Raw genomic sequence first — 115,343 nt, 5'->3', positions numbered from 1 at the left:
ACTTGTTGCTGCGGCCAATGATTTGTGTTTAACCCCATCGGCCATTTCCCATCAAATGAAAGAACTGGATCACTGGTATGGGGTGGAGGTAGTGAATCGCCGTAGTCGTCCTGTGACTTTTTCAAATGTAGGACAGCGTTTACTGAAACTGGCGGATGATGTATTGCCGCAAATTCAGATTACCCAAACTGATATCACCCGTATTGTGCATGGTCAAACCGGCCGTATTATTTTTTCGTCAGAATGTCATAGTTGTTTTGACTGGTTGATGCCTTTGCTTAACCAATATCGTCATCTATATCCAGACGTTGATCTGGACTTTGCATCAGGTTTTGAAGCTAATCCACATGAACTTTTGCAAAATGCAGAATTTGACATGTTGATTACTGCAGATCCGATTGCGTTAAAAGGCATCGAATATTTCCCGATTTTTGAATATGAATCACGCTTGGTATTATCCAATACGCATCCCTTGGTTCGTGCCGAACGTATTACCGTGCAAGAGTTGGCAGAGGAAACCCTGATTACGTATCCGGTCGATAAACACCGTTTAGATATCATGGCAAAACTGTTTATTCCTGCAAATATCCAACCGAAGCACGTACGCACCACAGATTTAACCCAAATGCTGATTCAATTGGTGGCGAGTGGTCGAGGTATTGCGGCACTTCCAGATTGGGTGGTGAATGAATATGAGCAAAAAGGGTGGGTAACTTCACGCCGTTTAGATTGCGTGTCTGCTACAGGTTTACGCCGTACTTTATATGCTGGCTATAGAACCGAAGAGAAAGAGAAAAGCTATTTTGAAGGCTTCTTAAAGCAATTGGCTAAATTCTCGCAAAAGCGTAATCAGTATTATTCTGCATAAATAGAATAGATCATTCATTTAAAAAACTGAGGCCATCAATAGAACAGATGAGTTGGATTATTAACTTATCTGTTATTGGTTTTTTTAAATGAGATAATAAAAAATTTCACAAAAACTGAATCTTAAGCTGAGTAAATCAGTACTCATAATTATTAGGAATGACCTATAAACAGGGTCAGTATACCTGCGGCAATTAACGGACCGACAGGAACTCCACGCAATACAGCAACGCCTGCAACCGTACCAATCAATAATCCTGCAACCACATCAGGTTGATTGCTCATGAGTTTAACCCCCCGTCCACCAAGCCAAGCGACTAGAACACCAATCGCAATTGCCAGCAAAGATTTCCAGCTCATAAAGGATTTTAAAATCGCATCTCCCGGAATTTTTCCACTGGCAATAGGCGTTAAAACACCAATGGTTAAAATAATGATGCCGATATTTAAACCGTGTTGTTGCAAATAAGGGAAAAATTCACATAAAGGGGTAATGCGAAAAACAATTAAAACACCCGCAGCAATCGTCACGGCACTATTATGACTAAAGATGCCGCAAGCCAATAAAACCAAGAGAACGATCAGATTTAAATCTAAATTGGACATTATTTTTAAAGGAGAGTGATGTAAATAATAGCTATTGTAACGGGTTTTGAGTCTAGATTTATCTTAAACAACGTGGACAATAAAATTAGTCTGCATTTCAGTATAGAATGCGCCTTTCTGGATGGTTAAGAGGTTAGGTTTATGTTCTTGGAAAAGATGTTGCAATCGCAAGGTTTTGGTTCGCGTAAGCATTGCCAGCAGCTTATTAAAAATGGTGTGATTGCCATCAATGGTGAAGTCATCATCAATGCAAAACATAAACTTGATTTAAATAATTTAAGTTTTTCCGTGCATGGCGAAAGTTTTGATTATCGTGAAAAGGTTTATATAGCTTTAAACAAGCCTCAGGATTATGAATGTTCTCATCAGGCGACTCATCATTTTAGTGTGTTTGACCTTTTCGATGATGTGTTGATGAATCGTGGTTTGCAATGTGTAGGACGTCTAGATCAGGACACCAGTGGGCTTTTATTGCTCACGGATGATGGCCAGTTTCTACAAGCGCTAACGCATCCGAAAAAACATGTGGCAAAAGTCTATCGAATGCAAACCGCCGACCCTGTGACAGAACAACAGATTCAGCAACTGCAGCAGGGCGTAGAATTACGTAACGAGTCAGGTGTTTTTGCAGCGACCGATGTGATTCAGCTTTCAGAAAATGAATTACAGTTGACCATTCATCAAGGTGTTTATCATCAGGTGAAACGGATGTTGGCTGCGGTGGGAAATAAAGTTGAACGATTGCATCGCCAACAAATTGGTGCTTTGGCACTTCCTGAATTAGAACAAGGCAAGTGGATTTATTTAACTGAACAGCAAGTAGAACTCGCCAAGACACGCATGACTATTTAAGGAAGCAATGATAAGTTTGAAATTCATCATCTTTTACAAAGCCCATTTGCTCATAGAGTTGATGTGATTGGTAATTGGTTTTTTGCGTCTCTAAACTAATGCGTAATGCATTTTCATGTCGTGCAAATAAAATGGCAGTATCAATCAGTTGTTTTGCTGAACCCTGACGTCTATAGGTTGGGGTGACATACACATCATCTAAAATATAATAGATTGAGCAAGCGACTGAAGAAAAACCTAAATAAAGTAAAACAAAACCGGTAAAAACATCGTCTTTAACATGAATAAAAATCACGCTTTCCTGATTTTCAAAGCGCTGTTTTAAGAATTGATAAGATGCGTTTAAGTTGGAAGAAGCACCATAAAATTGGCGATATTCATCGAATAAAACTGCAAGAGGATGTAGATCTTCTAGAGTTGCACGTCTTACGATCATTCTATACTCCATGCTTTTTTGTCTTTGCATGAAGCATAACTAATTTTTTATATTCAGTTTTTTAAAATTTGTTTGTAAATGCGACACTGTTAAGTTTTGTCACTTTCACCCAAGATGGCATTCAGCTCTTCAAATAAGTCTAAATGGTCATCGTCCAAAATAAACTCTTCCTCAGCATCAATGAATTGTTCTGCTTCACCATTTAAAAGGGTTTGCTGTTGCTTTAATTTTCGAATCTTATACAGCTGTTCAAGGTTAATACTCTGATTTTCAATGGAAAAGGGGATGGATTTAGTTAGCACGACTTGTTTGAAGAATAGTCGAACTGCTTGTGCTGGCGTAATTCCCAATTGTTTAAACACCGCAAAAGCGTGTTTTTTTTCTTGGGAGTCAAGTCTTATTTGATAAACTTCGGTTTTTCTCATAATTTTCTGAATACATCTAATTACTTAACTTTTCAGCATTTATTTTAATCAAATCTAATGTAATTTCAATATTCATACACTATATTTACGAAAATAAATTGTAATGACACGGTTATTACAAGTTCAATTCAAAATTTGATGAAAATTCCATCTCCTGAAAAGTGATGGGATCGTTAAAGCAGATATGTTTTGCTAAAAGCTGAAGAGGTGCGGAAAAGTCATCTTCCCTTTTATGCTGTACCACCGGATAAAAAGGATCATTTTTGATGGCGATGCCTAAACTGTTCAAATGAACGCGCAATTGATGCTGCTTACCGGTGATCGGTTTAAGTTCATATTTACCCCAAACCGAATCATGTTCTATTAAATTAATTTCTGTTTCGCTATTTATTTGCCCTTCAACCACTTGCATCGTATAAAAGGGTTGCCCTTTTTCCATTCGATAACGGGTATAGCAGGGAAATGTTAAATCTGCATGAAAAGGTGCAATAGCCTGGTAGGTTTTTTTAACTTGACGTTGGGCAAACATTTCCTGATAGACAGCGCGAGTAGAAGCTTGTTTGGAGAATAAAACCACACCTGCCGTTTCACGATCTAAACGGTGAATAGGGGTTAAGAATTCATTACCGGTTTGTTTTTTTAAACGCACCAACAGTGTTTCTTGAACGTACTGACCGGTTGGGCTGATGGTTAAAAAATGCGGTTTATCGATCACCAGTAAGTGTTCATTTTCAAATAAAATTTCATGTTCAAAAGGCACATGTATTTCGTGTGCTAGAAAACGGTAGTAAAACACGTGGCTATTTTCAATATAGGGTGCATCACATGTTAAGACATTACCCGATGCATCATAAATAAGACCATCAGCAAAACGTTGTTGCCATTCAGTGGGTTCAATATGTGCAAACTGCTGACATAAATATTGATAGACAGTGGTCAGCGTAGGCTTCATTTTAGGAAGAAATACTTTGCTTGCGCTTACGCCATCAATCATTGGCGGAATAAATTCAGTGCTGGTCATGTGATTTGTCTTGGATCAATCTGTCGTTAATTAAAATGAATGATATTTACAAGGAAATGTAGGAAAAGTTACACATTTAGAAGTGTGAGCATGGGCAATAAAGCGGTGCGATGCTATCATAATTGGTCTTTGGAATCATGTCGGGAATAATATGCAGTATTCATTTAATTTGGCCTTGAATAATGAAGACGATACCCAAAATCTAGCACAGGTTTTGGCGCAGCATTTTAACACGGGCGTGGTTTATTTAATTGGTGATTTAGGCGCAGGGAAAACCACTCTGACACGCTATTTCTTGCAAAGTTTAGGGCATCAGGGTGCAGTAAAAAGTCCCACTTATACCTTGGTTGAACCGTACCATATTAATGGCAAAGATATCTTTCATTTCGATTTATACCGTTTAAACGACCCTTATGAACTTGAGCTGATGGGGATTCGTGATTATTTAGAAACACCAGAGGCGCTATTTCTATTTGAATGGCCTTCAAAAGGTGGCGATGAAATTCCACCAGCTGACCTGATTATTAATATTGAAAAGTCTGAAGATGAGCTGACACGTAGAGCAAGTTTAAGTTTTGCATCAGCAGCGTTAAACCAAGCATTAGAGAGTCATTTTAACAATGCGTAATGATTTAAGCGAACGTCGTATTCATACCCTTAATCCTGCTCTGGCGAACCAGATTGCGGCAGGCGAGGTGATTGAACGTCCTGCATCGGTGGTAAAAGAATTATTAGAAAATTCAATTGATGCGGGTGCGACCGAACTTATTATTCGTGTTGAACAAGGTGGTAGTACCTTAATTGAAATCATAGACAATGGTCATGGAGTTCATCCAGATGATTTAGCGCTGGCCGTCATGCGTCATGCCACCAGCAAAATTCATACTGCAGATGATTTACAGGCCATTGTCAGTTTGGGTTTTCGTGGAGAAGCTTTGGCTTCGATTGCGGCAGTTTCACGGTTAACCCTGACCAGCAGTCAGAATGATGAAGGTATCGGTTATCGGGTGGAAGTAAATGGTACCGCTTTTGATCATCAGGAAATTCAGGCCGTCGCGACTCAAAAAGGCACCCATATCCGGATTCAGGATCTGTTTTTTAATGTGCCTGCACGTCGAAAATTTTTAAAAAAGCAGGGTACCGAATTTGGACATATTGAAGAAATTGTCCGTCGTTTGGCCTTAACCCATTTTGATATCCGTTTTCTTTTAGAGCATAACAATAATATCCGTTTGAACTTACCTGTTGCTGATAGTGGCGAACTCCGTTTTCAGCGTGTCCAGCAATTGTTGGGTCGTCAATTTACTGAAAATGCCTATTGGATGGATGCTGATAGTATCAGCATGCGTCTATCTGGTTGGCTCGGGCATCCATCCGATGCACGTTCACAAGCAGATTTGCAGTATGTCTACGTGAATGGGCGTATTGTCAAAGATAAAACCATCTCTCATGCTTTGCGTATGGCTTACGACGGGATTCTGCATGGTCATCAGCATGCTGCATATTTGCTGTTTTTAGAAGTTGATCCTGAAAATGTTGACGTTAATGTACATCCGACCAAACATGAAATTCGTTTTCTAAATCAACGTGAAGTGCATGAATTTGTGCGTCATTTTGCCAAAGGAACTTTGTCTCAGTTTCAAACCGCAAGTGCTGACTTGGCCCAAGCCATGAAAGTGCAAGAGGCAGATGCTCACCATCCTCAAACGCAACTTCCGCGTTATCAGGAGCAGTTTCAACTCCATCGTGCTGTAGGGACTTTGGAGCCAGCAATGGCAGCTCAGTCATCTACTGAGTTATTAACGGATTTCAACGCCAGTAGTCCGCAGCCTGTTCAATATTCAGCTCAGTCTTCGCAAAATCGCTATGCAGGTTCGCAGCAGCTCAATAATGCATTGCAAAGTTATTTGGCACCATTACGTGAATCATCCACATCAACTGCCAATGCAGCATCTAATCAATTTAAACAGAGTACAGCTGTTCCAGTCGATGAACATCCATTGGGTATTGCGATTGCACAATTGCATGGAATCTATATCCTGGCGCAAAATACCGAAGGCTTGATTATTATTGATATGCATGCCGCGCATGAACGGATTGTATTGCAACAAATGAAAGCCGCTTGGGACAAACCGGAATTCTGGACTTCACAGCAGCTGCTCATTCCCAAAGTCATTAGTATCAGTCGTATGCAAGCCATGCGGGTCGATGACCTGAAAGATCAACTTGCGCGTTTAGGTCTGGAAATTGACCAATATGGCGACGAACAAGTGATTGTACGTGGGGTGCCTGCCATTTTACATAAGGCCGATTTTGAATCTTTAGTGCCAGAATTGCTAAATGATTTAGACCCAAGTGATGAAGCCCAAGGCTTGTTGCAAAAGCGTGATCAAATTTTGGCGGGAATGGCCTGTCATGGCGCAGTTCGTGCACATCGAATATTGAGCCTTTCGGAAATGAATGCACTGCTGCGTCAAATGGAACAAACCGAATTTTCCAGTCAGTGTAATCATGGCCGTCCAACCTGGCGTGCCTTTCCACTTTCACAATTAGATAAACTTTTTGCTCGAGGAGAGTAGTTGTACATGTCAAATCAATTGCCGGTCATCAATTTAATGGGACCAACTGCAAGTGGTAAAACCGCTTTGGCATGTGAACTTTATGAGCAAGGCCATTTTGAGCTCATCTCCGTCGATTCTGCGCTGGTTTATAAAGACATGGATATTGGTACAGCCAAGCCGACCAAAGAGGAACAGGCACGCTATCCGCATCATCTGATTGATATTATCACACCGTTGGAAGTGTATTCGGCAGCCAATTTTGTCGAAGATGCCTGTACATTGATTGATGATATGCATGCACGTGGTAAAACACCCATTTTAGTGGGTGGAACCATGTTGTATTTCAAAGCCTTGCTAGAAGGGTTGTCGAGCAATTTACCCAGTGCTGATCATGCCATCAGATCTGAAATCGAAGCACAAGCAGAGCGGGAGGGCTGGGAGACGGTTTACGCAGAATTGTGTGCAGTAGATCCATTGGCTGGGCAGAAATTTAAGAGCAGTGATAAGCAAAGAATCATTCGTGCATTGGAAGTATTTAAGCTTACTGGACAGCCGATTACAAAATTACAAGCTGAACAACCTAAAAATGTACCATATCGTTACACTTTTCATAATCATGCTTTATTGCCTGATCGTGTAGAATTACATAAACGTATAGAGATGCGACTTAAAACTATGTGGGATATCGGATTTTTACATGAAGTGGAAGGTCTGATTGGAAAATACGATTTAAATGATAATTTACCCTCCATGCGCTCTGTCGGTTATCGTCAAACTTTAGAATTCCTGCAAAAAAGTGATCAAAGTAACGAAAAACGGCAAGAAATGGAGGATAAGTCCTTGTTTGCGACACGACAACTTGCAAAACGTCAATATACATGGTTAAGATCTTTGCAGGAATCGCATAGTTTTAAAACATATTTGACGATAACGCAGGCTCAAGAAGACTTGCGAAACTGTTACGGATAAAGCAAAATTTAGTAACTGTCTTTTTATAATTTTTATTTGAAAAATAGAGATAGTTTTTGCGCTGATTTTTAAATTTTTTGGAGTTATAACATGTCTAAAGGTCAAACTTTACAAGATCCGTTCTTGAATTCTCTCCGTAAGGAACGTATCCCTGTTTCTATCTTCCTTGTTAACGGTATTAAATTACAAGGTCATATTGAATCTTTTGATCAATATGTCGTTTTATTAAAAAATACTGTAAGCCAAATGGTTTACAAACATGCGATTTCTACAGTAGTTCCTGCCCGTAACCCACGTCCTGCCGGTGCTCCTGCCGGTGCGCAAGGCGCTCCTGGTAGCTTTGGTGCTCAAGGCGGTCAAGGTGGCTTCGGCGGTCAACCTGGCGGCTTCGGCGGTCAAGGCGGCTTCGGTGGTGGTCAACCAGGCGGCTGTCGGTGGTCAAGGCGGCTTCGGCGGTCAACCTGGCGGCTTCGGTGGTCAAGGCGGCTTCGGTGGTCAACCAGGCGGCTTCGGTGGTCAAGGTGGCTTTGGCGGTCAAGGTGGCTTCGGTGGTCAATCTACCCCAGGTTTCGAAGGCGAAACAAAATTTGAAGATTCTCAAGACGACGAAAATAATCGTTAATCGTTGATTTTTGGAAACCTCTCCTTGTGAGGGGTTTTTTTTATTTAAATATTTATGGTTTTAAAATTAATTTGTGCATATATACTTGTGTGAAAATATTACCCAAGTAAAATTCAATTGGTAAAATAAGATTCGAACGATTTACTTTTAGAAAGATTTTCCTAACTTTATTGCGAAATACTACTCAGTAATTAACAAGTTTTATTTTTGATCTATAAGTGGTAAGTTTTTGAAATATTTATTTTTATTGAAAATAATATTGATTCAGATTGACTATTCATTCATTAAATTTTTTTGAACATATAATTATATTGCTAATATGAAAAAGTCAAAATATCTTAAAAGAAATCAATGGACACAATCCAAAAAATTATTTGCCAGTAGATGCAAATAGCAATCCTATGGAGGAACCAATTGTGAATGAGGTTCCAGTCCATAAATTTCCAAGTTTTCTCATAACACAGACTAAAATAATACGATGAAATTTTATTGCTTTTTTATATTTTCATCTGCATATACATTGAAAAATGTGAACAGAACCTAGATAAATTAGCCCAATTTTGATGTAAAGACCGCCTCAATGTTTATGCAATAAAAAACCAGTTACTCGTCGCAACTGGTTTTTTTTAATGCTAACCCAATTAAGTTTATTTATTTTTTTTACGATCCAGACTTGGGTCTTTAATCTCGACAAAAGCATTGCTACGGATTTCACGTAACCAGCTATCTAGCTCTGCATCAAACTGGCGTTCACCCAGAATTTGACGTGCCATACGTTCTTGATATTCACGCGTCATGTCCTTTTGGCGAATATCTGTCACTTGTAGAATGTGCCAGCCAAATTGAGACTGGAATGGGGCACTGGTTTGACCTACAGGCGAACTTTTCATTTGAGCTTCAAACTCGGGCACCATCACACCCGGGTTAACCCAGCCCAAGCTACCGCCATCGCGAGCAGAACCTGGATCATTTGAGAAGGTTGATGCCAGTACTGCAAAATCTTCACCTGCTTTCAAACGATTATAAATGCTGTCAATTTGTTGTTTCGCATTTTCAGGACTAACGACTTCAGTAGGTTGAATCAAAATATGGCGTACTTGATATTGAGGTACAATGGCTTTTTGCTCTGCACCTTTACGATCTAACAGTTTTAGAATGTGAATACCATCTTGAACCTTGATCAAGTCCGTAGTTTGTCCAACCTGTAGGGGGCTTACGCGTGCCGCAAGCTCGCTTGGAATTTCGGACAGATTACGGAAACCCATATCTGCACTTTCGACTTTTATACCATTGGCTGTAAATTTTTTATCAATTGCAGCAATATCATTACTGTCTTTTAACGCAGTTTTTATCTGTTGTGCAACTTTTTCAATATTTTTATCACCCGAAATACGGACATGCAGCACGTGAACTTGCTGGCCTAATGCTGCTTGACCTTGTGGTGTTTTTAGAAAATCTTCTACATCTTGGTCACTAATTTTAATGCGCGACATCACCATTTGTTGACGAAGGCGATTGATGGCTAAATCTTCAGCAATACGATTGCGTAGCGATTCATACGTTCCAGGTGCAATAGCATCAAGTTTTTGTTGAAATGCTTCTAAACTCTTGCTGCCAGATTGGCTGGCTACTTTAAGAACGGCTTCATTCAGCTCTTTTTCATTGGGTTTGATATTGTAGCGTTTGACTTGTTCAAGTTGTGCTTGGCGAGTAATCAGCTGATCTAAGGCTTGCTGTTGCAAAAATTGTTCTGGCGGAACTTGTTTTTTTTGAGCTTCAAGTTGTTGCTTTATTTCTGCCACACTTTGATCTAAATCACTTTTTAAAATGACAGTGCTATCTACCAAAGCAACAACTTCGTCTGTTGGTTGCGCGAATGTAGTCATTGATGAAGAGAGGGCTAAAGCAAGAGCAGTCGCTTTGAAAAAATGTTTTAACTGTATTGTCTTCATTAACGTTCTGTCCAAGATTGATTAATTTTATTAAAACCTAGAATGCGATTTTCTAGTAATGATGAAAGCTTTTTATTGAAACCACCTAAACCTTTCAGGCTGATTTCCGCCATAATGGCGCGTTTGGCATTTACGCCTTCCGCCTTCACATCGTCTAGGTCATTATAGTAAGAGCGTCCATAAACTGAAATGCCCCAGCAACATGCTTCATAATTTACACCCAATAGGTATTCACGTGCGACGTTGTTTTCTAAGTCATATTGAGCATGTCCCATAATCCGCCAGTTGTTAGATACAGGCTGAATGAAGGATGCAACGACTTGATCATATTGCTTTTGTCGGTTTGGAATATCTTTGCGATAGAAGTAACCCACGTTATATAGATTACCTTTATTGCCGGTGTAATAGAGTTGCAAGTCACGTTGAGCATTGTCACCATTTGACATCCATGCCGAGTTGGCTCCAATGGTGAAATTTTGTGACAGTTGGCTAGAAACACTTACAACAGGGCCGGTATGACGTTCAGTATCAAACTGATCAGGTTCATTTTCTAAATTTACACGACGATCTTCAAAATAAAAGCTTTGTCCGATACTGGTTTTTAAGCGTTCCAGACCGATTTCATCAAATAGGCTATAACTTAGACCTAAAGATAAGAAATTGTTGTCTTCTAAACGGTCATGACCATAAAAGCGACGCGGGCTGAATAATTGATCATAATTGATTGATGCAGTTGTCGAGTCAAAATTTGGGTAACCCTCTTGGTTTTTATACGGTGCATAGGCGTAAAATGCACGTGGAGTGAGGGTTTGCAAGTACTTCCCATCTTTTTCAAAGGTCAAGCCAGTATCTAAAGTAAACTGCGGTACAGTGACCGATTGATTCTCATTTGAAGAATTAATGTTCTGGTTCGCATTAATTGTATCTTGATCATAGAAAGTGTTGACGTTACGAAGCGATACTTCAGGAATAACGAATGACCATGGGTTACGGTAGTTATAACGAACAGCAAAGTCATTATAAATACGGGTACCGCTTGGTTCAAAGGAGCCTGTATTCGCTGTATTAGAAAGATTAATATCTTTTTTAAAGTAAGCAGTATCGTTATTAAATTCGTATTGTAAACCTAGTGGGTTGCCTGTTTTATAATTTAACAGGAACTGGGGTAAACGGGCATAAGGGCGGTCTTCATCAGAGACAGACTGATCTAGTGTTTGGAAGTCCTCAACTTTTAACTGAGCTTTTAAACCGGGAATACCATTTTTATAGTTAAGTTCCCAAGAACGACGCAAGTTTAAGTCGGTCTTCGAATTAGGGTTGTTATTTAAATCAGCTAAATAATCTTTATCTGAGACATAGTTATAATCTAAATTAGTAGAAAATTGATCGTTAATTTGCCATTGATGTAGTAGATGTAATTCTTTACGGTCTTGACCCTCATATTGGTCATCCGAAGCTAAATAACCGCCGCTAATTACACCTGAACCGAAATTTTCTGTTAAATAACGGAATTCGCCTTCCAGCATTGGTCCACGATCAGCAATATATCGCGGAGTAACGGTAGCATCATAATTGGGTGCCAGATTTAAATATACTGGAACAGCAAGTTCTACACCACCATCGTTAGTAAAGCCGAAACTTGGTGTCAAAATACCCGTTGTACGACGGTCATCAATCGGAAAATTAAAGTAAGGAACTGCTAAGACGGGAACATCTTTAACATAGAGCTTGGTTCCGCGCGTTTCGCCGCGACCAGTTTCTTGATTTAAAGTGATTTTATCTGCTTGAATTTTCCAGGTTGGCGTTTCATCGGGTGGACAGGTGCTATATGTGGCATTGTTCATTACCACAACATTGTCAGAGGTGCGGGCAATTTTTTCAGCATGACCATGCGCATGTTGTTGTTCAGAAATATAGAAGCTGTTTTTTAAATCGCCTTGCTGAGTTTTTAGATTGTAATTAATTTGATCACTTTGTGCGAGTAATCCGGCTTGCGCCATTTGCACACGACCTTCAGCATTGGCAAAAGTTTGGGTCTGATCAATGGTGATTTTATCGGCACGAATTTGACGGCCTTGTTGATCAATCAATACGTTGCCTTGAAGGACAGAGTCACCATTAGGATCGTAATGACCATAATCGGCAGTAACCACTGACGTGGCGTCTGAAGCATCAATGGCTTTGGTTTCTGGGCTGATCGGCGTAACCCAGGCACCTTGACAATAAGCGGAACTTAAATATTGTCCCTGACGTTGCTGAGCTTCAGGTGATGATTTATCAACATAATATTGTTCAAAAAATTGTTGCCCCGGATAAGCTTCCTGAATGCTGTCCTTCATTTTCTGATTGTCGACAGTCGAAGCTGGAAGTGTGGACTCAGCATAGCTTGAAATCGAGCTGCCACATAGAAGGGTCAAGATGGCAGTCGCTAAAGGATTAAATTTAAACTGATGCTTCATTTGTCTCATTAACCAAGTATGCTTAATCGCAATTAATTATTCTCGCATCATAGAGAAAAAGTTTATAAGTGGCTACACTTAGTACTTTAAAAACTCAGCCTGTTTTAGAATTTATCGCAAATGAAAACACAACGTGAACAAATCATATATACATGGATTACATCTGTACTTGATTCAGATCAATTTGAAATTAATTTTTTGCCAGGCGATGCAAGCTTCCGTCGTTATGCACGAATCAAGTTGAATAATAAAACATTTATGCTCATGGATGCACCACCAGAAAAAGAAGATTGTGTGCCTTTTGTGACGATTGACCAGTTTTTCGATAGTCAGGGCGTTCGCGTTCCGCATATTGTCGCTAAAGACTTGCAGCAAGGCTTTTTATTGCTAGAAGATTTTGGTGATATTTTGCTCTCAACCTTGCTGAACGATGACACGGTTGATGCCTATTATGCACAAAGCTTTAAACAATTGATCGAATTGCAGGCAATTGATGGCACAGAACATTTTCCGGCTTATTCCTATGAGAAACTCATTTCTGAAATGGAATTGCTCACAGGCTGGATGCTGCCTTCATTAAATATTCAACCGACTCAAGATGAGCAGGCATTAATTAAACGTACCTTTGCAATTTTGGCCAATGCAGCACTGGCGCAACCGCAAGTGATTGTGCATCGCGATTTTCATAGCCGTAACCTGATGAAAATTGAAGGCGAGACCGATCTTGGCGTAATTGATTTTCAGGATGCGGTGATTGGTGCCGATACTTACGATTTAATCTCGATTACCCGTGATGCTTATGTGCAGTGGAACGCAGATCAGGTTTATCAATGGTTTAGAGTCTTCTATGACTTATTGCCGGAAACTGCAAAACAAGACCGCGATTTTGAACAATTTAAAAAAGATGCCGATATGGTGGCGATTCAGCGTCATCTTAAAATTTTGGGTATCTTTGTGCGTTTATTTGAGCGTGACGGAAAAACAGGTTACTTGAAAGATTTGCCGCGTGTGATGTGGTATTTACTGGAAGAAAGTAAAAATTATGCAGAGCTTCAACCCTTTATGCAGTTCATCCAAGCCAAAGTGATGCCAAAATTTGCAGCCAAATATGGCAGCTATGAGGTTGTTGCATAATGAAAGCGATGATTCTTGCGGCGGGAATGGGTAACCGTATGCGTCCGCTGACGCTACATACGCCCAAGCCTTTGCTTGAAGTGGGTGGAAAGCCACTTATTGTCTGGCATATTGAAAAATTACAAGCCATCGGTGTGACTGAAATTGTCATTAATACCGCTTGGTTAGCTGAGAAACTGGCGGCTGCTTTAGGGGATGGTTCGCAGTTTGGCGTAAATATTTTGTGGTCACATGAAGGTGAAGGTCTGGAAACCGCTGGTGGCATGATCAATGCCTTGCCATTGCTGGGTGATGAACCGTTTATTTTGGTCAATGGCGATGTCTGGACCACGATGGATTTTAGTTGTTTATTGAATGTGCAGCTTGCAGAAGATTTAGCACATCTGGTATTTGTAGCTAATCCAGAACAGCATCCGACTGGTGATTTCATTTTATCAAATGGTCGTGCCTATACTTTTGAACAAGAACAACCGGGAGAAGCACTTACTTATAGCGGTGTGGCGGTAGTTCATCCTAAAATGTTTGATGGTCTGGCAGCGGGTAAACGCCCGTTGGCGCCCTTGCTGAAACAAGGCATGCTTGAGCAGAAAATATCTGCTTCGAAGATGCAGGCGGTTTGGGTCGATGTTGGCACTCCGGAACGATTAAATGCGCTAGATCAACAAATTAAGCAAGGCTTGTACGATTAAGTGCGTATTCACTAAGCACTCGCTACTGTGACTTCATGTATAAATCGGTATACTTCACCTAACTTTTTCGAGACGTTAATTGTATATGCATACGTTTTTTCAAGAACTCAAGCAGGGTAGTCAGGCTTTGGGTTTAGAGCTCAGCGATGAGACTTTAAATTTATTACTCAAATACCAAGATGCTTTGGTATTGTGGAACAAAGCATATAATTTGACTGCAATTCGTGATCCAAAAGAAATGTTAGTTAAGCATTTGCTGGATAGCTTAAGTATTTTAAAAGACTTGCCAACAGGACGTCTGCTGGATATTGGTACGGGTGGCGGTATGCCGGGCCTGATCATTGCATTGTGTCAGCCCGAACGTGAATGTGTTTTGCTGGATTCAAATGGCAAAAAAATTCGTTTCTTGAAGCAGTTTATCGCAGATTTAAAATTAAAAAATGTGATTGCAGTGCAAACGCGTGTCGAAAATGAAGACAGCATCAATGACTTGGGGCAGTTCGATGTCATTACCAGTCGTGCCTTTGCGTCATTAACCGACTTTGTTGCTGCATCGAAACCTTATATGCATGAAAACAGTATTATTGCTTCAATGAAAGGCCTCATTCCTGAAGAAGAAGTCGCTGCTATTCAGCAAGAGTTTAGCTGTAACATCATTGCGTTAAAGGTTCCGCGATTGGATGAACAGCGTCATCTGCTTTTGTTAAAACGTATTTAATTATTTTTGAAAGGTTGGGGTTACCATGGCACAAATTATTGCGATTGCGAACCAAAAAGGTGGTGTAGGCAAAACCACAACCGCAGTAAATTTGGCAGCATCGTTAGCTGTATTAAAGAAGCGCGTTTTACTTGTGGACATGGATTCACAAGGAAATGCCACGATGGGGTCTGGTATCCAAAAAAATGATCTTTTGTATTCGGTAACTGATGTTTTATTGGGTGAAGTGCCTATTGAAACAGCAATTAGCAAAGCGGAAGTCGGTTATAAAGTTTTAGGTGCAAACCGTGATTTAGCGGGTGTGGAACTCGCGATTGCAGAACAGGATGGTCGTGAGTTTATTCTGAGGGAAGCTTTAAAAGAAATAGAACATTCTTTTGATTATATTATTGTGGACTGTGCGCCCAGTTTAAGCCTGATTACCGTAAATGCTTTGGCAGCGGTTGATAGTGTGCTGATTCCAATGCAATGTGAATATTATGCACTTGAAGGTTTGGCAGATTTAACCCAAACCATTGACCGTATTCAACAAGCACTCAACCCGGATTTGCAAATTATAGGTGTCTTGCGCACCATGTATGATGCACGGAATGCATTGACACGTGATGTTTCAGAAGAACTTGAGCAATACTTTGGCAAGAAGCTGTATGACACCGTTATTCCGCGGAATGTGCGTCTTGCTGAAGCGCCGGCACATGGTTTGCCGATTATCTATTTTGAGAAAAATTCAAAAGGTGCAGTTGCTTACTTAAATTTAGCGGCTGAAGTATTAAAGAAAAGCAAAGTAAAAAAAGGAATTAAAGCATGACCACAAAAAAACGCGGGTTAGCTAAAGGTCGTGGTCTGGATGCCTTGCTTGGTTCAATCCAAAAAGAAAAATTACAGATGGAAGCTCAAGGTTTAGATCATGGGCAATTGAAACAGATTGATGTTCACTTGCTGAAACGTGGTGAATATCAACCGCGTCGTTTTATTCATGAACCAGATCTTCAAGAACTTGCTGCTTCGATTGAAAAACATGGGGTGATGCAGCCGATCGTCATTCGTCCAATCGATGATGAGAAATTTCCCTATGAAATTGTTGCCGGTGAACGTCGTTGGCGTGCAGCACAGCTTGCGGGTTTAACTGAAATTCCGGCCATTGTGCGTGACCTGACCGATCAAGTGGCCATTGCATTGGCATTGATTGAAAACATTCAACGTCAAGATCTAAATCCAATTGATCAGGCAATGGCATTGCAGCGTTTTCACGAGGAATTTGGTTTAAGTCACCAGGAAATTGCCGATACCGTGGGTAAGGCACGTACGACTGTAAGTAATTTATTGCGTCTTTTGACCTTGGCTGAATCGGTCAAAGATTTCATGCAACAAGGTCTGCTTGATATGGGGCATGCCCGGGCCATTTTAACTTTAAAAGCCAAAGATCAGCTGAAAGTTGCAGAGCATGTGATTGAAAAAAGTTTATCAGTACGCCAAACCGAGCAACTGGTCCGTGATTTAAACGCACCTAAACAAGAAAAAGAAAAAGTGGATCTTGCACCAGATATCCAGCAGTTAACTCAGCGTTTGGCTGAACGTTTTAGTGCTGATGTAAAAATTGATCATAATAAGCAAGGTAAAGGAAAACTTGTTATTCAATACCATTCACTTGATGAGTTGGATGGCATTTTAAATATTTGTTTCGCAGAATAATTTTTTGTTGGTTTTATTGGGGAAAAACAGATGTGGGAATTAGTCAAAGCAGGTGGGTGGCTGATGCTTCCCCTTGTTTTATGTTCGATTTTTACAGTAGCAATAACCATTGAGCGTTTTATTCGATTAAAAAAATCAATGATTTTGCCTAAAGCATTGTTACTGAATCAAACTCAAAATGCCGATGTTGTCATGCAACAATTGCAACAAAATAAAGGCTTGCAAGGTAGCACCTTGGGGCGCATCTTTGCTGCAGGTTACCAAAGTAAAAATAAAAATGAGCAGTATGCTCGTGCCCAGATGGAAACGACCGCTTCTCAAGAAATAGGCTATTTGGAAAAAAATATTAATTTCCTAGGTACACTCAGTGCCGTAGCACCCCTATTGGGCTTGCTAGGTACAGTTTTGGGGATTATTGAATCATTTTTGGTGATTGATTTGGGTACCAACAGTAATCCAACCTTGATGATTCCGGGTATCTCAAAAGCATTGATTACGACTGCAGCAGGTATGTTTATTGCCATTCCTGCCTTGTTTGCCTATCGTTATTTTCAGCGTTTGGTGCAAGAGTATGTTGCTGAACTTGAGCAACAATCGACCTTATTCCATGCAGCACTTTTCTATCAAAGTTCTACAGATGAAGAACAAGATATAAGAAAAGCAGGTTAGGGTGGAAAATGAAATTCAAACGCACACAAGTTGAAGATATTCCTATTAACTTAACCCCCATGATCGACTGCTTGCTGTTTATTCTGGTTTTTTTATTGTTATCTACTACATTTAACCAGTTTAGCCGCTTGAATTTAACCTTGCCCGATGCGCAAGGTGTCCCACTTAAGCAATATGATCATAAAGTTGAAGTGGTTGTGGATGCTTCCGGGCATTATTCAATTAACGGACAATCGCTCGCAAGTAAAGATGTAGCGGATTTAAATACTGCAATTAAACAGATTTCTAATGATCGTCGTGATTTAATGTTCGTGATTGCGGCAGATGCCAAAGCCACGCATCAGGATGTGATTCGGGTGATGGATGTTGCGGGTCAACTGGGTTTTGTTAACATCAATATTAGTACTAAAGTTCCGTCTAGAGGTTATTAGTGAAGCAAGATTTTAAAGTCTATCTACGTCTTTTGGGCTATTTGAAGCCTTTTTGGGGCGTGGCGATATTAGTTTTTATCGGTTTTGCAATTAGTGCTGCAACAGAAGTTTCTATTGCAAAATTATTAGAAAAAATCATTACTGCAATACAAAATAGAGATCAAGGCTTTACTTCTATTTTTCCTTTTCTTGTTATTTTGCTGATGTTTTTCCGGGGAGTGGGTTCCTTTATTGGGGGATATTACACCGCAGTAATCTCACGCAATCTGGTTTTTAATATCCGACAGGAAGTTTTCGCTAAATTACTTAGACTGCCGTCTCAATATTATTTAGATAATAGCAGTGGACATATCACTGCTAAAATTATGTACAACGTAGAGCAGTTAACCGCTGCTTCCTCTGAATCACTGAAAACCATTGTGCAACAAGGTTTGATTGCGCTTGGCTTGCTCGGCTTCCTGTTATACAGCAATTGGCGACTGACTCTGATTATTCTGATTTTTGCGCCATTGATGGGTTTCTTGGTTCGCCAAGCATCGAAACGGATGCGTAAATTATCTTTACAAGTTCAGGACACCATGGGGGATGTTAACCATGTGGTGCAAGAAACGGTAAATGGTAATTTAGTGGTCAAAGGTTTTGGTGGGCAAGAGTATGAGCAAACCCGTTTTAAAGATCACTCGCTTGAAAATTTAAGACGTGGTTTGAAAATGGTGGTGGTGCAACAGCTCAATAGCCCCGTTGTGCAATTTATTATGTCGATTGCAATGGGGCTGATTATCTGGATTGCATTACGACCGGAAATTTTACGTGATACCAGTGCCGGTGAATTTGTTGCTTACATCACGGCAGCGGGTATGTTAAGCAAACCTATTAAAGCCCTGACCGATGTGAATGAAAAATTACAACGTGGTATGGCGGCGGCGCATTCAGTTTTTGAATTACTCGATTTATCCGAAGAACAAAACACTGGAACTCTAACCACCGTTCTGAAGGGTAATATTCAATTCCAAAACGTGAATTTAATTTATTCCGATGGTCATCAGGCGATTCATGATTTTAACTTGAATGTTAAAGCAGGTGAAACGGTTGCATTGGTGGGACGTTCAGGCGCAGGTAAAACTTCGTTAGTGAATCTACTGGTGCGTTTTCAGGAAGCGAGTTCAGGTCATATTTATTTGGATCAACAGGATATTCAGTCGCTGGATATAAATACCTTACGAACCCAGATTGCGATGGTGAATCAGCAAGTAGTGCTATTCAATCGTACTGTTCGTGAAAATATAGCCTATGGGCAACTTGAAGGTGCTCCAGAAGAAGATATTATTGCAGCGGCTAAAGCTGCGTATGCGCATGATTTTATTATGGCTTTACCGCAAGGTTATGATACGCCATTAGGTGCACAAGGTCTAAACTTGTCAGGTGGACAACGCCAGCGTATTGCAATTGCGCGTGCAATCTTGAAAAATGCGCCGATCCTGATTCTTGATGAAGCGACTAGTGCACTCGATAACGAATCGGAATACTATATTCAACGTGCATTTGATGCTGCCATGCAGGATCGCACCACCATTGTGATTGCGCATCGTTTATCGACCATTGAAAATGCTGACCTTATTGTGGTGATGGATAAAGGTGCAATTGTTGAAAAAGGTACGCATGCGGAATTGATTGCCAAGCATGGCGCTTATTACCAATTGCATCAGCGTAATTTTGAGGAAAATTGATTTATGTCAATTGCCCAATTGATTCAGGACGCTTGGAATAAACAAGCCAAGTGGTTAATTGTGCTTAGACCTTTATCATGGATCTATCGTGGTGGTTTTTTACTGAATAAAAAACTGTACCAACTGGGGATTAAAACTAGCTATCAGGCTCCAGTACCGGTGATGGTAATTGGCAATATTACCATTGGCGGTAGTGGTAAAACGCCACTGCTGATCCAGCTGGTCAATTATCTACACAGCCAAAATGTTCGGGTGGGTGTGATTAGTCGTGGTTATGGTGGGAAAGGTCCTTTCCCTGCCTATGTCGATTTGGAATCTATGCCAGAAATTGTGGGTGATGAACCTTGCTTGATTGTTCAATCTACTGGTGTACCCATGGTGGTAGGCTCAAATCGGCAGCACAGTATTGAGTATTTATTATCTAAATATGAGTTGGATTTAATTATTAGTGATGACGGTTTACAGCATTGGGCTTTAGCGCGTCAAATTGAATGGATTGTGCTGGATCAGAATCGTGGCTTGGGTAACCAAAAGTTATTACCTGAAGGATATTTGCGCGAGCCTCCAAGCCGTTTAAATACAGGGACGGTGATTGAGCATGCAGCAGATCCTAGCTCTACTCTAAATATGCATTTAGAGGTGGCTAGCCCGTATTTACTCAATGCTGAAGATAGTCAACCCTTTAATCCAGCTGATAATTTTTATGCAGTGGTAGGGATTGGTTTCCCACAGCGGTTTTATAAAACTTTAGATTCTATGGGGATTCATCAATTTCAATGTCATGAATTTCCCGATCATTACGATTATGAAATCAGTGATCTTCAATTTGAGGATGCAAATCCGATTATTACCACCGAAAAAGATGCAGTGAAACTTCTGCCCTTATTAAAGCAAAATCCAGATTTCAAACGTGAAATTTGGGTGGTTCCTGTTGAAGCTGTACTTTCGCCACACTGTTATGAAGTTTTAAATCAGCAATTACAGCAACTCGGTATTCAAATTTCTTAAGGTTCATCGTTCATGAAACATATTGTTATTCCCGCACGTTTTGCAAGTTCACGTTTACCAGGTAAGCCATTACTGGCAATTCATGGTCGTCCCATGATTTTACGGGTCGTTGATCAGGCAAAAAAAGTCGCGGATTTTGATGATTTATGTGTTGCAACCGATGATGAACGTATTGCTGAGGTTTGCCGTGCCGAAGGTGTGGATGTTGTCATTACCAGTGCTGATCATCCATCGGGCACAGATCGTTTAAGCGAGGTTGCACGCATTAAAGGTTGGGCAAGTGAAGATATCATTGTCAATGTACAAGGTGATGAACCTTTGCTGCCTGCTCAATTGGTGCAACAGGTGGCACAACTATTAGAATCACAGCCTGAATCCTCCATGTCTACCTTGTGTGAGCCGATTCATAGTCTGGATGAGTTTCATCGTGACAGTATTGTGAAAGTGGTGATGTCTAAATACAACCAGGCGTTGTATTTCAGCCGTGCGACCATTCCTTATGATCGTGATGGTGCGAAACAAGACGCACAGCAATTACATTCGCAGGCATACCGTCACTTGGGGCTATACGCGTATCGTGTAAATTTGCTGCAAGAATATGTGTCTTGGGAGATGGGCGTGTTGGAAAAACTGGAAAGTCTGGAACAATTACGTGTGCTTGAAAATGGTCACCGTATTGCGATTGCCGTTGCTGAAGCCAACTTGCCACCAGGTGTTGATACGCAAGCAGATTTAGATCGTCTGAATGGAATGGATGTTTCCTGCTTTGAGTAAAATTTGGGATAAGGTGGGGCTTTAATGCAAAAAGATGTGGTCGCACAAGTTTATCCATGGCAGCAAACCGTTTGGGATACGCTAACCGGGCGTTTCCCGAAACTGGGACATGGCTTGCTTTTTTATGGCAAAAAAGGTTGTGGCAAAGAAGCGTTTGCACAATATTTTTTGGCTTGGGTGCTGTGTGCCAACCGTTATGCCAATAATGTACCTTGCGGTGAATGTGGTAGTTGCCTGTGGCTGAAATCGGATACTCATCCGAACTATGTGCATATCAGCACAGATGAAGAAAATAAAAAGCAAAATGCCAAAATTAAAATCGAGAAAATTCGTGATTTATTGCCCTTTGTGCAACAAACGGTAGATGGTTGGCGGGTGATTGTGATTGAGCCGGCAGAAGCGTTAAATATGTCTTCTGCAAATGCATTACTCAAAACACTCGAAGAACCCGGTGACCGTGTTGTCATTATTTTATTGGCCGATCATTATCTAAAACTTCCTGCGACTATTCGCAGTCGTTTGCAGCATTTTGCTTTGGATCGTATATCGGAAGCTCAAGCAGACGAGTATTTGGCTCAGTATTTACCTGAGTTAAATCAGACACAAAAACAGTTGTTGCTGAACCTGTCTAATCAAATGCCTTTGCAAGCCATGCAATTGGCCGAAGCTGAGTGGCTAAATAAACGACAAGAATTCCTAAATGATTGGCAAAAATTAGTGACCCAAAAGAATATGCCAATGGCAATTGCGACCAAGTGGAACAAAGCCCTAAGTTTTAGTGATTTTGCGCAAATGTTTGAATACTTGTTGTCCGATTTAATTTGTGTCAAGCTCAATCAACAGGTTAAAAATCCAGATTTGGATTTGATTGGATTATCAGAACAATATACGTTGGAATTTTTATTCACCATTTATTCCGACTTGCAGCAATCTAAACAGTTTATCGAGCAGAACGTACAAAGCAATTTGGTGCTTGATCAATTGTGTATAAAACTAATGAACATTTAAATATTTAAAGGGGAAGATGATGCAACCACGTATGGGCGGTATTATTCAGGCGAATATCCCGGATAGAGACACTTTATATGCCAGCTATATGCCTTATGTTGTCGGTGGTGGATTGTTTGTTCCAACCAAGCAGCCGGTAAAAATCGGTGAAGAAGTCTTTGTATTGGCCACTTTGCCAGATCAATCACAAAAAATTCCTTTGACCGGTAAAGTCATCTGGATTTCTCAAAAACAAAACGGTATCAAATTACAAGGTTTTGGTATGCAGTTAACGGGCGAAAAAGGTGTTTATTACAAATCAGAAGCTGAAAAGTTGCTGGTAGGTATTAAGTCTGAGGGTCGAACTAGTTACACTATGTAGCTGTTTAACCGCTTTAGGATTTTACCGTGTTTGTAGATACTCACTGCCATTTAACCTTGCTGGATTTAACGCCATATGATGGTGATTTAGATCTGGCACTAGCACAGGCGCGTGAAGCGGGTGTATCCAAATTCATGAGTATCTCGGTTGATCTGGATGACCATATCGAGCTTGCCAAAATTGCATCACGTCATGCTGATGTTGGATACAGTGTCGGAGTTCATCCCTGTGAAGACCCTGCGACAATGGCACGCGCGACCACGGATTATTTAATTGAACTGGCTCAGCCCGAAAAAGTTTGGGCGATTGGTGAAACAGGCTTGGATTATTTTCATAGCACTGATTTCGTTGCCGAACAAAAACAATGTTTTGCCCGTCATATCCATGCCTCTCAGGCAGTGAAAAAACCGGTAGTGGTGCATACCCGCTCAGCCAAGCATGATACGGTAGATATTATTCGTGCTGAAAAATCGACGCATGGCATTCTGCATTGTTTTACCGAAGACTGGGAAACTGCCAAGGCAGTGCTAGACTGCGGTTATTACGTGTCATTTTCAGGAATTGTTTCTTTTAAAAATGCGCAAGATTTGCGTGATGTGGCAAAGCAGGTTCCACTTGATCGCGTCCTGATTGAGACGGATAGTCCTTACTTGGCACCGATGCCCTATAGAGGAAAGTCTAATGAACCAAAATACGTTCCCTATGTAGCCAAAGCCTTAAGTGATGTATATGATAAGTCAGTTGAGGAAATTGCTTTTATTACCATGCAAAACTTTGAAAACCTCCTCAATTTAAAGTAAATAATTCGAATTGATACAAGCGCATAAGAGAGTTACAGGGTGAAGATGGATCGTCAGGCTCAGTTTCGAGCAAGAGAAGCGTTGATTTTTCAGGTTGCAGAGCAACTGTTATTAGAAAATGGCGAATCAGGGATGACGCTTGATGCGTTGGCAGCAGAACTCGATCTTGCCAAAGGGACTTTATATAAACATTTCCAAAGTAAAGATGAACTCTACATGCTTCTTATTATTCGTAATGAGAAGATGTTGCTCGAGATGATTAAGGATGAAGAGAAAGCCTTTGCAGAGCATTTGGCTTTCTTTATGTTGCATCATTTACATCATCCGGAACGTACCGTGCTGTTCCATCAAATTGAAGAACGTCTTTCTACTACCGGTGTGGGTATTCATCATTTGTTCAGTGAGCTGTATCAGATAAGAAAGCAGCGCTTACGGATTATTTTCCGTATGACTGAAAGTTATTTAGACAGCATTCAAAGCAACATGTCTGTACGTGATTATTTGGCTTCAATTTGGGCTTTAACGCACGGTGCAGCAGCCATTTTGAATTCTAGTTTTTATCAGCGTTATTTGGGTTCACGCGATACATTGCGTGTGGCTTATATTGATCAGGCCTTGGCGATGCCGAAACAAACCCGTTCTACGGAACAATTTGCCTAAAGGTCTACCATGAAGCCAACAGCATTATCATCAATTCGCGGTTTTACCTTAATAGAGTTGATGGTGGTGATTGTGATTATGGCGATCATGGCCTCTTTAATTTTAACCAATATCAATGGCGTTGATCAGCGTAAAGCCATGCAGGCACGGGAAGTGTTTATTATGGATTTACGCAGGATTAATCGTGAAGCAAATGATCAGGCACGCATTTTTGCGCTTGATGTTCAAGCTGCAACTGATGTATCGCCATTTCGTTATGCTGTGGTTGAATATTTGGTGCCATCCCTTCAGGCTACACAGAATTCAGTCCTTAATGAAAATAAAAAATGGCAAGATTATTCAGAATTCCCTCAGCGAGCTTTGCCTGAGCATGTTTCCTTCAATATGCAAGCTCTAGATCAGGCATATGAAAATGCCAATAATGATGATTTACTGAGTACGAATGCACCCAAATTACTGTGGTTAGGTAATGGTGAAGCGAAACCGGTACGGATCCAGTTTTATTTCGAGCAACGTCCCATTGGTGAAGAAATCGAGATTGATCATTTAGGTAAAATCAATGAAAGCTAGATCATCCAAGCATAGGTTTTGGTCTTGCGCAGCGGTGAAACAGCGTTTCACTCATCGCTGCTCAGGTTTTACATTGTTGGAAGTGATGGTTGCGTTGGCTATTTTTGCCACAGCTGCAATCGCTTTCACCAAAGTGGCGATGCAATATACGCAAGCGACATCAAATGCAATTTTACGCACCAAAGCGCAATTTGTGGCTTTAAATGAAATCGCAATAATGGAAATTAATCAGGAGTGGTTACAAGGTACCCAGTCCAAACAGCTTACCCAGCAAGGGGAAAGCTGGCAAATTGATAAATCTGCACAATCGACGATTAGTCCGAATGTACAGCGTATTGAAGTACAAGTTAGTTTGTTTAATGCTGAATCGGGTAAAGTCGAGTCAGGCATTACAAATCTGGTTTTCTTTAACTATAAGGCCAAAGTTTGATGCAAGCGAAAAATAAAAAAAATCAAACTTTACACTCACAGAATCGCTCATCAAGTACAGCTTTAGGACTTGCTGCACCTTCGGGTGTCACTCGAGTAAAGCCTGCCTCAGGCTTTACTTTGGTTGAATTATTAGTTGCGATTGCGATATTTGCGGTACTTTCGGCACTGGGTTGGAAAGTTTTTGATTATCTGATCAAAGTCAAAGAGCGTAATACCGAACATGAAATTAATTTGGGTCAGCTTCAGGAAGCCTATCAACAAATTCTACGCGATACGGTTCAGGCAGTGCCACTGACTGCGAATATAAATAGCGATATTCAACCCGCTTTGGTGTTGCAAAATGGCCGCTTTAATTTTAGTAAAACCGGAGTGACTGACCCTTTGCAGCAAGGCATTTCACCGGATGAACGTGTTGAATACCAATATCGCGCAGATGAAAAAAAACTCTATCGTTTGAAATACCGTAATTTAAACAGCAGCGGACGCGATCAACCTGAATCCAGTGTATTGTTAAATGATGTAAGTCAGTTTGAAATTGTGGTGCTGAATCCGAATGAGTCAACTTCATGGCCGGATGCACAAGGGCATCTAAATGATGCCACGCAAAAGCAAGTATTACCCAAGGGCATTAAAATTAAATTGATGGTCAAAGACGTTGCTTATGAATGGATTTTTAGTCTATTAAACACGGACTATTTAAAACCGCAGAACAATAATAAAAATAATAATTCTAATAATCCCACTTAGCCAAGTCTAAAGAGATTGAACATGAAACAGCAGCAGGGTATTGCCTTAATAACGATCTTGGTCATGGTCGCATTAGCAACAATTCTGGCTGCGACGATTGCTAAAAGGCAGGCCAATACTGCTGAAAATACTGCATATTTAATGCGTCAAAATCAATCCTTGCTGTATGCCAAAAGTGCAGAAGCCTTTTTTTCAGAACTTTTGGTCGATGATGCTGAAAATGCAGGTGAAGTAGATCATCTGCAAGAAAATTGGGCCAAACCGATGCCAGCTTTTCCGGTGGAAGATGGCTTTGTATCGGGAACTTTACAGGATGAATCAGGCAAATTTAATTTAAACAGTTTGGTCAATAATGACGGTACAGCGAATCCTCAGGCAAAAGCCTGGTTTGAAAAACTTTTAGTGCGTGTAGGATTGCCTGAAAAATTGAGTGAAGCTGTGATTGATTGGCAAGATGCCGATGATGAAACAGTGGGTGCCATGGGAGCAGAGGCTAGCTACTATCAAGGCTTGCCCCAAGGCTATTTGCCTTCCAATAATAAATTTCATAGCATAGAGCAACTTAAATTGGTGCGTGGCTTTGAAGGTCAAAAATATCTGCAAATTGCAAATTATGTCAGTGCATCACCGACATCTGACAGTAAAGTGAATATCAATACTGCACCTGCAATGCTGCTGGCGAGTCTTGATCCCAAATTGGATGTCAACGCAGTTCAACAAGTCTTGCAACAACGTCAAGAAAAGTTGGAGTATTTTTCCAATATTAATGATCTTTGGGCTATTGAACCTTTTACTCAGGTTAACCCTGATATTCGTCAAGAAGTGAATGATTTGCTGGGTGTGCAATCCAATTATTTTAAAGCCAGAATTGAAGTGTTGTTAAGTGAGCGTAAACGTCAGTTTAGTAGTGATCTGGTGCGTAAAGATAAAACTGTGTATGTGGTATACCGTAGTATGGCGCCATTTTAATTATATAAACCAACAAGCTGAAATATAATCAAGCTTATTACCCCCCTCTGGGCAGCCTATGTTTTAACAATTGTGTTGAACAGTAAAATTAATGCGCAGACTTTCACTTTTGCTTTATAATCAAATTCAATTCACATAATTTGATTGCATCCCGGCACATGTTAATTCGTAAGTTATTTAAGTTTGAAAATGCTCATATTGTGCGCAACTGCACATCGGATCGCTGTAAGCGCTCTATTCATGGCCATAGTTATAAAGTTGAGTTATTGCTTAAGGCTTCGAAGCTAGATCATGGTCAAATGGTGTATGACTTCGGATTGTTGAAAGGCGTAATCAAAGATATTTTTGACAGTTTTGATCATGCCATTTGTTTTTGGCAGCATGATGATGCTGAATATATTGAGGCTTGCAAGAAGTTTAGTGCACGTTGGGTATCTTTACCAGTTTCTCCTTCAGCTGAGCAATTTTCACGTATTTTCTTCTACTTGGCACAACAGGTACTTGCATCCACTGAAACTCAAAATGGGGAAGGTGATGTAGAAGTTTACTCAGTGATTGTGCATGAAACAGATACAGGTTATGCACAAAGCTTTGCAGAAGATATTGAAAATGAGCAAATGGGTGTGCTGAGTCTTGAGAAAATTGTATTCTCTGAGCAGGTTCAAGCCGAATGGGCGGACACCGCCATGTATGAAAAATTAAAACAAGGAATTAAATTCCAAAACCCGAATGTTGATCTTCAGGTAAAAATCTAAAGATTATTTCATCAATGGGTATATTGATAAAAGGATTAGGAAGCAGGTATGTCTTTAACGGAACAACAGCAAGCTCAACTAGATAAAATTCAGTTAGATGCAAGTTGGAAAGAGGCTTTAAGTGATTTTTTACTGAGCCCCAAAATGGATGATTTAAAGCAGTTTTTGATGGCTGAAAAACATGCGGACAAAGTGATTTATCCCCCTAGTTCGCTGATTTTTAATGCACTGAATACAACCCCCTTAAACCGTGTGAAAGTCGTTATTTTAGGGCAAGATCCTTATCATGGGCCCAATCAGGCCCATGGATTAAGTTTTTCCGTGCAAAAGGGGCTTGCATTACCGCCGTCTTTACGTAATATTTTTCATGAGTTGAATACCGATCTGGGAGTTCCTGTTTCTAAACATGGTGACTTAACCCGTTGGGCTGAACAAGGTATATTATTGCTGAATGCAGTTTTAACTGTTGAAGCAGGTCAACCCACTTCACATCAAAAACAGGGATGGGAAGATTTTACCGATCATGTTATTGATGTATTAAATGAGCAGTGTGAGCATATTGTGTTTATCCTATGGGGCGCATATGCTCAACGTAAAGGTCAACGGATCGATCCAAATAAACACCTGATTTTAAAAGCTGCACATCCATCACCTCTGGCAGCAAACCGTGGTGGATTTTTTGGCTGTAAAGTATTTTCTAAAGCAAATAATTATCTGAAACAAAATGGCATTGAGCCGATAAATTGGCAGCTGGACGCATGACACAATCTCCTGAATTAAAAAATTATCATCCCGATCTCATTGTAGAAGAAGCAAGAAATGGCTGGCGCGTTGTTCGCCTGAACCGTCCAAAATCTCTGCATGCGCTGGATGAATCCATCGTAACTTCATTATTGGAAGTCTTTCAAGATTTTCAGCATGATGATGCTGTCAAAGCGATTTGGCTGGATTCAACTACACCAAAAGCATTTTGTGCGGGTGGGGATGTACGTAAACTTCGTCAATTAGTAATTAATGGTGAAGTTGAGACGGCAAATAAATTCTTTGAACAAGAATATGCTTTAGATTTATTGTTGCATAACTATACTAAGCCGATACTTATTTGGGGTGAGGGTTATGTGATGGGCGGAGGGCTGGGCTTATTCATGGCTGCGCCTTTCAGATTGGTTACCCCTTATTCACGTTTAGCCATGCCGGAAATTAATATCGGTTTATATCCGGATGTCGGGGCAACCCGGTTCTTGGCGGATCGTGGCGCAATTGGATTATTTACGGGTTTAACCGGTTCAATCATGACTGCAGCCGGTGCTTACGGCATTGGTTGGGCGACGCATATTTGTGATGCACAGCGTGATAATGTGCTGGAAACAGTCATTAATATTGATTGGGGTCATTATCCAGCCGGTGATTTTCGTGCCATTGATGACACCTTAAATAGTATGCATCGTCCAGTGGGCCCGGGACCATTACAAAACTCATTGGATGTGATTCAGAGTGTTTGCCGTGGTGTGAACTTTGAGCATGACTATGAAGCGATTATTGGTTTGAGTGATGCGCGTAGTGACTGGTTACGTCAGGCGAGTGAAAACTTGCAAAAAGGTTCACCTACCACTGCTGCGTTAACATGGTTGTTGTGGCAATGGGGCAAACAGGTTCATTCTTGGAATGAAATTTTTGAACTTGAGACGGAAATTTCGGATTGGAAGATTCGGCATCCAGATTTCGTAGAAGGTGTTCGCGCACGTTTGGTCGATAAAGACCTCTCTCCAGAATGGACCAAAGGTACGGATTTCTCCCTGAAAGCAATTTTGTCTGCTTGTCCACCTGTGACCAAAAATGAGAGCTGGAATAATCTATTGAAACACTATGGTGTGATCGGTTAACAATGACTGATGCAACACAATTGACGGATGAGTACTGGATGCAGTTTGCTTGTGAGCAAGCTGCTATTGCAGCCTCGAAACAAGAGATTCCTGTCGGTGCGATTATTGTCAGTCAGAATCAAATTATTGGCGCAGGCTACAATGCGCCAATTTCTTTGAATGATCCCACTGCACATGCAGAAGTTCAGGCCTTGCGTCAAGCTTGCTCCAATCTTAATAACTACCGTCTTCCGGAAGATTCGGTTCTTTATGTGACTTTGGAGCCTTGTACTATGTGTGTCGGGGCTTTAATTCATGCACGTGTAGCTAAAGTGGTGTTTGGTGCAACCGAACCCAAAGCGGGTTCCTTGATCAGTGCAAGAAAGTTATTTGAAACAGGGTATTATAATCATCAGTTTGATGTTGAAGCTGGATGCTTAAATGAGCAATGTTCCAAACAGCTGAGTGATTTTTTTAAAATGCGTCGTGAGCAAAAACGACTGCAGCGATTACAAGAAAAGTCTTTAAATGATCAGAATTATTAATAAATAATGTAAAATGGAATGACAATAAGTATTGTCAAATAAAATTTAGGATTAAGTCATGAATTCCATTCAGATAAAAAAAGAATTTAACGCACCCATTGAGCAAGTTTTTGATTTGTTGTCAAAACACTCCACTTATAATGTCGCTTTCGCACCGATTCAGGTAGAACGCATTAAAGACTCCGCAGATCCTGAACGTCCCGATGGTATTGGTTCAGTGCGTCGTATGGGTTTTGGTCCATTAAAACTGCTGCAAGAGCAAATTACCTTGCTTGAACCTAATCAGCGTATCGAATACCAGATTATTAAAAATCCTTTAGTGAAACATCATTTAGGGATTATTGAGTTTGAAGCAAAAGATGCTGACAAAACTTTAGTGACCTACACCATTGAATTACAGGCGCGAGCACCTTTTGTAAGTAAATTAATCCTTGCACAGCTTAAATCTGCGATTAAACTAGGTTTTTCAAAATTAGCTAAAACTGTATAGCGTAAAGTGGAAAATTAATGACAGTTCAAATTATTACTATCGATGGTCCAAGTGGTTCTGGAAAGGGTACACTTGCGGCTAAACTGGCCGCACACTATCAATTTCATTTACTGGATTCCGGTGCTTTATATCGTTTGCTGGGGCTGTCATTACATCAACAAGACTTGTTAGATTGTCTGGATTCAGCACTGGATCAGTGCATTAAAATTGCAACAAATTTAGACATAAAGTTTGTTACAAATGAAACGGGTACTCAAGTTCAACTTGAAGGTGAAGATGTGACTCAAACCATTCGTACTGAACGCGTGGGTGAGTTTGCTTCAAAAGTTGCTGCAATTCCTGAACTTAGAGCAGCTCTTTTAGAGCGTCAACGTGCTTTCGCGCAAGAACCGGGCTTGGTTGCAGATGGCCGCGACATGGCGACTTCTATTTTTCCTGAGGCTCAAGCCAAGATTTACCTGACTGCTTCGGCTGAATCGCGAGCAGCGCGACGTGTAAAGCAGTTGCAGGGTATGGGGCTAGATGTTAAAATAAACGACATTTTAGCTAATATACAAGCTCGAGACAAACGAGATATGGAACGCACAGTCGCTCCACTCAAGCCAGCAGCAGATGCATATATCATTGATAGTTCAGAATTGGGCATCGATGAGGTATTCCAGTTGATGACCAATTTTGTCGAAAAGCAATTAGCCAATTAAAGAATTTTCAGCCAAAGCATAGCTAGATCAGTTTATTACGGACTATGTGGAAGCTTTATTAAACCGGCCTTGTCTGATCCAAGACCGCTGAACTTTATCAGGTATATCATGACCGAATCTTTTGCAGCCCTCTTTGAAGAAAGCGTATTAAATTTCAACGTTGAAAAGGGTGCTGTCATCCAAGGCGTTGTTGTAAGCATCGACTCTGACTGGGTAACAGTTGACACTGGCCTTAAATCAGAAGGTATTGTTGACCGCGCTGAATTCTTAAATGACCAACGTGAACTTGAAGTTCAAGTTGGTGATACTGTTGATGTTGTTGTTGAAGCTCTTGACAACGGTATGGGTCAAACAGTTCTTTCACGCGAAAAAGCAAAACGCGCTGAAACTTGGACTAAACTTGAAAAAATCTTTGAAGACGGCGAAATCGTTACTGGTGTTATCTCTGGTAAGGTTAAAGGCGGTTTCACTGTTGACATCGGTCCAGTTCGTGCGTTCCTTCCAGGTTCTTTGGTAGACACTCGTCCTATTCGTGATACTACTCACTTAGAAGGTAAAGAGTTAGAATTCAAAGTAATCAAACTTGACGCTAAACGTAACAACGTTGTTGTTTCACGTCGTGCGGTAATGGAAGCTGAATCTTCAGCTGACCGTGAAGCTCTTCTTGCTCAGCTTGAAGAAGGTCAAACAGTTACAGGTACTATCAAGAACCTTACTGATTACGGCGCATTCGTTGACCTTGGCGGTATCGATGGTCTACTTCACATCACTGATATGGCTTGGAAACGCATCAAGCATCCTTCAGAAGTTGTTGAAGTGGGTCAAGAAGTTACTGTTAAAGTACTTAAATTTGACCGTGAACGTAACCGCGTATCTTTAGGCCTTAAACAATTAGGCGAAGATCCATGGTTAGCAATCATGAACCGTTACCCTAAAGGTTCAATCGTTAAAGCTCGCGTAACTAACCTTACTGATTACGGTTGTTTCGCTGAAATTGCTGAAGGCGTTGAAGGTTTAGTACACGTTTCAGAAATGGATCACACTAACAAAAACATCCACCCATCTAAAGTTGTTCAGATTGGTGACGAAGTTGATGTTATGGTTCTTGAAGTTGATGAAGAACGTCGTCGTATTTCTCTTGGTATCAAACAAACTCGTGCTAATCCATGGGAAGAGTTTGCTAAAGACCACGACAAAGGCGAAAAAGTTTCTGGTACGATCAAATCTATCACTGACTTTGGTATCTTCATCGGTTTACCAGGCGGTATCGATGGTCTAGTTCACTTATCTGATATTTCTTGGAACGAACAAGGCGAAGAAGCTATCCGTCGTTACAAGAAAGGTGACACTGTTGAAGCGGTTATCTTGTCTGTAGATGCTGAAGGCAACCGTATCAGCCTTGGTATCAAACAAATGAACAACGATCCGTTCAATGATTTCTTGGCAACTAACGAACGCGGTGCTTTGGTTAAAGGTACTGTGACTGCTGTTGACGCTAAAGGCGCAACTGTTAAGTTAGCTGACGAAGTTGAAGCATCTCTTAAAGCTTCTGAAATTAACCGCGATCGCGTTGAAGATGCAACTAAATTCTTGGAAGTTGGTCAAGAAGTTGAAGCTAAAATCATTAATGTAGATCGTAAATCACGCTCTATCAACTTGTCTATCAAAGCGAAAGACGAAGCTGAAGAGAAAGAAGCAGTTGCTAGCTTGAAAACAGCAACACCTACTTCAGAAAATGGTCCTAAGACTATTGGTGATTTGATCAAAGCTCAAATGGGTAACTAAGTAGGCGTTAAAATGTATTGTTAATGTAAGTTAACTAATACTTTTTACACAAATACTGTAAACGGTAGCGTAGTATTAACTTATTGCGCTACCGTTTTGTATTTAAACACGTTATTATCGGATCATCTACAAAGTAGCTTGATAATTAAAGAGGTCGCAGATGACTACGGAAGCGTTAAATAAGTCTGACTTAATAGAGCGAATTTCCCTTAAAAATCCACACTTAGCAGAACCTTTAGTCGAAGAAGCTGTTAAAATCATGATTGATCAAATGATAGCTGCATTATCATCTGATAATCGGATTGAAATTCGTGGTTTTGGCAGTTTTGCTTTGCATCACCGTGATCCACGTGTGGGGCGTAATCCTAAAACAGGAAAGTCTGTTGAAGTTGCTGCAAAAGCAGTTCCACACTTTAAACCTGGTAAGGCATTACGTGATGCAGTAAACGAATCTGCAGAGTAATAAAAAATTCCAAAAAGGGGTATTTATGCGTTACGTACTGGTTGCTTTGCTAATTGTACTGTTTGGCTATTCACTGGCTTTGGTTTTACAAAATGGTACTGAGCTAAGTGTAGATCTGTTATTTACCCAAGTTCCTGCTATGCGTTTAGGTTTATTGTTATTACTCACTTTAGCTTTAGGTCTGGCGTTGGGTTTATTATTAGGTGTGCAAATTTTCCGAGTATTTCAAAATAATTGGGAAATTAAACGATTGCGTAAAGACATTGAACATCTTCGGAAAGAGCAAATTCAAACTGCTCAATTGGCTGCTGCTGAAGCTGCAGCTCATACTAGGCATGAAAAAACTGTATTAGATATTACCAACGAAAATAAAAGCCCATTATAATGGGCTTTCTTTTTTCCTGACTGAAGGTAAATTCTCTTGAGTATCATTGTTGCCCTGGATGCTAAAAGCCAATATGACGCGTTAACCATTGCAGAGCAATTAGACCCTGCATTATGTCGAGTAAAAGTTGGTAAAGAGTTATTTACCCATGAAGGTCCAAGTGTAGTTAAGGCACTGCAGGACAAAGGCTTTGAAGTGTTCCTCGATTTGAAGTTCCATGATATTCCAAATACCACGGCCCAAGCTGTTTGTGCAGCAGCCGATTTGGGTGTATGGATGGTGAATGTACACGCATCAGGTGGTCGTAAAATGATGGAAACCTGTGCAGAGCGTTTAAAAGCAGGGAAGTACCAAACTCAATTGATTGCTGTGACTGTATTGACTTCTATGGGGCGTGATGACTTAAAGGATATCGGTTTAGATATTGAACCCTTTGAACAGGTAAAACGCCTTGCTAAGCTCACTCAAGACAGTGGCTTAGATGGAGTGGTGTGTTCTGCACAAGAAGCCAAAATGCTTCGTGAAACATTGGGTCAAGATTTTGCTTTAGTTACTCCAGGTATTCGTCCAGCAGGTTCAAATGCAGATGATCAAAAACGTATTGTGACTCCCCAGCAAGCGATGCTGGATGGTTCAACACATTTGGTGATTGGTCGTCCGATTACTCAATCAGAAAATCCGAGCCAGACTTTGAAAGATATTTTGGCGACAATGTAATCTGAATTTGATGTATTCAAAAGCCGACTTAATGTCGGCTTTTTTGTTTTAATGCTTTTAAATCTTACCTAACGCTCCTTTTCCAAAGGAGGAGGATAATCCCTAAATGGAAGTGAAGGATTTAGTCAGATTTATTTATAAAGCAGCCAACACACTCACTAGAATCGGTGCAAGTATAGAAAGAATAAAGCCACTGACCATGGCATGCGGAATAAACTCATTGCCACAAGCTTGTTTAACCATAGGGAGGGTGACGTCCATTGCAGTTGCTGCAGCGGATGAAATCGCAGAACGTGGATAACGCCAACCAATGCTATACATCAGTACAATCGCAATAATTTCTCTGAATAAATCATTCATTAATGCAATGCTGCCAAGCTCGGCGCTTTTTAATTCAGTCACGACAATGCCGGTCATGGAATAAAAACCATAACCTTGCGACAGCATAATCAGATCTTTTAAGCTGATATCTTTCACAATTGCTGCGGTAAAAAATGCACCGGCTAATGAACCGAAAATACAGCCAATTGGTACAAGCATGATTTTCCAGTTCAGCCATGAGCGATCGAGCGGGGAATATGCTAAATCCAAACCAATCAAGAACATGAAAATGAGTAGGAGATTCCAGGTGCTCACATGCAAGTTGTAATCAAAATGATTAAATATTTCAGCTAGTCCATAGCCTAATGCGAGTGCAATAAAAGCATAACTAATGTTAAGCAGCGATTTAACCAATAACTCTGCGGATACTTTACCTTGTGCTGGTTGATAGCCAATACTTTTAAACAGGATATAGCAGCACAGAAAAGCACCGAGTGAGGTTGCAATCGAGAGTATGAGTGCATTGGATAAAATTTGCAGTGGGCTGCTTATGCTGTGTAGTGTTTGAGAAAATTCAATCGCGATGGCAATCAGGAGTATGTAAGTAAAATAGGGCAGAACTTTAAAAGCTAAACTTTCTAACCATTGAGGAAGTTTACGTGCAAGAACGAATCCAAGGAATAAGCAGAGAAGAAGTTGAATGATCAACCAGAGCGATTGCATAGAAAAAGTCGGCAGGTGAAAAGACACCTGCGTATTATGGCCATTAATTATTTAGGCTGCACGACTTCCCGAGGTTTTATTTAGCAAACGGTAATCAGCTGGATTAAGTTTTTGCGTTTTTAACCAATATTTCCATGTATAAGTAGGCCAAAGTGCAAAGTTTTTACCGCCATCTTGCTGATACCAGCTCACACATCCAGATTGCCAAACAGTTCCATTTAGCAGACTTTGCACCTCTGCATTGAATTGGTCTTGGACTTGGGTTTTCACCACAATGGCATGGCTATGGGTGTGTTCAACCAATTGAATCATTTGTAATATGTAATTGATCTGTGACTCGATCATAAAGATCACCGAGTTATGTGCCAAAACTGTATTGGGTCCTAAAAGCTGGAAAAAATTTGGAAAACCTTTGGTGCAAATTCCATAAAAGCTTTCCGCACCATCATGCCAGGCTTCTCGTAAATCGAGACTATTTTCTCCGGTGCATTTAAATGATTTTAAATAGATACGTGGGTCGGTAATAAAGCCTGTTCCATAAATCAGGCAATCAATTGCACGTTCTTTGCCATCTTTGGTAATGAGGCTGTTGGCGGTGAGTTCTTGAATGTCATCGGTAACGAGTTCGACATTGCGCCGATTAAAGGTTGGGTAGTATTTATTGGACACTAAAATTCGCTTGCAACCCATAATGTAATTTGGTGTGAGTTTTTGCGCCAGGCTTTTATCTTTCACTTGATATTTAATGTAGGCTTCCGCGAGTTTCTGGGTGTATTTCATCACGGTTGGTTTAACAATAGGCACTACGCGTGATTCATTTGACCAATAGAGACGTGCACGATGCAACTTTCTAAACCAATCAAACTTATCGAACAGCTTTTTTTCCAAATTTGAATAATTACGTTCATCGCGTGGAATGACCCAAGCTGCGGTACGTTGAAACACATACAGTTGCTTCACTTTGGAGGCGATTTCAGGAATATATTGAATAGCGCTACCCCCCGTACCAATGGATGCAACATTTTTATTGCTGAGATCGTATTGATGATCCCATTGCGAGGAATGAAAAACTTTGCCCTGAAATTTTTCAATGCCTTTAATGTGTGGAATTTGCGGCACATGTAAAGGACCAGATGCGAAAACCACAAATTGTGCAATCAGGGTTTCATCATTATTTAATGTCAGTTTCCAGTCGCAACTTTGCTGATTATATTCTGCCGCCAAAACTTCACAGTTAAAGTGGCAGTATTTTTTTAAATCATAGTCGGTAATTAAGTCTTGTATATATTTAAAGATTTCAGGTGCTTCAGCATAGCGCTTTGACCAGTCACTTTTAGGGGCAAAAGAAAGTGAATACATATGTGATTGCACATCACAGGCTGCACCAGGATATTGGTTCTCACGCCAGGTACCACCGACATCATTGGCTTTTTCTAAAATGATAAAATCTTGAATATTATTTTGTAATAAACGAATGGCCATGGCCAAACCACCAAACCCTGCGCCAATAATGGCAACTTGAGTTTGCTGTGCTATTTGCTTGCTTTGAGTTACATCACGCATTTTTTATTTGCCTTATTGGTTTATTTTCATACAGAGTAACTGAATAGCAGATTTTGCAACATGATAGCCATGACAAAAAAATTGATAGATTCGGCAATTTGCAAGTATGGAATTTTATAGTAAAAATGGTGATATTCTTTTAATTAGAGAATGCGATGAAACGATCAATTCTTGGCTTGATGTATTTAATTCAAGGCATGCGTAGAGCAGGGATTGCAGTTGATCAAAAACTTCACAGTATTGGGCTGCGTGCTGATGCCTTGGATCCAGCTTCAATTATTCATCCGAGTTTAGAGTGGGATGTGCTAAAAGTTATTGGACAAGATGTTGCACCTGAAAAAGGTCTGTTTATTGGGCAGCATTATGCACTTGCTGGCTATGGCCCTTTGCTGATGCTGTTGGTGACCAGTGAAAATGTGCGTACAGTTTTAGAGCAAGGTATTTTATATCAATCTTTAACCCATCTAACCGGGGCTTTAAGCTTGAAATATACAGAACATAAAGTTGCTTTGTGCTATGCGCCACAAGATTTAAACAGTGATCTAGGTATACTGCGAGCGCAATGTGAAGTTTCAGGAACGCATAAATTCATTCAAGATCTTTATAAAATGATGGGATTAAACATTCCTCAAATCCATATTGAATTGCCATTTTTACGCCCAGAAAACCAAGAGTTCTTAAAAAACTATCATGATTACTATGGTTCAGACTTAGGATTTGGTTCAAAGTGTGCAGAATTCTGGTTTGATGATGCAGTACTGAATGTTCAGATTCCATCTGCAGATAAAATGACTTTTAAGATTTATGAAAGCAAATGTATGGCTGAATTAGAGCGCTTAAAAGTAGATGAACAAATTCCTTCATTGGTGCAACGGGTGCAAGATTATTTGGAACTACAGCAAGGTGTGATGCCAACGATGGCGGAAACGGCACAAGCTTTACAAATTCCAGAACGTACCTTGCGTCATCAATTGCAGCAATTACAAAGCAGTTATAAACAAATACGTGAACAACTGATTAAAGACAAGGCGTTAAGGTTGATAGAGTATAAAGAATATTCCATTGAAATGATTGCAGAGTTACTGGGCTATTCAGAGCCGGCAGCTTTTAATCATGCTTTTAAAAGATGGTTCGGACATAGTCCACGCCAGTACTTTAAATAGCCTAAGTCTATTAATGCCAAAGTGTTATATCTTCCCTCCCAAACTTCGCTATACTTTCAATAGCCTAAAATAGTATTCAATCATATGTCAGACTTAAACTCTAAGCACAGCACCGCCTTTATTCCTTTGTCACCTGCAGAACGTTATGCGCAAGCGATCTCTTCTGGTCAGTTCATGCCGGATGATGCACAGGCACAAGCTGTGCATGAGTTGGATCGTGTTTGGCAAGAATTATTGCAGCGATTCAAGGCATCGAAAAAAGCTTTCCGTCGATTCCGTCGCCAAACCTCTCCTAGAGGTGTGTATATGTGGGGCGGTGTAGGCCGTGGGAAAACCTGGTTAATGGATCAGTTTTTTGATTCAATTCCTTTTCGCCGCAAAATGCGCATGCATTTCCATCATTTTATGCAGCATGTGCATCGTGAATTAAACAAATTATCCGGACAGCGTAATCCACTTGAGTTGGTGGCTGATCAAATTTATAAAGAAGCCGTTGTGATTTGCTTTGATGAATTCTTTGTATCCAACGTAACAGATGCGATGATTCTAAGTGAATTGTTCCAAAAATTATTTGAGCGCGGGATTACACTGGTTGCAACATCTAACATTGCTCCAGACGGTCTGTATAAAAACGGGATTCATCGTGACCGTTTTATTCCCACCATTGAGATGGTGAAAAAGCACTGTGTAATTTTAAATGTCGATGCAGGAGTGGATTATCGTTTACGAGTACTTAAACAGGCACAATTGTTTAAATCTCCCCTAACGCATGATCATAGAAACTGGATCGCCCAGCGTTTTACAGCTTTGACCCAAACGCAAAAAATTTCTCAAGAGCCGATTATTATCAATAACCGTATTGTGGAAACAGTCGGACATACTGAAGACGTTTTATGGTGTGAATTTTCAGAGTTGTGTTTCAAACCGCGTAGTCCGGCAGACTTTATTGAAATCGCCAATATCTATAACACCGTGCTGGTGAGTAACGTTCCGCATTTAACAGACTACTTGTCAGAAGGCGCACGTCGTTTTATTTATCTGGTCGATGAGTTTTATGATCGTGGGGTAAAACTGTTATTAACTTCTGAAGATTCGATTATTGATATTTATCAGGGTGAAAAATTAGCCTTTGAAATTGAACGCACGCGTTCACGTTTACTGGAAATGCAGTCCGATGAGTATCTGAATGCGGAACACAAGCTTATACAGAATATAGAATCATCAACGAATTAAAAACAGGCGCCAGAAATGGCGCTTTTTTATTGCTAAAAAATATATGCTTAGTCGACGTTTAAGACTGGTCATTGTTTAATCTTTGCTCTATAACTATACCAATGTCGGGTTTAACTGCTATTTTTATACATAAATCTGCACTTAAGTCTAATTTCGACATTTCAAAAACTTTATAAACTGTAAAAAGGTATTCAAGTTGATGATGACACTGCATTTGTGAGCTATATTTTATTTAATAATATGCACATTTATTTTATAAAAAATGATCACTATTTAGCAATGTGATAGTACTATTCAGCTAGATTTAAATCGGTATACTAGAATCTCTTGTTATAAAAAGTAGCAATATCAGGAAAGACAATGACTGCACGTATTCAAAAAGGCAAGTTAGCGATTGCTAAAGAACTCTACGATTTCATCGAAAATGAAGCATTACCAGGTTCTGGTTTAGACAGCGAAACATACTGGAAAAACTTCGAGCAAGTCGTTGTTGATCTTAGTCCCAAGAATAAGGCGCTTTTGGCTAAGCGTGAAGATCTTCAGGCTAAAATTGATGAATGGCACCGCAACAACAAATTTGAATTAGAAGCTTACAAAGCTTTCCTTACAGAAATTGGCTACTTATTACCAGAAGTAGAAGATTTCAAAATCAGCACAGAAAATGTCGACGAAGAAATCGCGCTTTTGGCTGGTCCACAACTTGTAGTACCTGTACGTAATGCACGTTATTGCTTGAACGCGGCAAATGCGCGTTGGGGTTCTTTATACGATGCACTTTACGGTTTTGACGTGATCCCTGAAGAAGATGGCGCGGAAAAAGGTAAGGGCTATAACCCAGTACGTGGCGAAAAAGTAATTGCATTCGCGAAAAACTTCTTAAATGAAAATTTCCCGTTGGCAAATGGTTCACATGCAGATGTAACGCAATATACAGTAGAACACAATGGCCTGGTTGTGACTTTAAAAGATGGTTCTACCACCACTTTAGCGCATCCGGCTCAATTCGTTGGTTATAACGGCGAAGCTGCGGCACCGACTGAAATCGTATTTAAAAATAATGGATTGCATGTCATTGTTGAAATTGATGCAACCAGTCCGATTGGTCAAACAGATGCCGCTGGCGTTAAAGACTTAGTGCTTGAAGCAGCTGTAACTACGATTCAAGATTTAGAAGATTCGATTGCTGCAGTAGATGCAGAAGAAAAAGTAGAAGGCTACCGTAACTGGTTGGGCTTGATGCGTGGTACGCTCGAAGAATCAATCGAGAAAAATGGCAAAACTGTTACTCGTGCATTGAACAAAGACCGTCCGCATAAAAACCTGATTGGTGGCGTGACCTCTATTCATGGTCGTTCACTCATGCTTCTTCGTAATGTGGGTCATCTAATGACCAATCCAGCCATTCTTGTAGATGGTGCGGAAATTTATGAAGGCATTATGGATGCGTTGGTTACACCATTGTTGTCTTTTGCAGACATTAAAGGTGAAAACGAAATCAAGAACTCGCGTAAAGGTTCTATGTATATCGTTAAACCAAAAATGCATGGTCCTGAAGAAGTTGCTTTTGCAGTTGAACTGTTTGAGCGTGCTGAACAAGCATTAGGTTTACCTGCTAAAACGCTTAAAATCGGTATCATGGATGAAGAGCGTCGTACTTCGGTAAACTTGAAAAACTGTATCGCTCAAGCGAAAGACCGTACCATCTTCATTAACACAGGTTTCATGGACCGTACCGGTGACGAAATCCATACCTTCATGGAAGCGGGTCCTTTCGTTCGTAAAGGCGAAGTAAAAGGCCAAATCTGGTTCCCTGCGTATGAAAACCGTAACGTGATGATTGGTCTTCAGGCTGGCTTACGTGGTAAAGCACAAATTGGTAAGGGCATGTGGCCAAAACCAGACATGCTGCTCGACATGTATAAAACTAAAACTGAACATCCAGAAGCGGGTGCAAGCTGTGCATGGGTGCCATCACCAGCAGGTGCGGTGATTCATGCGATTCATTACCATCAAATTAATGTTGCAAAGCGTCAGCAAGAGTTGCTTGCGACTGAAGCATTGCCACTTGATGATTTATTGACACCTCCATTGGCTAAAGACACTAACTGGTCTGAAGACGAAAAGACCAAAGAGCTTGAAAATAACTGTCAGGGTATCTTGGGCTATGTAGTTCGTTGGGTTGATTTGGGCGTAGGTTGTTCTAAAGTTCTCGATATCAACAACGTTGGTTTGATGGAAGACCGTGCAACTTTACGTATCTCTTCACAACACGTTGCGAACTGGTTGCGTCACGGTATCGTTACGCGTGCCCAAGTTGAAGAAGTGATGCAGCGTATGGCGAAAATTGTGGATGAGCAGAATGCCAATGATCCACTTTACACGCCAATGTCGAATGACTTTGAAAACAACATTGCATTCCAAGCTGCATCTGATTTGATCTTTAAAGGTGGTCAACAGCCATCAGGTTATACTGAACCTCTATTGCATGCAGCACGTTTAAAGTTAAAAGGTTATACAGGCGATTAATCCCTGTTAACTGAATAAAAAAGCCTCCTTGTGAGGCTTTTTTTGTATATGATCGGCACATAATAACGGAGTATAAATCATGTATTTTTGGCGCACCGATCAACTGATTAAAGATTTGAAACAAAACAGCATTACCCAAGCCGAATTTAAAAATTATTATCTAATCAGCGGTATTTTGATTTTATTGAGTTTTTTTGTTTTAAGTCAGACTGGGGTGGATGAGCTTAAAATTAGTTTGGCTGGATTTGTCATCAATTTAGGCTTATTGATCAGCTGGATTAATGCTGCTTTCAAAGCCAATGGTGGTGAAAAAGGTCATGCATTCTTAAACCGTTTTATTGCGCTGTATTTACCGATTACCATCAAAATTACAATTTTTGCCATTGTGGGAATGATCTGTTATGAATTGATCTTTAACGTTTTTAAAGATCGATTTAATGACGCTGAACTTGCACATATTGATGCAATCGAAAGCGTCGTGGTTGACATAGCCACTTCATTTTTAATTTACTGGCGTATCTTTGTTGCCATCAAAAAAGTGAACAGTTGATTTTGATCAGGGAACAATCAAACCTCGCTTCGGGATATCTTTCCCAGTTATTCTGTTTGATTACACAGACAGATCAAAGGAATACTTCATTTCTTGGGAAAAAAATCTGGATTAGGAGGTTTTAGGGGCCAATGGAGTCTGGAAGCATTTAACTTTACAGATTGGCTGACGATTCCCAACGACCTAATACAGTCATACTTATACCGTTAAGGATATAATCGAATCAGTTTAATTTAATACCTATGCTATGTGCGCAAACTTCAAACCCTTGACACTCAAACAATTGCAGGATTTAAAGTTACCGGATATTCCTTTTGAATATCCGCAAGAAGTCTATCCGGGTTATGACTTGCCTTTATTGTTTAAATCACCACAAGGTTTTGAGTGGCGTAAAGTGATATTTGGTCTGGTGCCGAAATGGGCAGAAGATAAAACCATTGCATCTAAAACCTATAATGCACGCAATGAGACTTTATCTCAGAAACCAACCTTTAATAATGCTTTAATGAAATATAAGTTTGGTGTGATTCCTGTGGTCGAGTTTTACGAATCTAAGTATTTTGATCATAAGCCACAGCGTTGGGGTGTGCGTCGGAAGGATGGTCAAGCTGTTTTTATTGCCGCACTTTATGAAATTTGTAAGATTGGGGGTGAAGTAGTTCGTTCAGCCACTATGATTACAATGGACGCAATTGATCATCCCATGATGAAAGAATTTCATCAGCCGGGAAACATTAAACGCTCAGTGATTGTTATTCCTCACGAGCGTTTAGATGAATGGTTAAGTTGGAAATCTCCAGATATCCGATCATTTGTAGAAGGGTTTCCTGAAGATGAATTTGAATGTTCACATGTACCTAAAGCAAAAATTGAGAAAATAAGTCCTCAATTAAATTTTTTCGATTAAGCCGAGCTTAACGTGCTAAATTTTTGAAAATATGCTTGAGGCTTTCGATCATTTTTTCAATTTGTAATGGGGTCAAACCATCAAAAGATTGTTCCAAAACTACATTGGAGAGGTCATTAATCTTTTGGGTCATTTGTTGCCCTTTTTCAGTTAATAAAACTCGGGTAATTCGGGCATCATCTTCACATGAATAAGTGTCTACTAATCCTTCATCTTTCAGGCGATATACAATTTTGGTTGTGGTCGACATTTTAGAAATAATCATTTCAGAAAGATCGGACACACTTGCATGCGATTTCGATTTCAATGCAAGCAAAATACGGCGACGAGAATTGTCTAAACCATATTTTTTCAAGGCATGGTCGACATTCTGTACATGTTGAGCATGGACTTGACTAACCCAATAATATGGAAAATTATCTAAACTAAAATCTTCCACACAAGGTAGAAATTTACTATATTTTTTTGTCATTAATGTTTTTTCCTGATCTATTGTTGTAATTGTATTTTATTATTGTAACTATTTTTTGAGAAATTTTGAATCAAAATTATTTATAATACGTTTTATCGTTAAAGCAAAAAAAATACCTCCTCATTAAATTTCTTAGATGAAACTTCACTTAATGCGCTAGATTTTTGAAAATATGTCTAAGGCTTTCCATCATCTTTTCAATTTGTAATGGGGTTAAGCCTTCAAAAGATTGTTCTAAAACCACATTAGTGAGATCGTTAATTTTCTGGGTCATTTGTTGTCCTTTTTCCGTTAACACTACACGGGTAATTCGGGCATCATCTTCACATGAGTAAGTATCAACTAATCCTTCATCTTTTAGGCGATATACAATTTTGGTTGTGGTCGACATTTTAGAAATAATCATGTCAGAAAGATCGGACACACTTGCATGCGGTTTGGATTTTAAAGACAGCAAAATTCGTCGACGAGAATTATCTAAACCATATTTTTTTAAGACATGATCGACGTTTTGGACGTATTGAGCATGTACTTGGGTAACCCAATAATAGGGAAAATTATCTAAACTAAAATTTTCCATAGAAGGTAAAAATTTACTGAATTTTTTTGTCATGATAAAAGCTCCCCTAATTCATTGTTGTAATTGTAATTTTTCATTGAAGAACATTTTATTCTAAAGCCATTTAGATTCGCAATACATATTGAATTATTTTTATTGCTAATTAATATATATTAAGTTTTTCCTAATGCAATGGGAACTTATATTTATAAATTTCCTTATACGAATCAAGATTAAGCATGCTCATCTAGAAGGGATAGGCTGTAACTGTCTTGATCTTGATGAAGCCTAAGCATGCATACGACCTTAACTTGATATTGATCAAATTATAATTTAAGTGAAGATCACCATGTTCATAGTTAGTATTAGCAATGGTTTTCGACGTTTTATTGAAGGTTAATGCTTTTTCATTTGTCATAGTAAATAATCCTGTAAGTATTTTGATTGGATTAGGACTTATGCATCTAAGTTTGGCTATCGATTATTGAGATTGAATAATCTTGGCTGTATTTCATTCTAGTGAAAAAAATAGTTTTGAAAACTGATCTTTTTAACAAAAAATTTCTGATAGTTGCATCATAAGTCTAATAAAACGAAATTTTATCAATTAAATATTATGTTAAATTTCATAAAAACAATAACTTATATTGTGATATTTAATTTTTTTAATCATGCAAATGAGTTCTCCTATTTGATAGAGAAATCAAAAAATCAGACGAATAGATGAAATAAGTCACAAAATGGATGGGTGTTTTATACAGATTGGTATTTTTATGATTAAAAATATAAAAAATTAATTACAAATTTTGTAGATTGTGCATAATTAATTTATCTATTGTTGAACAGGGCATATTTATGGATCCGTCGCCGTGCAGATCTACGTTTATTTTTAACCAAATTCAGGGAATCGGAGATATAAACTAATGGAGTTTTTATTAGATCCTGGAATTTGGGTGGGTTTACTTACCCTGATTGTATTAGAAATCGTTTTAGGTATTGATAACCTAGTCTTTATTGCCATTTTGGCAGAAAAACTTCCTCCAGAACAACGTGATAAAGCACGTGTAATGGGTCTTTCCCTCGCTTTATTCATGCGTTTGGGTTTATTGTTTGCCATCTCTTGGTTAGTCACTTTGACTAAACCGCTCATTACAGTCTTTGATTGGACTTTCTCAGGTCGAGATCTCATTCTTTTATTTGGTGGTTTGTTTCTACTGTATAAAGCAGTAAGCGAATTGCATGAAAGAATGGAAGGGAAACCTGAAGTTAAAATTACAACGAATGTTGTTTATGCAAGTTTTACAGCAGTTGTAGCGCAAATTGTAGTGTTAGATGCTGTATTTTCTTTAGATTCAGTCATTACCGCCATTGGTATGGTCGACAACATCTATGTAATGATGGTAGCGATGATTGTGGCTATGGCCGTAATGTTACTTGCTTCCAAACCATTAACTGAATTTGTAAATCGTCATCCGACCGTAATTATTCTTTGTCTAAGCTTCTTACTATTAATTGGTATTAGTTTAATTGCCGAAGGTTTTGGTTTCCATATTCCAAAAGGCTATATCTACTCAGGTATTGGCGTTGCGATTGTGATTGAAGCTTTCAATCAGTTTACTCAGCGTAATACTACAAAGCATGAATCAAAGATTCCATTGCGCCACCGTACTGCGGATTCCATCTTGAGATTGATGGGCGGAAAAATGGAAACTGTCACTGACAGCGCTCAGCACTTTGAAGCTCAAGAAGCTTTTGCCGATGAAGAACGTTATATGATTGGTGGGGTATTAACCCTGGCAGAGAGGTCAGTCGCTTCAATCATGACCCCGCGAAATCAAATTTCTTGGGTAGACCTTGATGATGCGCCTGAACAAATTCGTGAACAGGTGCTCGCTGTACCGCATAGCTTATTTCCAGTTTGTCGCGGCAGCTTGGATAAGGTCTTGAGTGTGGTTCGTGCCAAAGAGCTTCTAGATGTACTTGAAGATGATGAACAACTTAAAGCTTTAATCAAACGCCATCGTCCGATCTATATTTTTGAGAAAATGAAAGTGATCGATGCGATTAATACCTTACGTACTTCTAAAGGCTCATTGGTTTTAGTCAGTGATGAATTTGGTAATGTACAAGGTTTGATTTCTCCACTCGATGTGTTTGAAGCCATTGCCGGAGAATTCCCTGATGCGGATGAACAGCTCGATTTAGTGAAAATTGATGATCATACTTGGAAGGCATCCGGCATGCTGGATGTGTATCAGCTTGAATTAGAGCTGGGCATGATGGATTTAGTTGAAGAGGATGCAGGCTATATCAGTCTTGCAGGTCTGATTCTAGATAAAACTCATGGAGAAGTGAACGTGGGTACTCAGCTTGAGTATCAGGGTGTGCACTTTGAAGTGACGGAACTGGATGATAATCGAATTAAATCTGTTTCAATTGTGCGTCGCTAGAAGGTAATTGAAGATACTCGAAAGAGATAATCAGTATCTTGAACAGTTTCCTTTTTAACCCTTTTAAAAACCCAATAGACAGGTGCTGTTGGGTTTTTTATCATTTTAATCTATCTTTTTATAGATTGAAAATAAGTTGAATTTTTCGGTGATGCCAACCTTGCTGCACAATAAACCAATTTTTGTATTAAGTTTCCGAGCGGGTATTTTACCTGCTTATGCTAAAACAAATAGAATCCTGAATACTGCCATTGGGGTTTCAATCAATCATTGAATCCTATATCCGACGATTCCTTTATGATTTGTAGCTACAATCATGCAGCCTAAAATTTATACGCATTTTGTATCCTGATAGCAAATCCCCCCGTAAAGGAAATTACCTCAGGAATATTTATACGTTTTAGATATGATTCAACAGCGTAAAAATGAGCTGCAAAAGCGCAGTAAACGTATCTTTGTCCATTCAAGTGGAATGCCGCAAACAACACCTGCGGATATTCAGTGCTTAAGCAATACTTAATCTATGGTTAGAACGGTATATGTATTAAATTTTATTATCATGAGCTCAATGTAAGAATGTTCTATATTCTGGTTTCTGAATTTTCGCAAGAAAAAGTGTGTAAAGAAGCAGATTGATTTTTATAACAAAGATTCAAGATAAAAGTTCAATTTGAGTTTCTATAGCTCAGACTGATATCGCCATAGTTAGTTGTGATAGTTTTAAAATAATCTCGATATTTTCCTTATAGTTCAATAAAAGTAAATCCAATTGTTCGGATCTGCATATTTTAGTGAATTGAATAAGGAAATGTGATGTCAAATCAGCCTTTTGATACGGATGTTGTGGTGATTGGGACTGGCCCAGCCGGAGCAACCACTGCTTTAGCCTTAGCGACTTATGGGATTTCAGTCCGTTTTTATACCCAGTTTAATGGTTTGGCGAACTCTCCCCGTGCGCATATTACCAATCAGCGCGCAGTTGAAGTATTGCGTGAATTTGATTTAGAAGAAGAAGCCAAAAGTAGGGCGACTCCATGGCAACACATGGGAGAAAGCATGATCACCACCAGTCTGATTGGCGAGGAAATTGCCCGTATTCAGGCGTGGGGAACGGGTGATTTGCGCCATGGCGACTATGTAAAGGGCAGCCCTTCGCCTTTATTCGATTTGGTACAACCTGAAATGGAAGCGCTGCTGGTGAAACATGCAGTTGCGCGTGGTGCAAATCTATTTTACAACACCGAATATTTAGATCATGAACAAGATGATGATGGGGTTCGGGTCTGGTTCTTAGACCGAATGGAAAATCGTAAATATTCAGTTCGTGCCAAGTACCTGGTGGGAATGGACGGGGCGCGCTCTAAAATTGTTGAAAAAATTGGCCTTCCGATTGAGGGTCATATGGCACGTGCGGGTACGACCTATGTACGTTTCAAAGCGGATTTAACTCAGTATGTGCAACATCGTCCGAGTATTTTGCATTGGATTGTCAATCCTGCCGCAGGTTTTGGCGAAATTGGTATGGGCTTGCTGCGTGCCATTTCTCCATGGAATGACTGGGTTGCAGGTTGGGGCTTCGATATTGCTCAAGGCGAACCACAATACACGCAGGAACAGATCATTCAGCGTATTCATACCTTTATTGGGACGGATGAAGTGGATATTGAAGTTCAAAATGTATCGGCATGGTATGTGAATCAAGCTTTTGCCCAGCATTATTCAGTCGGACGGGTTTTCTGTGGCGGCGATGCCGTGCATCGTCATCCACCATCGAGTGGTTTAGGTTCAAATACCTGCATACAAGATGCGTTTAACTTGGCATGGAAACTGGCTTTCGTCATTAAGGATTGGGCGAAAGCAGATTTATTGAGCTCTTATAGTGATGAGCGTGTGCCAGTGGGACAGCAAATTGTGGCACGTGCCAACCAGTCTAGGATGGATTATAAGTATCTTAAAGATGTTTTTGGTTTTGATCAGGGGATTACCACCACACAACAATTGTTAGACCGATTGAATGCACCGACAGCCGATGCAGCTGAATTACGTACTCAGTTAAATCATGCCTTAGAGATTAAAAACTTTGAGTTTAATGCACAAGGTGTGGAGTTGAATCAGCGTTATCAATCGGTTGCTGTGGTTTTAGATGATGAATGTGAGGAACAATGGCAAGCTGATCCGCAACTATATTTACAGGCCACCTCTCGCCTAGGAGCGAAAATTCCACATTGCTGGTTAATTGATGCCAAGAATGGTCAGAAGGTTTCAACACTGGATATTGTGGGAAATGGAAAATTAACTTTGGTGACCGGTTTGTCCGGAACTGCCTGGGAAAAGGCTGCGGATCAATTAAATTTACCTTATTTGAATGTCGTGACCATTGGGCAAGACGTGAAAGATGTTTACGGCATTTGGCAAAAAACCTGTGAAATTGCTGAAGCCGGCATGTTGCTGGTTCGCCCCGATGGTTATGTGGCATGGCGTCATCAGCAAGCTTTATATGATGATGAAGTCGCCCTGCAGAAATTAACGCGAGTGCTAGAGCAAATGCAGTATCAAATCACTTAATTCAGATTTTAAAAAGTTATGTTGAAACTTGCTATTATTGAACAGATTGCTGAATGATTTTTGCGGTAAATTGCAAAACCGGATTTTCAGAATCTGTTCGATAACTGGCATAGAGCGGTAAGGTGGGCAAGTTCTGTTTCAGTTCAATTGACTGTACATTGGGATTGAGCAATTGCCGTGCATATTCAGGAATAAAGCTCCATCCAAGCCCCATATTGATGAGATTGATATGTTGCAGGGCATTGGTGACTTGATATTTATATTGCAGTTTTAAGTGTTCTTTTGCAGTGAACTCATCAATTCGCTGATAGAAAACTGGAGAAAACAGCGGGTCGCAGACAATAAAGTCATCGTTTTGAATTTGTCTTAAGTCTTGAATCTTACGATTGGCAATATAGTTTTGATGGGCAACAAATAATAATTTTTCTTCAAACAGCATGCTGCTGCTATAAACCGGATCATCAATACAGATGCGACTAAAAATCAAATCCAGTTCGGAGTTTTTCAACGCCTGAACCTGTTCGCTACAGGATAAACTTCTAATTTTAAGGTCGACTTGCGGGAATTGAGCGCGAACCCGTTGAATGACTTGGGGAATAATGGTCATTTCCGCAACGTGCAATACGCCAATAAACAGCTGTTGCTGACCTTGATGATTGGCAATTTGACGTGCATGAGCGATGGCAAGTTCCGCGTATTTAATCGATTCCAGCGCATATTTTAAAAAACCTTGCCCCTCTAAAGTCAACGCTATTTTTCGAGCACTGCGGTCAATCAGTTGTACACCCACTTCTTCCTCTAAGTCTTTAATTTGCTGACTGAGGGAAGGTTGCACGGTACAGAGTTTTTCTGCGGCACGGGTAAAATTGAGTTCTTCAGCCAGCATCACAAAGTAACGTAAATGTCTAAGTTCCATTGAGTATTTTCCTGCTGAAAACGATTTTACCCTATAGCTCAAAAATTAAAATCCATGCAGAATCATTCACACGAATAAAAAGATGTTTTAGATTTTAAGGATTTTGATATCGGCGTATTGCTGAATTAAATCTGGATTTAAACTGTGAATATAATCCATGAATACAACATTAAACTGGCCCATCTTTTGTGCTTTTTCAAAGGCCAATTTTCCTGCAATGGCAAAATGGGTATGTGCAGCAATGGTGGCAATCGTCGGTGTGGTCACTGCACAGTAAGCCGCGATTAAAGCACCGAGCGCACAGCCTGTCGCAGTGACTTTGGGTTGTAAATAAGAGCCGCCATAGACTTGAATTACCCTACCCAGTTCTTTGCTTAAAATAAAATCAGATTCACCTGAAATAGCAATGCATTCAGCATGTGCTAGCAGGACTTTGGCATGGGTGTACACATCGGCACTGTCCAGAGTACTATCCACACCTTTGGATAGTACTTGATTGCCTGCAAGAGTACTGATTTCTGAAGCATTACCACGAATCACGCTGGGATGATATTGCAGTAATTCATCCACCATATCCGAGCGCCATTTTAAAATAGGACCATAACCGACTGGATCGAGCACCCACGGGGTATTGTTACGCTGCGCCGTTTGTGCAGAAATTTGCATGGCCTGCATTTGCTCAGGGGTTGGTGTACCCAGATTAATGCTAAGGGCGGCAGAAATAGTGGTAAAACTTTCGGCTTCGAATGGATTATCAATCATGGCAGGAGAAGCACCCGCAGCCAGCAAAACATTGGCTGCATAATTGGCTGCAACGCTATTGGTAATACATTGCACCAAAGGCTGCTCCATTTGCAGCTGTGTCCATGCTTCAACAATTTGTTCGATCAATGTTGAAGTTTGATCCATAAGATAATTCCTTAAGTTATATAGGATTAGATAGACTAGACATAGGGTTCACTGTCTATGGAGTGAAATTTTACTGGGTAAAATAATGGTCTTGATGCTTACAGATTCGACAGCATAAGGTCACATAATTTTCAGCATCATAATCGACAGTCAGCTCATTAGAACCACAATACATGCAGCGTTTTTGTGAATAAAAGCTTAAGCGCGGTTCAACCTTTTTCCAGATCCGCCAAATCGGCTGGAAAAAAATACTTTCATCATAGCCCAGAAAGCGGAAAAACAGGATTTCGCTCATCTTGCTAAAAGGAATATTGTGAGGACGTGGCAGGGTCGATGTTTCCCACTTTTCTGTCACGGCCCGTTCACGATATTGCTGTAAAGTTTTCTTTAACAAGTTGGTGTTAATAAAGTTTTCATTACGGGTTTGCAAAGCTTTTTGTTGATGCAAATATTCCAAAGCAGTTTGTACCAGATAATAGATTTGGCCCACAGCCAAGGAATCCATCAAGCGATAACAAAAGGTCTGAAAACTGTTGTTTCCCGCAATTTGTATACCCCAGGTGCGACAATAAAACTGGGCAAACTGAATAATTTCCTGATACAGCACTAAATAAAGCACATTTTTCACTTCATCTGCATTCTTAAAAGGCACACCCATGGTTAAATTTTCATAAAACCAGTTTCGGAGTTGCTGGGTAATGCTAAACAGACTCGGTTCAGAATAACCATCCAAACGCACATTGACATAGTAATGATGTGCCTCGGAGGCAAAATCCTTGGCAATCAGGATTTGTTCTTTCACCAGTTGCTTGACCAGATAATTTTGAAATAAATAATTCGGGGTAATGGAATGGAATTTAATACTTTCCCAGTCAATATATTCATGATGCGTGGTATGTTCCTGAACCTGATTGTCCAAAATACTCAGTAAAAATAATTTATTCAGAAAACTGATTTGATCGAGTCGATATTCAACATTATCTTTATTTTTTGATTTGATTTTGCGCTGCTCTTGAAGACGCGTTTCGGTGAGCATTTTTTTTCGATTAATTAAACATTTGTCACAATGACAGTTGGTGCGTCCATCTTGAAAGACACGATGCTGACAGTGACTACATTCATGAAAATTAAGCGCCTGATCGTACTGTTCTGCTTCAATCCAGAACATGGATGCCTGACACAAAGGGCATGATGTACTTTCATCTAACTGTTTTTGCAGAATCTGAAGGAGCATAGAAAGAGTCAATCACAAGTCTGGTTAATCATTTAAATGATTATACACATCTCTTTTATTGTAACGTGATGGAATAGCGCTGAATCAGCAATAAATCCATACCGGTAAATACAGCTGAACTTTGCGCTTTGAAATAGCCTAAGCATTCATGGTTCATATTGATAAAGATGGAAAAGCCAATTTTCCATCTTCATCAGAACAGAAAATATATGAAGGATTTAAATTCTTTAATTAATAAGAAGCAGGGCAAGGTAATGATTCGTCTTCCTGACCTAATTGTTTTGCATTAATTAAAGCCTGAACCTTTTTAGAGGAAATTTTTTTGCTGCCTAATGAATCGTAATTGTTCAAAATTGCGCAAATATCGGGCGATTGCATTGGAATACCTTCACAGCTCATAAACATCGCAATGACTTTGTGATCAATTCCTGCAGCATCGAGTGTTTGCATGGTTTTGATGTTTTCCACCCGGACTATATGGTCTTTTAGATACATGGGACACCTCTTTTAATTTTGACTTAATTTTATAGTGCGCTTTGCACAAATATATTCAAGCAAAAAACGTGCTCAAAATGTAGTCATCTTGAAAATATCTGTCATTTTGAGTTAAGTCATTTTAAAGTCGCTGATGCAAGTTTTAAATAATGGAAATAGACAGTCTAATCCCGCTATTTTCTATTTATATTGCTGAAAAGGGGGTGGAGTTATGGCTCATCATTTTTTAACCACACGTATGTTAAGTAATCAACTGAACTTTTAATTGTATTCATGTTCAGAGCATGAATTGAAAAGTGAGAGCAACATGCCCATATATAACTCAAATCAATCGCACAGACAGATTGTGAAAGTTGTCGTATGATCGAAGCATTTCACAACAACAAAGTCTTGGCTTAAGACCGACAGGATTAGGACATTATATGAATATCGCGGCAAACCCAGTGGTTGAAGCAGACCAAACTGTTTATTTAAAAGACTATCAAAAACCTTCTTTTTTGGTTGATTCAATCAATCTGGATATTCAGGTTTATACGGATCGTACCGAGGTCAACGCAACCTTGGTGATGAAGCGCCAGACCGCAGGGGATTTGGTACTGCTGGGTCGTGATCTGGAATTAAAATCCATTACTTTGAACGGCAAGCAATTAACCGAAGCAGACTACACGCTAGATGCTGAGCAGTTGGTGATTGCTGATGCACCCAATGAAGTCATTCTTGAAACAGAAGTCATCATTCATCCTGAAAGCAACACGCAACTTGAAGGTTTGTACCAAGCTGGCGATGATTTATTTGTCACCCAAAATGAACCCGAAGGTTTCCGTAAAATCACCTTCTATCCTGACCGTCCAGATGTCTTGTCTGTCTTTACCACACGTGTAGAAGCAGATAAAAAATTCCCGGTACTTTTAGCCAACGGCAATTTGATGGAAGCGGGTGAAGCAGGTGAAGGTCGTCACTATACGATCTGGCAAGATCCAACCAAAAAACCTAGTTATTTGTTTGCTTGCGTGATTGGTGATTTGGCAGTTCTGAAAGATTCATATGTAACTTCTGAGGGCCGTAATGTCGCACTCGAGATTTATGCGGTAGAAAAAGATATTCCAAAATGTCACATTGCCATGGAAGCGCTAAAACATTCCATGCAATGGGATGAAGAACATTATGGTCGTCCGTATGATTTGGACAACTACATGATTGTGGCAACCAGTGCATTCAATATGGGTGCCATGGAAAATAAAGGCTTAAATATTTTCAATACCTCATGTGTACTTGCAGATGAAGAGTTCACCACTGATGCAGCCATCATGCGGGTACAATCTGTGATTGCGCATGAATACTTCCATAACTGGACGGGTAACCGGATTACTTGCCGTGACTGGTTCCAACTGTGCTTAAAAGAAGGTTTGACTGTATTCCGTGATCAGTCTTTCTCGGAAGATTTACAGTCCGCTGCGGTACAACGTATTGATGATGTTGCCGTATTGAAAGCACACCAGTTCCCTGAAGATTCAGGTCCGTTATCGCATCCGCCACGTCCAGATCATTTTGTAGAAATTAATAACTTCTATACTGCGACTGTGTATGAAAAAGGTGCAGAAATTAACCGCATGATGGCAACCTTGCTGGGTAAAGAAAAATTTCGTCAAGGTACAGATGAATACTTCCGCCGTCATGATGGTCAGGCAGTAACTGTTGAAGATTGGGTTTCATCATTGACTGCTGGGTCGGGTGTCGATTTATCTGCATTCCTGATTTGGTACAATCAGCCGGGTACGCCTAAACTGGAAGCCAAAGGTGAGTACGATGCGGAAAAACAAACCTATCGTTTAAGCTTTAAACAAAGTTTAAAAGCAAATGCCAAATATCCCAACCTGAAAGCTGTGCCGATTCCTGTTGCTTTAGCACTTTTTGATGCAGAAACAGGTGAACAATATACGCTGCAATCTGGAGCACTATTTGAAAATGGCGTGAAAGATGGCATGTATTTATTTGATCAGAGTGAGGCAAGCATTGAATTTAGCGGGGTAACTGCAAAACCTGTGGTTTCATTGCTACGTAATTTCTCGGCTCCGGTCAATCTTGAATTCAACTATTCAGATCAAGAGCTGGCTTTCTTGATGCAATATGAAACCAATGGTTTCAATCAATGGCAGGCCACTCAAACCTTACTGGAACGTATTTTACTGGAAGGCCATGAATCTGATATTTATATTCAAGCCATGAAAAACACTTTGCCTGAAGTTATTCAAAAAGATCCACTGTTGGCTTCACGCTTGTTTGACGTCCCAACCGAAGGTTATTTGGGCAGCCGCATCGATACAGATTATCAGCCTGCCAAAATTCAGAAACAGCGTAATGCCTTACTGGACACACTGGCTCGTGAACTCGGTGCATTCTGCAAAGAGACTTACCTGGAGTTAGATCCCGATAGTCAAAGTGAATTCTCTCAAGCGATGGGCGTTCGTGCACTCAGAAATATCATGCTCAGTATGATTGCGCGTCAGGGTGATGCCTCTGCCTTCGATCTGGCTTATGAGCAATATCACACTGGGAACATGTCTGAACGCTTGGGTGCGCTTAAAGTCTTGGTTTGGAATGATGCACCACAGGCTGAAGAAGTGTTGGCAGACTTTTATAACCGCTTTGAAGATGAAGCCTTGTCTTTAGATCAATGGTTTATGCTTCAAGCAGCACATCCGAAAGCAACTGCGGAAACCATCAAATACCTAACTTCACATCCGGATTATGATTTGGGTACGCCAAACCGGATTCGTTCAGTGAGTGGGGGGTTAAATGCCAATCCGGTAAATACCTGGAGTTTTGGTGTTCAGCACTATATTGATCTGGCTAAATATCTGGATGAGAAAAACCCGATTGTCGGTTCACGATTACTGCAAGTGCTTTCGCGCTGGTACACCTTGGCAGAGCCACAACGTACAGAAGTAAAAACTGCACTGGAAGCTTTAAAACCGCAAGTGAAATCTAAAAATGTGGTGGAAACTTTAAATAGTATGTTGAGTATCTAACTTCGCATTGCTTAAATGACTAAAAAGTCTTTTCTGGATTAAAACTCAGGAAAGGCTTTTTTATTTTGAATGTAATATTGCTGAAGAATAAATGATCCGGTGTTTAGACTAACTACATTAAAAAGATAAAAGGATCAGACTTATTTTGTATGGAATGATTATTTTTAAAGTGTCGATTAAATCACATTAATGTCGTAAAATGAGGCTATTAAAGCTCAACTCAAGATGAGCTTTTGTTATTTAGGCAGATTGCCATTGGATTAAGCCTGTCATTTTATTACTTAGACTGGAGGTTAGTTTTGTTAGTTAAAATTGAAGATGGTTTTTATTTAAACTCTCTACATATTATTGCAATTCGAGTTTCAAAAAGTAGCAGCGATGGACATTTTATTGTGGTAATTGAATATACACCGAATAATGTTCAGGCGATGGGAACCTATCAAAAAACTTTTAACAGTAAAATTGAAGCCGAAATTTATCTACAAACTTTGCACCAACACATTTCCAAATAAATCTTGTATATCGTTATTAATGTTACAGCTTAAACTTATTTAATAAGAGTTTTTAGTTAGGATAAGTCTTGGTGAGACACATCTGAATAAACGGTTTACTGATCAATATGAGTCAATTGATGATTTTTTATAGTTAGACACGTACTAGAAGACATATAAGGGATGATTATGATTAAAACGATATTCACTTTACCCTCTGCTTAAGCATTTAATGACTTTATCCGTATATCAAAAGAACGCTGGTAATCATAATTCAGATAAAAAACTGCTCCAGAGGCTGTGGATGAAAACGCTTAGAGCTATGGATCTAAAGGATAAATCGTTGTGTTATCGGTCAAATAAAAGTCCCTAAATCTAGGGACTTTCTTATGGTTAAACTTTTATAATCAGTACAGGAATAGGCGATTGGGTCAATACAGCTTGCGCCACACTTCCCAGCACTAGTTTTTTGAATCCTGTGCGGCCATGTGAACCCATAATAATTAAATCCGCACCGACTTCATCGGCCACATGAATAATTCCTTCAGCAGGTGAGACACCGCGAATGATTTTGGTATCTACATCAATGTTATCTCGAATGAAGGATTGCTTGATTTCAGTTAAACGTAACTGTGCATTCTTTTCAGCCTGCATAAAGTAATCTGTAATTGCAGGTGCAACTTTATAAAAGTCCACTCCGATAAAGGGATCTACAGCAATCACACTGGTAATCGTGACTTGGCAATGAAGGGCTTGGGCTAAAGATAATGCTTGTTCAACCGCTGCATAAGAAATAGGAGATTCATCTACCGGAACTAAAATATGTTTATAAGTCATGAAATTATCCTTATGAATATAGCTGATTTGGAAATTTTTTAATGGTGACAGTCAGTCATTATGAAAAACGAGAGGCTCATTTGAATAGCCAAATAAACCCCACATCAACTGCAGGATTTATTAATCAATAGTTATTCTTTAACAATTAAAACAGGAAGCTTGGTTCCTTTTAAAACGTCTTGAGCAAAGCTCCCCAGCAAAAACTTTTGAAAACCTTTACGGCCATGTGAACCCATAACAATCAAATCAATTTTTAATTTTTCCGCTGTTTCAATAATTCCTTCTTCAGAGACATTGCCTTTAACCACCTGAATATTGGCAGTGACACCATTTTCACTGGCAATGGCTTGAGCTTGTTTCAATGAATTTTCAGCATTGCTATAGGCTTGTACGAAATACTCTTTCATAATGGGAGAGGGATAGTAAAAGTCTGCATCAGAGAACGGGTCTTCAGTAACTAAACTGATTAATGTTAATTGGCCGCCAAAAGCTTGGGCAATCTGAGCTGCTTTCTGCACTGCAGACAATGAAATAGTGGAACCGTCAACTGGGACTAAAATATTTTGATAAGGCATAAGACTTGTTCCTGTAAGTTTATTATGTAGCTATTAATTATAGATAGCACATTGTCTTTGAATGATCAATTTAGACTGTGAAAAATGAGTTGAAATTCATTAAATTATCTAAAAATCATAGATATAAATGTGTTCTGTTCTGCATTTAATTCCGAGTTGAAAACTAAACATTGCTATAAATATTTCTAAATGTTTAAACACCTATTAAAATGCTCAAAAATATTATCGTCTGCAATGAATAGCGAACGAAATAAATTCAATAAGGGAAGGCTGTGTATTCAAAATTTTTGGGTTTAACTTTAGGGTTAATTGCTGTTTTAAACAGCAGTGGTTGCCAGAATACACAAAGTAGTACCAAGGTGATTGCAAGTGTTTTTAATGCTTCCACCAATGTGCAAAAAAAAATGATTGATAAATATGCACCCCAAGAGGTTTTGGTGCAGAAAAATATTATGTATATGCAGCAACCCTCATTAACTTTGGATGTTTATCAGCCAAAAAATGTGATGCAACTTGAACCACGTCCAACCATAGTTTGGGTTCATGGCGGTGGCTGGGTTTCAGGTTCTAAAGAACATGCGCGTGGCTACTTTAAACTTTTAGCTAACCAAGGCTATAACGTGGTTTCAGTGCAATATCAGTTTGCACCGAAAGTGATTTATCCCACTCAGTTACTACAAATTAATCAGGCATTAAAATTTATAACCGAGCATTCGCAGGAATATCATATTAATGCCAATCAATTATATTTGGCGGGTGATTCTGCAGGTGCGAATCTAGTCAGTCATTATGCAGCTTTAATCAGTCATCCTGATTTTGCTCAGCAGTCGGGTATTACGCCGTTGATACACCGTGATCAGATTAAGGGCTTGATTTTACATTGCGGTATTTACGATATGAATGCTTTTATTAATACTGCGTCAGATGAATTGAAATTAATCGAGTGGGGCGTATTTAACTTGGTTCAAGCCTATACGGGCAATAAGAAAGATGATTCTGAATTTTTAAAAAGTATTTCTCCAATCCAATATTTAACAGCGAATTATCCACCCGTATTGATTAGTGGCGGGAATAAAGACTTTTTAACCCCGACACAATCTGTACCTTTTGTAAAAGCTTTGATAAACCAGAACATACCTGTTACCGAAGTATTTTATCCGAACTCCAAAGAATTTCTAGTCCATGAATATCAATTCATGATGAGTAAAAAAGCCAGTCAGCAGACATTTCAACAGACTATTCAATTTATTCAAAAATATAGTCCTTCAGTTTTTAAATAAGGCTAGAGGCTATTTTAGTTGAAAAATTAAAGACAAATTTTATTAAAATACATGACCTAAACTTTGCTGAGTATATTTTGAGGAGGCAGAGATGAATCCTGTTTTTATTGCCTATGCTTTACTTGCCTTAGCAATTATTTCAGAAGTGACAGGCTCAACTTTTTTAGTGAAATCTGAAGGTTTTACTAAATTGGGTCCAAGCCTTTTCGTTTTTATCTTTTATGTCATTTCGTTTTATTTATTATCTCAAGTGATTAAAACGATTCCTTTAGGCATTGCTTATGCCATATGGGGAGCCGTGGGTATTATTTTGACCGCTTTAATTGGTTTTTTCATCTTCCGGCAAAGTCTGGATTTAGCTGCGGTGATTGGGATTGCCATGATTGTTGCAGGCGTTATTGTGATAAATGTTTTTTCTAAATCAGTAGGTCATTAATTTTATAAGTTATAAAATGACTTCTTTTAAAAAATGATCAGGCGATCAAATAACGCAATGTGTAGGGAAAATATAAATAGATAAAATAACTTATATCCCTATAAAGAGATATAAGTAAAAAAGACATACATTATTTGAGGGATGATCGCGTTTTAAACTTCAATACGATTGACACCGCAAAGCCAAATAATAATCCCCAGAATGCTGAACCAATCCCAAAGAACTGTATTCCTGAAGCGCTGAATAAGAAGGTCATTAAAGCAGCTTCTCGTTCACTGATATCTTGAAAAGCGATGGCAATGTTGTGACTGATCGTGCCAAATAAAGCAATTCCCGCAAGAGCCACAATAAAAATGTGTGGAAATGACATGAGTAAGCTGGTAAGCGTTGCCGCGAAAATACCCATCACAATATAAAAAAAGCCGCAGCTTATTCCCGCAATATAGCGCTTTGCAGGATCTGGATGCACTTGATCATCTAAACTGACTGCAGCACTGATGGCAGCAATATTGACACTATAGCAACCAAAAGGCGCAAATAGGGTTTGAGCAACCCCGGTCCAGCCAATGAGGTGGTTGACATGTGGTTGATAGCCATAGCTTTTGATCATGGCAATTCCAGGTAAGTATTGAGATGCCATGTTGATTACAAATAAGGGCAGGGCTAATCCTAAAATAGCTGACCAAGTGAATACAGGCGTTATCCATACCGGTTTGGCTACGCTCCATTGTAAAACCGGAGTGTGAAACTGCATAAACATGGGACAAAGGATCAGTCCGGCAATCACGGTAATCACGATGCTATAACGTGGTGACAGTCGTTTAGATAGAATGTAAACGGCCAAAAGTGAAAGAATAAAGCCCCAATCATTTTGCATGCTGGCAAAAAGTGCGATGCCAAATTTGAGTAATACCCCGGCAAGCATGGCACTGGTTAGGCTCTGTGGAATATAGGACAAGACTTTCTGAAAAATGCCTGAAAAACCTAAAATTGCAGTAAGTAACCCGCAGATAAAAAATGCACCAATGGCTTCATATAAGCTGTAGCCGCTACCCGTTGCCAAAATCAGCGCAAGCCCGGCAGTCGACCAGGAGGTCGCAACCGGATATTTAAATTTCCAGGATAGAATTAAACCTGAGAGTCCAATCCCTAAACCTAAGGCCCAAAACCAGGAGGTGATTTGTTCAGGAGTTGCACCCAATATTTGCGCAGCTTGAATCACCAAAACCGCAGAAACACTGATACCAATCAGAAAGGTAATGAAACCTGCAAATACAGCAGGAATAGAAAAATCTTGAAGAAATTTTTGCATAAATCCTTTGCATCATCATTTTATAATGGTTGAAAAGCGTAGTAATCATACGCCTTTCATTTTTAAGCGCAAAGGCATAATTGAAATAATAAATAGCGCTGCTCTATGTTTAATTATTTAACAGCGAGCGGAATTTATAAAGTCGTTGTCGCAAGCTTAAACCCGAAACCGCAAAATAAAATTCCAACAGCAGCCACACAGGACGCAGTCACTTTATAACGCTGGGAAAAATAGGTAGCGAGTTTTGCGCCTGAAAAAATCAGGATAGTTAAATAACTCATACTAATGATCTGTAACACGACCGCAAGTGCAGTAAAGGTAATTGCCGGGTATGGATAAGCAGGATCAACAAACTGAACGAAGAAAGATAAATAAAACAGAATTGCTTTGGGATTCAAAATACTAATAGTGAGTGCAGTTTTAAATGGCTGCAATTGCTCAATGTTATTTTCTGCGACTGCAATTTCTTTCTGTGAGTGCACAGTATTCCATGTGTGATAGGCGGCTATGAGCAATTTGATGCCCAAATAGCTGAGATAAAATGCACCAATAATTTTGAGTAAGATAAATACCCACGGGAAAGCGTGCAGCAATGAAGCTGCTCCTAGTGCGGTGAGTAAAATTAAAATGAGGTCACCGGTATAAACACCAAATGCACTTTTATAGCCGGCTTTAATACCAAAACGCGAAGCGATGGACATCACGTATAAAGAGTTCGGTCCCGGTAATAACACAATTAAGGTTGTACCAATAATATAGGTACTAAGATCGGTTATGCCGAACACAATAAACACACTCTCACACAATCAAAAAGCCGACCTGTTTACTATAACAAAATCGGCTTTTTGATGGCGCAATATTCGTATTTTAAGCTTGTATTTCAGCATCTAAGCCAAAAGACTGGCGAAGTAATGTACTTAATTGATCACGGGCTTTAATAAAGCCGTCAATGCCGCTCTGTAAAAGCTGCGAAGACATCAAGTCATGTTCAATTTGTTGCTTGAAGGTTTCTTTGGTTAAAGGCGTAACAATATGCTGACAATGGGCTTGTGCGTGATTATTTGAAAGCTGGGGAACGACTTCCCGTTGATCCTGTTCAAGTTCTGCCAAAAGGTTAGGTGAAACTGTAAGCAGGTCACAACCGGCTAATCCTAGAACTTGATCAACGCTTCGGAAGCTTGCGCCCATAATTTCCGTTTTAATACAGTGTTGTTTGTAGAAATGATAAATCTGCTTTACTGAAAGTACACCGGGATCTTTATCAATCGGGTAGTGATCTACATTTTCCGCTTTCTTGTACCAATCTAAAATACGACCGACAAAAGGTGAAATCAGCGTCACATTGGCTTCTGCACAGGCTTGAGCTTGATGTAAGCCAAATAATAAAGTGAGGTTGCAGTGAATACCTTCAGCTTCTAAAATTTTAGCAGCTTGAATGCCTTCCCAAGTCGAAGCAATTTTAATTAAAATACGGTTTTGGTCAATGCCATACGCTTTATACAGTGCAAGCAGTTCTTTGGCTTTAGCAACAGTTTCATCTGTATCATAAGACAAAGAGGCATCAACTTCGGTTGAAACACGACCTTCAATGAGTTTAAGAATTTCAACACCAAACTTGACCGTGAGTATATCAATCGTACGTTCAACTAAAAGATCACCGCTATAACCTTCAGATTTGGCTTGTTCAAAGGCAGCTTCAATTAATTCCTTATTTTCAGGTTGATTTGCCGCAGCCGTAATGAGTGAAGGATTGGTTGTTGCATCCAGTGGACGGTATTTTTCAATAGCGGAAAGGTCACTACTATCGGCAACAAGGGTGGTTAGGCTTTTTAATTGGTTTAAGGCTGATTGAGTCATTGGTCTAGTTCTTAAAGTTATTTCCCGTATATTTGTTATATCACAATCTGCTTTTAACCCAAGTAAAAAGCGTGTATAAGCCCTGTCTATTTTGTGTTTTTACGCGAATTTCTAATGTGATTAATCAAAAAATGAGCGGCGGCACCCAGCTGACTTTCTCGACTCCAGACCAAATCGACAAAATATTCAAATTTAGGACTGAAATCTAAAAAGTTAAGAATTTTAAGCTGCTGCTTGATGTGGGGATTTTGATTTAACATTGCCAGAGGTAAAACTCCCCAGCCCAGACCTTGCATAATCATGGCGCAGGCAGAATGATTGTTGTCTGTGCGCCAATATTTTTTGGAAAATAACAGTTCAGGCTTAATGGTTCGGTCACGGCTGGCTACCACAATTTGCCGGTTTTGCAAAATTTGCTCATAGCTGACTTGTTCAAAGGCAGCTATATCAGAGTCAATTGCGGCTACAGGAACCAAGGCCTCACGTTTAAGTTCGACAAACTGTTCACGACTTTCCAGTTGTTCACGTTCAAACATCAGTGCCAATTGAGCTGTCTGATTAAGCAGCATTTTTAAAGCATCTTCTTGTGGGGCTGAAAAAATATTGATTTGCAGTTCGGGAAATTGTTTTTCGATCAGTGAAATATAATCAGTCCATTGTATGTGTAACAGTTCAGAGACCACCACAATATTCAAGCTTGATTCTAAGCCTTCGCTTAAGGCAAAAGCATGCTGTTTCCATTGATTAATTTCAATTAAGAGTTGTTCAGTTTTTTCATACAAGGTCAGTGCCTGCGGTGTTGGAACGGGTTCGCGTCCAACACGTTGAAATAACGATAAATTCAGATCTATTTCTAAATTGGCAATAGACATGCTCACCGCAGAAGGAACTTTTCCCAACTTTCTTGCAGCAGCAGAAAATGAACCGCTTTCGATGACGGTTTTAAAAATAATCAGTTGTTCTTGGTTAATATTCATCTATCAAAACTTTTGAAAGAATCTAATTCGATTAATCAATAATATCAAAATAGAATCCATTCACCCAAATGAATGAGTATAAAAATGTTGATTTCCAAAAGAAGGATTGTCCATGCACTGAGCTATGAGATCATCTTATTGGTCATCATTGCGATTGCCTTAAGCTTTATTTTTGATATGTCGATGGAAGTGACTGGCACACTGGGTATTGCAATGGCGGTTACTTCAGTGTTTTGGAATATGATCTTTAACCATTTCTTTGAAAAGTTTGAAGCCAAACGTCATCTAAAAAGAACGGTAGGTATACGTATTTTGCACGCGATTGGTTTTGAAGGCGGCTTAATGTTAGCCACCATTCCAATGGTTGCTTATGCTCTGGAGATGAGCATTGGGCAGGCCATTTTGCTTGATTTAAGTATGACCCTGTGCATTTTGGTGTATACCTTTATCTTTCAATGGGGTTATGACGCAATTGAAAATCATCTAACACTCAAGCGGCTTGAGCAAACATAAGATATAAATTGAGCATTGTTTCACCCAATAATTCGGCTGTTTAAATAAAATTAAAAACTGACTATTTGTGGTCTTTTAGAGAGAGTAAAATTTTTTTGATATAAAACTGCTGTACATACATTAACCTAAAACTGACATTTTGAAGCATAAAAGCGGCCTCATCTCCTCTATATTAAATCTTGCACTGCTTAAATATGAGAAAAGTGCATAGTTAAAACTTATTTAAAATTTAATTTTAAAAGCATGATAAAAGGATAATACGAAGATGAATGATAATTTTGATCGTGACGTTATAAAAAACCTTCCTAAAGATGCTCGAGATGATTTGAATGCAGATCCAATTACAGGTGAGCCAGGTGCACATCCAGTAGGGACTGGCGTGGGCGCAGCCGGAGGTGCAGTGGCTGGGGCCGCAGTTGGTGCAATGGGTGGCCCAGTTGGCGCAATTGTCGGTGGTGCTGTCGGGGCAGTGGTCGGCGGTTTAGCAGGGAAAGGCGCTGCGGAAGCAGTTAATCCTACCGAAGAAGAAGCCTATTGGCGTGAAACGGCGCATACCACTCCTTACTATGCTGAAACACTTACTACCTATTCCGACTTAGATTATGAGCGAGATTATGAAAACGCTTATCGAATTGGTTATGAAAACCGTCCTCATTATGACTCAAGTACGCGTTTTGAAGATGTGGAAAGTGAGTTGAAACTTAAATGGGATCATGCCAAAGGATTGTCTCGTTTAACCTGGAATGAAGCAAGAATTGCAGTTAAGGAAGCTTGGGATCGTGCTACACGGTAAGCTTTAAATTCTCTTCATTTATAAAATTTAAAAGCCCTCGAAAGTTAAACTTACGAGGGCTTTTTGTTTAGAGAGCTAAAGCCGTTGGCTTATTTTTCAATAATCGCTGTTACACCTTGACCACCCGCAGCACAGATCGAAACAAGCACACGACCTGAACCTTTCTGGTTAAGCAGTTTTGCTGCAGTGGCAATAATACGACCACCTGTTGCTGCAAATGGATGACCAGCTGCTAAAGATGAACCTTTAACATTGAGTTTAGAGCGGTCGATTGAACCAAGTGGTGCATCTAAGCCTAAACGTTCTTTACAGAATTTTGGATCTTCCCAAGCTTTCAATGTAGAAAGGACTTGTGATGCAAAAGCTTCGTGAATTTCGTAGTAGTCGAAATCTTGTAAAGTGATACCGGCGCGCTCAAGCATACGTGGAACTGCATAAGCCGGTGCCATCAATAAGCCTTCTTTTTTCTCTACAAAATCTACCGCAGCAGTTTCTTGGAAGGTTAAATAAGCAAGAACTTCGTGTCCATTTGCTTTCGCCCATTCTTCAGAAGCTAAAAGTACACAAGATGCACCGTCAGTGAGTGGAGTAGAGTTACCCGCAGTCATGGTACGTGCATCACCTTTACCAAAAGCTGGCTTTAATTTGGCTAATTTTTCTGCAGTTGAATCAGGACGCAAATTATTGTCACGTTCTAAACCTAGAAATGGTGTGATCAGGTCGTCGAAGAAACCTTCTTCATATGCAGCTGCCATTTTTTGGTGTGAAGATGCAGCAAGTTCGTCTTGCGCTTCACGAGAAATACCCCATTCAAGGGCAGTGATCGCTTGATGGTCACCCATAGAAAGACCTGTACGGGGTTCACCATTTTTAGGTGCATCCATTAAATCTTTCAGATTGATTTTAGTTAACGCTTTTAAACGATCTTTAGCCGTTTTTGCAATGTTTAATTCAAGTAAAGCTTTACGTAAACCGTCACCGAACGCGATCGGTGCATCAGAGGTAGTATCTACACCACCTGCAATACCGACTTCAATTTGGCCCAAAGCAATTTTGTTGGCAACTAAGAACGCAGCTTGTAAGCCGGTACCACATGCTTGCTGAATATCGTAAGCAGGTGTTTCTGGAGCAAGGTCAGTGTTTAACACACATTCACGAGTCATGTTAAAGTCACGACTGTGTTTTAAAACTGCGCCTGCAACGACTTCACCTAGGCGTTGACCTTGCAAGTTAAAACGCTCAACCAGACCATTTAATACTGTTGTAAACATGTCTGAGTTGGAGGCAGTAAAATAAGCGCCGTTTGAACGAGCGAAAGGAATACGGTTACCACCGATAATAGCAACGCGGCGAACAGTGTTTTGACTCATGGATTTATCCTGTGGAACAGCAGTTTGAGTGGCAGATTTAGATTTTTTTGCATTTGAAGCAGTACTTTTATTTCTTGGCGAGGTTGAACGAGTGCGAGTCGTCTTGGTGGCAGTGTTTGCTGACTTAGGGGCAGTGCCAGAGCTTTTAGTGGTACGCGCGGTACTTTTTGATGTATTTGACACAGTTTCCGTAGCAGAATTTTCAACTGTTGGATTTTCTTGAGTTGACTTGCTCATAAGGCTTTTCCAAGCATTTTAAAGTATTCTTGGGGGGTACATTAACACAATCTAAAAACAGCTGAATTGACTGCAATGACATTACACAAAGCATTCAGGTCAAGACATCCATGGTTTAACTAAAGTATGATTCTAACGAAACTGATGGATGTATTGAAATATAAGACTCTAGACATCATATTGAAGTTAAAAGGATATCTTTAATCCATCAAAAAATTAATTTGTATGAGAGATAATAAACATGACTGACCAATATCAAACATTCGCAAAATCTCCTATTGGTAAATTTGTCATCAAAAATTTAGGTTTGCCATCCCCGATTTCTTTAGAGCGTTTTGAGTCGGCAACTCCCGTGGTTAAGGGGGCAGTTTTATTTGGTGCTGCGCCATCTTCAACTTTATCCGGTTCAATTGCGCAAGTTCTCGCAAACATTCATGCCAACAGCTATGCAGGTAACAATACTGACTTACAACAAGCTGCCGCAAAAACAGGTTTAAGCCTGAATGCCTTCAATGAAGGCGACAAAGAATCTAAGTTTAAAGCTGTGATCTTTGATGCATCTGGGATTCAAAATTCTGAACAACTCAATGAGCTCTATAACTTCTTTCATCCGATTGCACGTCAAATCCAGACCTCTGGTCGTGTAGTGGTTGTCGGCATCACACCTGAAACTGCAAAAACAGTAAAACAAGCCATTGCACAACGTGCACTTGAAGGTTTTGTAAAATCTGTGGGTAAGGAATTCAAAAAAGGGATTGCTGCTCAACTTGTCTATGTAGATGAAGGTGCTGAAGGGAATTTAGAATCTACAGTTCGTTTTGCCTTGTCTCCACGTTCTGCTTATGTGTCAGGTCAGGTGATCCGTGTTTCTAAAGCTGAAATGGTAGATGTCGACTGGGCAAAACCATTGGCAGGTAAAACAGCTGTTGTCACAGGTGCAAGCCGTGGTATCGGTGAAGCAATTGCACATGTCTTGTCACGTGATGGCGCGCATGTGATTTGCTTGGACGTTCCGCAACAACAGGCCGACCTTGATCGTGTTGCGGCTAAAATTGGTGGTTCGACTTTAGCCATTGATATTACCGCAAGCGATGCAGGGGAAAAAATTAAAGCCGCTGCAGCAGCTCAAGGCGGTCTGGATATTATCGTGCATAATGCCGGTATTACCCGTGACAAAACTTTGGCAAACATGAAGCCTGAGCTTTGGGATCTGGTGATTAATATTAACTTGTCTGCAATTGAGCGTGTCAATGATTACCTTCTTGAAAATGACGGCTTCAATACAAATGGTCGTATTGTGTGTGTATCTTCTATCTCAGGTATCGCAGGTAATTTAGGTCAAACCAACTATGCAGCATCTAAAGCAGGTGTCATTGGTGTAGTGAAGTTTACCGCGCCAATATTGAAAAATGGCGTAACCATTAACGCCGTTGCACCTGGATTCATTGAAACGCAAATGACTGCTGCAATTCCATTTGCGATTCGGGAAGCAGGCCGTCGTATGAACTCGATGAGTCAAGGCGGTTTACCTGTCGATGTTGCTGAAACCATTGCATTATTTGCATCCTCTGCTTCTACAGGTTTAAATGGCAACGTTGTTCGTGTATGTGGTCAAAGCTTGTTGGGTGCTTAATCCTCAAGAGCCTTGAATTTTCCCTCTCCTTTAAGGAGAGGGCTAGGGAGAGGTAAGATTATTTGTATTATAAATGGGATGGAATTCACCCCTCATCCCAACCTTCTCCCTGAGGGGGAAGGAGCTTTCAAAATATTGAAATAAAAACTTCCGAAGGTCCAGAATGAATACTCGCCATTTTAGTCAACTTCCAAAACCTTATTTAGCCTATCCGAAAGTGATTAAAGGCTTGATTTTTAAAAAACCGAAGGGTGAAAAAGTGCTACCGCAAGTTGAATATGTGGTGGATTCATTTAAGGTCGATCAAAAACATCTCACAGCTTACAACGAAGTCTGTGGCTTTAAAAATAACGGTTATATTCCTGCAATTTATTTAGCGGTGTTGTCTCAAAGCCTGCAAATGCACATGATGACGCAAGAAGCGTTTCCATTTGCGATTTTAGGTTTGGTGCATATCCGTAACCAGATTAAGCAAACCCGTAAAGTTGGAGTAAATGAACAGCTGACGTTGTCTTGCAAGTTTGGCGAATTACAGCCACATGACAAAGGTGTCCAGTTTGACTTTGTTACTACTGCAAAAGTAGGTAATGACGTGGTGATGGAAGGCACAACCACTTATCTTGCACGCCAAAAAACCAATGGCAAAGTTGCAGCTAAAGTGACTGAATCAAAAGCACCTGCCTATGTCATGCAAGCAGAGTGGAATGTATCGGAAAATACCGGTCGCCGTTATGCTTTAACTTCGGGTGATTTTAACCTGATTCACATTCATGCCATTACCGCAAAAGCCTTTGGTTTTAAACAAGCCATTGCCCACGGCATGTGGAGCAAAGCCAAAGCACTTGCAAGCTTGATGCTTCCAGACAGCTATGAAGCGGATGTATGGTTTAAGTTGCCGATGTACTTACCCTCTAAAGTTGAGTTTTTAACCGCAAATGAAGGTAAGAATATTGAATTCCTGATTCGAAATAGCAAGAATCAAAAACCGCATGTCTCGGGTAGTATTAAAGCACGATAAGAGCAAAGCCTAAGTCACTGCTGATTTAGGCTTTTTGTTTTAAGCTTTAGGTAAATAACGAGTGTTAGGGAAAGCACGGTTTAATGAATAAATTAAAACAATATATCTTCGCCAATCGTAATCATTATCAGGGTCATGTCGATGAGCGTTTTCAAGACTTAGCCAAACAATTTAGCCGTATGCAGGATGCACGTGCTGAACAAGGTGGGGTGGCTTTAGTCGTTTATTTCCAAGGACAGAAAGTCGTGGATATTTACACCGGTAAAAAATCGGTAACTGAAAACTGGCAATCCGATACGTTGTCCATGTGCTATTCCACCGGTAAAGGGGTACTTTCGACACTGGCTCATATTTTAGTGAGCGAAGGTTTCTTAAATTACGACACGCCTGTGGCACAGTATTGGCCTGAATTTGCACAGAATGGTAAAGCGAAAATCACTTTAAGGCATATATTGAGCCACCAAAGTGGCTTATATGACATTCGTAATCAGATTGAAACGGCCTCTGAAATGGCGGACTGGAATCATATGCTGGACGTGATTGCAAAAGCCAAACCCCGTTTTGAACTAGGCACTGATGCAGCTTATCAGCCCTTAACTTTTGGCTGGCTGGTCGGTGGTGTGCTTGAAAAGGCGACAGGAAAATCTTTATCCGATTTGATGCAACACTATTTGGTAGAACCTTTGGCTCTAGATGGAGCTTACTTTGGCGTTGCTGAATCTGAGTTAGCCCGAGTTGCAAGACCCTTGGCAAAATTAAAAATAGATGCTAAGCCTTCATTACAAGCAAAACCGAAACAAAAGAAAGCGTCAGCATTTGAAAAGGCAATTGAATGGTCAGGACAAAATCCGCAAGATTTCCAGGATGCCATGATTCCCAAAGGGATGAAAAAATTTAGTTTTTTTAGTGATGAAGGTTTAAAAGCGGTGATTCCGGCTGCAAATGGAGTTTTCACTGCGAATAGTCTGGCAAAAATGTATACCATGCTTGCCAATGGTGGTGAATGGAACGGTCAGCAATTGATTCGCCCGGATATTTTTAAAGAGTTGAGCACAGTTCAATATACCCAGCGTGACCGTATTATGCCGCTACCAATGCATTGGCGTTTGGGTTATCACCGGGTTTTAACTTTAGGGAAATCATCAAAAGGGTTTGGGCATATGGGTTTTAATGGATCCGGAGCTTGGTGTGATCCGGAGCGTGGTTTAAGTTTTGCTTATACGCATAATTTTGCTACAGGTTCGCTCACGGGTGATTATCGTCTGTGGGGTTTAACCCAAGAAACCTTACGTTGTGTTGATGCCGTATTAAATGGGCGGAAGGGTTGGTTTTAAACGATAGCTCATTTTAGACATGTAAGCGCCTATTCTGAAGGCGTAAATTCGGTAAAAGTGTGATATTTTCCCCACACCAAAATCTCTACATTGGGTTGTCCTGATGAAAAAGCCGCTTCTTATTCCGCTAATTGCTTCTTCTGTTTTGTTGGGTTGTCAGGATTCTACCCAGTCAAATAGTGAAAATAATAAGCAAATTGATCAAGTTTCCGAGCAAAAAGTTACGCTTGCGAAATGGGTTGAAGAATACCAGGGCACCACACCATGCATGGGTTGTATTTCTCGTTGTGAGGAATGTCCAGGTATGGCTGTAGATTTAGTGCTCAATCAGGACAAGAGCTATACTTTAAAACGTGAAAGTTTAAGTGGAAATGATAAGCAGGAAATCTATATAGGACATTTCCGGTTTAGTAATCCTGAGCAGAGTAAACTTGAATTAATACAGGTCAAGACTCGCAATTTAATTTATGTGGATTTAGATCAGCAATTGCTTGAAATCTTGGAAGATCAGACAGGGAATATTTTTAATGCTGAAGATGATTTCATTTTAGAAAAGAATGTTTAATCCATTTTGTTTAAGGGTTTGCAAAATCGAAAAAATAGTTCTACTTATCTCGCATTTGATTGAATGCTTTTGCAGATTGTTCATTCACTCTTTGGCAAAAAAACAGTATGCTTAGACCTGTAAAAAGGAGCATACATGTATCAAGTACTTGCGCGTAAATATCGTCCACGTAATTTTATTGAATTGGTTGGACAAAACCATGTGTCACGAGCACTCACCAGTGCCTTAGAACGTGGTCGTTTACACCATGCGTATTTATTTACTGGCACACGTGGCGTAGGTAAAACGACGATTGCGCGTATTTTGGCGAAGTGCTTGAACTGTGAAACGGGTGTAACTTCTACGCCGTGTGAAGTATGCGCAACTTGTACAGCGGTCAATGAAGGTCGCTTTATTGATTTGATTGAAATTGATGCGGCATCACGTACTAAAGTTGAAGATACGCGTGAACTGCTCGATAACGTTCCATATGCACCCACACAAGGTCGTTTTAAGGTTTACCTCATCGATGAAGTGCATATGCTGTCTACGCACTCATTCAATGCGTTACTGAAAACACTAGAAGAACCGCCAGAACACGTCAAATTCCTTTTTGCAACAACCGATCCACAAAAGCTTCCGATTACTGTTATTTCCCGCTGTTTGCAGTTTACTTTGCGTCCACTTGCTGTGGATGAAATTACTGAACATTTGACTCATATTTTACAGAAAGAAGGAATTCATGCAGAACAGGATGCAATCTGGCAAATTGCTGAGTCTGCACAGGGTTCACTCCGTGATGCACTGTCTTTAACCGACCAAGCCATTGCCTATGGTCAGGGTGGAATTCAGCATCAAGATGTTAAAGAGATGCTGGGCTTGATTGACCGAACCATTATTTATGATCTGGTTCTAGCCATTCATCAAAATAAAAAGCAACGTGTCAGTGAATTGTTGATGCAATTTAGACAACAGGCTTTAGATGTTTCGCTGGTTTTAGATCAGCTAATTTCAACTTTGCATGAACTGGCTTTACTGCAATATTTACCAGATTTAAGCCTGAAATATAGTGCAGAAATTAATAAAAAAATCATGCAATTATCGCAGCTGATTTCAGCACAAGATTTACAATTGTATTATCAAGTCGCTTGTAAAGGTCGTTCGGATTTACAACTTGCCGTGACCCAAGAACAAGGCTTTGAAATGTGCGTGTTACGCTTATTGGCGTTCCGTCCATTGCAACCGAATGAAGTCTTGGTATCTGCGGCACAGGTTCAGCTACCAGCAGCACAAATTGCTGTTCAAGCATCTGTACAAAATGTGCAGCAACAAGTGGATGAATATCAAGTACAAGCTGAGCCAGTTGCAGAAATTGAAGCACAGTTAAGTTCACAAAATCCAGAATCATCTTCGGATGATTTTCTGGACGAACCAATACTTGAGGTTGCCGCGCCGAATTCCCCAGTACATCCAGATCAAATTGTCTTTGATCCAACTTCAGAAGATGCATTATTTGATTTAGATGAATCAAATAATGATATCAATCTCATGCCAGATAGCACTGATCAGATCGAAGCGAGCAGTGATGATTTTCTGTTTGATGAAATCGCACCGTTAAATGATGCTTTTGATACTGATACTGATACTGATACTGATACTGATACTGATACTGATACTGATACTGATACTGATACTGATACTGATACTGATACTGCAAAGCATAAAGATAACCTTGCTGTGGTGGAACAAGCGGAAGATCTATTCTTAAGCCATCAGCAGATGCCGATTGAGTCTGTACACGCTGAAGTTGTACCAGCCGAAGTTAGCGATGAACCGGTCATTGAAGAAACTAAAGTGGCGGTTAAAACTGTATCCACACAAGATTCAGGTTTAATGCCACAAGATATCTTAAGACTAAGCCCTCAAGAGCTTGAAGGGGATTGGACAGTAGATAAGTGGGAATACTGGTTTAGAAATAGTGCATTATCACCCGCGGTACAGGAATTGGCACAACAGGGTGTAATGACGGGTCAAGTTGATGGCGAATCGTTATTTCATATTCCACCGCAATATGAACAGTTGTTAAATCAGTTACAACACAGCTTAGAACAAGCATTAAAAACTGAATGGCCGAATACCCATTTTCAGGTCAAATATGCTGAAGTTGAAACAACCACACCATATAAAATGCAGAATGAACGTAAACAGAGAGCCTATGCACGTGCTTCAGAGCTCCTTCATGCAGAAGCTGCGGTGAAGGATATTTTGCAAAATTTCGATGGTGAAATACAGAATATCCAGCTTAAATAAGTTTATTCATTGATACAGTATTGCGATAAAGCATCCCGCATTTCACTTGGAATCGGGGTGCTTTTTCGTGTCTGGCGATCTACAAAGACATGCACGAAATGACCTTGAGCAGAGGCGAAATCCTCAAATGCTTTAAAAATCGCTAAATCATATTGCAAGGATGAATTGCCAAGTTTGGAAATCACCACCCCCACTTCAATAATTTCAGGATAAGAAAGTTCCTGAAAAAAACTGCAGGCTGAATCGATGACCAGTCCAATGATGGGGGAAGATCGAATATCGAAGTCTGCCTTTTCAATTAGCAAGGCATTGGCTGCGGTATCAAAATAACTGTAATAGATGAAATTATTGACGTGACCATAGATATCGTTATCTGACCAGCGTGTTTGAATGGGTAAGAAGTATGAGAAATCAGCACGTTGTTTCGGTATTTGCTTCATTGTAACTTTATTTTCTATAGGTCATTTAGATTCAGTTGTACTGTTAAAAATAAATGAGTGCAAGCCGGTAAAAGTAAGGTCATTTACGTGGAAGCAAATGACCTTACGATATTATTTTTTATTGATACGGTTTTTTTCGAAACCAATAAAAAGTTAATTAAATATAATATTAAGATCAATAAAATTATGCATAAATCGCTTGATAAATCTGTCGGGCATCCTGCAACTGCAGTTCACGCGGATTATTTTGTAAAAGCCTAGTTTGCAACATGGCATCATTGGCTAATTGCTCAAGCTTATTTTGCGCAACATTTAAATCTTTCAGTTTTAAAATCAAACCGCTTTTATCGAGATGATTTTGCATATGGTCAATAAATAAATCGCATAAACCATCCGTGCTGCCGGTACTTTTTGGATCCAGCCAACACATCAACTCAGCATAGAGAGGCTTGGCATTGGGCGCATTAAACTTTAAAACTTCGGTCAAGACCAAAGCATTGCTATGACCGTGGGAAATATGGAAATGTCCACCTAAAGGATAAGCCAATGCATGTACCGCAGCGACTGGAGCATTAGCAAAGGCTTGACCGGCAAGCATTGAACCGACCAGCATATTTTGACGTGCTGCTAAGTTCTGTCCATCTGCCAAGACTAGGCTTAAATTGTTATTGAGTAAGCGTAATGCTTGTTTGGCCAGCATATCCGCATAAGAATTCTTTTTTATTTTTGAGGTATAAGCTTCAATGGCGTGCACCATTGCATCTATACCCGTTGCAGCAGTGATATGTGCAGGCAAGTTTTGAGTGAATGTGGCATCTAAAATGGCGACATCTGCAAATAAAACCGGAGACACAATCCCGGTTTTTGTGGTTTCACCTGTAGTGACAATAGAAATAGGGGTGACTTCAGAACCGGTACCTGCCGTGGTGGGAACTAAGAATAATGGCAGTCGTGGATTTTTAGCATTATTGATGCCATATAAATCTTGCAATGTTTGTTGTTGTGCCGGATGCGCTAAAATCGCAATCACTTTTGCGACATCTAAAGAACTTCCCCCACCAAAACCTAAAACGATATCGATTTTTTCATTCTTGGCGAATTGAACAGCATCTAGCACAATATGTTCTGGTGGATCAGCCTGAACGCTAGAATAAATGACATAATCCAGTTGGATGGTTTCTAAAATTTCAATAATCGGTAAATGAAGTTGCTGCTGAATCATGCCGGGATCGGTGACCAGCAACAGCTTTTTATAAGATTGCTGTTGCAACAATTGCTTTAACTCATAGATCGAGCCAAGCCCTGAAATAATATTCGAGACGGTCTGGAATTGAAAATGGCTCATCTATTGCTTCCTTTTTGATATCAATTTCAAGATTATTGTTTTAGCGTTCTATAGGATTCATCCCATAAATAACTTACCATAAGACACCTGAAAATAAAGTAGTTGTCGAGGTTGTTATGTCATCCAAAACGCCATATAAGGTGTTATGTGTGTGTTTAGGAAATATTTGTCGTTCTCCCACTGCAGAAGTGGTGCTTAAACATTTTTGTGATGAACATCAGCTCAATATTGTGATTGATTCAGCTGGAACCAGTAATTACCATCCCGGAAAAGCGCCGGATGAGCGTAGTCAGAAGCATGCTTTAAAGCGTGGCTATGATTTATCAGCCCTGCGTGCACGCCAATTAAAACTCCAGGATTTCATTGAATTTGATCTGATTTTAGCAATGGATCATGAAAATTTATCGAATATTCAAGCTCTTTTAGATCAAGCACATATAAAATATGGAGCGGCTCAGATTCGGGCAAAAATTGCATTGATGAGTGAATATGATCAAACTTACTTAAAACAAGCTTTACCAGATCCGTATTATGGTGGGATAGACGGTTTTGAGCGGGTATTGGATCAATGTGAATCAAGTAGTTTGGCGTGGGTCAATATTTTTAGACAACAGTTCAAACAACAGATCGATGTGAAATAAAGGTTTAAGCACATGAATATTCAAACTCAAATTCAACTTAAGCCTTTTAATACCTTAAGTCTTGATGCGACTGCATCACATTATATTAAAGTCCAATCTCAACAAGAATTGGTGGATGCCTTAAATTATGCCAAGCAGCAACAGTTAAATGTCCTGATTCTGTCTGGTGGCAGCAATATGTTATTGCCCGAATATATTCATGCACTTGTGCTGCATATAGATATTCAGGGTATTGAACATCTTGCTGAAGATGAATACTGCAAGACTATTCGAGTGGGTGCAGGACAAATCTGGCATGACTTTGTTTTATGGACCACAGCGCAAAATTTATACGGTTTGCAAAATCTGGCTCTCATTCCAGGTTTAGTCGGTGCTTCCCCAGTACAAAATATTGGGGCCTATGGGGTTGAAGCAGGCGAATTTATTGAATCGGTTCATGTTTATGATCGCCAGTTAGAGCAATTCCGCCTTATTCTGGCTTCAGACTGTGATTTTTCATATCGGCATAGTATTTTTAAAGATGACCCGAATCGTTTTGTGATTACTCATGTGACTTTTAAGTTGCATAAGCAGGCGAATTTAATGTTGAATTATGGGGATCTTAAGCAAGCGGTAGGCGATGAACAAACAGCTGAAAACTTGCAAAAACAAGTGATTCAAATCCGTCAAAGCAAGTTGCCGAATCCAAAAGAATATCCCAATGTGGGAAGTTTCTTTAAAAATCCGATTGTTTCAGCACAGTTTTATGACCATTTAGCACTATCATTTCCGAATTTACCTCATTACCCTCAAGCTAAAGGTGGCGTTAAAATTGCAGCAGGTTGGTTGATTGATCAATCGGGTTGGAAAGGTAAGCAGTTAGGTATGGTGGGGATGTTTCATAAACAGGCCTTGGTTTTGGTGAATTACGACCAGGCGACTTTGGCGGATGTGAAAGCCACTTATTATGCGGTACAACAGGATGTGCAGCAAAAATTTAACATTTTATTGGAACCTGAGCCGGTACTGTTTGATGAAACTGGTTTAATTCGTTCACATAGGGAATAAGAAAATTATGGCGAAATCGCATTGGATGGTTCGATTGGTACAAATAGCATCGGTGTTATTTGTTCTTTTCGGCTGTTTCATGGTTTTGATTTATTCGCCATTTTATTCAGGCTGGGTGGTAAAAGCCCTGAACAGTTTTGTTCCTGTTGAAGTCAATCAAGTGGCTGCGAAAAGTCAACAAATGGCTGCATTGAGCGAACATGAGAATCTGGAGCCGGGTTCTAAGTTATGGATAGCCCGACAAGCCTATTTAAAACTGATGGAAGAAGCGATACAAAGCCACAATTCGCAGAATCTGACTGTGATTCAGGCACGCTATAAAGCCTTGCAACACATGATTGAGGAGGCGCAACAGCAGGAAAATGATGCTCAGGAAAAGCCACGTATTCCGTTGCTTGCAAAACCCGTAGATGATGAGATAGCACAAGAAGATCCCGCTCAAAACGTTAAAGATTTGTTGGACTTGAACAGTACTGAAAATAAAGCGTTAATGGAAAAATATGTAGAATTTCTTCGCACGCATAAAATTGAACAGGAACAAATTACTCAAGAACCTGTTGATGAAACTATTTATCAAGATATTGCATTAATTCACGAACAGAATGAGCAACCTCAGCTGCCAAGTTCAAAACCTTATGCCATTGTGGTCTTGGGCGGCGGACTCACATTGGATAAAAATGGCAAAGATATTGTGGTGAATGACTACACACGGCTGCGTTTAGAAAAAACTTTAGCGATCGAAAAAGAATATAAACTTCCAATCGTACTGAGTGGTGTAGAAGCACCGTATATGCAACGCTGGTTGAAAGAACATGAGGTCAATGCGAAATTGCTGGAAGACCGAAGTATGAATACCTGCGAAAACTCGCGTTTTAGCTCGTTGCTATTGCAAAAAAAGGGTGGAGCGCCGAGGGTGATATTAATCACAGATCGTTATCATATGCCGCGTACGCGTCGTTTATTTGCATTAAATGGTATTGAAACTGTGCCTGTTGAAGCACCCATGCCAACGCATCTGACACACTGGCGTCCAAGTGAACGAAATTATGATCATAGCCGCCGTGCCAATTATGAAATGTTAGCCACCATTCGTGATGTCTGGTTTGGTCCCAGTGATTGTCGGGAGGTGCCTTAATGCCAGATAGCCCATTTTTAAATCCCAGTATTTTAAAACAGCTGGATTTGCCGATTCCGAGTCGAGAAACCACACCCCAATTGCTTGAAGCCTTAAACCTGAATAAGCCTTATCAACCTTCAGTGGAGATTCAGGCTTATCGTAAATTATATGGTTTGCATTTACTGGAGTGTGAGCATTGGCAAGGCTATGTGCAAATGCCTTTGTTTAAATTGCATGTACAGGTATTCCAACCCAATTTAGCCAATCTTGCTTTTAATAAAATACGCGGAACGGTGTTTTTATTGCATGGCTATCTGGAACATAGCGGGATTTATCAGCCGATTATTCGGGAATTACTGGAACAGGGTTTTAGTGTCATCACTTATGATTTGCCCGGTCATGGTTTAAGTGATGGTTCACCTGCGAACATTAAGAACTTTGATCATTATCAGCAGGTTTTGCATGCTGTTTATCACTACGTTAAAAATGCCAGTCAATTACCCAAACCATGGTTGGGCATTGGCCAGAGTACCGGTGGGGCCATTTTGCTGCATCATTTGCTCGCGTTTGCGGAGCGCCGTGAAAACCCATATGTGGAGCGTGTGTTATTACTTTCTCCACTGATTCGACCGGCGAAATCTGCTTGGTGGCATAATTCTGTAGGTTTAGGCATTATTCGCCGCATCAAGCGTCAAGTACCGCGTCATTTTAGACGCAATAACCACAATCCCGAGTTTCTGCGCTTTGTACGTTTAAAGGATCCTTTGCAGCCGCGTATGATGGGCATGGACTGGATTCTGGCCATGTCCAAATGGATGCAAGAGATGGAAGCACGTCCTGCCTGTCGTATTCCTGTATGGTTGGCGCAAGGTGCGCAAGATCAGACCGTGGACTGGCGTTATAACATTGAGTTTATTCGTCGCAAGTTTCGGCTACAAACCTTGTTGATGCTTGAAGAGGGGTCGCATCAGTTAATTAATGAACGCGCGGATATTCGTGCCGCATTGACTGGCCTGATTCCAGCATTTTTACATGCACAAAGTTCAGATGGCTATTATTAAATTTCATAAGAATGAGTGAATCAAAAAAAGGTCGTATAAGCCAAGATAAGTCAGTTAAATCATGAACTGGTTTTTCTTTTTAAATTCCACATGGTGTCTGATATATCTACAGCTCATCTGCAACCTGCGCGATATTTTAACTCAACTGTTTGTGCAAAAAAGTTATTTTAAATGCAGAAATTAAACAGGTTTTACGGATGACACATGCTTTTGTTATTTTACCGAAACAAAGAAAAAAATGAACTCCAGATATTTGATTCAAAAATAGTAAGATTTCTGCGCGAATGAGCAGAATAATAAAGAGTGAGTTAAAGGGCTTATAACGACCAATCGCGATTAGTCGTTAGAAGCTTTTTTTGCTAAATCTCAGCAAATCTATTACTCAAAGCAAGGTTAAAATTTCTCTGCATGGGCTAAATTCCACATCCGAAAGTAAAAATTTTCATCATCTTTATCTTCACAGCTGAGCAAATCACCTTCTTTTAACCAAAAGTGCAATTGCGCATAATTCTTGATTTCCCGGTCATTGATGCGCTGCGCAAGATGGTGAGCCTTAATATCCGCTGGATGTTTTAGTCCAGCCGCAGCAATCATTTCAGACAAAGCCAGCATGGTATTTTTATGGAAATTTAGTACACGTACGGCTTTGGTAGGAACATGCAGGGCTTTTTGTCGCTCTTTGTCCTGAGTTGTAACACCAACCGGACATTGATTGGTATGACAACTTTGCGCTTGAATACAGCCGACCGCGAACATAAAACCACGTGCTGAATTGACCCAGTCTGCACCAATTGCCATGGTACTGGAAATATCAAAAGCACTGATAATTTTACCACTCGCACCGACTTTAATTTGATTGCGTAAACCTGCACCAACCAATGTATTATGCACAAACAGCAAGCCTTCTCGTAAAGGCGTACCTACGTGGTCAATCAGTTCAATCGGCGCTGCCCCCGTGCCACCTTCAGAACCATCGACCACAATAAAATCAGGAACAATTTTGGTTTCCAGCATGGCTTTAACAATACTCATAAATTGCCAAGGCTGACCAATACACAGCTTGAAGCCAACCGGTTTTCCGCCTGATAATTCACGCAACTGTTGAATGAAATGCATCATTTCAATCGGTGTATTAAAGGCTGAATGTTTAGAAGGAGAGACACAGTCATGCTCACGACTGATACCACGAATTTGGGCAATTTCTTCTGAAATCTTGCTTTTAGGCAAAATACCGCCATGTCCGGGTTTTGCCCCTTGCGATAATTTAATTTCAATCATTTTGACTTGCGGTAGCAGAGCTTGTCGGGTAAATTTTTCCGGATCAAATTTGCCATCTAGCGTACGGCAGCCAAAGTAGCCACTACCCAGTTCCCAGACAATATCGCCACCATTTTCCAGATGATAAGGGCTAATACTGCCTTCACCGGTATCATGAAAAAAATTGCCCATTTTCGCCCCCAGATTTAAAGCTCGGATTGCATTGGCACTCATACTGCCAAAACTCATGGCGGAAATATTCATAATGGAAGCACTATAGGGCTGCTGACATTGATCATTACCGATCTGAATCCGAAAACTATCAGGATGGGCAGGCTTGCAGGGCGTAATGGAATGGGTAATAAAACGATAATCTTGCTGATAGACATCAATAATGGAACCGAAGGGTTTATCGGCATTTTCATTCTTTGAGCGTTGATAAACCAGACTGCGTTGCATGCGTGAAAATGGAAGGGCATCTTGATCGGCTTCAATAAAATACTGCCGAATTTCAGGACGAAAATCTTCAAAAATAAAGCGGAAATGCCCCATGATCGGATAGTTTTTTAGAATTGAATGTTTATTCTGCAGGATATCGTATAAGCCGACTAAACTCAGTACGCCTGATATTACCCATAAGGAATTCAGTAAAGTATCGGAAATAAAATAGTAAATATAATGTGGTGCATAATTAAGTCGAAACCAAGTGATGGTCAGGGCAATAAAAACAAAACTCAACCACACTGAATAACGAGAGAAAAATGTATTTAAAAATTTATGTCTAACGGCTTGAACTGGACCTGGCATTCTAATTGTTTTCCATAAAATTATGAATCACTTAAATGTGCCTAGTTTAGCAGCTATCAACAAGTTCTGATTTGTAAAACTCAAATTATTGCTAATTATAGCGGACAGTATCTCGAGGTAGTCATTACTGATTATTTTATTAAATAAGTATTGGAAGTCAAATCAGATAATTATTATGAGAAATTAACTTAAGTAGGTTTGATTGGATATGAATTGAACCTTATTAAAATGCAGAATAAATACTTAATATAAATTCAGCATAAAATTTCTGATCTTATGATTTCTCAACAATGTAATTATAGATTACATTGGATTTACGTTAGCTACCGAGGTAATGCATATGACAATGAAATCAATTCGATATAATAGCGGAGATTTGGCGTGCTAAAGCGCAATATTTTTTCTCCATTTATAAAATCAGCCCTTATCAAGCTTTGTAGTGGGGTGAAAAAAGAAAGCTTGATGTTCTTGAAACCCAGAGTAAGACAATAAAAATAGATCTAAATATAAATATTCTCCAGTCCCAATCCTTGGGACTTTTTTTATTTCAGTTATTTTATTTAATCAGTAATTTGATGTACCGCATTCGACACTTCAATCGGCTCAATATGCTGAATTTTATTACCAAAACTTCTTAACCACCATGCCAGTTGTGAGGTGAAAGGCACGGTTGCAGTCACCTGGGCTAAACCATCGTCCAGTTTATGTATGGTCTGGTCTTTACTGAGTTGGCTTTCATCAAAATAATGCGCATCTTCTTCGGACATAATGAGTTTCAAAGCAATATTTTCAGTCGACTTACTATAATCCACTCTAAAACCTAATGCGCCAGAATCGATATAGGCATCAATATCAAAGTTAACCGGATGCATTGCACGTGAATTTAAAACAAGGGCTGATTTAAAACGGTGCAGGGCAAAGGTCTGAATATCAGTTTTATCATGCCGGGTACAGATTAAATATATAATTGCCCCTTTTTGAACCAAAGCTAATGGATTTAAAATATAGCTCTTTTCTTCACTTAAGTGACTACGTCCCTGATAAACACATTCCAATTGTTTATCTTGCAGCAATCCTTCGTAAATGGCTTGTTGCGCCATTTTATCAACTATAGGCGGAATTAAGGGTTGAGTGGCCGGAACAATACGCACCCGATTAATCCATTGACGTACATTGTTTTGGGTCGATAGGCTGCGACGAGCCAGATCAAACCATGGATTCATTTCCTCAATCAAGCTTGGAGGCAATAGGTGTTTTAAGTGTTCTTCGACCATCATAAAGGTCACCGCTTGAGAACTGGTCATATGCGGCAAGCTTTGAATAGGGGCATCTGAGCGCCAACGCCAGCCCTGAGGCACCGTTTTACTGCTTTCGATGGGGAAACGCAGCGAGATCTGATTCAAGTCACGTTGAATGGTGCGCAAGCTGATATCAATACCTTCACGTTGTAAAATTTCTTGTAACTCTCGGGTACCCATCCACTTCCCGGTAGAAAGACGAGATAAAATTTGCCATTGTCGGTATAGGCTGTTTGAGGTTTCTTTTTCTTGTGAGGACATAACTTAAATTAAAAATCGAGTTGCTTGTTTATATCTCCATTGCATGCTGAACACAATAAAAAAACTTGAATATTTTTCGCAAGCCCTTCTATTAAGCTCATCTATATTTTGAAACAGGGTTGAAAGAAACTGCCATTGAATCGCATTCGCTTTGCTGAATAAATATACAAAGCGATAAAAGGTTTTTTGTTGGCATATTTGTTGCTTTATTTAATTTAAAATATATAACAATTAAGAGGGTTGTATGCTTAAAGAAAAGGATTGGCCAGATTTAACTTTAACGGCTGAAAGTTTTACTCTTACGGTAGGAACAAATATTCATTCTTCTATAGGAGAATATAAAAACCATTCAAATACAGGTGGTATATTTCAGCAGTTCAAATCTCATTTTTTTAATGAAATGACGGATGATCAAACTATGTCAGGGGAAACCTGCAGCAAAATAGAACACTGGTTATCACAGCACAGTATTGATGAATTAAAGTCACTAAACCAGGTAGCAAAAGATCATTTTTTGTATGAAGGCATCACTTTTACCGTCTATGGTGAATCGGAAGGGATTGAACGAACTATTCCTTATGATCTGATTCCGCGGGTGATTGAAAAAAAACAATGGAATAAAGTCTCTCTGGGTTGTTCGCAAAGGGTTCGCGCGCTGAATTTATTTTTACACGATATTTACCACCAACAAGATATTTTAAAAGCCAATATTGTGCCTGAACTGCAAGTGCTGACACATGATGCCTACCAGCCGCATATGTATGCACATGACTTAAAAGGTAAAATATATAGCCAAATTAGCGGAGTTGATATTATCCGCGACCATCATGGCGAATTTTATGTACTGGAAGATAATTTAAGAACACCGTCAGGGGTGTCTTATATGCTGGAAAGTCGAAAAATCAGTCAAAAACTCATGCCGGATTTATGTCAGCAAAACAACATTCTAGGCATTGAACAATATCCGCAATTACTTAAAGAAGTCTTGGCTGAAAATGCCAATGTCGATAAGCCTTTTATTGTGGTGTTAACGCCTGGACGCTATAACAGCGCATATTATGAGCATTCTTTTCTGGCAAGGGAAATGGATGTGTCTTTGGTGACATCACGTGATCTTTTTGTAGAAAACGATAAGGTTTATGTGAAAACTATCCGTGGAAGACAGCAGGTTGATGTAATTTATCGTCGAGTGGATGATGCATATCTAGATCCATTATGTTTTATGCCGGATAGTACTTTAGGGGTGGCCGGCCTAATGTCAGCCTATTTGCGTCACAATGTGGTGATTGCAAATGCACCCGGTACTGGGGTGGCAGATGATAAATCCATCTATCCATATGTGGATAAAATGATTCATTTTTACTTGGGTGAACAAACAATCTTAAAAAATGTACCGACTTATCAATGTCGCGAAGCTCAAGACCTAGATTATGTTTTATCTAACTTAGAGCAATTGGTGGTGAAAGAAGCCCAAGGTTCGGGGGGGTATGGCATGTTGATTGGTCCCCAATCCTCAAAAAGTCAAATTGATTCATTTAGAGACAAAATTATTGCTGCACCGAATCTATATATTGCACAGCCGACTTTAGATTTATCGGTTTGTCCAACCCTGACCGACTTTGGAGTGGCTGAGCGTCATATCGATTTGCGTCCTTTTGTACTCAGTTCGCCTTATCGGACAGAGATTGTTCCCGGCGGTTTGACACGAGTGGCCATGCAGGCAGGATCTTTAGTAGTGAATTCTTCACAAGGTGGTGGAGTTAAAGACACATGGGTGGTCGATAATCTTCATTCTTAAACATCTAACCATGGGAAAGAAGTCATGATTTTATTAAATAGCAATGCTCAACATATTTTTTGGTTAGGTCGATACTTAACGCGTATTCAATATTTGTGTAGTCAATTTCCATTTCATAATAACCAAGACGCATTGCAATATGCGCATGCATTTTGCTTACCCGCTTTTGATGCAAGCTCGCTGAATACTTTATTGCTTGATGCAGAACAACCTTCATCTTTTAACAAGCAATTCCAACATGCCAAAGATAATGTACAGGATTTACGCGGCGTATTTTCTGCAAAAGCGTATGCAGAACTCAATCAGCTCATTAAGAATGCCACTGAAAATACGGCCTATATTTGTGATGTTGCTGGAGAATGTCAGGATATCTTAGAAGCAGAATCTGAGTTTATCTTTCTGTTTTTTAGTTTAGGACAAAATATAGAGCAGTTAGATCGCCAGCTACGTCTGAAACAAGATCGAACGATGACACTAGAAAATATTGATAAAACTGTGGATCTATTGAATCAGATGGGCTGGGATCGACTGGATAGTGCATGGCAGCAACTTAAGTTAAAACCGGACAGTATGAATTTTTATCAGTTTAGTGACCACATTCAAAATCTATTTGAGGTGGATGTATGAAGCTGATGATTAATCACCAAACCCATTACCAATATACTGATCAGGCGCGCAACAGTATTCAATATATTAAGATGACGCCAACCACGAATATGCATCAACAAGTCCATTCTTGGAATGTGAGTGTGCCGGGTGAGAAGCAAATAAAATCTGATGCTTTTAATAATGTCTGGATCACCAGTTCGCAGCGCCAGCCTTACCGTCAAATGACTATTATGGCGCAAGGTATTGTAGAGATGAATCCGAATACCCAATTTGGGATTGATATTGCTGTCAATCCAAAATTATTTTTACAGCCTACGCCAAGTACCCTCTGTAATGCAGAAATGAAAAGTTTTGCAGAATGCTATGTTCCTCGAGTGAATCGAGCCAACTTAATGCTTTTGTCTGAAGCAATACTCAATCATATTCCGTATGTGCCTGATCGAACCTCTGTACAAACCTCTGCGATTGATGCCTTCCAATGTCGACAGGGCGTGTGTCAGGATCATAGCCATGTTTTTATTGCGATGTGCAAACATTTAGGCATACCTGCACGCTATGTGTCCGGTTACTTATTTGTACCGAATACATCTCATCTTGCAAGTCATGCTTGGGCAGAAGTATTTTTTGAAAATACGTGGTATTGTTTTGATACCAGCAACCAGTTATTTGTGCCTAATTCTCATATCTATGTGGCAATCGGTCGAGATTATTGGGATGTTGCACCAGTAAGAGGCATAAGAGAGCGCGGTGGTACTGAGTCGATGAACTCTATAGTTCAAGTGCTCGCTTGCTGAAATTTTAAAAGTCATAAGGAGCTCTCATGACTTATTGTTGCGCGCTACGTTTAAAAGATGGTTTGGTCTTTGTTAGTGATACGCGCACTAATGCAGGTGTAGATCATATTTCGGTATTTCGTAAACTCTATACCTTCGGTGTAGAGGGCGAACGATTTATCACCATTCAAACATCTGGAAATTTAGCCACAACCCAAGCGGTTATTGGTCATCTGAATAATCACTTGGAACTCGGTCAAGAACCCAACTTATATAGTGTCAATACTATGTTTGAAATGGCTGAACTGGTGGGTCAAATATTAAGAAAAGTCATTGCAGATGTTACGCAAGAGACGCATGCTCACGAACAGAGTAATTATTATTGTAGTCTTTTGCTAGGTGGCCAAATTAAAGGTTCAGAAATGCAACTTTATAATATTTATCCGCAAGGTAATTTTATTTGCGCAACGGAAGATACGCCTTATTTTCAAATTGGGGAAAGTAAATACGGCAAACCGATACTAGATCGGGCATTAAGTTATGAAATGCCCTTAGATGAGGCGGTACGCTGTAGTTTGATCTCATTCGATTCTACTTTGCGTTCCAATGTTTCAGTGGGAATGCCTTTAGACACAATCGTTTATCATAAAAATTCATTACACGTTCCTAATGGCAAACGTATTTATGAAGAAGATCCATATTTTAGGCAACTGAGTAAACAGTGGTCAGACACTTTACGCCGTGGCTTACAGAAACTGCCTATTCCTACAGATGATTATCTAGATTAAACATCGTTAAAAAAACCCAAGCGCAAACTTGGGTTTTTTATATATTATAGAAATTTACTTTCTTATTGGACGGGCACTGAGGCGGCACAAGAGTTCATAACCAATCGTACCATTGGCTTCAGCCACAGCATCAACTAAGCGGTTTTTACCCCAAAGTTCAACTTCAGTACCAATTTCTGCATCTAAACCAGTGATATCAATAGCGATCATATCCATGGCAACACGACCAATGACGCGTGTTTGTTGCCCATTAATTGCCACATAGTTTTGCTTAGGAAAAGCGCGCGGATAACCATCACCATAACCAATTGAAACAATGGCCAAATCCATTTCTTTTTCTGCAGTAAAAGTTGAGCCATAACCCACAGATTCACCGGCTTGAATATGGTTTAAAGCAATGATTTCAGCAGTAAAGGTCATTACCGGCTTCAAGTCTAGATCATGTGCTGATCTATCTGCAAATGGAGATGCACCATACAGCATGATCCCGGGACGTACAAAATCAAAATTCAGTTCAGGCCATTTATAAATGGCTGCCGAATTACAGCAAGAGCCCATGATTGGTGCACAAGCTTCTTTGACTTGAAGGAACTGATTTTTTTGCTGTTCATTTAAGGGATGATTTTCTGCATCCGCATTGGCAAAGTGCATCGCTAAAACACAAGTAAAACCTTCGGCTTTAAGTGAGTTAATGACTTCAATAATCTCTGCTAATTTAAAACCCAGACGGTTCATACCGCTATTGAGTTTGACCCAAACTTTTAAATTTTTACCGATATAAGCATTTTTATAAGTGCGTAACCAATCAAGTTGTTGCTGATGATGTACGACACATTCAATGTTATTTTCAACCACAATCCGCATTTCATCTTCAGAGAAAATACCTTCAATAAGCGTAATCGGTTGTTGATAGCCGAGTTCGCGAATTTCAAGTGCTTCTTCAAGGCAGGCGACACCAAAGGCATCCGTTCCACTTAAGGCTGCTAAACAGTCTTTGACTCCATGTCCATAAGCGTCGGCTTTAACCATACTTACAATTTGAGCAGTTGGTGCAAGTTGTTTAACACGGTTTAAATTATATTGCAGCGCTTCTCTGTCAATATAAACTGTTGCTTGGCGCACCCTAGTTACTCCTTGGGATTACAATGAAACATTATAGCAATTTGAATAAAATCACTTATAAGCTACGATCAGAATATTGTGGATATGCTTATGATCTCACTCAAAGTGGAGTGAGAAAGTTAAGCAAAATAGAGTGCCATATTCTATTCCTATGGCTAAAAATAAACACTAACTTAAAGTATATTTCAATTAAATTTAATACAGCATCGTTTGATTCTATTACTAAAATATCAGTGTAGTTGCTGTCTTTCTGATATTTAAGTTATATGCGTTATAGCAAGACACGGTGAACTTAAATTATCTTTCTATTAAAATAATTTAAGTCTCTGGCGTAGAGAAAAATAAGCAGTTAAAAAACGATGTCATTACCTCGTTTTTTTATCACTTATTCTTCATCATTATATTGAGCATAAAACTCTGGCGAAAGGTTGCTGAATCGGGTGTATTGACCTTCAAAAGCCAGACGCACTGTACCAATAGGACCGTTACGCTGTTTACCAATAATAATTTCGGCAGTACCGGCTTCTTTAGTTTCTTTGTTATAAACCTCATCACGGTAAATAAACATAATCAAGTCAGCATCCTGCTCGATCGCACCGGATTCACGAAGATCGGACATCACAGGGCGTTTGTTTGGTCGGTTTTCCAGTGAGCGGTTTAACTGTGAAAGGGCAATCACAGGACACATCATTTCTTTGGCCAAAGCTTTTAAACTTCGTGAAATTTCCGAGATCTCACCAACACGGTTGTCGCCCATACCGGGTACTTTCATCAACTGCAAGTAATCGACCATAATACAGCCAATTTTACCACCATGCATTTTGGCAATACGACGTGCGCGGGCGCGTAATTCTGTGGGTGGTAGGGCGGATGAATCATCAATGTACAGGTTTTTTTCTTGAAGTTGTAAAATCGTACCGGTTACTTTGGACCATTCCTCACCATCTAGTTTGCCTGAACGTAAATGACCTTGATGAACTTTACCGTAAGCCGAAATTAAACGCATCGCAATCGAATCTGCTGGCATCTCCATGGAGAATACAAGAGCAGGTAGATCACAGTTAAACAGCACACTTTCCACCAAGTTCATGGCAAAAGTGGTTTTACCCATCGAGGGACGTGCAGCGACAATAATCAAGTCACCCGATTGCATGCCCGAGGTTTTGTTATCCAGCTCCATAAAGCCTGTCGTTAAACCGGTAATACTACCTTCCATTTGCGACAATTCATTTAACTTGTCAAATACGTCTGCCACCACGGCATTAATGGGTTTTGGCCCTTGCGCTTTGGCATTGTTATTATGTTGTTCGGCAATGGAAAAAATATTAGTTTCAGCCAAGTCCAAAATTTCACTAACACTACGACCTTTGGTGTCATAAGCATTCTGTAAAATTTCTGAGCTCACTTTAATCATGCTGCGCAAAGTTGCAAATTCTTTAATTTTAGTGGCGTAGGTTTCCAGATTATAAAAACTAGAAGGGGAGTCTGCCATCAATTGCATTAAATATTCTTCACCACCGACAGCATCCAGCAAATTCTGTTTGATCAGCCAATCATTGACTAAGACTGCGTCGTAAGGTGAGTTTTCTTGGGTTAATTTTTCAATAGCGCGAAAAATATACTTATGGCGTGTCGCATAAAAATCATTTTCACTGAGTACATCACCCACTTGTTCGAAAGATTCAGCCACGGTCATTAGCGCTGCAAGTACAGCTTGCTCGATTGCCAAGTTATGGGGTGGAGTACGAAACTCTTTTAATTGGCCTGACTCATTCCCTTTATTATCTACTTTAGATGAGTTAAGCATAGCATTGGCATTCGCCTGTGACATATAAAACCCTGATTTTAAATGCGATAAAGAAGTAATTTGAAAATTGAGACGAATAGTGAATTTTCAACGATTTTCGTCTAGACAGATCATACCCGTTCTTAAAAAAAATGCGAATCGAAAATTTCATTGAGTTAAAAACAGTAAAAATAATTTGTGTTTACTAATTTTTAGTAAATCTGGATAAGCTATTTTGCCTATTTTTACAGATAAAAAAAAGAGCATACAAAAGCATGCTCTTTTTCTTGCAGAAAATTACTCAGCTACGATAGTAACGAGAACTTCAGCAGTAACATCATGATGCAATTGGATTGCGATGTTGAATTCACCAGTGTTGCGAAGCGCACCATTTGGTAAACGAACTTCTGCACGGTCAACTTCAAGACCAGCATTAGTTAACGCGTCAGCGATGTCACGAGTACCGATTGAACCGAATAGTTTACCTTCGTCACCAGCTTTAGCAGTGATTACGATGTTAACTTCGTTCAATTGGTCAGCACGTGCTTGAGCAGCTGCTAAAACATCAGCCTCAGCTTTTTCAAGTTCTGCACGACGAGCTTCAAAAGCAGCAGTATTCGACTCAGTCGCTGCTACTGCTTGACCTTGAGGGATAAGGTAGTTGCGGCCGTAACCAGCTTTAACTGAAACTTTATCGCCTAATTTACCAAGGTTTTTAATACGTTGTAATAAGATAATATCCACAGCTCAACCTCACTTATGATTGTCAGTGTAAGGGATCAAAGCCAAGTAACGAGCTTGTTTAATAGCAAGCGCTAATTGACGTTGGTAACGAGCTTTAGTACCTGTAATACGGCTAGGAACAATCTTGCCGTTTTCAGTGATGTACTGTTTTAAAGTATCGATATCTTTGTAGTCGATGTACGCAACTTTCTCAGCTGTAAAGCGGCAGAACTTGCGACGACGGTAAAAACGTGCCATTAATGTTCTCCTTATGCTTCAGCAGAGTCTTGAGATTGTTGTGCTTCTTCACGTTGTGCTTTACGTGCACGTTTTTCTTCAGCACTTTTAGCAAGCAATGATTCTTCAGTGATTGCGTTTTCACGACGAATAATAACATTACGAAGGATTGCATCGTTATAACGGAACAATTCTTCTAATTCATTAAGCGTAGTTTGACCACATTCAACATTCATTAAAATGTAGTGAGCTTTATGAATTTTGTTAATTGGGTAAGCCAATTGACGACGGCCCCAATCTTCTAAACGGTGAATTTGACCTTCAGCTTCTTTGATGTGAGTTAGGTAACGTTCTACCATACCCACAACTTGATCGCTTTGGTCTGGATGTACCAAAAGTACGATTTCGTAGTGACGCATTGTCAGCTCCTTACGGTTTGTGCAGCCCCTAGCTTTTGAAAAGCCAGAAGCAAGGAGTCACAACCAAAGTTGTGTCGCAAAAATTGCGAAGCGTGAATTTTAGTGGTTTTAGGGAGAAATTACAAGGGAATCTTTCTATGATGATTGAATTCGTCTACAAGCTGGACAGCAGAGCGGTTCAAATAAATAAAAATGGAAGCGAATCTTGATTAAGTGTTTTAAAGTAATGAAAATTAATAGATAAAAAAAAGATAGAGTAGAACTCTATCTTTTTTAGAAAAACACGATTTTTGTTGCTGGTGCTTGGGAGGTAAAACTAAAACAGATACTAATAATCGTAATTAAAATGACTGAAAACAGGAAAAAGCGTTTTGCCCATAATTGGTCATTTTCAGCTTTAAAGCCCAGTACACCAATATAAAACCAATAAATGCATAGCCCGTTTAAAATAACGAGATATAACCAGTTTGTATAACCATATACAAATAAGGCATTCATAGTGATGGTAAATAAAACAACATAAATCAGTGATTCAATTTTAGTACGTAAAATAGAACGTGCTACAGGGAGAATCGGAATACCTGCATTTTTGTAGTCATCAAAACGATATACTGCAATTGCCCATGAATGGGGCATTTGCCAAAGTGCAAAACCAATAAAAATAAGCAGTGCAGCTAAGTCAAATTCATTACTAACCGCGGTATATCCAATCACTGGTGGGCTTGCACCAGAAATACTTCCAATAACGGTTTGGTGGATTGTTGTGCGTTTTGTCCAGAGGCTATAAAACACCACATAGACCACAAAACCAATCACCGCAAATAAAAAAGCGTACGCATTTACCCAGAACCATAAAATGCTAAAACCAATTACACCCAGTACTAAGGAATACACCAAAGCCACAGGCACAGAAATAGATTTTTTAACCATCGCACGGTTTTGTGTGCGCTGCATTTTTTGGTCGATGTCTTGGTCAATCACATTATTGACCACACAACCAGAGGCGACAACCAAAGTTGTACCAAGGAGGGTAATAAGCAATAAAAGGAAATCTACAGAACCTTGAGCGGCTAGGAAATAGCCACCCAAGGTGGTAACAAAGTTACCAAAGAGAATTCCTGGTTTTGTCAGGAATAGATACTTTTTCAGCATGACGATCAGTTTAGATCATCATGTTGTAGTGAAGGTAATTCATGATCCATACAGAACCAACCAGTAAGATTGCAACTGTAAGAATTGTATAGATGAATGCAATGACATTCCAGCGTTGTTCTGAAGAAGAGTTCATGTGCAGGAAGTAAATTAACTGTACAAGAATCTGAGCAACAGCTGTGATCGCAATCGTTGCAATAACCACGCCACGTCCAAATCCGCCTGCCATAACCATACCGAAAGGAATGACTGTAAGCAAAACTGAAAGGATAAAGCCAATGGTGTATTGCTTGGTATTGCCGTGCGCTGCACCCGCAGAGTTGTGGTCATGACTCATTATAGAACTCCCATCAAGTAAACTACGCTGAATACACAGATCCAAACGATGTCAAGGAAGTGCCAGAACAAGCTTAGGCAAGCAAGACGACGAGTGTTTGGAAGTGTCAAACCATTTTTCTTGATTTGGTACATCAACACAAGCATCCAGACCAAACCAGAAGTTACGTGAATACCGTGCGTACCCACTAAGGTAAAGAACGCAGATAGGAACGCACTTGTGGTTGGGCCATGACCAGAGTGTACAAGGTGGTTGAACTCATAAAGTTCCATGCCGATGAAGGCAGCACCGAATACCCAGGTAATTGCTAACCAAGTAAGAACTTGGCCCACATTTTTCTTGTATGAAGCAAGTACGGCAAAACCGAAGGTCACAGAAGAGATCAAGAGAGCGAAAGTTTCAGTTAAAACGAAACCTAAAGAATCACCAAAAAGCTCTTTAGCACTTGGAGTGCCAACAGGAATGTGACTGCTTAATACAGCGAACGCGATGAAGAGTGTCCCGAATAGGATCAAGTCACTCATCAAGTAAGTCCAGAAACCAAAGACAGTGATGTCAGTATCATCGTGATGATGATGCTCATCGTGTCCATGGTTGTCGTGATGAAGTACTTCAGCCATTGTCTTAGTCCTTCTTCAAGTGTTTTTCAAGAATCGCATAGCGTTCGTTTTCAATGCGTTCTACTTCAGCAGCAGGCACATAGTAATCCACTTTCTTAGTGAATGAACTTACGATAAACGAAACGATAGCACCAATGAATCCAACGGCTACTAACCACCAGATATGCCAGATTAAAGCAAAGCCCATTACCGTAAGCAGCATTGCAATAATGAAACCAGCCGCACGGTTGGTTGGCATATGAATGTCTTCATACTTGGTTGGTTTAGCGTATGCGATGCCATTTTCTTTGTCAGTCCAGAAAGTATCAATACCATTGATCTTTGGAAGATGAGCAAAGTTATAAAATGGAGCAGGAGACGAAGTAGACCATTCAAGTACACGACCATCCCATGGATCGCCGGTGTGATCGATATTGTTGTTGCGTTGCAAGAAACCAACAATGATTTGCATTAAGAAACATGCAATACCAAGAGCAACCAGAACAGCACCGAACAATGCAATCGATACATACGGATCCCATTCTGGGTTGTCATATGTATTCAAGCGACGCGTCATACCCATGAAACCGAGGATATAAAGTGGCATGAATGCAAAGTAGAAACCGAAGAACCAGAACCAGAACGCTGCTTTACCCCAAGTCTCATTGAGTTTCCAACCAAACATTTTTGGCCAGTAGAAAATGATACCTGCGAACATTGCAAATACTACACCACCAATAATTACGTTATGGAAGTGAGCAATCAAGAATAACGAGTTATGTACCAGGAAGTCCGCTGGTGGAACTGCCATTAATACACCTGTTAAACCACCGATACCAAAAGTCACAAGGAAACCAAGTGTCCAAAGCATTGGTGTTGTAAAGGTAATGCGACCCTTGTACATGGTGAATAACCAAGAGAAGATTTTCACACCAGTAGGGATGGCAATAATCATGGTCATGATACCGAAGAACGCGTTAACGTTGGCACCAGCACCCATGGTAAAGAAATGGTGAACCCACACAACGAAAGACAATACTGTGATTGCTACAGTTGCATAGACCATTGATTTGTAACCGAACAAAGCTTTGCGCGAGAAAGTTGATACAACTTCTGAGTAAATACCGAATGCAGGTAATACCAAAATATAAACTTCCGGGTGACCCCAAGTCCAAATCAAGTTTACATACAACATTGGGCTACCACCCAAGTCATTTGTAAAGAAGTGGAAACCGAAGTAACGGTCAAGCGACAACATTGCAATTGTAGCAGTTAACACTGGGAACGCTGCAATGATCAATACTGCTGTACATAAAGATGTCCAGGTAAAGATCGGCATATCCATCAGTGTCATGCCAGGTGCGCGCATTTTAATGATGGTAACAAAGAAGTTAACACCTGTTAAAAGCGTACCCAAGCCTGAAATTTGAAGTGCCCAGATATAGTAGTCAACACCTACGCCCGGAGAATATTCAATGCCTGATAGTGGAGGGTAAGCCATCCAACCAGTTGCAGCGAATTCACCCAGTGCAAGAGAAGCCATCATCAGACCCGCAGCACCGGCAAATAACCAGAAACTGAGTGAGTTCAATAACGGGAAGGCAACGTCACGAGCACCAATCTGTAAAGGTACAGAGATGTTCATTAAGCCGACTACAAGACCCATTGCTACGAAGAAGATCATGATTACGCCATGGGCAGTAAAGATCTGATCGTAATGTTCAGGATGTAAATAGCCTTCACCACCACCTCGAGCGAGGAACTGCTGAAGACGCATCATGATTGCATCTGCGAAACCACGAACCAACATGATTACAGATACAAAGATATACATGATACCAATTTTTTTATGGTCTACAGAGGTGAACCATTCAGTCCACAAGTAGTTCCATTTTTTAAAGTAGGTGATCCCTGCAGCGACTGCAAGGCCACCTAGGATCATCATCGCAACAGTCACCAATACAATTGGATCGTGTGGGATTGAATCCGGCCCTAACTTACCTAATAAGCTCATGTCTTATTCCTCTACAGAAGCTGCAGTCGCATGTTCAACATTTGCATGAGCATCAGAAGCAGCGGCTTCGTGACCAGCAGTTGCTGAATGATCAGCACCGTGGTAATTGCTCATGTATCTGTTAATCACTGATTCGAATAATTTAGGCTCTACAGAAGAGTAATAAGTCACTGGATGTGGCTTAGTTGGATAAGGCTTCAATGCTTCAGCAGCAGCCTTCTCTTCAGGAGTTTGAGCATTCACAACCATTACTTCGATTTGGTGCTTAGAACGGTTACCGTCACGTAAAGCAGCAAATTCAGTTTGATCTAAAACAGTTTTTTGAACTGCATTTGGATTTACTGAAGTGCCATTACCTGATTTAACTGCCGCTACCCATTCAGCAAACTGTGCATCTGTCACAGAATGAGCACGGAAGCGCATTTGTGAGAAGCCATAACCTGAATAGTTAGAAGAGAAACCGCGGAAGCCGTCGGCCGGGCTGGTTTCGTCTGCCAAGAAGTTCAAGTGAGTCTGCATACCCGCCATTGCATAAATCTGACCAGACAATGCAGGGATAAAGAACGAATTCATTGTGAAATTAGAAGTTAAACGAAGACTAACCGGAGTTTTCTCTGGAAAGCGAATTTCGTTAACAGTCGCAATGTTTTGTTCTGGGTAGATGAAGATCCATTTGAATTGTTCAGCAATAACTTGAACAGTTAAAGGCGCTTTATCAGATTCTACTGGACGGTATGGGTCATACTTGTGGGAACCCCACCAAGTTAACCACGCTAGAATACCAATAATAATGACAGGTATGCCCCATACTACAATTTCAATTGCAGTTGAGTGTGCCCATGTAGGTTTATAGTCTGCATCTTTATTCGATGCGCGATATTTCCATCCAAACCACAATGCCATAATTGCTGATGGAATAACCACCAAAAGCATTAAATAGATCGCAGTCATCATCAGGTCAGATTGACCTTGAGCAACTGGACCTTTTGAGTTTAGAAGTACCATATCACCGCCACACCCAGTCAAGAGTGTAGCCATCGCAGATAAAGACAATACAGCTAAAATTGTTTGTCTCATTTTACAACCTCGGTGAAGAGTCCCATTCCATAATTTAATATGGGATAGCGATTAAAGTGTCGCATGATTGGAAAGGTTTTATTTTTCACTTAGAAATTCTAAGTATAAAAAAACCTTCCCAATCATGAGACACCGCTACGTTGTGAGGCATTATGCCTCATATTGTTGAACTAAGCTATATGTTAGGAAGCTTTAAATGACTGTTATAAAAACTGATTTTTTTACTCGGAATTAAACTTTTACTATAATAATTTTATTTTAATATCAATATTCTGGGGAGAAACAGGGATATAAAATAATCCCTGTTTGAGGGGGTGATTATTGTTTAACCACTTTAGTTTTGGCTAATTTATCATGCAAAGTTTGACGTTTTTCACTCATGGCAAAGACATGGTCAATGATGGTGATAAACGGCATAAACAACAGATTTAAAATAATAAAAATGAAACTCCGTAAAGTGAAGGCACGCATTAAGCTTACTTTCTCACCACTTTCCACATCTACAATTTTAATTTTGGTCAGTTTCTTACCAATACTTTGCCCAGATTTAGCCAGCATAAAGGCCTGAATTCCGAGCATAATAATGATGTATATAAACATCGCTTGCCATGCTTCTGCTGGAATAAGGGTAAATAATTGCTGTTGTAACTGAACTGCCTGAGTTGACGTTTCGGTGGATTGCATCTTTTGCTGAATTTCTGACAACTGGTTAACTTGTTCGGGTTTCAGGAAAAAAGATGGAATGGCAGCTGCAGGTAACCAGAGCAATAAATCAATAATTTTTGCCAAGATTCGTGTGCTAATTGAAGCCAGTTCATTATTCTGAGCTGCTTTACTTTCAACATGTATTTTGTTAGAGCTGGAATTCTGAACAGGGGTTTGCTCAGGAAAAGGTGTGGGAGCAATATAACCTTCAGGTTGATATACAAGTTTACCTTGGGTTAATTCACCTAAAGCTTTCCATTCGGTCATGCCTTGATGCCAAGCTAGATCTGTAAGAAGAACTTGCTGGCTAGCGAGCATTTGATTGAGCTGCTCTAGCGTATATGGACCAGCTTGTTGATTATTACGCGCCAAGTAAATTTGCATAAATATTAAATCTCAAAACGTAAATTAGGTTTGTATAGCAAACCCTTAAATTATAGATGAAAAAAAAGACCCAAATGTGGGTCTTTTTTTAACATAGTTTTTTAAGCTTGTTGAGCTTTTTCTTCAGCAAGGAAGAACCAAGTGTCTAAAACCGAGTCTGGGTTTAGCGATACTGACTCAATACCTTGTTCCATCAGCCATTGTGCAAGATCTGGATGATCAGAAGGACCCTGACCACAAATACCGACGTATTTGCCTGCTTTACGGCATGCCTGAATTGCCATTGAAAGAAGCGCTTTAACCGCTGGATCACGCTCGTCAAACAGGTGAGAAACAATACCAGAGTCACGGTCAAGACCAAGTGTTAACTGAGTCAAGTCGTTAGAACCGATCGAGAAGCCATCAAAGTGTTCAAGGAATTGGTCAGCCAATAATGCATTGGTTGGCAATTCACACATCATGATCACTTTAAGACCATTTTCACCACGCTTAAGACCATTAAGCGCCAACAATTCCATCACACGTTTCGCTTCAGCAACTGTACGTACGAAAGGAATCATAATTTGAATGTTGGTTAAGCCCATTTCGTCACGTGCTTTCTTCAATGCGCGGCATTCAAGCTCAAAACAGTCACGGAAGTTGTCAGACACGTAACGGCTAGCGCCACGGAAACCAAGCATTGGGTTTTCTTCTTCTGGTTCGTATAACTTACCGCCGATCAAGTTGGCATATTCGTTTGACTTGAAGTCAGACATACGAACAATCACGGGTTTGTCAGCGAATGCTGCAGCAAGCGTTGAAATCCCTTCAACCAATTTTTCGACATAGAATTCGATTGGAGAAGAGTAACCTGCAGTACGCGCCATAACAGCTGCACGAGTTTCGCGTGGAAGACTGTCAATGTTCAATAACGCTTTAGGATGGACGCCAATCATACGGTTGATGATGAATTCTAAACGTGCAAGACCAATACCTTCGTTCGGAATGGTGGCGAAATCGAATGCGCGGTCAGGGTTACCTACGTTCATCATGATTTTGAACGGAAGTTTAGGCATAGATTCAATCGAGTTACGTTGAATTTCGAAATCTAAAGAACCTTCGTAGATAAAGCCTGTATCACCTTCAGCACAAGATACAGTTACTTCCTGACCATCTACAAGTACTTCAGTTGCGTTACCACAACCCACGATTGCAGGAACACCCAGCTCACGCGCAATAATGGCAGCATGACAAGTACGACCACCACGATTTGTTACAATCGCAGCGGCACGTTTCATAACTGGTTCCCAATCCGGGTCAGTCATGTCAGATACAAGAACATCACCGTCTTGCACTTTGTCCATTTCTTTGATTGAAGAAACAATACGTACACGACCAGAACCGATACGTTGACCAATTGAACGACCTTCACAAATCACAGTACCTTTTTGTTTAAGCAGGTAGCGTTCCATTGTGCCGACATTTTCACGGCTTTTTACTGTTTCAGGACGTGCTTGAACGATATAAATTTCACCATCATCGCCATCTTTCGCCCATTCGATGTCCATTGGAGAACCGTAATGGTTTTCAATGATCAATGCCTGTTTGGCAAGTTCTTGGAGTTCGTGATCATTTAACGCGAATTGTTGACGATCTTGTTTTTCAACGTCTACAACCACCACAGATTTACCAGCAGAAGCTTCTTCGCCATAAATCATTTTTTGGTGTTTAGAGCCAAGATTACGACGCAGGATAGAATGTCTGCCAGCGTTTAATAATGGTTTAGAGAGGTAGAATTCATCAGGGTTTACTGCGCCCTGAACGACCATTTCACCCAAACCATAAGATGCAGTAATGAAGACAACATCACGGAAACCAGATTCTGTATCTAGTGTAAACATTACACCGGCAGCGCCTGTTTCAGAACGCACCATGCGTTGAATACCCGCAGAAAGGGCAACAACTTCATGTTTAAAGTTTTGGTGTACGCGGTATGAAATTGCACGGTCATTATATAAAGATGCAAAAACTTCTTTAATCGCGATCAGTACATTGTCGATCCCGCGAATGTTCAAGAAAGTTTCTTGCTGGCCGGCAAAAGAAGCGTCTGGTAAATCTTCTGCAGTCGCAGATGAGCGAACGGCAACCGCGATATCAGGGTTGCCGCTAGATAGTTCAGCGAAAGCGTCGCGAACTTCTTTTTCAAGTCCTGCTGTAAGCGGAGTATCGACAATCCATTGGCGAATTTTAGCGCCAGATACTGCAAGAGCATTTACGTCATCAACGTTTAAAGTTGATAGCTCTGCCTGAATTTTAGCGTTTAGGCCACTTTGCTCGAGAAATTCACGATAAGCAGCCGCAGTCGTTGCGAAACCACCTGGTACTGACACACCAGCATTGGATAAATGGCTGATCATTTCACCTAAAGATGAGTTTTTCCCACCTACAAGTTCAACGTCGTGCTTCCCTAATTTTTCTAGACCAATTACGCGCGCTTCCAAAGTTGTTACTCCACTTTTGCAGTATTAATCACTATCTTGGCATGAAATTATAACAAATCGCGTGGCTTTTTGATTTAACTCGGCGACAGTCATGTAAGATCGGTTTACTATAAAGATTTTACAGTACTTAGACAAATATTTAAGGAGAATTTTAATGTCAGAAGGTAAACAGATTAAGCGCAGTGTATTTTTTATTTCCGATGGTACCGCAATTACTGCTGAAACCCTTGGACATTCACTGTTAGCGCAGTTTCCTCATGTTGATTTTGACATTCATATTATTCCTTATATTAGCTCTGAAGAAGCTGCAATGAATGTGGTTGCGGAAATTAATCAACGCGCAGATCGTGATGGGCAGCAACCCTTGGTGTTTGATACCCTTGTAGACCCGTATGTACGCGATATTATCAACACTGCGAATGCGGTAAATCTTGATGTATTTGAGGGGCTTATTGGTAAATTATCTGAGGTTTTAGGTACCGCTCCTACAACTTTAGTCGGACAAACCCATGCAGTGACCGATTCAGCGTCGTATAAAGCCCGTATTGATGCGGTTCATTTTGCTTTGGACAATGATGATGGGGCACGTACACGCCATTATGATAAAGCTGATTTGATTCTAATCGGCGTGTCACGGTCAGGCAAAACTCCAACCTCAATTTATTTGTCATTACAATTTGGTATTCGTGTGGCGAACTATCCGTTAACCGAAGAAGACCTGGATGACAACCGTTTGCCTGCGGTATTGCGTCCACATAAAAGTAAACTGTTTGGTTTAATGATTGATGCAGAGCGTCTTGTAGCGATTCGTAAGGAACGTAAAGCCAATAGCCGTTATGCGAGTTTCAGTCAATGCCAGATGGAACTTCGTGCAGTTGAAGGGATTTTTATTTCTGAAGGGATTAAATATTTGAATATTTCGGAAATGTCGATTGAAGAAATTTCAACCCGTGTTTTACAAATGACAGGTCTTAAACGTCGTATTGGTTAAATTAATCTTTAACTCTACTCTATATAATCGAAAATTAAGAGGATTGTTATATGTATAAAATATTAAAGCTAAAAACAATTGCTCTTTTTTTCGCTATGCTGAGTCTGGTGAGTAGTTCGACTTTTGCAGAATCGGTTGCTCAATTTGAAAGTAATATCATTAATAAATATTATAAAACCAGTTTGACTGATCGCTATGAAAATGACGGCGTTAACCAAGAAGTGGCGACAAAAGTAGCAAATTTTATTGAGAGAAATTCACAAAGTTTTGAATATCCATTTAAAAATTTACTCGATAAAAACCTACTTTTATTGAATTACAGTCCTGATCGAAAGCTTAAGTTTTATACGTTTAATATTTCTGCTGGTGGCTCAATGCGTGAATTTGAGTCCTATGTGCAGTTTAAACACGGCAACAAAGTCATTACACACGCACTAGATGATGGGGGATTTATTAAAGCCATTCGTCAAACCCAATTAAATAATGTTCCAACTTATCTTATTTCCAGAACATATATTGGCAGTAGTTGTGAGGGGCAATATAGTATTCAAGCGAATCAGATTAATAATAATCAATATAAAAGCGTGAAGATTTTTAAGACCAAAACAAAAGCACTTGATCAGATTAATATCAATTATGACTGTCATTATTATTTAAAAAATATCCAACCTTTTGATATGGATCGCCACTATATTCGTGTATCTCAGGATCTCAAAAACATTGATATTCTATTGATTAAGCCATCAGGTGAATTGACACAAAATTATTTGCGTTATCAAAAGACTAAAAATAATTATCAATATATCGGTACAGTGAAATAAATTGATCAATAAAAAAAGAGGCTGACATGCCTCTTTTTTATCTTTCAACCTTAATAGGTCGTGATAATCACATCTACTAAATGTTCAATACCTTCCATGCTCTGTACGGCTTGTTCTGTAATTTTAACCACCGGCCAGGTAATTAACTTACAGTTTTCACGCTGTAGTGCTGCATAGTAAGTATCTGACTTAAAAAACACTTTATTTTCGCTTGCTGAGTTGGGCATTAACTGACGTTTTAACCAGTTGTCTTTCAGTTGTGATTCGAGATAGCGAATAGCCAATAATGATTTGACCCGATTGTTAAATAAGCGGCGATTTTTAATAATTAAAGGATGTGAAAGCAGCCTGTGAGTGGCTTTTTCAGTGTGTGGCAAAATAAAATGTGGTGCAATTTGAAATATTTTAACCAATTTTGCTTGATTACAGATTTGATCTAAATGCGTCACTGTCATTTGGTTTGCACCGACAATAGCCACATTTAAATTGGAAAAATCACACAGTTTAATATCTTCAGCGGCAACAATTTTTCCTTTAAAGTTCTGGAAAAAATCGGGCGTATTTTGAAAGAAGCCATCCAATGGATTCTTTTTGTTGTTAATCATTTACATATCCTTTCTTATTTTACTTTGTTACGGTCGGTTCTACAGCTCTTTGGTATATCCAAGTTACAACTTTTGGTAAAGATTTTTCTGAAATCTGGTCAGTCATCGCAACTTTATTGCTGACCAGAATATGAATTAGTTTTTGCTCATGATTCAAGCTGCTATGTGACTAGAATGAGATAATTTAATATCAATAAATGCAGTGCTCTCATTTAATTTTTTTTGGTAATCCTGGGATATTTATTCAGGCATAACAATTTACCTTTGCTTAATATTTATGCTTGCATAAAAAAGCAAATAATTACCTGTAATTGATAATTTTTAAGTTTATTTCTAATAGGGATGAGGTCTTAATTTTTTTCTTCATCCTGTTTAATATGTTGAAATTCTGTATTTGTATAATGAGGAACACTTGGTGATTGGATATGTGATCTGAGATAGTCTAAATCGCGAATATTCTTTTGTACCGCCACCGCTCCAAATAAACTCAGTAAAAATGCCATGATATAAAACCCCTTTTCACTTAATGCAAGTGAGGCATTCCATAAACCAATCGCCAGTAATGCAATACAGATAATGATGGATGCCCAGCAAAGTCCAAAATAAATAGCAGTTACCTGAATGCCTTCGAGTTTATCGCGGACAATTTTTTGCAAAGACACTGCGGCAAATAAGCCATATAAAATCAGGATTAAATAATAGCCTTTTTCATTCAGTCACATGGGCGCGTTAAATAAGCCAATGATATATGCTGCTGCACCCGCAATCAGAGCGACCCACCTTGCAGCAATAAATGCAGAAGTAGGTTTTTTAATATATTGATTCATTCTATTTTTCATTTTTTTATTCAATTTTCTTATATAGCTATTGTGCCTAAGCTAAACAAAATCGCAAATGGTGTTAGATCGGTAATAAATAGATAAAATGATCAGCTGAATAGGGATTTGACATAAAAAATAGCACCTATGCAGGTGCTATTTAAGATAATTGAAGGGTATCAGGAATTTTTGATATCCATGAGTAATTCGAAGTTCTGAATGCGTTTATCTGTATCGTAAATATCACAGGTAAAAATAAACTCATTAACGTCATATTTTTCAATCAGTTTTTCTAAACCTGCTTTGACGGTTTCTGCTGAACCTACTTGTCCCATTGCGTAAAAATTATCGACTGACATTTTTTCCGCAGGTGACCAAATTCCTTCCATCGTTTTAACAGGTGCTTTAAGTTTTAAACTTTGCCCACGCATTAAGCCCAATACACGTTGATACGCACTAGTCGCCAGATATTCAGCTTCTTCATCGGTTTGAGCGACGACAGTGGGAACACCCATGGAAACATAAGGCTGAGCTAAATATTCTGAAGGTTCAAAGTTGTCTCTATACAGTTTGATCGCCTGATCGAGCATGCGTGGCGCAAAATGTGAAGCAAAAGAATAGGGAAGTCCTAATTTAGCGGCCAGTTGCGCACTAAATAAACTTGAACCTAAAAGCCAAACTGGAACATGGGTGTTTTGACCGGGTGTTGCAACAATACGTTGATGCGGCACGGGTTCTCTAAAGTATTGCAGAATTTCCATTACATCTTGTGGAAACTGATCTTCTGTTTCCTGACGACCGCGACGTAAAGCACGCATCGTGACCTGATCTGTACCGGGTGCTCGACCGAGACCTAATTCAACGCGATTGGGATAAAGAGTGGCTAAAGTACCAAATTGTTCAGCAACGATCAGTGGGGCATGATTCGGCAGCATGATGCCACCCGAACCGACTTTTAAGCTATGTGTATTGGCTAAGATATAACCCAGTAAAACAGCAGTCGCTGAACTGGCAATACCGTCCATATTATGATGTTCTGCCAACCATAGACGTGTGTAGCCTAATTGTTCGGCTTTTTGTGCCACTTCCAAAGCATGATGCAGTGAAAACTGAATGCTTTTATCATCACGGACGGGTGCAAGTTCAAGTATCGAAAATTGGATATCTTTTAATGAGCGCATTGGTTTTCTCAAATATGGAAGCTAAGAAAAGCATACGATGACTGATCAAGTTTGTATATCGTTTTTTTTCGATATATTGCTGCTATCAGTATGAATTAAGTAATTGCAGCCCTTAAATAAAAAAAGCACCCTAAGGTGCTTTAAATTGAATCTTTAGTATTAACGACGCTTATTCCAACCTAAATGACGACCATTGTCGTGACGGTCGTTGTAACGATAACTGTTGTTACGACGATCATAACGATCATTATAGCGACGCTCATCACGATCATAGCGATCATCATAACGGCGGTCTTCACTTACTTTTTTGCCCAGTAATGCACCACCAGCAGAACCTAGACCAGCACCAATGTAACCACCATTGGTTCCACCCATATTTTTACCTACGGTATAGCCACCCGCACCACCCAAAGCACCGCCAATCACAGCGCCAGTACGGTCACGTTTGTTGGCAGCAACACCAGCACCAGCACCTCCACCAATAGCGGAACCAATCATTGCGCCTGTGGTACCACCCATTTGTTTACCGACTGCGGCACCCACGACACCCCCTAAGGCAGAGGTTAAGGCAGTATTTGTTGCATTGTCTGCATTGGCTGTAGTCATCGTTAAAGCAGATGAAGTTAATACAGCAGCAAGAATGATTGAATTAAATTTCATGGCAAACTCCTTTTTGAAGCTTTTGTTATCTCTTGAGTTAAATGTAATAAAAGATGTAGAAATGAAAATGGATGAGTTGTTCATCATTTGTATTTTTTTTCTGCCAGATTTATCCATAATTAACCCATCGATCCTCATCATTAAAAAGTAAAAAAGCACCCGAAGATGCTTTAAACTTTAACTCTGACGCTTAACGGCGATTGTAGCGACGGTTATTATAGCTATTATAACGGCGGTCTGTACGGTCATCATAGCGACGGTCTTCACTTACTTTTTTACCCAGTACTGAACCACCAGCTGCGCCTAAAGCCGAACCGATATAACCACCATTTGTACCGGCAATACTTTTACCTACAGTGTAGCCACCAACACCACCTAAACCACCACCGATTGCAGCACCGGTACGGTCACGTTTATTCGCTGAAACAGCAGCACCGCCCGCACCACCAAGTGCAGAACCAATCATTGCCCCAGTGTTACCACCCATTTGTTTACCCACTGCAGTACCCACTACGCTACCAAGTGCAGAGGTTAAAGCAACATTGGTTGTATTGCCTGCATAAGTTGCTGTAGTGGCAATAGCAGAAGTTGCAATGACTGTAGCAAATAGAATTGAATTAAATTTCATGGTGAACTCCAGTTGGAATCTGTTGTTATCTCTTAAGTCTAAGATAGTAGAAGGCGTTGCATTGAAGATGGATGACTTGTTCATCGTTTGTGTTTTTTCTGCCAAATTTATCCATAATTAACAAGTAATAATGATGATGCAAAAAAAAGCACCCGAAGGTGCTTTTTAAGTTCAGCCGAATGCTGATGAATTAACGATGGCTGCGACGGTATTTTTTAGAATGTTTTTTGTAAGAACGTTGGTCGGCACGACGGTCTTCTGATACTTTTTTACCCAGAACTGAACCGCCGGCAGCACCTAAAGCTGAACCAACATAACCGCCAGTTGTTCCGCCCATGCTTTTACCTACAGTATAACCACCTACGCCGCCTAGACCACCACCGATGGCAGCACCAGTACGATTACGTCGATCAGCAGAAACCGCAGCACCACCAGCGCCGCCAATTGCAGAACCGATCATTGCGCCAGTATTACCACCCATTTGCTTACCCAGGGCAGTACCCGCCACACTACCTAAAGCAGAAGTTGCAGCAATACGAGTTGAATTGTCGGCATGAGCATTGACTGCCATCATTGATGATGCAGCTAATGTTGCACTTAATAATAATGTATTCAGTTTCATAGTGAACTCCATGTCCCAAAAAGCGGACGTTCTAATTAAGTTATTTCGATGGAGCAAATGTAACAAAAATAATTTAGATAAATATGGAGAGGAGTAAACAGAGTTGTGGCGTTTAGTGGCTACTTTGTAAAGTTATATTAACAATGTGGAGAAATCACCCTGGAATATGTATTTATGACTGAAATGAGAATAAAACCAAAAGTCACTTCAATCCTATTTTTAGAAAATCCTTGTGGATAAGCTGGGTTGTCTCAACAATATCTATGTCATTTAAACCTGAGAATCGTTACACTAGGCACAATTTTTTTGAGCTGCTCTATGTCATATAAGGCATGGAGATAGCCGTTGTATTGAGATATTTTGCAAAATGAAAGAATCGTTACGTTTACGATTAGATCAACTTTCTGACCGTCATGAAGAATTAAACGCATTACTTGCGGATATAGAAGTCATTTCTGACAACAAACGCTTTCGTCAACTTTCGCGTGAATATAGTGACTTAAGCGAAATCACTGAAGTTTGGAAAAAGTACACTCAAGCTGAAAAAGACATTGAGACTGCTGAAACCATGTTGTCCGATCCTGATTTTAAGGAAATGGCGCAGGAAGAAATTCAGGAAAACAAGGCGCTGATTGCATCTCTTGAAGCAGACTTAAATATCCTGATGATCCCGAAAGATCCGAATGATGCCAACTCGGCTTATTTAGAGATTCGTGCCGGAACTGGAGGGGATGAAGCTGCAATCTTCTCGGGTGACTTATATCGCATGTATAGCAAGTATGCCGAAGCTCAAGGCTGGAAATTAGAAATCCTGTCCGAGAATGAAGGCGAGCATGGCGGTTATAAAGAAGTTATTTGTCTGATTAATGGTGAAGGCGTGTATGGTCGCCTGAAATTTGAAAGTGGCGCGCATCGTGTGCAGCGTGTACCTGCAACCGAATCTCAAGGCCGCGTACATACCTCTGCATGTACGGTAGCGATTCTTCCAGAAGTGGATGTCGATACTTCAGTTGAAATCAATTCATCTGAACTGCGTATTGATACTTATCGTGCATCGGGCGCGGGTGGTCAGCACATTAATAAAACTGATTCTGCGGTACGTATTACCCATCTTCCAACTGGAACAGTGGTGGAATGTCAGGATGAACGTTCACAGCATAAAAACAAAGCCAAAGCCATGGCTTTACTGGTTTCACGTCTGGAAAATGCCAAACGTGCCGCTGCCGATGCTGCAACTTCGGAAATGCGCCGTGACTTGGTCGGTTCAGGTGACCGTTCAGAACGTATTCGTACCTACAACTATCCGCAAGGCCGGATGACCGATCACCGTATTAACTTAACCTTGTATAAGTTAGATGCGGTGATGGAAGGTGATTTAACAGAATTGCTCGACAGCTTACATCGTGAATATCAGGCAGATCAGCTGGCAATGCTTGCACAACAGAATGGTGGTTAATTGAATATTGCACAGGCTTTGGCCTTACGTGGTGAAGCAGAAAGTTATGAGCGCCAAGAAAACGCTTGGTTACTCGAACATATCACCAAAATTGATTCTTTTGATTTGGTGATGAAAAAGGATCAGCAACTGACCGCTGAGCAAGAAAATGCTTATATCGATGCCTTAAACCGCATCGAAGATGGTGAACCTTTAGCGTATGTGACTGGTTCACAGCCATTTTGGACGCTTGATTTAAAAGTGACCAAAGATACTTTGGTGCCGCGTCCAGATACTGAAGTTCTGGTGGAATCTGTGTTACATCTAGATTTGCCTGACGATGCACGTGTCGTGGATTTAGGTACGGGAACGGGTGCAATTGCTTTATCCCTTGCCAGTGAGCGTCCTGAATGGGCCATCACAGCGACTGATATTTATGCACCGACTTTAGAAGTTGCGAAATTTAATGCCGACAAGCATGATTTGCCTCAGGTGAAATTTGCTTTAGGTAGCTGGTTTAAAGCGTTGGAAAAAAATCAGTTCTTTGATGTGATTGTATCGAATCCTCCCTATATTGATCCTCAGGATAAACACATTAAAGGTTTGGCGGCAGAGCCTCGACGTGCTTTGGTAGCAGGCAATAATGGTTTGGCTGATATTGAATTTATTATTCAAAACGGTAAAAAGTGGTTAACCGCCAATGGTTGGATCGCACTTGAGCATGGTTATGACCAAGCCGGTGTGGTGTATCAACTGTTTAAAAAATATGGGTATAAAGATATTCAAACCATTAAAGATTACGGTGGCAATAATCGGGTAACGATTGGTTGTTCCAAGTAACTGAAAGTGATCGATTTAAAAATAAAGCGCTGAAAAGCGCTTTATTTTTTGATGACATCGCGCCAGCGTAAACTATCGGTCTTTTTTATAAAATCGCCAATAAAATTTAAGCTTATTCGGAATAGCGGTTAGATTATAGTTATTCCTCAAACATATTGTAATTACATTCATTGTTTAGTTTAAAGCCAAAATTTTGCAGATAAATCCTATTCGTTCGGTTAATAATAGAACTACGTATTGGATGAATAGAGTCAGGGAATAACGCAGCCAGAACTAGAATAATTTGTATTAATATCTCTACATACAGTGAATTTTTTAATAAGATTTTGATTATTTTTTTATATATCAAAAAAATAAATTAATTTAAATGATAGCAAACTGAAAAATATTTTAGAATTAAAAATAAAAAATGAAATTTCATTGTAATTTTTATGTAATTACAAAAAAAGGCAAGGAAAAGGCCGACAGCAAAAAATAGAGCTGGTGATTAATGCAGTTTTCAAGGGGGGGATAAAATATATTATATTTATTTTCATTTAGATAGGTTAGATTTATCTATAGAAAAGCGACTCACTGGAGCCGCTTTTTTTAATTTACTTTAGATTTATACCGGAAAGTCTTGTAAACAATCAGATATGTCTAATTGATTCAGAGTATCGGTTTCGAGTGCCAAGCAAAGCGCCACAATTTTTGCAGTATCTGCAAGATATCGATCATCTTTTAAAGCGACGCCCGTTTGTAAAGCTTGAATACGTTCAGCGCTAATATCCAGTGCTTGTGCTGATTCAATGGCATCTTCACGATTGAAAAAGCTGACCACAGCCTTTTGAAGTGCTGACTCAGAAGCATTTAAAATACCTTGATTCAAAAGCTCATCAAATTGAGAGGTGGGGGTGTTGAGTGAGTGAGTAAAATTTTGTACCAAGTTTTGTTCTAGTACATCAATCATCTTAAGCATGTCAGAACCTTTAATTTAAGGTGATTTCACGGGGAGGAGTACAGCAGGTCAAGCATAAAATTATGCTTTTAAATTGAGTGAAAAATAACCTATTTTGGAATAAAATGCAACTATCTTTCGATGAGCGGAATAGCACTTTTTCAAACGCATGAAATTTTTAATACTATTAATTAATCATTTTTAGAATTTGTAAATATAAGTCGCTTATTGCTCTTTATGTTGACGATAAGTACCGGGACTGACACCCGTCCATTTCTTGAAAGCACGATGAAATGCACTCGGATCATGAAAGTTTAATTCATCGCTAATATCTTGCAGTGTTTTGTCTGTTTTGCTTAAAAATTCAATAGCAGTATCACGCCGTATATCATTTTTGAGTTGTTGATAACTGATACCTTCACTTTTTAAGCGCCGTTGAATGGTGGCATCGGACATATTTAACCGTTGTGCAATTTCATTCAGCTCCAGCCATTCAGATGGTGGAACATTCATCAAGTGTTTACGGATCTGTGAACTGATGGCATTCGGATTTTTAAAGCGTACCAATAGATTCTGTGGCGTTTGCTGAATAAACCGATACCATGATTGTATGTCTTGTTTGATCTGAATATTTAAATAATTGGCATCGAACTGTATATAGTTTTCGTTGCTATTGTATTGAATATCTTCACAAAAACGGACTTTATAGTCTTGATCATCCCATGGAGCATTACATTTAAGTTGAATCTGCTTGAGTAGAATTCTTTGTCCGCTTAACCAACACATCAAACCATGAATCAGCATTAAATAGGTAGCATAACTGAACATTCTTTTGGTCTGCTTTTGCTCATAAATCACGATATAAGCATAGTTTTCCTGAACAAATAATTGGCTGATAAAGTCATCCAGAACCAGATTTAAAAATTGCAAAATTTGTCGTAATGCTGTTTCCAGTGTTTCGGCATGTATAACGGACTTTGATAACAATTTAAAACTGCCACGGCGCATCGGATGGCTGTCCATGCCAAAAAACTCATCATTCATGGTATCCGCTAATTCAGTCCAAAGCTGGGCGTATTGCGACACCGAAACCCGCGCTTTACTGGATTGCATTAATTCAATCGGAATGCCGGATTTGCTTAGGATATTCTGTGTATTCAATCCTTGATTCTCGGCAGACAGTAGTGCCTCATGCACCAGACTGATCGAGATCGTACCTTTACTGCAATTTAAGTCTTGTTCCTTCATGTACAGATATCCGTATTCCGTATTTTTGCTGCCGTGACTTGTATTGTCCAAATCCATCACAGAGGATGCAATATTTGGAAATTGTACTCTAGCTTAACTGCATTTACTCTGCATCTTAAGTCGAGTGTTCATACAAGGAATTAATAGGAATAGAAGATGAAAATTCAAGGAAAAGTATTTGTAGTAACCGGCGGTGCATCGGGTTTAGGTGCAGCAACTGCAACATATTTGGTCGGTCAAGGCGCAAAAGTACTTATGGTCGATATGAATCAGGAACTTGGCCTAGAAATGCAGCATCGTTTAGGTGAGCAATCAGTCTTTGTAAAGCTGGATGTCACAGATGAATATGCAGTAAAAACATTCTTTGAAAATATTGAACAGCAATATGGTCAGCTGAATGGTTTGGTCAATTGTGCCGGAATTGCACCATCTTCCAAAGTACTTGGTCGTGACGGCATGCATGATTTTGCCATGTTCCAAAAAGTATTGAATATTAACGTCAGCGGTACATTCAACATGATTCGTTTTGCTGCAAATTTAATAGCGAAATATGAATTGAAAGCCGGTGAAGAAGAACGCGGTGTGATTGTAAATACAGCTTCAGTTGCCGCATTTGATGGTCAGATTGGTCAGTCTGCCTATGCAGCATCGAAAGGTGCGGTAGTGGCAATGACCTTACCTTTGGCACGTGAGCTTGCTCGTGAAGCAATTCGTGTGATGACCATTGCTCCAGGGATTATGGAAACACCAATGCTAAAAGGCATGCCACAAAATGTACAGGATGCGTTGGGGCAAATGGTGCCGTTTCCGCCCCGTTTAGCCAAACCGGAAGAGTTTGCGCACTTGGTCGGTCATATTTTTGAAAATGCTTATTTGAATGGTGAAGTAATTCGTTTAGATGGCGCGATTCGTATGCAGCCGAGATAAATATCAATGTTTTGAGTAGGAAGACGGAGTCTTGGCGTTATTAAGTAAAGACTGTGTATAACCTTCGGTTGACCTACTTTTCTTACGGGAAAAGTAGGCAAAACCATCTCCATTGGCAAAACCTGTTTAATTAGAATTACAGTCCACTGTCTCGCAGAAATATTATCTTTCAGAAGTATTTCAGGTTGCGAATGGGATTGTCGCGTATCCAATATTGCTTAAATTTTAATAAATATCGAATTTAAAAACCTGACCATGAAAGGCAGACTCAATGATTTTAAATGATGAACAAAAAATGGTTCAGGACATGTTGCGCAATTATTCGCAAAACAAGCTGAAACCGACTGCAGCAGAACGCGATAAAACTTCTAAATTCCCTGCGCAAGAACTGAGAGAACTAGGGGAGTTGGGTGCTTTAGGTATAACCGTGTCAGAACAATGGGGCGGTGCCGGGCTGGATTATGTATCACTTGTTGTGGCCTTAGAGGAAATTGCTGCCGGTGATGGGGCAATTTCTACCATTGTGAGCGTCCAAAATTCGTTACCTTGCGGAATTACCCAACGCTACGGCACAGAAGATCAGAAACAAAAATACTTAACCAAACTTGCGACAGGTCAATGGCTCGGCTGTTTCTGCTTAACTGAACCACAAGCGGGGTCGGATGCAGGTGCACTGGAATGCAAGGCAGAACGTGACGGTGACTCTTGGGTATTAAATGGCACTAAACAGTTTATTACTACTGGTAAGTATGCGCAGGTTGCGATTGTCTTTGCCGTGACGGATAAATCTGCAGGGAAAAAAGGCATTTCCTGTTTCATCGTGCCGACAGAAACTGAAGGTTATATTGTTTCTCGTCTTGAAGAAAAAATGGGACAACACTGTTCAGATACTGCAACCATCATCTTTGAAAATTGCCGAATTCCTGCTGAAAATCTATTGGGCAAGGAAGGTGAAGGTTACAAAATCGCTTTATCTAATCTGGAATCAGGACGGATTGGTATTGCTGCACAATCAGTCGGCATGGCGCGTGCTGCTCTAGATGCTGCGGTGGAATATGCCAATGAGCGTAAAGCATTTGGTGTAGAGATTGTTCAGCATCAAGCTGTGGCATTTCGTTTAGCCGATATGGCCACCCAGATTGAGGCCGCACGGCAACTGATTTTCCATGCTGCAACTTTAAAAGATGCAGGTTTACCGTGTTTAAAAGAAGCTTCAATGGCAAAATTGTTTGCATCAACCATGGCGGAACGCGTCTGTTCTGATGCCATTCAAATCCACGGTGGTTATGGTTATGTGTCTGATTTTCCAGTAGAGCGTATTTATCGGGATGTACGCGTTAGCCAGATTTATGAAGGTGCATCGGACATTCAGCGTTTAGTCATTGCCCGTGAAGTGACTAAAATCTAAATCGCGATCGAATGGTGATTAAGTTTTAGACTTTGGTCGGTGTTCAAATCCTGCACATTTTCTGATGGATAAGGAAATTGCAGGAGCTGAGAAAGTATGTTTATCTAATTTAAGAGTGAAGCTAAAAAATTGAAAATGCTGAATGGTTTTTGGCATTTTAGAGTCAGAAAAATAAGCAAAATGGATCAGCAAAGCAGGAGCTTTGTTCAATAAAATAACGGATGAGAGGTTGTCGCCATGAAGACATTAGAACAAGCATATCAAGAGTTTAATTTTGATAGTTTTCTTGCAGAGCAACTGGTCGGTACAGCTGAGTCAGTCAATGCCTATGTAGAATGTTGCGAGCGTTATCTTGGCTTAAATAAAACGGCCCTAATTTGGGAAGGCAACAATGGTGAGTCTGCCGAATGGACATTTGAACAGCTGGCAGAAGCTTCGGGGAAATTGGTAAATTATTTTATATCGGTAGGCTTAAAAGCAGGCGATTGTGTCGCCGGTTTATTACCCCGAACGCCGGAATTACTGATTACGATTTTAGCGACATGGCGTATGGGTGCAATTTATCAGCCATTGTTTACTGCGTTTGAGTCGAAAGCGATTGAACACAGAATCAATACCGCAAAAACAAAATTGATTGTGACCAATGATGAACAGCGTAAAAAACTGCATGGTGTTGCCATAACGCATATTTTAACAGCACATCCATTAAATACATTAAGTCATCAAGATGCAGATTTTTGGACCGAACTGACCAAGCAATCTTCAGTTTTTGCACCCGTAATGCAAACCTTTGAAGATGATTTCCTGATGATGTTTACTTCCGGTACGACTGGATTGGCTAAATCCGTTCCTGTTCCTTTAAAGGCGGTATTGGCATTTAAAGGGTATATGACTTATGCCGTGGATTTGCTTGAAGAAGATTCTTTTTGGAATCTGGCAGATCCGGGTTGGGCATATGGTTTATATTACGGCATTGCCGGACCTTTAAGTCTTGGGCATAGCATCATTATGGATGAGCGTGCGTTTAGCGTGGATAACGCCGTGCAGATCATTCAAAAATATAAAGTCAGTAACTTGACGGGATCGCCAACCGCATTTCGGATGTTTTTTGGGTTTAAAGAAAAATTTGATTCATCTATTAAACAGCATTTACGGGTGGTGAGTAGTGCCGGTGAACCTTTAACGCCTGAAGTGATTCACTGGTTTAACCATGATTTAAACGTGAATATTTATGATCAATATGGACAGACTGAACTGGGCATGGTAATTGCCAATCATCATGCTTTGGAACATGAAAAGAAAGTCGGTTCAGCAGGTTTTGCCAACCCCGGTCATCGTTTTGCGGTATTGAATCAAAATAATGAAGAAGTGGAAAAAGGTGGAATCGGCACATTGGCCATCGACTTTTCTCAGTCACCTTTAACCTGGTTTAAAGGTTATGGAGGAAATAACCTTAAATCTTTTGTGGGTCAATATTATTTAACCGGCGATACGGTTAAGTTAAATGAATATGGTGGGGTAGATTTTATTGGGCGTGCTGACGATGTCATTACAACATCAGGCTATCGTGTAGGTCCTTTCGATGTTGAAAGCACTTTGCTTGAATGTGAAGAGGTGTTGGAATCGGCGGTGATTGGCAAGCCAGATCCGGCACGTACTGAAGTAGTCAAAGCATTTGTGGTACTCAAACCGAAATTTTCAGCATCAGATGAGTTAAATCGTAAGCTTCAGGAATATGTGCGTTCACGTTTGTCTAAACATGCATATCCGAAGGAGATTGAATTTGTAGCGGGTCTACCTAAAACCTCGAGTGGCAAAATTCAGCGCAATTTACTCAAGCAACAGGAAATTGCCAAAATGCAGGGAATTCAAAAAGCAGTCTAGTTATACTTTGCCTATTTTGATTGAGAGTCTAGAGCTTGTAGAAGTAAAAAACCGCCATTAATGGCGG

The 115,343-nt window shown here is 39.9% G+C and carries 110 protein-coding genes and 2 pseudogenes (1 of these 112 running past the window's edge); 67 read left to right on the top strand and 45 right to left on the bottom strand.

Going from position 1 to position 115,343, the window contains the following annotated elements:
* Positions 1 to 868 carry the 3' portion of a LysR family transcriptional regulator gene (locus E0H80_RS05245; protein ID WP_131363805.1) on the top strand. Its footprint begins 53 nt before the window's first position, so 868 of the gene's 921 nt are visible here — the last part of the coding sequence; the start codon falls outside the window, past its left edge; its stop codon occupies positions 866 to 868.
* Between the two features lie 152 nt (positions 869 to 1,020).
* On the opposite strand, the gene E0H80_RS05240 is transcribed toward E0H80_RS05245, so the two are convergent.
* Positions 1,021 to 1,473 (bottom strand): DUF441 domain-containing protein, encoded by a 453-nt coding sequence (locus tag E0H80_RS05240; protein WP_131363803.1) that lies wholly within the window; start codon positions 1,471 to 1,473, stop codon positions 1,021 to 1,023.
* Positions 1,474 to 1,614: 141 nt separating this feature from the next.
* Here E0H80_RS05240 and E0H80_RS05235 point away from each other — a divergent pair, with 141 nt between their 5' ends.
* Positions 1,615 to 2,325 (top strand): pseudouridine synthase, encoded by a 711-nt coding sequence (locus E0H80_RS05235; RefSeq protein ID WP_131363801.1) that lies wholly within the window; start codon positions 1,615 to 1,617, stop codon positions 2,323 to 2,325.
* Here the strand turns inward: E0H80_RS05235 and E0H80_RS05230 are convergent.
* From E0H80_RS05230 to E0H80_RS05220, 3 genes are all read right to left on the bottom strand, one after another.
* Positions 2,318 to 2,761, bottom strand: coding sequence for a GNAT family N-acetyltransferase (locus E0H80_RS05230; RefSeq protein WP_067866665.1), 444 nt, complete (start codon positions 2,759 to 2,761; stop codon positions 2,318 to 2,320). The two genes, E0H80_RS05235 and E0H80_RS05230, sit on opposite strands and share 8 nt — an antisense overlap.
* Positions 2,762 to 2,850: 89 nt before the next feature.
* Positions 2,851 to 3,186 (bottom strand): type II toxin-antitoxin system RelB/DinJ family antitoxin, encoded by a 336-nt coding sequence (locus E0H80_RS05225; protein ID WP_131363799.1) that lies wholly within the window; start codon positions 3,184 to 3,186, stop codon positions 2,851 to 2,853.
* Positions 3,187 to 3,301: 115 nt separating this feature from the next.
* Positions 3,302 to 4,207, bottom strand: coding sequence for an RluA family pseudouridine synthase (locus tag E0H80_RS05220; RefSeq protein WP_131363797.1), 906 nt, complete (start codon positions 4,205 to 4,207; stop codon positions 3,302 to 3,304).
* 151 nt (positions 4,208 to 4,358) lie between these two features.
* Here E0H80_RS05220 and tsaE point away from each other — a divergent pair, with 151 nt between their 5' ends.
* The 4 genes and pseudogenes from tsaE (at position 4,359) to hfq (ending at position 8,359) form a co-directional block, all read left to right on the top strand.
* Entirely contained in the window at positions 4,359 to 4,835 is a 477-nt protein-coding gene (gene tsaE, locus E0H80_RS05215; protein ID WP_131363795.1) for a tRNA (adenosine(37)-N6)-threonylcarbamoyltransferase complex ATPase subunit type 1 TsaE, read from the top strand.
* Positions 4,828 to 6,786: a DNA mismatch repair endonuclease MutL gene (gene mutL / locus E0H80_RS05210; RefSeq protein WP_131363793.1), complete on the top strand. Its 1,959-nt coding sequence runs from the start codon at positions 4,828 to 4,830 to the stop codon at positions 6,784 to 6,786. Before tsaE ends, mutL begins: the two co-directional genes overlap by 8 nt.
* A gap of 6 nt (positions 6,787 to 6,792) precedes the next feature.
* A complete protein-coding gene (gene miaA / locus E0H80_RS05205) occupies positions 6,793 to 7,737 on the top strand; it encodes a tRNA (adenosine(37)-N6)-dimethylallyltransferase MiaA (protein WP_131363791.1) in 945 nt (314 codons plus the stop codon).
* Between the two features lie 90 nt (positions 7,738 to 7,827).
* Positions 7,828 to 8,359: pseudogene (gene hfq, locus E0H80_RS05200) on the top strand (RNA chaperone Hfq).
* Between the two features lie 647 nt (positions 8,360 to 9,006).
* Here the strand turns inward: hfq and E0H80_RS05195 are convergent.
* A complete protein-coding gene (locus E0H80_RS05195; protein WP_131363789.1) occupies positions 9,007 to 10,311 on the bottom strand; it encodes a peptidylprolyl isomerase in 1,305 nt (434 codons plus the stop codon).
* The gene (locus E0H80_RS05190) at positions 10,311 to 12,770 is read right to left on the bottom strand and encodes an LPS-assembly protein LptD (RefSeq protein WP_131363787.1); all 2,460 of its coding nucleotides are present in this window, start codon (positions 12,768 to 12,770) and stop codon (positions 10,311 to 10,313) included. Before E0H80_RS05190 ends, E0H80_RS05195 begins: the two co-directional genes overlap by 1 nt.
* 120 nt (positions 12,771 to 12,890) lie before the next feature.
* On the opposite strand from E0H80_RS05190, the gene E0H80_RS05185 reads away from it, so the two are divergent.
* From E0H80_RS05185 to pyrF, 28 genes are all read left to right on the top strand, one after another.
* Positions 12,891 to 13,904, top strand: a complete 1,014-nt coding sequence (locus tag E0H80_RS05185) for an aminoglycoside phosphotransferase family protein (protein ID WP_131363785.1) — start codon at positions 12,891 to 12,893, stop codon at positions 13,902 to 13,904.
* The gene (gene murU / locus E0H80_RS05180) at positions 13,904 to 14,593 is read left to right on the top strand and encodes an N-acetylmuramate alpha-1-phosphate uridylyltransferase MurU (protein WP_131363783.1); all 690 of its coding nucleotides are present in this window, start codon (positions 13,904 to 13,906) and stop codon (positions 14,591 to 14,593) included. The genes E0H80_RS05185 and murU overlap by 1 nt, the downstream gene beginning before the upstream one ends.
* Positions 14,594 to 14,678: 85 nt before the next feature.
* Positions 14,679 to 15,311: a 16S rRNA (guanine(527)-N(7))-methyltransferase RsmG gene (rsmG, locus tag E0H80_RS05175; protein ID WP_131363781.1), complete on the top strand. Its 633-nt coding sequence runs from the start codon at positions 14,679 to 14,681 to the stop codon at positions 15,309 to 15,311.
* A gap of 25 nt (positions 15,312 to 15,336) precedes the next feature.
* A complete protein-coding gene (locus E0H80_RS05170; RefSeq protein WP_067866770.1) occupies positions 15,337 to 16,119 on the top strand; it encodes a ParA family protein in 783 nt (260 codons plus the stop codon).
* The gene (locus E0H80_RS05165) at positions 16,116 to 17,003 is read left to right on the top strand and encodes a ParB/RepB/Spo0J family partition protein (protein ID WP_131363779.1); all 888 of its coding nucleotides are present in this window, start codon (positions 16,116 to 16,118) and stop codon (positions 17,001 to 17,003) included. Before E0H80_RS05170 ends, E0H80_RS05165 begins: the two co-directional genes overlap by 4 nt.
* Positions 17,004 to 17,033: 30 nt before the next feature.
* Complete coding sequence (locus tag E0H80_RS05160; RefSeq protein ID WP_131363777.1) at positions 17,034 to 17,672, top strand: MotA/TolQ/ExbB proton channel family protein; 639 nt, start codon at positions 17,034 to 17,036, stop codon at positions 17,670 to 17,672.
* An 8-nt stretch (positions 17,673 to 17,680) separates the two neighbouring features.
* A complete protein-coding gene (locus E0H80_RS05155; RefSeq protein ID WP_067866775.1) occupies positions 17,681 to 18,103 on the top strand; it encodes an ExbD/TolR family protein in 423 nt (140 codons plus the stop codon).
* Entirely contained in the window at positions 18,103 to 19,830 is a 1,728-nt protein-coding gene (msbA, locus tag E0H80_RS05150; RefSeq protein ID WP_131363775.1) for a lipid A export permease/ATP-binding protein MsbA, read from the top strand. The genes E0H80_RS05155 and msbA overlap by 1 nt, the downstream gene beginning before the upstream one ends.
* Before the next feature lie 3 nt (positions 19,831 to 19,833).
* Entirely contained in the window at positions 19,834 to 20,838 is a 1,005-nt protein-coding gene (gene lpxK / locus E0H80_RS05145; RefSeq protein ID WP_131363773.1) for a tetraacyldisaccharide 4'-kinase, read from the top strand.
* A gap of 12 nt (positions 20,839 to 20,850) precedes the next feature.
* Positions 20,851 to 21,612, top strand: a complete 762-nt coding sequence (gene kdsB, locus E0H80_RS05140; RefSeq protein ID WP_131363771.1) for a 3-deoxy-manno-octulosonate cytidylyltransferase — start codon at positions 20,851 to 20,853, stop codon at positions 21,610 to 21,612.
* Positions 21,613 to 21,636: 24 nt separating this feature from the next.
* On the top strand, positions 21,637 to 22,620 hold the full coding sequence (locus E0H80_RS05135; RefSeq protein ID WP_131363769.1) for a DNA polymerase III subunit delta': 984 nt from the start codon (positions 21,637 to 21,639) through the stop codon (positions 22,618 to 22,620).
* 19 nt (positions 22,621 to 22,639) lie between these two features.
* Positions 22,640 to 22,981: a PilZ domain-containing protein gene (locus E0H80_RS05130; RefSeq protein WP_067866784.1), complete on the top strand. Its 342-nt coding sequence runs from the start codon at positions 22,640 to 22,642 to the stop codon at positions 22,979 to 22,981.
* A gap of 26 nt (positions 22,982 to 23,007) precedes the next feature.
* The gene (locus E0H80_RS05125; protein WP_131363767.1) at positions 23,008 to 23,781 is read left to right on the top strand and encodes a TatD family hydrolase; all 774 of its coding nucleotides are present in this window, start codon (positions 23,008 to 23,010) and stop codon (positions 23,779 to 23,781) included.
* A 45-nt stretch (positions 23,782 to 23,826) separates the two neighbouring features.
* The gene (locus E0H80_RS05120; RefSeq protein WP_067866788.1) at positions 23,827 to 24,441 is read left to right on the top strand and encodes a TetR/AcrR family transcriptional regulator; all 615 of its coding nucleotides are present in this window, start codon (positions 23,827 to 23,829) and stop codon (positions 24,439 to 24,441) included.
* A gap of 9 nt (positions 24,442 to 24,450) precedes the next feature.
* Complete coding sequence (locus tag E0H80_RS05115) at positions 24,451 to 25,011, top strand: type II secretion system protein (RefSeq protein WP_131363765.1); 561 nt, start codon at positions 24,451 to 24,453, stop codon at positions 25,009 to 25,011.
* On the top strand, positions 25,001 to 25,441 hold the full coding sequence (gene gspI / locus E0H80_RS05110) for a type II secretion system minor pseudopilin GspI (protein WP_131363763.1): 441 nt from the start codon (positions 25,001 to 25,003) through the stop codon (positions 25,439 to 25,441). The genes E0H80_RS05115 and gspI overlap by 11 nt, the downstream gene beginning before the upstream one ends.
* Positions 25,441 to 26,190: a type II secretion system minor pseudopilin GspJ gene (gene gspJ / locus E0H80_RS05105; RefSeq protein WP_131363761.1), complete on the top strand. Its 750-nt coding sequence runs from the start codon at positions 25,441 to 25,443 to the stop codon at positions 26,188 to 26,190. Before gspI ends, gspJ begins: the two co-directional genes overlap by 1 nt.
* A 21-nt stretch (positions 26,191 to 26,211) precedes the next feature.
* Positions 26,212 to 27,159, top strand: coding sequence for a type II secretion system minor pseudopilin GspK (gspK, locus tag E0H80_RS05100; RefSeq protein ID WP_131363759.1), 948 nt, complete (start codon positions 26,212 to 26,214; stop codon positions 27,157 to 27,159).
* A 158-nt stretch (positions 27,160 to 27,317) separates the two neighbouring features.
* Positions 27,318 to 27,914 (top strand): 6-pyruvoyl trahydropterin synthase family protein, encoded by a 597-nt coding sequence (locus E0H80_RS05095; protein WP_067866795.1) that lies wholly within the window; start codon positions 27,318 to 27,320, stop codon positions 27,912 to 27,914.
* A gap of 48 nt (positions 27,915 to 27,962) precedes the next feature.
* Positions 27,963 to 28,676 carry a uracil-DNA glycosylase gene (ung, locus tag E0H80_RS05090; protein WP_131363757.1) on the top strand — a complete coding sequence of 238 codons (714 nt, stop codon included), beginning with the start codon at positions 27,963 to 27,965 and terminating at the stop codon, positions 28,674 to 28,676.
* The gene (locus tag E0H80_RS05085; protein WP_131363755.1) at positions 28,673 to 29,797 is read left to right on the top strand and encodes an enoyl-CoA hydratase/isomerase family protein; all 1,125 of its coding nucleotides are present in this window, start codon (positions 28,673 to 28,675) and stop codon (positions 29,795 to 29,797) included. Before ung ends, E0H80_RS05085 begins: the two co-directional genes overlap by 4 nt.
* A gap of 2 nt (positions 29,798 to 29,799) precedes the next feature.
* Positions 29,800 to 30,321, top strand: coding sequence for a tRNA adenosine(34) deaminase TadA (tadA, locus tag E0H80_RS05080; RefSeq protein WP_131363753.1), 522 nt, complete (start codon positions 29,800 to 29,802; stop codon positions 30,319 to 30,321).
* Positions 30,322 to 30,379: 58 nt separating this feature from the next.
* Positions 30,380 to 30,811: an SRPBCC family protein gene (locus E0H80_RS05075; protein WP_131363751.1), complete on the top strand. Its 432-nt coding sequence runs from the start codon at positions 30,380 to 30,382 to the stop codon at positions 30,809 to 30,811.
* Positions 30,812 to 30,828: 17 nt separating this feature from the next.
* The gene (cmk, locus tag E0H80_RS05070; RefSeq protein WP_131363749.1) at positions 30,829 to 31,512 is read left to right on the top strand and encodes a (d)CMP kinase; all 684 of its coding nucleotides are present in this window, start codon (positions 30,829 to 30,831) and stop codon (positions 31,510 to 31,512) included.
* Positions 31,513 to 31,620: 108 nt separating this feature from the next.
* Entirely contained in the window at positions 31,621 to 33,297 is a 1,677-nt protein-coding gene (rpsA, locus tag E0H80_RS05065; RefSeq protein WP_131363747.1) for a 30S ribosomal protein S1, read from the top strand.
* 160 nt (positions 33,298 to 33,457) lie between these two features.
* Positions 33,458 to 33,760: an integration host factor subunit beta gene (locus tag E0H80_RS05060; RefSeq protein ID WP_004648770.1), complete on the top strand. Its 303-nt coding sequence runs from the start codon at positions 33,458 to 33,460 to the stop codon at positions 33,758 to 33,760.
* A 25-nt stretch (positions 33,761 to 33,785) separates the two neighbouring features.
* Positions 33,786 to 34,145: a lipopolysaccharide assembly protein LapA domain-containing protein gene (locus E0H80_RS05055; protein ID WP_131363745.1), complete on the top strand. Its 360-nt coding sequence runs from the start codon at positions 33,786 to 33,788 to the stop codon at positions 34,143 to 34,145.
* A gap of 36 nt (positions 34,146 to 34,181) precedes the next feature.
* Positions 34,182 to 34,862 (top strand): orotidine-5'-phosphate decarboxylase, encoded by a 681-nt coding sequence (gene pyrF / locus E0H80_RS05050; RefSeq protein ID WP_131363743.1) that lies wholly within the window; start codon positions 34,182 to 34,184, stop codon positions 34,860 to 34,862.
* A gap of 135 nt (positions 34,863 to 34,997) precedes the next feature.
* Here pyrF and E0H80_RS05045 read toward each other — a convergent pair whose 3' ends face one another.
* Positions 34,998 to 35,906 carry a lysine exporter LysO family protein gene (locus E0H80_RS05045; protein WP_131364041.1) on the bottom strand — a complete coding sequence of 303 codons (909 nt, stop codon included), beginning with the start codon at positions 35,904 to 35,906 and terminating at the stop codon, positions 34,998 to 35,000.
* 51 nt (positions 35,907 to 35,957) lie between these two features.
* Positions 35,958 to 37,469, bottom strand: a complete 1,512-nt coding sequence (locus tag E0H80_RS05040) for a flavin-containing monooxygenase (protein ID WP_131363741.1) — start codon at positions 37,467 to 37,469, stop codon at positions 35,958 to 35,960.
* A 155-nt stretch (positions 37,470 to 37,624) separates the two neighbouring features.
* Between E0H80_RS05040 and E0H80_RS05035 the strand changes: the two genes are divergently transcribed.
* The 5 genes from E0H80_RS05035 to E0H80_RS05015 all read left to right on the top strand — a co-directional run bounded on the left by E0H80_RS05035 (position 37,625) and on the right by E0H80_RS05015 (position 43,848).
* Positions 37,625 to 38,632: an AraC family transcriptional regulator gene (locus E0H80_RS05035; protein ID WP_131363739.1), complete on the top strand. Its 1,008-nt coding sequence runs from the start codon at positions 37,625 to 37,627 to the stop codon at positions 38,630 to 38,632.
* 84 nt (positions 38,633 to 38,716) lie between these two features.
* Positions 38,717 to 39,865, top strand: a complete 1,149-nt coding sequence (zapE, locus tag E0H80_RS05030) for a cell division protein ZapE (protein WP_131363737.1) — start codon at positions 38,717 to 38,719, stop codon at positions 39,863 to 39,865.
* Positions 39,866 to 40,225: 360 nt separating this feature from the next.
* Complete coding sequence (locus tag E0H80_RS05025) at positions 40,226 to 42,391, top strand: malate synthase G (RefSeq protein WP_131363735.1); 2,166 nt, start codon at positions 40,226 to 40,228, stop codon at positions 42,389 to 42,391.
* 79 nt (positions 42,392 to 42,470) lie between these two features.
* Positions 42,471 to 42,941: a hypothetical protein gene (locus tag E0H80_RS05020; protein WP_131363733.1), complete on the top strand. Its 471-nt coding sequence runs from the start codon at positions 42,471 to 42,473 to the stop codon at positions 42,939 to 42,941.
* Between the two features lie 247 nt (positions 42,942 to 43,188).
* Positions 43,189 to 43,848 carry an SOS response-associated peptidase family protein gene (locus E0H80_RS05015; protein WP_131363731.1) on the top strand — a complete coding sequence of 220 codons (660 nt, stop codon included), beginning with the start codon at positions 43,189 to 43,191 and terminating at the stop codon, positions 43,846 to 43,848.
* Positions 43,849 to 43,855: 7 nt separating this feature from the next.
* Here E0H80_RS05015 and E0H80_RS05010 read toward each other — a convergent pair whose 3' ends face one another.
* Both E0H80_RS05010 and E0H80_RS05005 read right to left on the bottom strand, forming a co-directional pair.
* Positions 43,856 to 44,320 (bottom strand): MarR family winged helix-turn-helix transcriptional regulator, encoded by a 465-nt coding sequence (locus tag E0H80_RS05010; protein ID WP_067866825.1) that lies wholly within the window; start codon positions 44,318 to 44,320, stop codon positions 43,856 to 43,858.
* A 148-nt stretch (positions 44,321 to 44,468) separates the two neighbouring features.
* A complete protein-coding gene (locus E0H80_RS05005) occupies positions 44,469 to 44,933 on the bottom strand; it encodes a MarR family winged helix-turn-helix transcriptional regulator (RefSeq protein ID WP_067866827.1) in 465 nt (154 codons plus the stop codon).
* An 869-nt stretch (positions 44,934 to 45,802) separates the two neighbouring features.
* Between E0H80_RS05005 and E0H80_RS04995 the strand changes: the two genes are divergently transcribed.
* Together E0H80_RS04995 and E0H80_RS04990 are read left to right on the top strand one after the other, a co-directional pair.
* Positions 45,803 to 47,329 carry a TerC family protein gene (locus E0H80_RS04995; RefSeq protein ID WP_131363729.1) on the top strand — a complete coding sequence of 509 codons (1,527 nt, stop codon included), beginning with the start codon at positions 45,803 to 45,805 and terminating at the stop codon, positions 47,327 to 47,329.
* 813 nt (positions 47,330 to 48,142) lie between these two features.
* On the top strand, positions 48,143 to 49,894 hold the full coding sequence (locus E0H80_RS04990; protein WP_131363727.1) for an FAD-dependent monooxygenase: 1,752 nt from the start codon (positions 48,143 to 48,145) through the stop codon (positions 49,892 to 49,894).
* A gap of 34 nt (positions 49,895 to 49,928) precedes the next feature.
* On the opposite strand, the gene E0H80_RS04985 is transcribed toward E0H80_RS04990, so the two are convergent.
* From E0H80_RS04985 to E0H80_RS04970, 4 genes are all read right to left on the bottom strand, one after another.
* Positions 49,929 to 50,810 carry a LysR substrate-binding domain-containing protein gene (locus E0H80_RS04985; protein WP_131363725.1) on the bottom strand — a complete coding sequence of 294 codons (882 nt, stop codon included), beginning with the start codon at positions 50,808 to 50,810 and terminating at the stop codon, positions 49,929 to 49,931.
* An 87-nt stretch (positions 50,811 to 50,897) separates the two neighbouring features.
* Positions 50,898 to 51,719 (bottom strand): hydroxyethylthiazole kinase, encoded by an 822-nt coding sequence (gene thiM / locus E0H80_RS04980; RefSeq protein WP_131363723.1) that lies wholly within the window; start codon positions 51,717 to 51,719, stop codon positions 50,898 to 50,900.
* Between the two features lie 70 nt (positions 51,720 to 51,789).
* Complete coding sequence (locus E0H80_RS04975; RefSeq protein ID WP_131363721.1) at positions 51,790 to 52,953, bottom strand: hypothetical protein; 1,164 nt, start codon at positions 52,951 to 52,953, stop codon at positions 51,790 to 51,792.
* A 231-nt stretch (positions 52,954 to 53,184) separates the two neighbouring features.
* Positions 53,185 to 53,448, bottom strand: coding sequence for a hypothetical protein (locus tag E0H80_RS04970; RefSeq protein ID WP_067866841.1), 264 nt, complete (start codon positions 53,446 to 53,448; stop codon positions 53,185 to 53,187).
* 422 nt (positions 53,449 to 53,870) lie between these two features.
* Between E0H80_RS04970 and pepN the strand changes: the two genes are divergently transcribed.
* Positions 53,871 to 56,477 (top strand): aminopeptidase N, encoded by a 2,607-nt coding sequence (gene pepN, locus E0H80_RS04965; protein WP_131363719.1) that lies wholly within the window; start codon positions 53,871 to 53,873, stop codon positions 56,475 to 56,477.
* A gap of 299 nt (positions 56,478 to 56,776) precedes the next feature.
* Positions 56,777 to 56,989, top strand: coding sequence for a hypothetical protein (locus E0H80_RS04960; protein WP_131363717.1), 213 nt, complete (start codon positions 56,777 to 56,779; stop codon positions 56,987 to 56,989).
* Positions 56,990 to 57,361: 372 nt separating this feature from the next.
* On the opposite strand, the gene E0H80_RS04955 is transcribed toward E0H80_RS04960, so the two are convergent.
* Both E0H80_RS04955 and E0H80_RS04950 read right to left on the bottom strand, forming a co-directional pair.
* Positions 57,362 to 57,805: a universal stress protein gene (locus E0H80_RS04955; protein WP_067866847.1), complete on the bottom strand. Its 444-nt coding sequence runs from the start codon at positions 57,803 to 57,805 to the stop codon at positions 57,362 to 57,364.
* A gap of 131 nt (positions 57,806 to 57,936) precedes the next feature.
* Positions 57,937 to 58,380, bottom strand: coding sequence for a universal stress protein (locus tag E0H80_RS04950; RefSeq protein ID WP_131363715.1), 444 nt, complete (start codon positions 58,378 to 58,380; stop codon positions 57,937 to 57,939).
* A gap of 272 nt (positions 58,381 to 58,652) precedes the next feature.
* Here E0H80_RS04950 and E0H80_RS04945 point away from each other — a divergent pair, with 272 nt between their 5' ends.
* Positions 58,653 to 59,660: an alpha/beta hydrolase gene (locus E0H80_RS04945; RefSeq protein WP_131363713.1), complete on the top strand. Its 1,008-nt coding sequence runs from the start codon at positions 58,653 to 58,655 to the stop codon at positions 59,658 to 59,660.
* Positions 59,661 to 59,751: 91 nt separating this feature from the next.
* The gene (locus tag E0H80_RS04940; RefSeq protein WP_131363711.1) at positions 59,752 to 60,096 is read left to right on the top strand and encodes a DMT family transporter; all 345 of its coding nucleotides are present in this window, start codon (positions 59,752 to 59,754) and stop codon (positions 60,094 to 60,096) included.
* Between the two features lie 130 nt (positions 60,097 to 60,226).
* Here E0H80_RS04940 and E0H80_RS04935 read toward each other — a convergent pair whose 3' ends face one another.
* The 4 genes from E0H80_RS04935 to E0H80_RS04920 all read right to left on the bottom strand — a co-directional run bounded on the left by E0H80_RS04935 (position 60,227) and on the right by E0H80_RS04920 (position 64,242).
* The gene (locus tag E0H80_RS04935) at positions 60,227 to 61,408 is read right to left on the bottom strand and encodes a benzoate/H(+) symporter BenE family transporter (RefSeq protein WP_131363709.1); all 1,182 of its coding nucleotides are present in this window, start codon (positions 61,406 to 61,408) and stop codon (positions 60,227 to 60,229) included.
* 134 nt (positions 61,409 to 61,542) lie between these two features.
* Positions 61,543 to 62,193 (bottom strand): leucine efflux protein LeuE, encoded by a 651-nt coding sequence (leuE, locus tag E0H80_RS04930; RefSeq protein ID WP_131364039.1) that lies wholly within the window; start codon positions 62,191 to 62,193, stop codon positions 61,543 to 61,545.
* An 82-nt stretch (positions 62,194 to 62,275) separates the two neighbouring features.
* On the bottom strand, positions 62,276 to 63,265 hold the full coding sequence (gene tal / locus E0H80_RS04925) for a transaldolase (protein WP_131363707.1): 990 nt from the start codon (positions 63,263 to 63,265) through the stop codon (positions 62,276 to 62,278).
* 86 nt (positions 63,266 to 63,351) lie between these two features.
* Positions 63,352 to 64,242, bottom strand: coding sequence for a LysR family transcriptional regulator (locus E0H80_RS04920; RefSeq protein ID WP_131363705.1), 891 nt, complete (start codon positions 64,240 to 64,242; stop codon positions 63,352 to 63,354).
* A gap of 84 nt (positions 64,243 to 64,326) precedes the next feature.
* On the opposite strand from E0H80_RS04920, the gene aceI reads away from it, so the two are divergent.
* Both aceI and E0H80_RS04910 read left to right on the top strand, forming a co-directional pair.
* On the top strand, positions 64,327 to 64,755 hold the full coding sequence (gene aceI / locus E0H80_RS04915; protein WP_131363703.1) for a chlorhexidine efflux PACE transporter AceI: 429 nt from the start codon (positions 64,327 to 64,329) through the stop codon (positions 64,753 to 64,755).
* A gap of 265 nt (positions 64,756 to 65,020) precedes the next feature.
* On the top strand, positions 65,021 to 65,548 hold the full coding sequence (locus tag E0H80_RS04910; RefSeq protein WP_067866864.1) for a hypothetical protein: 528 nt from the start codon (positions 65,021 to 65,023) through the stop codon (positions 65,546 to 65,548).
* 89 nt (positions 65,549 to 65,637) lie between these two features.
* Here E0H80_RS04910 and E0H80_RS04905 read toward each other — a convergent pair whose 3' ends face one another.
* Positions 65,638 to 67,155 (bottom strand): acetyl-CoA C-acetyltransferase, encoded by a 1,518-nt coding sequence (locus tag E0H80_RS04905; RefSeq protein WP_131363701.1) that lies wholly within the window; start codon positions 67,153 to 67,155, stop codon positions 65,638 to 65,640.
* Between the two features lie 241 nt (positions 67,156 to 67,396).
* Here E0H80_RS04905 and E0H80_RS04900 point away from each other — a divergent pair, with 241 nt between their 5' ends.
* The 5 genes from E0H80_RS04900 to dnaX all read left to right on the top strand — a co-directional run bounded on the left by E0H80_RS04900 (position 67,397) and on the right by dnaX (position 73,994).
* Positions 67,397 to 68,788 (top strand): 3-oxoacyl-ACP reductase, encoded by a 1,392-nt coding sequence (locus tag E0H80_RS04900; RefSeq protein ID WP_131363699.1) that lies wholly within the window; start codon positions 67,397 to 67,399, stop codon positions 68,786 to 68,788.
* Between the two features lie 163 nt (positions 68,789 to 68,951).
* Positions 68,952 to 69,806: a MaoC family dehydratase gene (locus E0H80_RS04895; RefSeq protein ID WP_131363697.1), complete on the top strand. Its 855-nt coding sequence runs from the start codon at positions 68,952 to 68,954 to the stop codon at positions 69,804 to 69,806.
* An 83-nt stretch (positions 69,807 to 69,889) separates the two neighbouring features.
* Entirely contained in the window at positions 69,890 to 71,140 is a 1,251-nt protein-coding gene (locus E0H80_RS04890; RefSeq protein ID WP_131363695.1) for a serine hydrolase domain-containing protein, read from the top strand.
* A 103-nt stretch (positions 71,141 to 71,243) separates the two neighbouring features.
* Positions 71,244 to 71,705: a copper resistance protein NlpE N-terminal domain-containing protein gene (locus E0H80_RS04885; protein ID WP_131363693.1), complete on the top strand. Its 462-nt coding sequence runs from the start codon at positions 71,244 to 71,246 to the stop codon at positions 71,703 to 71,705.
* A 135-nt stretch (positions 71,706 to 71,840) separates the two neighbouring features.
* Positions 71,841 to 73,994 carry a DNA polymerase III subunit gamma/tau gene (gene dnaX, locus E0H80_RS04880; protein WP_131363691.1) on the top strand — a complete coding sequence of 718 codons (2,154 nt, stop codon included), beginning with the start codon at positions 71,841 to 71,843 and terminating at the stop codon, positions 73,992 to 73,994.
* Between the two features lie 2 nt (positions 73,995 to 73,996).
* On the opposite strand, the gene E0H80_RS04875 is transcribed toward dnaX, so the two are convergent.
* Both E0H80_RS04875 and E0H80_RS04870 read right to left on the bottom strand, forming a co-directional pair.
* Positions 73,997 to 74,434, bottom strand: coding sequence for an acyl-CoA thioesterase (locus tag E0H80_RS04875; RefSeq protein WP_131363689.1), 438 nt, complete (start codon positions 74,432 to 74,434; stop codon positions 73,997 to 73,999).
* Positions 74,435 to 74,618: 184 nt separating this feature from the next.
* Positions 74,619 to 75,779 (bottom strand): iron-containing alcohol dehydrogenase, encoded by a 1,161-nt coding sequence (locus tag E0H80_RS04870; protein ID WP_131363686.1) that lies wholly within the window; start codon positions 75,777 to 75,779, stop codon positions 74,619 to 74,621.
* A 116-nt stretch (positions 75,780 to 75,895) separates the two neighbouring features.
* On the opposite strand from E0H80_RS04870, the gene E0H80_RS04865 reads away from it, so the two are divergent.
* From E0H80_RS04865 to E0H80_RS04850, 4 genes are read left to right on the top strand one after another with little or no spacing between them, the layout of a single operon-like run.
* Positions 75,896 to 76,420: a low molecular weight protein-tyrosine-phosphatase gene (locus E0H80_RS04865; RefSeq protein ID WP_131363683.1), complete on the top strand. Its 525-nt coding sequence runs from the start codon at positions 75,896 to 75,898 to the stop codon at positions 76,418 to 76,420.
* Between the two features lie 12 nt (positions 76,421 to 76,432).
* Positions 76,433 to 77,467, top strand: coding sequence for a UDP-N-acetylmuramate dehydrogenase (murB, locus tag E0H80_RS04860; protein WP_131363680.1), 1,035 nt, complete (start codon positions 76,433 to 76,435; stop codon positions 77,465 to 77,467).
* 7 nt (positions 77,468 to 77,474) lie between these two features.
* Positions 77,475 to 78,602 carry a YdcF family protein gene (locus E0H80_RS04855; protein ID WP_131363677.1) on the top strand — a complete coding sequence of 376 codons (1,128 nt, stop codon included), beginning with the start codon at positions 77,475 to 77,477 and terminating at the stop codon, positions 78,600 to 78,602.
* Positions 78,602 to 79,645, top strand: coding sequence for an alpha/beta hydrolase (locus E0H80_RS04850; RefSeq protein WP_067866889.1), 1,044 nt, complete (start codon positions 78,602 to 78,604; stop codon positions 79,643 to 79,645). Before E0H80_RS04855 ends, E0H80_RS04850 begins: the two co-directional genes overlap by 1 nt.
* Positions 79,646 to 80,038: 393 nt before the next feature.
* Here the strand turns inward: E0H80_RS04850 and E0H80_RS04845 are convergent, their stop codons facing one another.
* The gene (locus E0H80_RS04845; protein ID WP_131363673.1) at positions 80,039 to 81,709 is read right to left on the bottom strand and encodes an FMN-binding glutamate synthase family protein; all 1,671 of its coding nucleotides are present in this window, start codon (positions 81,707 to 81,709) and stop codon (positions 80,039 to 80,041) included.
* Positions 81,710 to 82,269: 560 nt separating this feature from the next.
* Complete coding sequence (locus E0H80_RS04840; RefSeq protein ID WP_131363670.1) at positions 82,270 to 83,268, bottom strand: helix-turn-helix transcriptional regulator; 999 nt, start codon at positions 83,266 to 83,268, stop codon at positions 82,270 to 82,272.
* Between the two features lie 244 nt (positions 83,269 to 83,512).
* On the opposite strand from E0H80_RS04840, the gene E0H80_RS04835 reads away from it, so the two are divergent.
* Genes E0H80_RS04835 through E0H80_RS04820 form a run of 4 tightly spaced genes read left to right on the top strand, consistent with a single transcriptional unit; the run spans position 83,513 to position 87,236 of the window.
* Positions 83,513 to 85,066, top strand: coding sequence for a circularly permuted type 2 ATP-grasp protein (locus E0H80_RS04835; RefSeq protein ID WP_131363665.1), 1,554 nt, complete (start codon positions 83,513 to 83,515; stop codon positions 85,064 to 85,066).
* A gap of 24 nt (positions 85,067 to 85,090) precedes the next feature.
* A complete protein-coding gene (locus E0H80_RS04830) occupies positions 85,091 to 85,693 on the top strand; it encodes an alpha-E domain-containing protein (RefSeq protein ID WP_131363660.1) in 603 nt (200 codons plus the stop codon).
* Positions 85,690 to 86,469 (top strand): transglutaminase family protein, encoded by a 780-nt coding sequence (locus E0H80_RS04825; protein ID WP_131363658.1) that lies wholly within the window; start codon positions 85,690 to 85,692, stop codon positions 86,467 to 86,469. The genes E0H80_RS04830 and E0H80_RS04825 overlap by 4 nt, the downstream gene beginning before the upstream one ends.
* A gap of 26 nt (positions 86,470 to 86,495) precedes the next feature.
* Entirely contained in the window at positions 86,496 to 87,236 is a 741-nt protein-coding gene (locus E0H80_RS04820) for a proteasome-type protease (RefSeq protein WP_131363656.1), read from the top strand.
* A 54-nt stretch (positions 87,237 to 87,290) separates the two neighbouring features.
* Here E0H80_RS04820 and alr read toward each other — a convergent pair whose 3' ends face one another.
* From alr to ppsA, 12 genes are all read right to left on the bottom strand, one after another.
* Positions 87,291 to 88,358 carry an alanine racemase gene (gene alr / locus E0H80_RS04815; protein ID WP_131363655.1) on the bottom strand — a complete coding sequence of 356 codons (1,068 nt, stop codon included), beginning with the start codon at positions 88,356 to 88,358 and terminating at the stop codon, positions 87,291 to 87,293.
* Positions 88,359 to 88,743: 385 nt separating this feature from the next.
* Complete coding sequence (gene dnaB, locus E0H80_RS04810) at positions 88,744 to 90,189, bottom strand: replicative DNA helicase (RefSeq protein ID WP_131363653.1); 1,446 nt, start codon at positions 90,187 to 90,189, stop codon at positions 88,744 to 88,746.
* 252 nt (positions 90,190 to 90,441) lie between these two features.
* Complete coding sequence (gene rplI, locus E0H80_RS04805; protein WP_131363651.1) at positions 90,442 to 90,888, bottom strand: 50S ribosomal protein L9; 447 nt, start codon at positions 90,886 to 90,888, stop codon at positions 90,442 to 90,444.
* Between the two features lie 9 nt (positions 90,889 to 90,897).
* Positions 90,898 to 91,125 (bottom strand): 30S ribosomal protein S18, encoded by a 228-nt coding sequence (gene rpsR, locus E0H80_RS04800; RefSeq protein WP_004676982.1) that lies wholly within the window; start codon positions 91,123 to 91,125, stop codon positions 90,898 to 90,900.
* Between the two features lie 11 nt (positions 91,126 to 91,136).
* Complete coding sequence (gene rpsF / locus E0H80_RS04795) at positions 91,137 to 91,523, bottom strand: 30S ribosomal protein S6 (RefSeq protein ID WP_053578020.1); 387 nt, start codon at positions 91,521 to 91,523, stop codon at positions 91,137 to 91,139.
* Between the two features lie 273 nt (positions 91,524 to 91,796).
* Complete coding sequence (gene cyoE, locus E0H80_RS04790; protein ID WP_067866912.1) at positions 91,797 to 92,675, bottom strand: heme o synthase; 879 nt, start codon at positions 92,673 to 92,675, stop codon at positions 91,797 to 91,799.
* Positions 92,676 to 92,685: 10 nt separating this feature from the next.
* The gene (locus tag E0H80_RS04785) at positions 92,686 to 93,015 is read right to left on the bottom strand and encodes a cytochrome o ubiquinol oxidase subunit IV (RefSeq protein ID WP_171255384.1); all 330 of its coding nucleotides are present in this window, start codon (positions 93,013 to 93,015) and stop codon (positions 92,686 to 92,688) included.
* Positions 93,012 to 93,632 (bottom strand): cytochrome o ubiquinol oxidase subunit III, encoded by a 621-nt coding sequence (gene cyoC / locus E0H80_RS04780; protein ID WP_067866916.1) that lies wholly within the window; start codon positions 93,630 to 93,632, stop codon positions 93,012 to 93,014. The genes E0H80_RS04785 and cyoC overlap by 4 nt, the downstream gene beginning before the upstream one ends.
* 4 nt (positions 93,633 to 93,636) lie before the next feature.
* Positions 93,637 to 95,625, bottom strand: a complete 1,989-nt coding sequence (cyoB, locus tag E0H80_RS04775; protein WP_067866918.1) for a cytochrome o ubiquinol oxidase subunit I — start codon at positions 95,623 to 95,625, stop codon at positions 93,637 to 93,639.
* Between the two features lie 3 nt (positions 95,626 to 95,628).
* A complete protein-coding gene (gene cyoA, locus E0H80_RS04770; RefSeq protein ID WP_131363649.1) occupies positions 95,629 to 96,702 on the bottom strand; it encodes a ubiquinol oxidase subunit II in 1,074 nt (357 codons plus the stop codon).
* Positions 96,703 to 97,020: 318 nt separating this feature from the next.
* Positions 97,021 to 97,791, bottom strand: a complete 771-nt coding sequence (locus E0H80_RS04765; protein ID WP_131363647.1) for an RDD family protein — start codon at positions 97,789 to 97,791, stop codon at positions 97,021 to 97,023.
* 101 nt (positions 97,792 to 97,892) lie between these two features.
* Positions 97,893 to 100,271 (bottom strand): phosphoenolpyruvate synthase, encoded by a 2,379-nt coding sequence (ppsA, locus tag E0H80_RS04760; protein WP_131363645.1) that lies wholly within the window; start codon positions 100,269 to 100,271, stop codon positions 97,893 to 97,895.
* A gap of 154 nt (positions 100,272 to 100,425) precedes the next feature.
* Here ppsA and E0H80_RS04755 point away from each other — a divergent pair, with 154 nt between their 5' ends.
* Positions 100,426 to 101,262, top strand: coding sequence for a pyruvate, water dikinase regulatory protein (locus E0H80_RS04755; RefSeq protein WP_131363644.1), 837 nt, complete (start codon positions 100,426 to 100,428; stop codon positions 101,260 to 101,262).
* A gap of 50 nt (positions 101,263 to 101,312) precedes the next feature.
* Positions 101,313 to 102,083, top strand: coding sequence for a hypothetical protein (locus tag E0H80_RS04750; protein ID WP_131363642.1), 771 nt, complete (start codon positions 101,313 to 101,315; stop codon positions 102,081 to 102,083).
* Between the two features lie 50 nt (positions 102,084 to 102,133).
* Here the strand turns inward: E0H80_RS04750 and E0H80_RS04745 are convergent, their stop codons facing one another.
* The 6 genes and pseudogenes from E0H80_RS04745 to E0H80_RS04720 form a co-directional block, all read right to left on the bottom strand.
* Positions 102,134 to 102,688 (bottom strand): flavoprotein, encoded by a 555-nt coding sequence (locus tag E0H80_RS04745; protein WP_131363640.1) that lies wholly within the window; start codon positions 102,686 to 102,688, stop codon positions 102,134 to 102,136.
* A 350-nt stretch (positions 102,689 to 103,038) separates the two neighbouring features.
* Positions 103,039 to 103,515: pseudogene (yiaA, locus tag E0H80_RS04740) on the bottom strand (inner membrane protein YiaA).
* Positions 103,516 to 103,685: 170 nt separating this feature from the next.
* Complete coding sequence (locus E0H80_RS04735; protein WP_131363637.1) at positions 103,686 to 104,687, bottom strand: LLM class flavin-dependent oxidoreductase; 1,002 nt, start codon at positions 104,685 to 104,687, stop codon at positions 103,686 to 103,688.
* A gap of 159 nt (positions 104,688 to 104,846) precedes the next feature.
* The gene (locus E0H80_RS04730) at positions 104,847 to 105,347 is read right to left on the bottom strand and encodes a hypothetical protein (RefSeq protein WP_131363635.1); all 501 of its coding nucleotides are present in this window, start codon (positions 105,345 to 105,347) and stop codon (positions 104,847 to 104,849) included.
* A 190-nt stretch (positions 105,348 to 105,537) separates the two neighbouring features.
* Positions 105,538 to 105,975: a hypothetical protein gene (locus E0H80_RS04725; RefSeq protein ID WP_131363633.1), complete on the bottom strand. Its 438-nt coding sequence runs from the start codon at positions 105,973 to 105,975 to the stop codon at positions 105,538 to 105,540.
* A 190-nt stretch (positions 105,976 to 106,165) separates the two neighbouring features.
* A complete protein-coding gene (locus E0H80_RS04720) occupies positions 106,166 to 106,597 on the bottom strand; it encodes a hypothetical protein (protein ID WP_067866936.1) in 432 nt (143 codons plus the stop codon).
* A 367-nt stretch (positions 106,598 to 106,964) separates the two neighbouring features.
* Here E0H80_RS04720 and prfA point away from each other — a divergent pair, with 367 nt between their 5' ends.
* A complete protein-coding gene (prfA, locus tag E0H80_RS04715; RefSeq protein WP_131363631.1) occupies positions 106,965 to 108,053 on the top strand; it encodes a peptide chain release factor 1 in 1,089 nt (362 codons plus the stop codon).
* Positions 108,054 to 108,872, top strand: a complete 819-nt coding sequence (prmC, locus tag E0H80_RS04710; protein ID WP_131363629.1) for a peptide chain release factor N(5)-glutamine methyltransferase — start codon at positions 108,054 to 108,056, stop codon at positions 108,870 to 108,872.
* 604 nt (positions 108,873 to 109,476) lie between these two features.
* Here prmC and E0H80_RS04705 read toward each other — a convergent pair.
* Both E0H80_RS04705 and E0H80_RS04700 read right to left on the bottom strand, forming a co-directional pair.
* Positions 109,477 to 109,830: a hypothetical protein gene (locus E0H80_RS04705; protein ID WP_131363627.1), complete on the bottom strand. Its 354-nt coding sequence runs from the start codon at positions 109,828 to 109,830 to the stop codon at positions 109,477 to 109,479.
* Positions 109,831 to 110,034: 204 nt separating this feature from the next.
* Positions 110,035 to 111,057: an AraC family transcriptional regulator gene (locus tag E0H80_RS04700; protein ID WP_213073396.1), complete on the bottom strand. Its 1,023-nt coding sequence runs from the start codon at positions 111,055 to 111,057 to the stop codon at positions 110,035 to 110,037.
* Between the two features lie 156 nt (positions 111,058 to 111,213).
* On the opposite strand from E0H80_RS04700, the gene E0H80_RS04695 reads away from it, so the two are divergent.
* The 3 genes from E0H80_RS04695 (at position 111,214) to E0H80_RS04685 (ending at position 115,276) form a co-directional block, all read left to right on the top strand.
* Positions 111,214 to 111,984, top strand: a complete 771-nt coding sequence (locus tag E0H80_RS04695) for a 3-hydroxyacyl-CoA dehydrogenase (RefSeq protein ID WP_131363623.1) — start codon at positions 111,214 to 111,216, stop codon at positions 111,982 to 111,984.
* 271 nt (positions 111,985 to 112,255) lie between these two features.
* A complete protein-coding gene (locus E0H80_RS04690; protein WP_131363621.1) occupies positions 112,256 to 113,392 on the top strand; it encodes an acyl-CoA dehydrogenase family protein in 1,137 nt (378 codons plus the stop codon).
* A gap of 237 nt (positions 113,393 to 113,629) precedes the next feature.
* Positions 113,630 to 115,276, top strand: coding sequence for an AMP-binding protein (locus E0H80_RS04685; protein WP_131363619.1), 1,647 nt, complete (start codon positions 113,630 to 113,632; stop codon positions 115,274 to 115,276).
* Positions 115,277 to 115,343: the final 67 nt, after the last annotated feature.

It is taken from the genome of Acinetobacter sp. ANC 4779, from assembly GCF_004331055.1.
Lineage (GTDB): Bacteria > Pseudomonadota > Gammaproteobacteria > Pseudomonadales > Moraxellaceae > Acinetobacter.
Note: the sequence above shows the minus strand (reverse complement) of the source record. Positions and strands in the feature narration are given on the sequence as shown.

Coding starts and splice junctions, on each gene's coding strand:
- E0H80_RS05240 (WP_131363803.1), bottom strand. CDS start 1,473: ATGTCCAATTTAGATTTAAATCTGATCGTTCTCTTGGTTTTATTGGCT.
- E0H80_RS05235 (WP_131363801.1), top strand. CDS start 1,615: ATGTTCTTGGAAAAGATGTTGCAATCGCAAGGTTTTGGTTCGCGTAAG.
- E0H80_RS05230 (WP_067866665.1), bottom strand. CDS start 2,761: ATGATCGTAAGACGTGCAACTCTAGAAGATCTACATCCTCTTGCAGTT.
- E0H80_RS05225 (WP_131363799.1), bottom strand. CDS start 3,186: ATGAGAAAAACCGAAGTTTATCAAATAAGACTTGACTCCCAAGAAAAA.
- E0H80_RS05220 (WP_131363797.1), bottom strand. CDS start 4,207: ATGACCAGCACTGAATTTATTCCGCCAATGATTGATGGCGTAAGCGCA.
- tsaE (WP_131363795.1), top strand. CDS start 4,359: ATGCAGTATTCATTTAATTTGGCCTTGAATAATGAAGACGATACCCAA.
- mutL (WP_131363793.1), top strand. CDS start 4,828: ATGCGTAATGATTTAAGCGAACGTCGTATTCATACCCTTAATCCTGCT.
- miaA (WP_131363791.1), top strand. CDS start 6,793: ATGTCAAATCAATTGCCGGTCATCAATTTAATGGGACCAACTGCAAGT.
- E0H80_RS05195 (WP_131363789.1), bottom strand. CDS start 10,311: ATGAAGACAATACAGTTAAAACATTTTTTCAAAGCGACTGCTCTTGCT.
- E0H80_RS05190 (WP_131363787.1), bottom strand. CDS start 12,770: ATGAAGCATCAGTTTAAATTTAATCCTTTAGCGACTGCCATCTTGACC.
- E0H80_RS05185 (WP_131363785.1), top strand. CDS start 12,891: ATGAAAACACAACGTGAACAAATCATATATACATGGATTACATCTGTA.
- murU (WP_131363783.1), top strand. CDS start 13,904: ATGAAAGCGATGATTCTTGCGGCGGGAATGGGTAACCGTATGCGTCCG.
- rsmG (WP_131363781.1), top strand. CDS start 14,679: ATGCATACGTTTTTTCAAGAACTCAAGCAGGGTAGTCAGGCTTTGGGT.
- E0H80_RS05170 (WP_067866770.1), top strand. CDS start 15,337: ATGGCACAAATTATTGCGATTGCGAACCAAAAAGGTGGTGTAGGCAAA.
- E0H80_RS05165 (WP_131363779.1), top strand. CDS start 16,116: ATGACCACAAAAAAACGCGGGTTAGCTAAAGGTCGTGGTCTGGATGCC.
- E0H80_RS05160 (WP_131363777.1), top strand. CDS start 17,034: ATGTGGGAATTAGTCAAAGCAGGTGGGTGGCTGATGCTTCCCCTTGTT.
- E0H80_RS05155 (WP_067866775.1), top strand. CDS start 17,681: ATGAAATTCAAACGCACACAAGTTGAAGATATTCCTATTAACTTAACC.
- lpxK (WP_131363773.1), top strand. CDS start 19,834: ATGTCAATTGCCCAATTGATTCAGGACGCTTGGAATAAACAAGCCAAG.
- kdsB (WP_131363771.1), top strand. CDS start 20,851: ATGAAACATATTGTTATTCCCGCACGTTTTGCAAGTTCACGTTTACCA.
- E0H80_RS05135 (WP_131363769.1), top strand. CDS start 21,637: ATGCAAAAAGATGTGGTCGCACAAGTTTATCCATGGCAGCAAACCGTT.
- E0H80_RS05130 (WP_067866784.1), top strand. CDS start 22,640: ATGCAACCACGTATGGGCGGTATTATTCAGGCGAATATCCCGGATAGA.
- E0H80_RS05120 (WP_067866788.1), top strand. CDS start 23,827: ATGGATCGTCAGGCTCAGTTTCGAGCAAGAGAAGCGTTGATTTTTCAG.
- E0H80_RS05115 (WP_131363765.1), top strand. CDS start 24,451: ATGAAGCCAACAGCATTATCATCAATTCGCGGTTTTACCTTAATAGAG.
- gspI (WP_131363763.1), top strand. CDS start 25,001: ATGAAAGCTAGATCATCCAAGCATAGGTTTTGGTCTTGCGCAGCGGTG.
- gspJ (WP_131363761.1), top strand. CDS start 25,441: ATGCAAGCGAAAAATAAAAAAAATCAAACTTTACACTCACAGAATCGC.
- gspK (WP_131363759.1), top strand. CDS start 26,212: ATGAAACAGCAGCAGGGTATTGCCTTAATAACGATCTTGGTCATGGTC.
- E0H80_RS05095 (WP_067866795.1), top strand. CDS start 27,318: ATGTTAATTCGTAAGTTATTTAAGTTTGAAAATGCTCATATTGTGCGC.
- ung (WP_131363757.1), top strand. CDS start 27,963: ATGTCTTTAACGGAACAACAGCAAGCTCAACTAGATAAAATTCAGTTA.
- E0H80_RS05085 (WP_131363755.1), top strand. CDS start 28,673: ATGACACAATCTCCTGAATTAAAAAATTATCATCCCGATCTCATTGTA.
- tadA (WP_131363753.1), top strand. CDS start 29,800: ATGACTGATGCAACACAATTGACGGATGAGTACTGGATGCAGTTTGCT.
- E0H80_RS05075 (WP_131363751.1), top strand. CDS start 30,380: ATGAATTCCATTCAGATAAAAAAAGAATTTAACGCACCCATTGAGCAA.
- cmk (WP_131363749.1), top strand. CDS start 30,829: ATGACAGTTCAAATTATTACTATCGATGGTCCAAGTGGTTCTGGAAAG.
- rpsA (WP_131363747.1), top strand. CDS start 31,621: ATGACCGAATCTTTTGCAGCCCTCTTTGAAGAAAGCGTATTAAATTTC.
- E0H80_RS05060 (WP_004648770.1), top strand. CDS start 33,458: ATGACTACGGAAGCGTTAAATAAGTCTGACTTAATAGAGCGAATTTCC.
- E0H80_RS05055 (WP_131363745.1), top strand. CDS start 33,786: ATGCGTTACGTACTGGTTGCTTTGCTAATTGTACTGTTTGGCTATTCA.
- E0H80_RS05045 (WP_131364041.1), bottom strand. CDS start 35,906: ATGCAATCGCTCTGGTTGATCATTCAACTTCTTCTCTGCTTATTCCTT.
- E0H80_RS05040 (WP_131363741.1), bottom strand. CDS start 37,469: ATGCGTGATGTAACTCAAAGCAAGCAAATAGCACAGCAAACTCAAGTT.
- E0H80_RS05035 (WP_131363739.1), top strand. CDS start 37,625: ATGAAACGATCAATTCTTGGCTTGATGTATTTAATTCAAGGCATGCGT.
- zapE (WP_131363737.1), top strand. CDS start 38,717: ATGTCAGACTTAAACTCTAAGCACAGCACCGCCTTTATTCCTTTGTCA.
- E0H80_RS05025 (WP_131363735.1), top strand. CDS start 40,226: ATGACTGCACGTATTCAAAAAGGCAAGTTAGCGATTGCTAAAGAACTC.
- E0H80_RS05020 (WP_131363733.1), top strand. CDS start 42,471: ATGTATTTTTGGCGCACCGATCAACTGATTAAAGATTTGAAACAAAAC.
- E0H80_RS05015 (WP_131363731.1), top strand. CDS start 43,189: ATGTGCGCAAACTTCAAACCCTTGACACTCAAACAATTGCAGGATTTA.
- E0H80_RS05010 (WP_067866825.1), bottom strand. CDS start 44,320: ATGACAAAAAAATATAGTAAATTTCTACCTTGTGTGGAAGATTTTAGT.
- E0H80_RS05005 (WP_067866827.1), bottom strand. CDS start 44,933: ATGACAAAAAAATTCAGTAAATTTTTACCTTCTATGGAAAATTTTAGT.
- E0H80_RS04995 (WP_131363729.1), top strand. CDS start 45,803: ATGGAGTTTTTATTAGATCCTGGAATTTGGGTGGGTTTACTTACCCTG.
- E0H80_RS04990 (WP_131363727.1), top strand. CDS start 48,143: ATGTCAAATCAGCCTTTTGATACGGATGTTGTGGTGATTGGGACTGGC.
- E0H80_RS04985 (WP_131363725.1), bottom strand. CDS start 50,810: ATGGAACTTAGACATTTACGTTACTTTGTGATGCTGGCTGAAGAACTC.
- thiM (WP_131363723.1), bottom strand. CDS start 51,719: ATGGATCAAACTTCAACATTGATCGAACAAATTGTTGAAGCATGGACA.
- E0H80_RS04975 (WP_131363721.1), bottom strand. CDS start 52,953: ATGCTCCTTCAGATTCTGCAAAAACAGTTAGATGAAAGTACATCATGC.
- E0H80_RS04970 (WP_067866841.1), bottom strand. CDS start 53,448: ATGTATCTAAAAGACCATATAGTCCGGGTGGAAAACATCAAAACCATG.
- pepN (WP_131363719.1), top strand. CDS start 53,871: ATGAATATCGCGGCAAACCCAGTGGTTGAAGCAGACCAAACTGTTTAT.
- E0H80_RS04955 (WP_067866847.1), bottom strand. CDS start 57,805: ATGACTTATAAACATATTTTAGTTCCGGTAGATGAATCTCCTATTTCT.
- E0H80_RS04950 (WP_131363715.1), bottom strand. CDS start 58,380: ATGCCTTATCAAAATATTTTAGTCCCAGTTGACGGTTCCACTATTTCA.
- E0H80_RS04940 (WP_131363711.1), top strand. CDS start 59,752: ATGAATCCTGTTTTTATTGCCTATGCTTTACTTGCCTTAGCAATTATT.
- E0H80_RS04935 (WP_131363709.1), bottom strand. CDS start 61,408: ATGCAAAAATTTCTTCAAGATTTTTCTATTCCTGCTGTATTTGCAGGT.
- tal (WP_131363707.1), bottom strand. CDS start 63,265: ATGACTCAATCAGCCTTAAACCAATTAAAAAGCCTAACCACCCTTGTT.
- E0H80_RS04920 (WP_131363705.1), bottom strand. CDS start 64,242: ATGAATATTAACCAAGAACAACTGATTATTTTTAAAACCGTCATCGAA.
- aceI (WP_131363703.1), top strand. CDS start 64,327: ATGTTGATTTCCAAAAGAAGGATTGTCCATGCACTGAGCTATGAGATC.
- E0H80_RS04910 (WP_067866864.1), top strand. CDS start 65,021: ATGAATGATAATTTTGATCGTGACGTTATAAAAAACCTTCCTAAAGAT.
- E0H80_RS04905 (WP_131363701.1), bottom strand. CDS start 67,155: ATGAGCAAGTCAACTCAAGAAAATCCAACAGTTGAAAATTCTGCTACG.
- E0H80_RS04900 (WP_131363699.1), top strand. CDS start 67,397: ATGACTGACCAATATCAAACATTCGCAAAATCTCCTATTGGTAAATTT.
- E0H80_RS04895 (WP_131363697.1), top strand. CDS start 68,952: ATGAATACTCGCCATTTTAGTCAACTTCCAAAACCTTATTTAGCCTAT.
- E0H80_RS04890 (WP_131363695.1), top strand. CDS start 69,890: ATGAATAAATTAAAACAATATATCTTCGCCAATCGTAATCATTATCAG.
- E0H80_RS04885 (WP_131363693.1), top strand. CDS start 71,244: ATGAAAAAGCCGCTTCTTATTCCGCTAATTGCTTCTTCTGTTTTGTTG.
- dnaX (WP_131363691.1), top strand. CDS start 71,841: ATGTATCAAGTACTTGCGCGTAAATATCGTCCACGTAATTTTATTGAA.
- E0H80_RS04875 (WP_131363689.1), bottom strand. CDS start 74,434: ATGAAGCAAATACCGAAACAACGTGCTGATTTCTCATACTTCTTACCC.
- E0H80_RS04870 (WP_131363686.1), bottom strand. CDS start 75,779: ATGAGCCATTTTCAATTCCAGACCGTCTCGAATATTATTTCAGGGCTT.
- E0H80_RS04865 (WP_131363683.1), top strand. CDS start 75,896: ATGTCATCCAAAACGCCATATAAGGTGTTATGTGTGTGTTTAGGAAAT.
- murB (WP_131363680.1), top strand. CDS start 76,433: ATGAATATTCAAACTCAAATTCAACTTAAGCCTTTTAATACCTTAAGT.
- E0H80_RS04855 (WP_131363677.1), top strand. CDS start 77,475: ATGGCGAAATCGCATTGGATGGTTCGATTGGTACAAATAGCATCGGTG.
- E0H80_RS04850 (WP_067866889.1), top strand. CDS start 78,602: ATGCCAGATAGCCCATTTTTAAATCCCAGTATTTTAAAACAGCTGGAT.
- E0H80_RS04845 (WP_131363673.1), bottom strand. CDS start 81,709: ATGCCAGGTCCAGTTCAAGCCGTTAGACATAAATTTTTAAATACATTT.
- E0H80_RS04840 (WP_131363670.1), bottom strand. CDS start 83,268: ATGTCCTCACAAGAAAAAGAAACCTCAAACAGCCTATACCGACAATGG.
- E0H80_RS04835 (WP_131363665.1), top strand. CDS start 83,513: ATGCTTAAAGAAAAGGATTGGCCAGATTTAACTTTAACGGCTGAAAGT.
- E0H80_RS04830 (WP_131363660.1), top strand. CDS start 85,091: ATGATTTTATTAAATAGCAATGCTCAACATATTTTTTGGTTAGGTCGA.
- E0H80_RS04825 (WP_131363658.1), top strand. CDS start 85,690: ATGAAGCTGATGATTAATCACCAAACCCATTACCAATATACTGATCAG.
- E0H80_RS04820 (WP_131363656.1), top strand. CDS start 86,496: ATGACTTATTGTTGCGCGCTACGTTTAAAAGATGGTTTGGTCTTTGTT.
- dnaB (WP_131363653.1), bottom strand. CDS start 90,189: ATGTCACAGGCGAATGCCAATGCTATGCTTAACTCATCTAAAGTAGAT.
- rpsR (WP_004676982.1), bottom strand. CDS start 91,125: ATGGCACGTTTTTACCGTCGTCGCAAGTTCTGCCGCTTTACAGCTGAG.
- rpsF (WP_053578020.1), bottom strand. CDS start 91,523: ATGCGTCACTACGAAATCGTACTTTTGGTACATCCAGACCAAAGCGAT.
- cyoE (WP_067866912.1), bottom strand. CDS start 92,675: ATGCTGAAAAAGTATCTATTCCTGACAAAACCAGGAATTCTCTTTGGT.
- cyoC (WP_067866916.1), bottom strand. CDS start 93,632: ATGGCTGAAGTACTTCATCACGACAACCATGGACACGATGAGCATCAT.
- cyoB (WP_067866918.1), bottom strand. CDS start 95,625: ATGAGCTTATTAGGTAAGTTAGGGCCGGATTCAATCCCACACGATCCA.
- cyoA (WP_131363649.1), bottom strand. CDS start 96,702: ATGAGACAAACAATTTTAGCTGTATTGTCTTTATCTGCGATGGCTACA.
- E0H80_RS04765 (WP_131363647.1), bottom strand. CDS start 97,791: ATGCAAATTTACTTGGCGCGTAATAATCAACAAGCTGGTCCATATACG.
- E0H80_RS04755 (WP_131363644.1), top strand. CDS start 100,426: ATGTCAGAAGGTAAACAGATTAAGCGCAGTGTATTTTTTATTTCCGAT.
- E0H80_RS04750 (WP_131363642.1), top strand. CDS start 101,313: ATGTATAAAATATTAAAGCTAAAAACAATTGCTCTTTTTTTCGCTATG.
- E0H80_RS04745 (WP_131363640.1), bottom strand. CDS start 102,688: ATGATTAACAACAAAAAGAATCCATTGGATGGCTTCTTTCAAAATACG.
- E0H80_RS04735 (WP_131363637.1), bottom strand. CDS start 104,687: ATGCGCTCATTAAAAGATATCCAATTTTCGATACTTGAACTTGCACCC.
- E0H80_RS04730 (WP_131363635.1), bottom strand. CDS start 105,347: ATGAAATTTAATTCAATCATTCTTGCTGCTGTATTAACTTCATCTGCT.
- E0H80_RS04725 (WP_131363633.1), bottom strand. CDS start 105,975: ATGAAATTTAATTCAATTCTATTTGCTACAGTCATTGCAACTTCTGCT.
- E0H80_RS04720 (WP_067866936.1), bottom strand. CDS start 106,597: ATGAAACTGAATACATTATTATTAAGTGCAACATTAGCTGCATCATCA.
- prfA (WP_131363631.1), top strand. CDS start 106,965: ATGAAAGAATCGTTACGTTTACGATTAGATCAACTTTCTGACCGTCAT.
- E0H80_RS04705 (WP_131363627.1), bottom strand. CDS start 109,830: ATGCTTAAGATGATTGATGTACTAGAACAAAACTTGGTACAAAATTTT.
- E0H80_RS04700 (WP_213073396.1), bottom strand. CDS start 111,057: ATGAAGGAACAAGACTTAAATTGCAGTAAAGGTACGATCTCGATCAGT.
- E0H80_RS04695 (WP_131363623.1), top strand. CDS start 111,214: ATGAAAATTCAAGGAAAAGTATTTGTAGTAACCGGCGGTGCATCGGGT.
- E0H80_RS04690 (WP_131363621.1), top strand. CDS start 112,256: ATGATTTTAAATGATGAACAAAAAATGGTTCAGGACATGTTGCGCAAT.
- E0H80_RS04685 (WP_131363619.1), top strand. CDS start 113,630: ATGAAGACATTAGAACAAGCATATCAAGAGTTTAATTTTGATAGTTTT.